This is a genomic window from Polaromonas sp. YR568, assembly GCF_900116715.1.
Classification (GTDB): domain Bacteria; phylum Pseudomonadota; class Gammaproteobacteria; order Burkholderiales; family Burkholderiaceae_C; genus Polaromonas.
Genome location: NZ_FPBM01000002.1, coordinates 1 through 114901, shown reverse-complemented (window position 1 = coordinate 114901; position 114901 = coordinate 1). Strand labels below are relative to the sequence as shown.

The 114901-nt window shown below is 63.2% G+C and carries 96 protein-coding genes, 1 tRNA gene and 1 pseudogene (1 of these 98 cut by a window edge); 45 read left to right on the top strand and 53 right to left on the bottom strand.

Annotated elements, in window-relative coordinates; genetic code table 11:
• The 3 genes in view from BM408_RS05030 to BM408_RS05020 are tightly spaced (at most 47 nt apart) and all read left to right on the top strand, a layout consistent with a single transcriptional unit that may run on beyond the window.
• On the top strand, positions 1-478 hold the 3' portion of the coding sequence (locus BM408_RS05030) for an SDR family oxidoreductase (protein WP_092127581.1). Its footprint begins 428 nt before the window's first position; 478 of the gene's 906 nt are visible here — the last part of the coding sequence; its start codon lies off the left edge, out of view; it ends in the stop codon at positions 476-478.
• Positions 478-1317, top strand: a complete 840-nt coding sequence (locus BM408_RS05025) for an alpha/beta fold hydrolase (RefSeq protein ID WP_092127579.1) — start codon at positions 478-480, stop codon at positions 1315-1317. The genes BM408_RS05030 and BM408_RS05025 overlap by 1 nt, the downstream gene beginning before the upstream one ends.
• Positions 1318-1364: 47 nt before the next feature.
• Positions 1365-1991: a thioredoxin fold domain-containing protein gene (locus tag BM408_RS05020; RefSeq protein WP_092127577.1), complete on the top strand. Its 627-nt coding sequence runs from the start codon at positions 1365-1367 to the stop codon at positions 1989-1991.
• Between the two features lie 25 nt (positions 1992-2016).
• On the opposite strand, the gene serA is transcribed toward BM408_RS05020, so the two are convergent.
• The 6 genes from serA to BM408_RS04990 form a co-directional block, all read right to left on the bottom strand.
• Positions 2017-3246, bottom strand: a complete 1230-nt coding sequence (gene serA / locus BM408_RS05015) for a phosphoglycerate dehydrogenase (RefSeq protein WP_092127575.1) — start codon at positions 3244-3246, stop codon at positions 2017-2019.
• A 183-nt stretch (positions 3247-3429) separates the two neighbouring features.
• Entirely contained in the window at positions 3430-3921 is a 492-nt protein-coding gene (locus tag BM408_RS05010) for a rod shape-determining protein (protein ID WP_092127573.1), read from the bottom strand.
• Positions 3922-3995: 74 nt separating this feature from the next.
• Positions 3996-4346: a GlpM family protein gene (locus BM408_RS05005; RefSeq protein WP_092127571.1), complete on the bottom strand. Its 351-nt coding sequence runs from the start codon at positions 4344-4346 to the stop codon at positions 3996-3998.
• 25 nt (positions 4347-4371) lie between these two features.
• Positions 4372-4884 (bottom strand): GNAT family N-acetyltransferase, encoded by a 513-nt coding sequence (locus BM408_RS05000; protein WP_092127569.1) that lies wholly within the window; start codon positions 4882-4884, stop codon positions 4372-4374.
• A gap of 34 nt (positions 4885-4918) precedes the next feature.
• A complete protein-coding gene (locus BM408_RS04995) occupies positions 4919-5689 on the bottom strand; it encodes a DUF1223 domain-containing protein (RefSeq protein ID WP_092128478.1) in 771 nt (256 codons plus the stop codon).
• Positions 5690-5780: 91 nt separating this feature from the next.
• Complete coding sequence (locus tag BM408_RS04990; protein ID WP_092127567.1) at positions 5781-6299, bottom strand: hypothetical protein; 519 nt, start codon at positions 6297-6299, stop codon at positions 5781-5783.
• 195 nt (positions 6300-6494) lie between these two features.
• Between BM408_RS04990 and BM408_RS04985 the strand changes: the two genes are divergently transcribed.
• Together BM408_RS04985 and BM408_RS04980 are read left to right on the top strand one after the other, a co-directional pair.
• Complete coding sequence (locus BM408_RS04985; protein ID WP_092127565.1) at positions 6495-8861, top strand: Tex family protein; 2367 nt, start codon at positions 6495-6497, stop codon at positions 8859-8861.
• Between the two features lie 84 nt (positions 8862-8945).
• The gene (locus BM408_RS04980) at positions 8946-10058 is read left to right on the top strand and encodes a patatin-like phospholipase family protein (protein WP_092127563.1); all 1113 of its coding nucleotides are present in this window, start codon (positions 8946-8948) and stop codon (positions 10056-10058) included.
• 16 nt (positions 10059-10074) lie between these two features.
• Here BM408_RS04980 and BM408_RS04975 read toward each other — a convergent pair whose 3' ends face one another.
• Positions 10075-11178, bottom strand: coding sequence for a porin (locus BM408_RS04975; RefSeq protein WP_092127561.1), 1104 nt, complete (start codon positions 11176-11178; stop codon positions 10075-10077).
• A gap of 404 nt (positions 11179-11582) precedes the next feature.
• Here BM408_RS04975 and BM408_RS04970 point away from each other — a divergent pair, with 404 nt between their 5' ends.
• Complete coding sequence (locus BM408_RS04970) at positions 11583-12173, top strand: DUF2628 domain-containing protein (RefSeq protein WP_092127559.1); 591 nt, start codon at positions 11583-11585, stop codon at positions 12171-12173.
• Positions 12174-12180: 7 nt separating this feature from the next.
• Here BM408_RS04970 and BM408_RS04965 read toward each other — a convergent pair whose 3' ends face one another.
• Positions 12181-13317 (bottom strand): iron-containing alcohol dehydrogenase, encoded by a 1137-nt coding sequence (locus BM408_RS04965; RefSeq protein ID WP_092127556.1) that lies wholly within the window; start codon positions 13315-13317, stop codon positions 12181-12183.
• Positions 13318-13454: 137 nt separating this feature from the next.
• Here BM408_RS04965 and BM408_RS04960 point away from each other — a divergent pair, with 137 nt between their 5' ends.
• The 3 genes from BM408_RS04960 to BM408_RS04950 are packed head-to-tail and all read left to right on the top strand — an operon-like array spanning position 13455 to position 16149.
• The gene (locus tag BM408_RS04960; RefSeq protein WP_092127554.1) at positions 13455-14321 is read left to right on the top strand and encodes a 2-keto-4-pentenoate hydratase; all 867 of its coding nucleotides are present in this window, start codon (positions 13455-13457) and stop codon (positions 14319-14321) included.
• A complete protein-coding gene (locus tag BM408_RS04955; RefSeq protein WP_254774711.1) occupies positions 14321-15295 on the top strand; it encodes an alpha/beta hydrolase in 975 nt (324 codons plus the stop codon). Before BM408_RS04960 ends, BM408_RS04955 begins: the two co-directional genes overlap by 1 nt.
• Positions 15292-16149, top strand: coding sequence for a YbgC/FadM family acyl-CoA thioesterase (locus tag BM408_RS04950; RefSeq protein WP_092127551.1), 858 nt, complete (start codon positions 15292-15294; stop codon positions 16147-16149). Before BM408_RS04955 ends, BM408_RS04950 begins: the two co-directional genes overlap by 4 nt.
• On the opposite strand, the gene BM408_RS04945 is transcribed toward BM408_RS04950, so the two are convergent.
• Both BM408_RS04945 and BM408_RS04940 read right to left on the bottom strand, forming a co-directional pair.
• Positions 16136-17011, bottom strand: a complete 876-nt coding sequence (locus tag BM408_RS04945; RefSeq protein ID WP_092127549.1) for an NRDE family protein — start codon at positions 17009-17011, stop codon at positions 16136-16138. The two genes, BM408_RS04950 and BM408_RS04945, sit on opposite strands and share 14 nt — an antisense overlap.
• Positions 17011-17970 (bottom strand): CAF17-like 4Fe-4S cluster assembly/insertion protein YgfZ, encoded by a 960-nt coding sequence (locus tag BM408_RS04940; RefSeq protein ID WP_092128474.1) that lies wholly within the window; start codon positions 17968-17970, stop codon positions 17011-17013. Before BM408_RS04940 ends, BM408_RS04945 begins: the two co-directional genes overlap by 1 nt.
• 85 nt (positions 17971-18055) lie before the next feature.
• On the opposite strand from BM408_RS04940, the gene mltG reads away from it, so the two are divergent.
• From mltG to BM408_RS04900, 8 genes are all read left to right on the top strand, one after another.
• The gene (gene mltG, locus BM408_RS04935) at positions 18056-19063 is read left to right on the top strand and encodes an endolytic transglycosylase MltG (RefSeq protein ID WP_175541693.1); all 1008 of its coding nucleotides are present in this window, start codon (positions 18056-18058) and stop codon (positions 19061-19063) included.
• Positions 19064-19065: 2 nt separating this feature from the next.
• On the top strand, positions 19066-19758 hold the full coding sequence (gene tmk, locus BM408_RS04930) for a dTMP kinase (protein WP_092127547.1): 693 nt from the start codon (positions 19066-19068) through the stop codon (positions 19756-19758).
• Entirely contained in the window at positions 19755-20849 is a 1095-nt protein-coding gene (locus tag BM408_RS04925) for a DNA polymerase III subunit delta' (RefSeq protein WP_092127545.1), read from the top strand. The genes tmk and BM408_RS04925 overlap by 4 nt, the downstream gene beginning before the upstream one ends.
• A 60-nt stretch (positions 20850-20909) precedes the next feature.
• Positions 20910-21284, top strand: coding sequence for a PilZ domain-containing protein (locus BM408_RS04920; RefSeq protein WP_092127543.1), 375 nt, complete (start codon positions 20910-20912; stop codon positions 21282-21284).
• Positions 21285-21414: 130 nt separating this feature from the next.
• The gene (locus BM408_RS04915) at positions 21415-22212 is read left to right on the top strand and encodes a TatD family hydrolase (RefSeq protein ID WP_092127541.1); all 798 of its coding nucleotides are present in this window, start codon (positions 21415-21417) and stop codon (positions 22210-22212) included.
• A complete protein-coding gene (locus BM408_RS04910) occupies positions 22212-22880 on the top strand; it encodes an ankyrin repeat domain-containing protein (protein ID WP_092127540.1) in 669 nt (222 codons plus the stop codon). The genes BM408_RS04915 and BM408_RS04910 overlap by 1 nt, the downstream gene beginning before the upstream one ends.
• A gap of 45 nt (positions 22881-22925) precedes the next feature.
• On the top strand, positions 22926-23873 hold the full coding sequence (locus BM408_RS04905) for an aminotransferase class IV (RefSeq protein ID WP_092127538.1): 948 nt from the start codon (positions 22926-22928) through the stop codon (positions 23871-23873).
• Positions 23870-24253, top strand: coding sequence for a hypothetical protein (locus BM408_RS04900; RefSeq protein WP_092127536.1), 384 nt, complete (start codon positions 23870-23872; stop codon positions 24251-24253). Before BM408_RS04905 ends, BM408_RS04900 begins: the two co-directional genes overlap by 4 nt.
• 61 nt (positions 24254-24314) lie before the next feature.
• Here BM408_RS04900 and BM408_RS04895 read toward each other — a convergent pair whose 3' ends face one another.
• From BM408_RS04895 to BM408_RS04865, 7 genes are all read right to left on the bottom strand, one after another.
• Positions 24315-26045: an autotransporter family protein gene (locus tag BM408_RS04895; protein WP_092127534.1), complete on the bottom strand. Its 1731-nt coding sequence runs from the start codon at positions 26043-26045 to the stop codon at positions 24315-24317.
• Positions 26046-26301: 256 nt separating this feature from the next.
• Positions 26302-27135 carry an ABC transporter permease gene (locus BM408_RS04890; protein ID WP_092127532.1) on the bottom strand — a complete coding sequence of 278 codons (834 nt, stop codon included), beginning with the start codon at positions 27133-27135 and terminating at the stop codon, positions 26302-26304.
• On the bottom strand, positions 27132-28031 hold the full coding sequence (locus BM408_RS04885) for an ABC transporter permease (protein WP_092127530.1): 900 nt from the start codon (positions 28029-28031) through the stop codon (positions 27132-27134). The genes BM408_RS04890 and BM408_RS04885 overlap by 4 nt, the downstream gene beginning before the upstream one ends.
• Positions 28028-29113: an ABC transporter ATP-binding protein gene (locus BM408_RS04880; RefSeq protein ID WP_092127528.1), complete on the bottom strand. Its 1086-nt coding sequence runs from the start codon at positions 29111-29113 to the stop codon at positions 28028-28030. Before BM408_RS04880 ends, BM408_RS04885 begins: the two co-directional genes overlap by 4 nt.
• A 77-nt stretch (positions 29114-29190) precedes the next feature.
• Positions 29191-30261 carry an ABC transporter substrate-binding protein gene (locus tag BM408_RS04875; protein ID WP_217649418.1) on the bottom strand — a complete coding sequence of 357 codons (1071 nt, stop codon included), beginning with the start codon at positions 30259-30261 and terminating at the stop codon, positions 29191-29193.
• A gap of 65 nt (positions 30262-30326) precedes the next feature.
• Positions 30327-31820 (bottom strand): aldehyde dehydrogenase family protein, encoded by a 1494-nt coding sequence (locus BM408_RS04870; RefSeq protein WP_092127526.1) that lies wholly within the window; start codon positions 31818-31820, stop codon positions 30327-30329.
• A gap of 2 nt (positions 31821-31822) precedes the next feature.
• A complete protein-coding gene (locus tag BM408_RS04865; RefSeq protein ID WP_092127524.1) occupies positions 31823-32926 on the bottom strand; it encodes a mandelate racemase/muconate lactonizing enzyme family protein in 1104 nt (367 codons plus the stop codon).
• Positions 32927-33048: 122 nt separating this feature from the next.
• Here BM408_RS04865 and BM408_RS04860 point away from each other — a divergent pair, with 122 nt between their 5' ends.
• The 4 genes from BM408_RS04860 to BM408_RS04845 all read left to right on the top strand — a co-directional run bounded on the left by BM408_RS04860 (position 33049) and on the right by BM408_RS04845 (position 38035).
• Complete coding sequence (locus BM408_RS04860) at positions 33049-34578, top strand: MocR-like pyridoxine biosynthesis transcription factor PdxR (RefSeq protein WP_092127522.1); 1530 nt, start codon at positions 33049-33051, stop codon at positions 34576-34578.
• Between the two features lie 126 nt (positions 34579-34704).
• Positions 34705-36327 carry a GMC family oxidoreductase gene (locus tag BM408_RS04855; RefSeq protein WP_092128468.1) on the top strand — a complete coding sequence of 541 codons (1623 nt, stop codon included), beginning with the start codon at positions 34705-34707 and terminating at the stop codon, positions 36325-36327.
• A gap of 9 nt (positions 36328-36336) precedes the next feature.
• Positions 36337-37620: an NAD(P)/FAD-dependent oxidoreductase gene (locus BM408_RS04850; protein WP_217649416.1), complete on the top strand. Its 1284-nt coding sequence runs from the start codon at positions 36337-36339 to the stop codon at positions 37618-37620.
• A 52-nt stretch (positions 37621-37672) separates the two neighbouring features.
• Positions 37673-38035, top strand: a complete 363-nt coding sequence (locus BM408_RS04845) for a cupin domain-containing protein (RefSeq protein ID WP_092127520.1) — start codon at positions 37673-37675, stop codon at positions 38033-38035.
• Between the two features lie 145 nt (positions 38036-38180).
• Here BM408_RS04845 and BM408_RS04840 read toward each other — a convergent pair whose 3' ends face one another.
• Positions 38181-40124, bottom strand: coding sequence for an autotransporter domain-containing protein (locus BM408_RS04840; RefSeq protein WP_175541692.1), 1944 nt, complete (start codon positions 40122-40124; stop codon positions 38181-38183).
• 1008 nt (positions 40125-41132) lie between these two features.
• On the opposite strand from BM408_RS04840, the gene BM408_RS04830 reads away from it, so the two are divergent.
• The 3 genes from BM408_RS04830 to BM408_RS04820 all read left to right on the top strand — a co-directional run bounded on the left by BM408_RS04830 (position 41133) and on the right by BM408_RS04820 (position 51705).
• Positions 41133-42848, top strand: a complete 1716-nt coding sequence (locus tag BM408_RS04830; protein ID WP_175541691.1) for a ShlB/FhaC/HecB family hemolysin secretion/activation protein — start codon at positions 41133-41135, stop codon at positions 42846-42848.
• Between the two features lie 19 nt (positions 42849-42867).
• Positions 42868-51264: a two-partner secretion domain-containing protein gene (locus BM408_RS04825; protein WP_092127513.1), complete on the top strand. Its 8397-nt coding sequence runs from the start codon at positions 42868-42870 to the stop codon at positions 51262-51264.
• A 144-nt stretch (positions 51265-51408) separates the two neighbouring features.
• The gene (locus BM408_RS04820) at positions 51409-51705 is read left to right on the top strand and encodes a hypothetical protein (RefSeq protein WP_092127511.1); all 297 of its coding nucleotides are present in this window, start codon (positions 51409-51411) and stop codon (positions 51703-51705) included.
• A gap of 108 nt (positions 51706-51813) precedes the next feature.
• Here BM408_RS04820 and BM408_RS04815 read toward each other — a convergent pair whose 3' ends face one another.
• Positions 51814-52716: an NAD(P)H-binding protein gene (locus BM408_RS04815; protein ID WP_092127508.1), complete on the bottom strand. Its 903-nt coding sequence runs from the start codon at positions 52714-52716 to the stop codon at positions 51814-51816.
• A 146-nt stretch (positions 52717-52862) separates the two neighbouring features.
• On the opposite strand from BM408_RS04815, the gene BM408_RS04810 reads away from it, so the two are divergent.
• Entirely contained in the window at positions 52863-53846 is a 984-nt protein-coding gene (locus BM408_RS04810) for an AraC family transcriptional regulator (RefSeq protein WP_092127506.1), read from the top strand.
• Here the strand turns inward: BM408_RS04810 and BM408_RS04805 are convergent.
• Together BM408_RS04805 and BM408_RS04800 are read right to left on the bottom strand one after the other, a co-directional pair.
• Positions 53843-54694, bottom strand: a complete 852-nt coding sequence (locus tag BM408_RS04805; RefSeq protein ID WP_092127504.1) for a pirin family protein — start codon at positions 54692-54694, stop codon at positions 53843-53845. The genes BM408_RS04810 and BM408_RS04805 overlap by 4 nt on opposite strands.
• Complete coding sequence (locus BM408_RS04800; RefSeq protein ID WP_092127502.1) at positions 54691-55275, bottom strand: NADPH-dependent FMN reductase; 585 nt, start codon at positions 55273-55275, stop codon at positions 54691-54693. Before BM408_RS04800 ends, BM408_RS04805 begins: the two co-directional genes overlap by 4 nt.
• A 136-nt stretch (positions 55276-55411) precedes the next feature.
• Here BM408_RS04800 and BM408_RS04795 point away from each other — a divergent pair, with 136 nt between their 5' ends.
• Positions 55412-56335, top strand: a complete 924-nt coding sequence (locus BM408_RS04795; protein WP_092127500.1) for a LysR family transcriptional regulator — start codon at positions 55412-55414, stop codon at positions 56333-56335.
• A 42-nt stretch (positions 56336-56377) separates the two neighbouring features.
• Here the strand turns inward: BM408_RS04795 and BM408_RS04790 are convergent, their stop codons facing one another.
• Positions 56378-58528, bottom strand: a complete 2151-nt coding sequence (locus tag BM408_RS04790) for a response regulator (RefSeq protein WP_254774710.1) — start codon at positions 58526-58528, stop codon at positions 56378-56380.
• 32 nt (positions 58529-58560) lie between these two features.
• Positions 58561-64593, bottom strand: coding sequence for a HAMP domain-containing protein (locus tag BM408_RS04785; protein ID WP_092127498.1), 6033 nt, complete (start codon positions 64591-64593; stop codon positions 58561-58563).
• Positions 64594-64912: 319 nt separating this feature from the next.
• On the opposite strand from BM408_RS04785, the gene BM408_RS04780 reads away from it, so the two are divergent.
• From BM408_RS04780 to BM408_RS22890, 3 genes are all read left to right on the top strand, one after another.
• Complete coding sequence (locus BM408_RS04780) at positions 64913-65641, top strand: hypothetical protein (RefSeq protein ID WP_092127496.1); 729 nt, start codon at positions 64913-64915, stop codon at positions 65639-65641.
• Positions 65642-65863: 222 nt separating this feature from the next.
• Positions 65864-66649 (top strand): hypothetical protein, encoded by a 786-nt coding sequence (locus tag BM408_RS04775; RefSeq protein WP_254774709.1) that lies wholly within the window; start codon positions 65864-65866, stop codon positions 66647-66649.
• Positions 66650-67010: 361 nt separating this feature from the next.
• Entirely contained in the window at positions 67011-67187 is a 177-nt protein-coding gene (locus BM408_RS22890) for a hypothetical protein (protein WP_175541690.1), read from the top strand.
• A 130-nt stretch (positions 67188-67317) separates the two neighbouring features.
• Here BM408_RS22890 and BM408_RS04770 read toward each other — a convergent pair whose 3' ends face one another.
• The gene (locus BM408_RS04770) at positions 67318-67734 is read right to left on the bottom strand and encodes a response regulator (protein ID WP_092127492.1); all 417 of its coding nucleotides are present in this window, start codon (positions 67732-67734) and stop codon (positions 67318-67320) included.
• A gap of 375 nt (positions 67735-68109) precedes the next feature.
• On the opposite strand from BM408_RS04770, the gene BM408_RS04765 reads away from it, so the two are divergent.
• Both BM408_RS04765 and katE read left to right on the top strand, forming a co-directional pair.
• The gene (locus tag BM408_RS04765; protein WP_092127490.1) at positions 68110-68379 is read left to right on the top strand and encodes a hypothetical protein; all 270 of its coding nucleotides are present in this window, start codon (positions 68110-68112) and stop codon (positions 68377-68379) included.
• Between the two features lie 104 nt (positions 68380-68483).
• Positions 68484-70658: a catalase HPII gene (gene katE / locus BM408_RS04760; protein ID WP_092127488.1), complete on the top strand. Its 2175-nt coding sequence runs from the start codon at positions 68484-68486 to the stop codon at positions 70656-70658.
• A gap of 18 nt (positions 70659-70676) precedes the next feature.
• On the opposite strand, the gene BM408_RS04755 is transcribed toward katE, so the two are convergent.
• The 3 genes from BM408_RS04755 to BM408_RS04745 form a co-directional block, all read right to left on the bottom strand.
• Positions 70677-73196 (bottom strand): penicillin acylase family protein, encoded by a 2520-nt coding sequence (locus BM408_RS04755; protein ID WP_092127486.1) that lies wholly within the window; start codon positions 73194-73196, stop codon positions 70677-70679.
• Between the two features lie 95 nt (positions 73197-73291).
• Positions 73292-74224 (bottom strand): adenylate/guanylate cyclase domain-containing protein, encoded by a 933-nt coding sequence (locus BM408_RS04750; protein WP_092127484.1) that lies wholly within the window; start codon positions 74222-74224, stop codon positions 73292-73294.
• A 128-nt stretch (positions 74225-74352) separates the two neighbouring features.
• On the bottom strand, positions 74353-75780 hold the full coding sequence (locus BM408_RS04745) for an aldehyde dehydrogenase family protein (protein ID WP_092127482.1): 1428 nt from the start codon (positions 75778-75780) through the stop codon (positions 74353-74355).
• Between the two features lie 349 nt (positions 75781-76129).
• Here BM408_RS04745 and BM408_RS04740 point away from each other — a divergent pair, with 349 nt between their 5' ends.
• The gene (locus BM408_RS04740) at positions 76130-76435 is read left to right on the top strand and encodes a hypothetical protein (protein ID WP_092127480.1); all 306 of its coding nucleotides are present in this window, start codon (positions 76130-76132) and stop codon (positions 76433-76435) included.
• A gap of 120 nt (positions 76436-76555) precedes the next feature.
• Here the strand turns inward: BM408_RS04740 and BM408_RS04735 are convergent, their stop codons facing one another.
• Positions 76556-77554, bottom strand: a complete 999-nt coding sequence (locus BM408_RS04735) for an LD-carboxypeptidase (protein WP_092127478.1) — start codon at positions 77552-77554, stop codon at positions 76556-76558.
• Positions 77555-77613: 59 nt separating this feature from the next.
• Here BM408_RS04735 and BM408_RS04730 point away from each other — a divergent pair, with 59 nt between their 5' ends.
• The gene (locus BM408_RS04730) at positions 77614-78231 is read left to right on the top strand and encodes a trimeric intracellular cation channel family protein (protein ID WP_371326989.1); all 618 of its coding nucleotides are present in this window, start codon (positions 77614-77616) and stop codon (positions 78229-78231) included.
• Here BM408_RS04730 and tadA read toward each other — a convergent pair.
• The 6 genes from tadA to guaB form a co-directional block, all read right to left on the bottom strand.
• Positions 78215-79606, bottom strand: a complete 1392-nt coding sequence (gene tadA / locus BM408_RS04725) for a tRNA adenosine(34) deaminase TadA (protein ID WP_092127476.1) — start codon at positions 79604-79606, stop codon at positions 78215-78217. The two genes, BM408_RS04730 and tadA, sit on opposite strands and share 17 nt — an antisense overlap.
• 65 nt (positions 79607-79671) lie before the next feature.
• Entirely contained in the window at positions 79672-79896 is a 225-nt protein-coding gene (locus tag BM408_RS04720) for a hypothetical protein (protein ID WP_092127474.1), read from the bottom strand.
• 1 nt (position 79897) lies between these two features.
• Complete coding sequence (locus tag BM408_RS04715; protein WP_092128461.1) at positions 79898-80536, bottom strand: FMN-binding negative transcriptional regulator; 639 nt, start codon at positions 80534-80536, stop codon at positions 79898-79900.
• Between the two features lie 44 nt (positions 80537-80580).
• The gene (locus tag BM408_RS04710) at positions 80581-81177 is read right to left on the bottom strand and encodes a 2'-5' RNA ligase family protein (RefSeq protein ID WP_139237301.1); all 597 of its coding nucleotides are present in this window, start codon (positions 81175-81177) and stop codon (positions 80581-80583) included.
• 13 nt (positions 81178-81190) lie between these two features.
• Positions 81191-82810 carry a glutamine-hydrolyzing GMP synthase gene (gene guaA / locus BM408_RS04705; RefSeq protein WP_092127470.1) on the bottom strand — a complete coding sequence of 540 codons (1620 nt, stop codon included), beginning with the start codon at positions 82808-82810 and terminating at the stop codon, positions 81191-81193.
• Positions 82811-82881: 71 nt separating this feature from the next.
• Positions 82882-84351, bottom strand: a complete 1470-nt coding sequence (guaB, locus tag BM408_RS04700; RefSeq protein ID WP_092127468.1) for an IMP dehydrogenase — start codon at positions 84349-84351, stop codon at positions 82882-82884.
• 198 nt (positions 84352-84549) lie between these two features.
• On the opposite strand from guaB, the gene BM408_RS04695 reads away from it, so the two are divergent.
• Positions 84550-85089 (top strand): DUF4124 domain-containing protein, encoded by a 540-nt coding sequence (locus BM408_RS04695; protein WP_092127466.1) that lies wholly within the window; start codon positions 84550-84552, stop codon positions 85087-85089.
• Between the two features lie 55 nt (positions 85090-85144).
• On the opposite strand, the gene BM408_RS04690 is transcribed toward BM408_RS04695, so the two are convergent.
• The gene (locus BM408_RS04690) at positions 85145-85501 is read right to left on the bottom strand and encodes an RnfH family protein (protein ID WP_092127464.1); all 357 of its coding nucleotides are present in this window, start codon (positions 85499-85501) and stop codon (positions 85145-85147) included.
• A complete protein-coding gene (locus BM408_RS04685; RefSeq protein WP_092127462.1) occupies positions 85488-85934 on the bottom strand; it encodes a type II toxin-antitoxin system RatA family toxin in 447 nt (148 codons plus the stop codon). The genes BM408_RS04690 and BM408_RS04685 overlap by 14 nt, the downstream gene beginning before the upstream one ends.
• A gap of 79 nt (positions 85935-86013) precedes the next feature.
• Here BM408_RS04685 and smpB point away from each other — a divergent pair, with 79 nt between their 5' ends.
• The 4 genes from smpB (at position 86014) to BM408_RS04665 (ending at position 88557) form a co-directional block, all read left to right on the top strand.
• Positions 86014-86547: an SsrA-binding protein SmpB gene (smpB, locus tag BM408_RS04680; RefSeq protein WP_228778475.1), complete on the top strand. Its 534-nt coding sequence runs from the start codon at positions 86014-86016 to the stop codon at positions 86545-86547.
• 157 nt (positions 86548-86704) lie between these two features.
• Complete coding sequence (locus tag BM408_RS04675) at positions 86705-87079, top strand: COG4315 family predicted lipoprotein (RefSeq protein ID WP_092127460.1); 375 nt, start codon at positions 86705-86707, stop codon at positions 87077-87079.
• A gap of 73 nt (positions 87080-87152) precedes the next feature.
• A complete protein-coding gene (locus BM408_RS04670; RefSeq protein WP_092127458.1) occupies positions 87153-87680 on the top strand; it encodes an RNA polymerase sigma factor in 528 nt (175 codons plus the stop codon).
• 13 nt (positions 87681-87693) lie between these two features.
• On the top strand, positions 87694-88557 hold the full coding sequence (locus tag BM408_RS04665) for an anti-sigma factor family protein (protein WP_092127456.1): 864 nt from the start codon (positions 87694-87696) through the stop codon (positions 88555-88557).
• Between the two features lie 53 nt (positions 88558-88610).
• Here the strand turns inward: BM408_RS04665 and BM408_RS04660 are convergent, their stop codons facing one another.
• From BM408_RS04660 to BM408_RS04605, 12 genes are all read right to left on the bottom strand, one after another.
• Positions 88611-89747 carry an enoyl-CoA hydratase/isomerase family protein gene (locus BM408_RS04660; protein WP_371326988.1) on the bottom strand — a complete coding sequence of 379 codons (1137 nt, stop codon included), beginning with the start codon at positions 89745-89747 and terminating at the stop codon, positions 88611-88613.
• A complete protein-coding gene (locus BM408_RS04655) occupies positions 89744-90619 on the bottom strand; it encodes a DMT family transporter (protein WP_092127454.1) in 876 nt (291 codons plus the stop codon). Before BM408_RS04655 ends, BM408_RS04660 begins: the two co-directional genes overlap by 4 nt.
• A gap of 208 nt (positions 90620-90827) precedes the next feature.
• Entirely contained in the window at positions 90828-92654 is a 1827-nt protein-coding gene (gene typA, locus BM408_RS04650) for a translational GTPase TypA (protein ID WP_092127452.1), read from the bottom strand.
• 34 nt (positions 92655-92688) lie between these two features.
• Complete coding sequence (gene truB, locus BM408_RS04645) at positions 92689-93735, bottom strand: tRNA pseudouridine(55) synthase TruB (RefSeq protein WP_092127450.1); 1047 nt, start codon at positions 93733-93735, stop codon at positions 92689-92691.
• A gap of 90 nt (positions 93736-93825) precedes the next feature.
• The gene (rbfA, locus tag BM408_RS04640; protein WP_092127448.1) at positions 93826-94194 is read right to left on the bottom strand and encodes a 30S ribosome-binding factor RbfA; all 369 of its coding nucleotides are present in this window, start codon (positions 94192-94194) and stop codon (positions 93826-93828) included.
• 63 nt (positions 94195-94257) lie between these two features.
• Entirely contained in the window at positions 94258-97152 is a 2895-nt protein-coding gene (gene infB, locus BM408_RS04635; protein ID WP_092128455.1) for a translation initiation factor IF-2, read from the bottom strand.
• A gap of 28 nt (positions 97153-97180) precedes the next feature.
• Complete coding sequence (nusA, locus tag BM408_RS04630) at positions 97181-98707, bottom strand: transcription termination factor NusA (RefSeq protein WP_092127446.1); 1527 nt, start codon at positions 98705-98707, stop codon at positions 97181-97183.
• 33 nt (positions 98708-98740) lie between these two features.
• The gene (gene rimP / locus BM408_RS04625; RefSeq protein WP_092127444.1) at positions 98741-99337 is read right to left on the bottom strand and encodes a ribosome maturation factor RimP; all 597 of its coding nucleotides are present in this window, start codon (positions 99335-99337) and stop codon (positions 98741-98743) included.
• Between the two features lie 423 nt (positions 99338-99760).
• Positions 99761-101407 carry an ABC transporter ATP-binding protein gene (locus BM408_RS04620; RefSeq protein WP_092127442.1) on the bottom strand — a complete coding sequence of 549 codons (1647 nt, stop codon included), beginning with the start codon at positions 101405-101407 and terminating at the stop codon, positions 99761-99763.
• Entirely contained in the window at positions 101407-102561 is a 1155-nt protein-coding gene (locus BM408_RS04615) for an ABC transporter permease (RefSeq protein ID WP_092127440.1), read from the bottom strand. The genes BM408_RS04620 and BM408_RS04615 overlap by 1 nt, the downstream gene beginning before the upstream one ends.
• On the bottom strand, positions 102527-103555 hold the full coding sequence (locus BM408_RS04610) for a microcin C ABC transporter permease YejB (RefSeq protein ID WP_092127438.1): 1029 nt from the start codon (positions 103553-103555) through the stop codon (positions 102527-102529). The genes BM408_RS04615 and BM408_RS04610 overlap by 35 nt, the downstream gene beginning before the upstream one ends.
• Positions 103556-103670: 115 nt before the next feature.
• Complete coding sequence (locus BM408_RS04605; protein WP_092127436.1) at positions 103671-105470, bottom strand: extracellular solute-binding protein; 1800 nt, start codon at positions 105468-105470, stop codon at positions 103671-103673.
• 107 nt (positions 105471-105577) lie between these two features.
• Here BM408_RS04605 and fabI point away from each other — a divergent pair, with 107 nt between their 5' ends.
• Positions 105578-106387, top strand: a complete 810-nt coding sequence (fabI, locus tag BM408_RS04600) for an enoyl-ACP reductase FabI (RefSeq protein ID WP_092127434.1) — start codon at positions 105578-105580, stop codon at positions 106385-106387.
• A 38-nt stretch (positions 106388-106425) separates the two neighbouring features.
• On the opposite strand, the gene BM408_RS04595 is transcribed toward fabI, so the two are convergent.
• Positions 106426-107214, bottom strand: coding sequence for a GNAT family N-acetyltransferase (locus BM408_RS04595; protein WP_371326987.1), 789 nt, complete (start codon positions 107212-107214; stop codon positions 106426-106428).
• A gap of 63 nt (positions 107215-107277) precedes the next feature.
• A complete protein-coding gene (locus tag BM408_RS04590; protein ID WP_092127430.1) occupies positions 107278-107628 on the bottom strand; it encodes a GFA family protein in 351 nt (116 codons plus the stop codon).
• Positions 107629-107847: 219 nt separating this feature from the next.
• Between BM408_RS04590 and BM408_RS04585 the strand changes: the two genes are divergently transcribed.
• Positions 107848-108816, top strand: a complete 969-nt coding sequence (locus tag BM408_RS04585) for a DNA ligase (RefSeq protein ID WP_092127428.1) — start codon at positions 107848-107850, stop codon at positions 108814-108816.
• A 134-nt stretch (positions 108817-108950) separates the two neighbouring features.
• Here the strand turns inward: BM408_RS04585 and BM408_RS04580 are convergent, their stop codons facing one another.
• Complete coding sequence (locus tag BM408_RS04580) at positions 108951-111239, bottom strand: arginine/lysine/ornithine decarboxylase (protein ID WP_092127426.1); 2289 nt, start codon at positions 111237-111239, stop codon at positions 108951-108953.
• Between the two features lie 199 nt (positions 111240-111438).
• Between BM408_RS04580 and BM408_RS04575 the strand changes: the two genes are divergently transcribed.
• The 4 genes from BM408_RS04575 (at position 111439) to BM408_RS04560 (ending at position 113492) form a co-directional block, all read left to right on the top strand.
• Positions 111439-111867, top strand: coding sequence for an NfeD family protein (locus tag BM408_RS04575; RefSeq protein ID WP_092127424.1), 429 nt, complete (start codon positions 111439-111441; stop codon positions 111865-111867).
• A 121-nt stretch (positions 111868-111988) separates the two neighbouring features.
• The gene (locus BM408_RS04570; protein WP_092127422.1) at positions 111989-112900 is read left to right on the top strand and encodes an SPFH domain-containing protein; all 912 of its coding nucleotides are present in this window, start codon (positions 111989-111991) and stop codon (positions 112898-112900) included.
• A gap of 60 nt (positions 112901-112960) precedes the next feature.
• Entirely contained in the window at positions 112961-113335 is a 375-nt protein-coding gene (locus BM408_RS04565; protein ID WP_092127420.1) for a DUF2237 family protein, read from the top strand.
• A gap of 67 nt (positions 113336-113402) precedes the next feature.
• Positions 113403-113492: transfer RNA gene (locus BM408_RS04560), tRNA-Ser, on the top strand.
• A gap of 35 nt (positions 113493-113527) precedes the next feature.
• On the opposite strand, the gene BM408_RS04555 is transcribed toward BM408_RS04560, so the two are convergent.
• Together BM408_RS04555 and BM408_RS04550 are read right to left on the bottom strand one after the other, a co-directional pair.
• Entirely contained in the window at positions 113528-114067 is a 540-nt protein-coding gene (locus BM408_RS04555) for a toxin-activating lysine-acyltransferase (protein WP_254774708.1), read from the bottom strand.
• A complete protein-coding gene (locus tag BM408_RS04550; protein WP_254774707.1) occupies positions 114064-114570 on the bottom strand; it encodes a TolC family protein in 507 nt (168 codons plus the stop codon). The genes BM408_RS04555 and BM408_RS04550 overlap by 4 nt, the downstream gene beginning before the upstream one ends.
• 93 nt (positions 114571-114663) lie before the next feature.
• Between BM408_RS04550 and BM408_RS04545 the strand changes: the two are divergent.
• A pseudogene (locus BM408_RS04545) lies at positions 114664-114901 on the top strand (IS21 family transposase); the annotation flags it as partial.

The following is a 114901-nucleotide window of genomic DNA, read 5'->3' as shown; positions in this document are numbered from 1 at the left end:
TATCGTCAACACCGCCAGCATGGCCGGCCTGTTGAACCCACCCAACATGGGTGTCTACAACGTCAGCAAGCACGCCGTGGTGGCGCTGAGCGAAACCCTGTACCAGGACCTGGGCCTGGTGACCGACCAGATCGGCGCCTCGGTGCTGTGCCCCTTCTTTGTGGCCACCGGCATCGGCATGAGCCACCGCAACCGCCCGGCCGAGCTGGGCGCCGAGAAGCCCACCAAGAGCCAGATGATCCAGCAGGCCATGACCGGCAAGGCTGTGGGCTCCGGCAAGGTCACGGCAGAAGATGTGGCCAGGCTGGTGTTCGACGCCATCGCCAGCAACAAGTTCTACATCTACAGCCACCCCAAAGCCATCAACTCCGTGCAGACGCGGCTTGAAGACGTGCTGCAGGCGCGCAACCCAACGGACCCGTTTGCCGACAAGCCGGAGATCGGCCAGCAACTGAAAGCCGCGCTTCGCGGGGCCTGATGCACCAAAGCCGCGCTGTTCTTGCCGGCCTGCTGCTCGGCCTGGCGGGAGCAGCCGCGTTTGCACAACCGGCCAAATGCCCCGACGGCAAACCCGCAGACGGCATTGAGCGGGCAGGGGATGCCCGGCATTGCCTGGTCGTCCGCACGCTGGCGCCCGGCCAGATATCCCGCATCACGCCCAAGGTGTTGCTGGTTTTCTTGCATGGTGACAACGGCGGGCGCATTGAGTTGAAGGCCGACAGCGGAACAGCCGCCGTACTGGCGGAAAAGCTCCAGGCCACCACGATTGCCATCCAACGGCCCGGCTACCGCAGTGACCTGGGCACGTCCGATGGTCAATCCAGCCCGGGCGATGACGACTACACGCCCCAGAACGTCGAGATCGTTGCTGCCGCGCTGGGCAATCTGCGCAGTCTCAATCCCGGCAAGAAGATTCTGCTGATCGGCCATTCGGGCGGCGCGGCCATGGCGGCCTTGCTGGCCAGCCGCTTTCCGGGCAGCGCCGATGCCTATCTGCTGGCGGCTTGCCCCTGCGATGTGCCGGCCTGGCGGCAATGGCGCGGCACGTCAGCGGGCAAGGGCGGCATCTGGAGCCGCAGTCTGTCGCCCCTGGCGGAGGCCGGCAAGGTCAGCCCTGACACGCGCATCAGCCTGGTCGTCGGCAACAAGGATGAAAACACCTTGCCCCTGTTTAGCGAAACCTACGTTCGTGCCCTGCAAGCGCGCGGCGTCAAGACCCGCGTGACCTATGCCATGAACGCCACGCACGTCTCGGTGCTGCGCTCGCCGGAATTCTTCATGCTGGCGGGGGAATTGGCGGACACGCTGTCGAAATAAGGCCTGCTGCGCTATTCTTGCCGCTTCATCCATTCACGGCTGGCACCATGCTCAAACCCTTGCAATCCTTTGGCTCCCTCTCCATCGCCGCAGTCCTGGCGGCAGGCCTGCTGCTGGCCGGCTGTAAAGACTCGCCGGACGCTACGGGCGACAAGGCTGCGGCGGCAAGCACCCCCGTCTCTACCGCCGTGATCGCGGCCGAAGCCAAGGGCTTTGTTGCCGGCTCCCAGATGAGCCAGCGCACCGTGTATGTGTTTTTTGATGCCCAGTGCCCCCATTGCGCCGTGCTGTGGCAGGCCGCCAAACCGCTGAAGTCGCAGGCCAAGTTTGTCTGGATTCCGGTCGGCATCCTGAACGCGGCCAGCACCTCGCAAGGCGCTACGCTGCTGGCCGCCGGCGACCCGGTGGCCGCCATGGACGAACACGAGGCGTCGCTGCAGGCCGGGCGTGGCGGCATCAGCGCTGCGGGCAGCATCGATGCACAAAAAGACGCCGTCGCCAAGAACACGGCGCTCATGACCCGGCTGGGCTTCAGCTCCATCCCGAGCATCGTGGGAACCCATGCGCAAACCGGTGCGCTCGTCACGCGAGAGGGCGCCATGCCCACCGCGGCGCTTGCGGCCTTGCTGGGCCTGCAGGTGCCGGCCGGGTTGCCCGGCGCACCTATCCAGTAAGGCCGCCTGCTCCCCCGCCTGTTGCCTAAAACAGCACCCGGCTGCGGATGGTGCCAGGCACCTCGGCCAGCTTGGCCAGCGCGATGTCCGAGTGCGCCGCATCGATGTCGATCACTACGTAACCGATGGCTTCGTTGGTCTGCAGGTACTGCGACGCGATGTTGATGCCATTGGCGGCAAACACCTTGTTGATTTCCGACAGCACACCCGGCACGTTGCGGTGAATGTGCAGCAGGCGGTGCTTGCCCGGGTGGGCCGGCAGCGCGACTTCGGGGAAGTTGACGGACGAGGTTGAAGTGCCGTTGTCGCTGTACTTCACCAGCTTTTCAGCGACTTCAATCCCGATGTTTTCCTGGGCTTCCATGGTTGAGCCACCTACATGCGGCGTCAGAATCACGTTGTCCAGGCCGCGCAGGGGCGACTCAAAGCTGTCTTTGTTGGTGCGCGGCTCCACCGGGAACACGTCGATCGCCGCGCCCAGCAGCCGTTTTTGTTTCAGGGCTTCAGCCAGCGGCTCGATCTCGACCACCGTGCCGCGCGAGGCATTGATCAGCACGCCGCCGGGCTTGATGGCGGCGATCTCGGCCGCGCCAATCATCCACTGCGTCGCCTGGGTCTCAGGCACGTGCAGGCTCACCACGTCAGACTGGGCCAGCAGGTCTTTGAGCTGCGCCACCTGGCGCGCGTTGCCCAGCGGCAGCTTGGTCACCACATCAAAAAACACCACCTGCATGCCCAGCGCCTCGGCCAGCACCGACAGCTGCGTGCCGATGGAGCCATAGCCGACGATGCCCAGCGTCTTGCCGCGGATTTCATAAGCGTTGTCGGCCGACTTGAGCCAGCCGCCGCGGTGCGCCACCGCGCTTTTCTCGGGCACGCCGCGTAGCAGCAAGATCGCCTCGGCCAACACCAGCTCGGCCACCGAACGGGTGTTGGAAAAAGGTGCGTTGAACACCGCGATGCCGCGCTCACGGGCGGCGTTCAGGTCAACCTGGTTGGTGCCTATGCAAAAGCAGCCGACCGCCGCCAGCTTGCCGGCCTGGGCAAATACCTCGGCGGTGAGCTGGGTGCGCGAGCGGATGCCGACAAAATGTGCGTCGGCGATTTTGACTTTGAGCTCATCATCCGGCAGCGCGCCGGACAGGCTTTCGATGTTGGAGTAACCCGCGGCCTTGAGAACTTCTACAGCGGAGGGGTGAATGCCCTCCAGCAACAGGAACTTGATTTTTTGCTTGTCGACCGAGGTTTTGTTCATGGAAAAGCGGGCACACCGGTAAAAGAAAGGGACGCCCAGTATGAAGGATGCGAAATACCCATGCTGAGGGGCGGTTTGGCCGAAGCGCCAGGATGGGCTCAGGCCCGTTCATCAGGAAAGTACCGGTTCTACCCAGACGGGACGGCCGGAAGCAGCTACTAAATCTATAGCAGGCAGTCCAGATCAACCCTCATCCAGAACCTGGCCTGTGGAAGGGTATTGGCGCGTCAGCACCTGCTCATCGTTCAGGTCCTGCCCTTGCCAGACGACGACTTCCGAGGCGCCGGCGCCCAGAGCCATTTCACGAAACGCCCGGATTTCGACTTGCGTAAAGCCGCCGGCCGGGTCACCTTGCGGATGGAACACCACACGGGGCGCAGGCGCCAAGGGCCCGCCTTTGCGCAGCTTGCGCACAAAAGCCTTCACCACCGCCTGCCCGGTAGTGAAGTCGGACATCATCGAACGCGGGTGGGTAAACGGGTTGATCACCAGCGCTGATTTGCTCGACCTGTGCAGGGCTGCGTCGTTGCCCACACCCAGGATCTTTTGCTTGGGCCCCCGGGAGATGGCGATGTCGGGTGGCTCTGAAATGGATTCGCCCGTTTTCACATTGCGAACTGTCAGTCGGGCGGGCGACAGGCGGATGTACAGCGGCGGTTTGATGAAGTCGAACATGGGGTGAACTTGCGGGTTGTGTGGGGCGGCTCAGGACAACACAAGCAAATTCAGGGCCGCATCGGCGCCCGGATTCAGAGCGCGGACGGGTAGGCGCGGCTCCAGCCGAGCAGCAGGGCGCCCGCAGCGACCCCCCAGGCCAATGTGGCGCTCGCCAGCGTGATGGTCAGCGTGGTGCGTACGCTCAGCCAGTACACCGCCAGCAGGTAGACGGCATAAGGGATCAGCGACCACAGACCGAACAAGGCCGTGGTGCGCAAGTCAGCCACAGAGCGTTCGCTGCCCACGATGTAGTGGGCGATCAGCGCGAATGTGGGAAATAGCGGCACCAGCCCGGCAATAAAAAAGCTGCGCGAGCGGGATAGAAGGGCGATCACCAGCACGGCAAGCGCGCCCAGCAGGCATTTAAGAAACAGGGACAACATGGGGAGGCAGTTTAGCGAAGCAACTTCAAGCTTTTGCGGGTGCTGCGCCGGCCGGCGGCTTGCGCATGAAAAAGATGCGCTCGTCCGATTGCTCGGGCACGGCCACAAAACCCAGGCCTTCGTAGGCGGCAAGGGCAGGGTGGTTGTCGCGGTACACGCGCAGGGTGAAGGTGTGGGCGCCTGCGATCTGGGCTGCCTGGGCCATGAGCAGCCTGCACAGCGTGGCGGCCAGGCCTTGCCCGCGTGCGGCGGGCGCCAGGATGATGCGCGCCAGGTGGGCCACACCGGCCTCACGCTCCCAAAACTGGCAAAAGCCCAGTGCTTCGGCCGGGCCGCGGCTCATCACAAAGCTGTGGGAGCCAGGCTCGGCCAGCAGTTGCGGAAGTTGCTCTGGCATAAACGGAAACTTGAGCTTCGGGCCGGACCAGCGAATGCAGGTCTCGGCGTCCGGCACCCAGGCGCCCAATGCGGCGTAGTCGGCGGCATCGGGCGTGCGCAGGCCCAGCGGTGGTGAAGAGGAGGGCGATCGTGAATCCATCTCTCCATTGTGCGGCAGGCCTTGCCAGAACCGGTTACGGCTTCAACGCGTCCGCGCACCGCAGGCTCACGGCCTGTAGCGTCTTGCCGGTTTGGGGCTCAAACACCACCAGGTTGATCTGGCGTTCATGGCCGGGCGTGGCCGCAATGCTGTAAAAGCCCAGCTTTTGCGGCGAAGCACCCTCGCTTTTGTAGTCGCCCGCCTGGGTGTACTGGCGCACCACGAAATCGTGTTTGAGAAACTCGCCGGCGTTTTCGCCGGCGCGCACTTTGGAGCTATGGCCATGCTCGGTCACCGTCCAGTAAGCCGACCAGGAGGAGGCGGCCTGCTGCGCCGCAACGGGCGTTACCGTGGCTTCAAACTGGTCGGCGCTCAACTGCGTCAGCACAATGCCGGCGCGGGCCGGCTCCTTGCCGCCGGGAGGTCTGGGGCCCCAGGCCGGCAAGTCCTTGCCATTGAGCACCGCCTGCGGGGTATAGACGTCGCGCAGCTTGTTGCGGGCGGCGACTTCATGCTGGCGCTTCGTATAGGCCGGCGCGGCAAAGCGGTCGATCCAGCCCAGGTGGTCCCAATAACTGACGTGAAAGGCCTGCACCACCATGCCCGAGCTTTTAAGCGACGACACCCATTTGTCGGCGGGCGGGCAGGAGCTGCAGCCCTCGGAGGTATAGAGCTCGATCACCGGCGTTATCGCAGGCCCTGACGCGACGGTGCAGGCGTTTTGCACCGCGAAAGCGCTGCAACTCACCGATAGCAGGGTGGCCGCTGCGATCCAGGAAATTCGTGGGTTTGAACGGGTTGGCATGGGCGTCTCCAATGGCATGGAAAGCAGGCGCCGCGCCCCAAAAGGGACAAGCGCCTGCAGATAGCCGTTGGTCGCGCGATGCCGGGGTTTCTTACACCAGTGGCATGGTCAGGTGGTCTTTTTGCGCACTGCCCATGCCGTTGCGCCGTTCCATCTGGTCTTCCAGCTGGCCCATGTAGGCGGCCATGGTGTTGTCGGACTGCTCCAGCCGTGTCAGCAGCAACTGCTGTTGCTGCGCAAAACGCTCGGCCAGCACGGTGGCGGCTGCGGCTTCGCGGTGCTGGGCTGCCAGGGCCTGTACTTCCAGGTAGCTGCGCAGTTCAGTGAAGCGCGAGGCTTCGGCCTTGTCGGCGAGTTCACGCTGGGTATTGAGTTCGCGCGCATATTGCCGGGTTTCCAGCAGATTGGTGCTTTGCATATAGAGCGTGCTGGCCAGAAACACCACCGTTGCAATCACCAGCAGCAGGAGCATGACCAGGCCCAAAGGCACCTGGATGGTGGTGAAACCCAGGCTCAGCATGCTGACGCGGGAGAACTCGTCCAGGTTGAGGGCGACAAAGCCCGCCAGCAACAGGATGGAGACCACCAGAAAAATTGTGCGAGTCCGCATAAACGCCCTCCGAAAAATGTAAGAAATTGCTTTTCAGCTCGGGTAATTTTGGGCGTAGCCGCTCAATTTGGCTGTGGGACAATGCCGACCCTTGGCGTCAGTTTGTGTTTGGCCCTCAGAGGGACTGCATAACGATTACCGCTTTCGTTTTTCTTTTTCAGCTTTCCTCGAACCTCTTCGGAATCTTCTCTCTCTATGCAGAAAATCATCCGCCAGATCGCGGCAGAAATCAAAGTCCAGGAACACCAGATCAATGCGGCCGTGGAGTTGCTCGACGGCGGCGCCACAGTACCGTTTATCGCGCGTTACCGCAAAGAGGCCACCGGCGGGCTGGACGACATCCAGCTGCGCGAACTCGAGCACCGGCTGGGCTACCTGCGTGAGCTGGAAGAGCGCCGTGAATCGGTTCTGAAAAGCATTGAAGAGCAAGGCAAGCTCACACAAGAGCTGCGCGCGGCGATTGAATTTGCCGCCACCAAGCAGGACCTGGAAGATTTGTACCTGCCCTTCAAGCCCAAGCGCCGCACCAAGGGCCAGATCGCGCGCGAAGCCGGGATTGAGCCGCTGGCCGACAAGCTGTTTGCCGACCCGTCGCTGGTGCCCGCCGACGAAGCCGCCGCCTTTGTGAAGGCCGAGAAGAACGAAAGCGGTGACGACTTCACTACCGTGCAGGCGGTGCTGGACGGCGTGCGTGACATCCTCAGCGAGCGCTGGGCCGAAGATGCGGGCCTGGTGCAATCGCTGCGTAACTGGCTCTGGAGCGAAGGGCTGTTCAGCTCCAAGCTGGTGACCGGCAAAGACGAGAACAACGCCGACAACAGCAAATTCCGCGATTACTTCGACTATGACGAGCCGATCGGCCGTGTACCGTCGCACCGCGCATTGGCGGTGTTTCGCGGCCGCGGGCTGGAGATTCTGGACGCCAAGCTGGTGCTGCCCGAGCAAGCTGAGCCCGGCAAACCCAGCATCGCGGAAGGCAAGATCGCACTGCACCTGGGCTGGAGCCACAAGGCGCGCCCGGCCGACGACCTGATCCGCAAGGCCGTGGCCTGGACCTGGCGCGTCAAGCTCAGCCTCTCGCTGGAGCGCGACCTGTTCACCCGCCTGCGTGAAGAAGCCGAAAAAGTCGCCATCAAGGTATTTGCCGACAACCTGCGCGACCTGCTGCTGGCAGCGCCCGCCGGCCCGCGTGTGGTGATGGGCCTGGACCCGGGCATACGCACCGGCGTGAAAGTGGCGGTGGTGGACGCCACCGGCAAGCTGGTCGAAACCTCTACCGTTTACCCGCACGAACCGCGCAAGGACTGGGAAGGATCGCTGCACACCCTGGCCAAGCTGTGCGAGAAACACGGCGTCAACCTGATCGCCATCGGCAACGGCACGGCTAGCCGCGAAACCGACAAGCTTGCCGCCGACCTGATCAAGGGCATGGCCAAGGCCGAGCAGGTTATTGAAAAGGTCGTGGTCAGTGAAGCCGGCGCGTCTGTCTACTCAGCCAGTGAATTTGCCAGCCAGGAAATGCCCGACGTGGACGTGAGCCTGCGCGGCGCAGCCAGCATTGCGCGCCGCCTGCAAGACCCGCTGGCCGAGCTGGTCAAGATCGACCCGAAATCAATCGGCGTCGGCCAGTACCAGCATGACGTGAACCAGAGCGACTTGGCGCGCAGCCTGGACACCGTGGTCGAGGATTGCGTGAACAGCGTGGGTGTGGACCTGAACACCGCCAGCGTGCCGCTGCTGGCCCGCGTCTCGGGCCTGTCGCAAACCGTGGCCAAGTCGGTGGTGCGCTGGCGTGATGCCAATGGCGCGTTTGCTTCGCGTGCCGATTTGCTGAAAGTGACCGGCCTGGGCGCCAAGACCTTTGAACAAAGCGCAGGCTTTTTGCGTTTGCGCAGCAGCAGCAACCCGCTGGACATGACAGGCGTGCACCCCGAGACCTACCCGGTGGTGGAAAAAATCATGGCCCACACCGGCAAACCGGTGGCCGAGCTCATGGGCCGGGCAGAGATGCTCAAGACCCTGAAGCCCGACCTGTTTGCGAATGAGCAGTTCGGCGTCATCACGGTCAAAGACATCCTGACCGAGCTGGAAAAACCCGGCCGCGACCCGCGCCCGGACTTCAAGGTGGCGCGCTTTAACGAGGGCGTGGAAGACATCAAGGACCTGAAAGAAGGCATGACGCTGGAAGGCACCGTCAGCAATGTGGCGGCCTTTGGCGCCTTTGTCGACATCGGCGTGCATCAGGACGGCCTGGTCCATGTGAGCCAGCTGGCCAACAAGTTTGTGAACGACGCACGTGAAGTCGTCAAGACCGGCGACATCGTGAAAGTGCGCGTGACCGAAGTCGACGTGGCGCGCAAACGCATCGGCCTGACGATGAAGCTGGACGCCGCACCGGCCCGCAAAGACGGCCCGCGTGACAACCGCTTTGAAAGCGCGCGGCCCGGCGGTCAGCACCGCGGCGGCGGCAACTATGGTGGGGGGCGCACTGGCGCGCCGCAGCCGGCGGCTGCCACGGCCATGGAGTCGGCCTTCAGCAAACTGGCGGCGCTCAAGAAGTAGGTGCGCGGGCAGGGCGCGTCCCGCAAAGGACAGCCGCGCTCCTTGCCTGGTGCTCCAATACGCCTGCAGACCAACCGACATCCCATGAAAGCCCTCCGCATCTATGCCGGCCCCAAGGCGCGCCGGCACATCGAGCAAAACGGCCTGCGGCCCGCAGACATCGGCGTGGTGCCGGGTGCTGCCGGCGGGCCCAAGGGCTTGATTCTTGGCGCGCTCGATCGCTTCATTTTTGGCGACTGGCTGGCGCAGACCACGCACCCGGTGCATCTGGTGGGCGCATCCATAGGCGCCTGGCGCATGGCCACTGCCTGCCTGAATGACCCGGCCGCCGGCTTCACCCGGCTCGAGCACGACTACATCCACCAGCACTACGAGCTTCAGCCCGGCCAGAAACGGCCGACAGCCGACTTTGTGAGCGAGCAGTTCGGCCAGAGCCTGAAAGAGTTTTACGGCGGCCGCGTGCACGAGGTGCTGCAACACCCGCGCTACAAGCTGCACATCGTCACCTCACGCGGGCGCCACATGCTGGGCCGCGAGCACAAGCTGGCTACGCCGCTGGGCTACTTCGGCGCTTTCCTCACCAACAGCCTGCACCGCAAAGCCATGGGTGCCTGGCTGGAGCGTGTGGTGTTTTCCACACCCGACACCCAACTGCCTTTTGCCACCAGCGACTACCGCACACGCCAGGTCGACCTGAGCGAAGACAACTTCAAGCTTGCGTTGCAGGCCAGCTGCTCCATCCCGTTTGTGCTGCGCTCCGTGCACAACGTGCCCGGCGGGCCGCCCGGCGCCTACTGGGACGGCGGCATTACCGACTACCACCTGCACCTGAACTACGCGAATGAGGTGCTGGCCGGCGCAGAGGGTGCAGAGGGCACGGCAGGCGGCGCGGGCCTGGTGCTGTACCCGCACTTTCAGAAATCCGTCGTGCCCGGCTGGCTCGACAAAGGCCTCAAGTGGCGCCACAAGGCCACGCACTTTCTGGACAACATGGTGCTGCTCGCACCCGACCCGGAGTGGATCAAGAAGCTGCCCAACGCCAAGCTGCCTGACCGTACGGACTTTGTGCGTTATGGGCCAGACTTGCAGGCGAGGGTGAAGGCCTGGAGTGCAGCGACTGCGGCCAGCGCACAGCTGGCCGAAGAGTGGCAGGCCTGGCTGGCACGGCCGGACCTGGGCCAGCTGAGCGCGCTTTGAGCGCGCCCGCCATCGCCTAGAACACGTGTGCGATACCCGCGTACACCGACTTCGGGCTCTGGCCGACGGCTGAAAGCGCCAGGCCTGGCGAGCTGCCGCCGCCGCCGCTGATGGTGTAGCCGGCGCCGGCCTGATTGCTGATCCTGGTCGCGCCGCCATAGAGCGTGGTCCGCTTGGACAGCGGGTAGTCGTAGCGCACGCCGATCGCCTTGGAGTCCGAATTCGCCGTGGTCTTGTTTTTAAGCTGGCCGTAGGTGGCGATCAGCTTGCCTACACCCACGGGCGCCGAGGCGCCGATCTGGTAGGCATCCAGGGCCGGCGCTGCCGCGACGTCGCCGCGGCGGCGCACGAAGATGGCCGAAGGCTTGATGACCCCGAAATCGTAGGAAATCGCGAAGGTGGTGTATTTGTCTGTGTTGTCGAGCAGGTAAACGGTTTTTTCCGTGAGGTAGCTCAGTTGCGCGGCCAGCGTGTTGCTGGTGTACCCGGCCGCAACGTTGAGCGTGTTGCCGGTGGATTTCGGCTGACCGACGCCGGTCGATTCACCGAATGCGTAAAACACGTTGGCCTTGAAGCCGCTCCAGGTCGGGGTGGTGTACTGGATGGAGTTGTCGCGGCGCGTGGTGGCGTCTGCGGGCGAGGCCCCGTTGATGCCCACACCCGGACTGGCGTAGTAGTTCAGGGCTCCCGACATGGTGAAGCCGGTCGGGTCAAACGCTGCCATGGTGCCGAAGTGTGGCGTGTACTGGCGGCCCAGGTTGATGGCGCCGAAATCTCCGCTGAGGCCGACGAACGCCATGCGCTGAAACATGTAGCTGCCGCCCGTCGGGACGGTGCTGGTCGGGCTGAAGGCGGTGCCCGTGCTGGCGCCTGTGTCCAGCAAAACACCGGCTTCCAGCACGAAGTTCGCCTTCAGGCCGCCACCCAGGTCTTCCGAGCCGCGAAAACCGAAGCGCGAGCCCATGGCGCCGCCGCTGGAGATACGCGTCACCGTGCCGTTGCCCGCCGACGCCAGCTCGAGGAAGGAGTCGAGCACGCCATAGACCGTGACGGAGCTCTGGGCCTGGACCGCGCAACTGGCGGCCGACAGCACAGAGAGTGCAAACAATTGGGTTTTCATGATGTCTCCTGGATGTTGTTGATCTGGCGTGCTTACCGACCTGGCACCCCCGCTGGAGCCAGCCCGCAACCCGCCGCAGCCGGTTGCGTGGAAATCGTTAACCACGGGCCAAGCGTAATGAGATTTTGGTTATAAATAATAAGTAAATAGACTCTTGCCAAGTTGATCATTTATGGTTATTAGAAGTAACTATATTGGGCGCAAAGCACTCCCGGGACTGGTCGGGCGGGGAAGGGCATGTACCAGCACGCGCGAAGGTGGCGCAGCACTGTTTCTCCGGTCGTGCGTGGGCGCGGGCGGATGTGGCGAAATTGCGGGGCCTTTGAAATACCTTCGCGATATCTTCAGGCCTTCGCCGCCCACCTGTTAAATTGCGGAGTCCAAAAATAATCCGGGAGGAATCCATGGCTTCGTGCCCCAAATGCAGCGCGCAGGCTGCGCCAGGCGCCTTGTTTTGCAGCGCCTGCGGCACCGCGCTCACGGGCTCAGCATTTGCCGAGACGCAGCCTTCCGTGCTGACAGGGCAGGAGCAGGAACAGGAGGAGGATCCGGCCGAAATTGTTGTCGGCAAGAACTACGCTTACTACAGGGCCAAGTGGGACAAAGTCGGCCCCAATACCGGCGCCGCCTCCTGGAACTGGGCAGCCTTTTTCCTCGGCTTTATGTGGATTGCCCACCGCAAGATGTATTGGCTGTGCTGGATCTTTGCCGGCATTTTTGCGGTGGAGTTTCTGCTGGAAGGCTTGTTCGCCCTCTCATCGAGAATATCCAACGCCATCAACCTGGGAACCGCCGTGGTGGTCGGCACGCAGGGCAATTACTGGTACCGGCTTCACGTCAACCAGAAGGTCAAGGACATTAGCAATCAGTACCCGCCTGCGCTTGCCAGATCTGAACTTGAGCGGCAGGGTGGCACCAGCTGGCTGGCGCCCTTCGGCTTTATCGCGGTGGTGTTTGTAGAGGCTATCGTGATGGGTTTGCTGACGGGCAAATAAGCCACCTCTACAGCGACGCACCCAGCATTTCTTCGTATTCCTGCGCCGTCGCAATTCGCGGATTCGTCTTGTGGCAATGATCGGCCAGCGCGCCGGTGATGATCTGGCCGAACTGCCCGCGCTGAACGCCCATCTCACCCAGGCCACCAGGCAGGCCCAGCCGGGCATTCATGTCGCGTATCGCTTCGGGAATATCACCGCCTGAAGTCAGGCCCATGGCGCGGGCCATGCGGTTCAGGCGCTTGTCTTTCTGCACTGATTCGGCTTGGGCATTAAAGCGCACGACCGCCGGTAGAAACATCGCGTTCAGCGTGCCGTGGTGCAGGCGCGGGTCCACGCCGCCCAGGCTGTGGCTCAGGCTGTGCACGCAGCCCAGGCCTTTCTGGAAAGCCATGGCGCCCTGCATGGAGGCACTCATCAAGTTAAAGCGCGCGTCGCGGTCGCTGCCGTCACGGGTGGCACGCTCGATGTGGGCCCAGCCGCGCTCCAGACCGTCCAGCGCGATGCCGTCGGCGGGCGGGTTGAAGGCGGCCGACATAAAAGTTTCCATGCAGTGCGCAATCGCGTCCATGCCGGTGGCGGCCGTCAGTTTGGCGGGCAGGCCCAGCGTGAGTTCGGGGTCGCAGATGGCGGTTTTGGGCACCAGGTGCCAGGAATGAAAACCCAGCTTGCGGTGGTCGTCCACGATGATGATGGCGCCGCGCGCTACTTCGCTGCCGGTACCGCTGGTGGTGGGCACGGCGATCAGCGATGCGGCCTTGTCGGTAATGAGAGGAGAGCCGCCCTCGATGGTGGCGTAGCGGGTGAGTGGCCCTTCATGCGTGGCCGCAATCGCCACGCCCTTGGCGCAGTCAATGGCCGAGCCGCCACCCACAGCGATCAGGCCGTCGCAGCCGCTGGCTTTGTAGAGCTCTGCGGCCGCGCGCACGGCAGCTTCAGTGGGGTTGGAGGGCGTCTGGTCAAACACGGTGACCTTCATGCCGGGCAGTGCGTCCAGCGCTTTTTGCAAAATGCCCGCGGCTTTCACGCCGGGGTCGGTCACGATGAGCGGGCGGGTGATGCCCACGCGCTCGCATTCCTGCTTGAGCAGCTTGACGGCGCCAAACTCGAACTGGATCTGGGTGACGTAGTAAATGAAGGCCATGCGGGGTGTCTTTCTGCGTTGTACGATGCGGAACTCAAAACGCATTCAAGTGGACCGCAACCGGATGGGCTGGGCAGGTGGCTTGATGGCTTGGCTGGCGTTCCGTTCCTCTTTACTTTAATCGCAGGAGACATCCCATGCATCGCAAGCAAACCCTGATCGCAGTCACTTTGGCGATAGCCGGATTCCATGCCGGCGCTGAATGCCTCACCGACGCGCAGGTCAACGACATGGCCGAAAAGATTGCAGCCAAAGCGCCGGCCGCCAACCCCGAAGGCCTGAACGAAGCCGACGGCGCCTGCACCCGCGCCAAGCTCAACGCGCTGCTTGAAAAACGCCACGGCAAGGTGGTCGGCTACAAGGCCGGCCTGACGAACCCGGCGGTGCAAAAACGCTTCAACTATGACCAGCCGGTGTGGGGCAAGCTCTATGAAGGCATGGTGCTGCCCAGTGGCTCGACAGTCGACGCAGCCTTTGGCGCGCGTCCGCTGTTTGAGGCCGACATGCTGGTGCGTGTAAAAAGCGCGGCCATCAACCAGGCCAAAACACCGATGGATGTGCTCGAAGCCGTCGATCAGGTGATTCCTTTTATCGAGTTGCCTGACCTCGTGGTGCAGGCGCCGCCCAGGCTCAACGGCCCGGCGGTCAGCGCCATCAATGTGGGCGCGCGGCTGGGCGTGGCGGGCACGCCGCTGGCCGTGCCGGTGACGCGGGCAGAGCGCTATGCCATGCTGGGCGCATTGAGCAGCATGACGGTGGTGCTGGCCGACGGCAATGGCGCAGAGCTGGGCAAAGGCAAGGGCAGCGACATCCTGGAGCACCCGCTCAATGCCGTGGTCTGGCTGGCCGGCGCGCTCGCCAAAGAAGGCCTGGCCATGAAGCCGGGCGACCTGATCAGCCTGGGCTCGTTCTCGCCGCTGCTGCCGCCCAAGGCTGGCCTGACGGCCACCGTCACCTACCAGGGCCTGCCCGGCGCGCAGCCCGTGTCGGTGTCATTCAAGTAATGGCGGTTCGTTCTGCTGAAGCGCTGCTGACGCCTGTGATGCGGGATGTGCTCAGCCGCATGGCACGGGCCAATCGCCCGCCGTTTCATACGATCACACCGGCTGAGGCCAAGGCCGCCTACGAAGCCGGTGCCGGCGTGCTGGAGATTCCGAAACCCGCGTTGCTGCGGGTAGAGGATCTGAGCATTCCGGCCCGCGACGGCCATGCCTTGCCCGCCCGCCTGTACGCGCCTTCAAAGGAAAGCCTGCCGGTGCTGATGTACTTTCACGGCGGCGGGTTCACCGTTGGCAGTGTCGCCACGCACGATGTGTTGTGCCGCCAGCTCAGCCACTTGTCGGGCTGCGCCGTGGTGTCAGTGGATTACCGGCTGGCGCCCGAACACAAATTCCCCGTGGCGGCCAACGATGCGTGGGACGCCCTGCAATGGCTGGCCTCCCACACAGCCGGCCTGGGCCTGGACGCCACGCGCCTGGCCGTAGGTGGCGACAGCGCGGGTGGCACACTGGCGGCCATGTGCGCCATCCTGGCGCGCGATGCCGGTTTGCCGCTGGCGCTGCAGTTGCTGTTTTATCCCGGCTGCGCCGCCCACCAGGACACCACTTCGCACCAGACCTTTGCCAAAGGCTTTGTGCTGGAAGAAGCCGACATTACCTGGTTCTTCAACGGCTACGTGCGCAGCCCGGCCGATCGGGACGACTGGCGCTTCGCGCCGCTCAATGCGCCTGATGTAGATGGCGTGGCGCCGGCCTGGCTGGGTTTGGCCGAATGCGACCCGCTGGTGGACGAAGGCGTGATGTATGCCGACAAGCTGCGCACGGCGGGCGTGCCGGTGGATCTGGAAATCTACCGGGGCGTGACGCACGAATTCATCAAGATGGGGCGCATCATCCCCGAAGCGCGGCAGGCCCATGCCGATGCGGCGCGGGCTATGCGCCAGGCTTTTAATCTCACCCTCTCCACCGCTGAATCATGAAACGACAAGACTTCCGGTTCTTCCACCGCCTGCGGGTTCGCTGGGTTGAAGTGGACATGCAGAAAATCGTGTTCAACGCGCATTACCTGATGTACTTCGACACCGCCATCACCGACTACTGGCGCGCGCTGGCGCTGCCATATGAGGAAACCATGGTGCACCTGGGCGGCGACCTGTACGTAAAAAAGGCCAGCGTCGAATACCACAGCTCGGCCAGGTTTGACGACAGGCTGGACGTGGCGCTCAAGTGCGCCCGCATCGGCAATTCGTCCATGACGTTTACCGGCGCGATATTCCGGGGCGATGAACTGCTCATCAGCTGCGAGCTGATTTATGTGTTTGCCGACCCTTCCTCGCAGACCTCCAAACCGGTGCCCGACGCCTTGCGCCAGATGCTGACGGCCTTTGAGGCCGGCGAGGCCATGCTGCAGATCAAAACCGGCAACTGGGCAGCGCTGGGCGCTGACGCGGGCAAGGTGCGCACCGCCGTGTTTGTTGAAGAGCAGGGCATTCCGATGGAGATGGAATGGGATGAGGCCGACAACACGGCCGTGCACGCCGTGGCCTACAACAGGCTTGGGCAGGGCATTGCCACGGGGCGGCTCGTCACGCAGGCAGAAGGCGTAGGCAAGATTGGCCGCATGGCGGTGCACCAGGTATTGCGGGGTTCACGTGTCGGCGGAGAGATTTTGCACACCTTGATGGGCGTGGCCCGGCAGCGGGGCGACCGCGAAGTCATGTTGTATGCGCAGCGCAGCGCCGAGGGCTTTTACCAGCGCCTGGGTTTTGTGCCGCGCGGGGAGCCGTTTGAAGAAGTCGGCATCCCGCACATCGAGATGGTCAAGACACCTTGACGGAAAGCTGTTCGTGGCGAACGTCCGGAGCGTTGGCGTCGCCCTGAGGCGCACCTTGCGTTAACCCGCCGCGCACATGCGTGTGCTCTTCCAGCTGAATGTCCCATTGACCTTTATCGCCTTTTAAAGGCGTGGCCATCAGCAAGGTGCTGCAGCGCGTGCCGTAGGCATGCACCGGGAAATCCACAAAGGCGCTCGACAAAGCCTCTTCCAGTTCAGGCGCTACCCCGGTATGGGGAAGATCCTGGGGCAGGGCGCGCTGGCGATTGCCCAGCGCGGCCCAGAGCGACGCCTGCAAGGCTTCGCGACCACCGGTGCCTTCGCCATCCTTCAAGGCTGAGGCCAGCACGCGTTTCAGTTCCAGCGTTTTAGGCCAGGGCGTGTCGAGCCCGGCATTGGACAGGCCGTACAGGCCGGGTGGCAAAGCCTGGGCGTACAGCGCGGGCGCAGCCGCATGTTTGTTGGTCACCCAGCTCCAGGCATTGCGCTGCAAATCACCCAGCACCAAATTAAAACCGCCATAAGCTGCGCCGCCGCCGTCAGCGTTTTCAAGCTCAGCGACAAAACTTGCCGCGTCGCCAGCGCCCTCCAGCCAACGCGTGACCAGCTCTCCGCGTGAACGCGGTGCGGCCTCCGGGCTGGCTTGCCGCACGTTGGTGAGAAAGGCGATACGGCCGCCGGGTGTGATGCCCATCCAGGTGCCGCCGGCGCGCAGGTCGCGGCCCGAAATGATGTCTTGCCCCGAGGCGGTTTGCCAGCGGGCTAAGGGCAGCGTCGGGCGCGCCAGAAACTCATCGCGATTGGCGGCGATCACCAGCGGCCAGCGCCCAGAAGCGCCGATGGCGAATGCGACCAGGCACATTAGATGTCTTCTAGCAAGGCGTAGGGCAGGGGGAGCAGAGCCAGGGCCTCACCCGAGGCACTTCCCAATGTCAACCGGCCGCCCTCGGCATCGGCCGCAGCCGAAGTCTGCATGGACACGATCGCATCAAACCCACCCGCCGGATTGGGCGCCGCCGCGGCGACCAGGCCGCAAGGCTGCCCGGCGTCGGAGGCGTGAAACACTTCCTGCCCAACGGCCGGCGTTCCGGCGGTGTGGGCAACGTAGGCACGGCGTTTGAGGGTGCCGCGGAACTGGCTGCGCGCCACGATCTCCTGGCCGGGGTAGCAGCCTTTCTTGAAGTTCACGCCGCCCACCGATTCGTAGTTCAGCATCTGCGGCACAAAGGCCTCAAAGATGGGCTGGGTGATCATCGCGATGCCGGACTGCACGCCCAGCCATTGCCATTGGGCCAGGGTGATGCGCGAGCCTTCAGGAGCGGGCGTGGCGGCAGGCGCGCACCACAGCGCGAGCGGCTGGCCGGCACCCGGATGCAAAAACACCAAGTTTGCAGCGCCAATATCTGCTTTTGACCAGACAGGACGGACGTGACCAGCTATTGAATCAATAGCGGGCCCCGCCAGGCCGTACAGGGCGAATTCCGCGCTGGCGTCGCTCAATTTGGCCTTGGCGCGCAGCACAAACATCGACAGGCGCTTGAGCGTGGCGGGCAGGATGTCGCGGTTGCAGACCAGCAGGATTTCCTCGCCGGCATCACTCTGGCGTTTGAAGACGATAAAACTGGCCTGCATGCGGCCCTTGGCATTGCAAAAAGCGGCCAGCCGGGCCTCACCGGCGCCCATCAGGGCCACGTCCTGCGTCAGCTGCCCCTGCAAAAACGTGACGGCGTCGTCACCGGCCGCCCGGATCACACCCAGGTGCGTCAGTTCAGTGATGCCGGAAATCGTGGAGGCGCTTGAAGCAACTGGAGACAAGGTCATGAGGTCGTTCGCAGTGGGTGAGGAGATGGGCTGAATTATCATAGGCCTGAACTTTTGCGTTCTGTACTGAAAAGGTAGCTGGGTTGTGCGTCGTGTCTTTACAAGCCTGTTGATACTGATATTTCTTGGCGCCCTGCTGTCTTTTGGTGCGGCCCTGTGGTGGCTGAACGAGCCGATTCCCCTGCGGCTGGCGCCCGGCAGCCAGGTGGTGGACCTCGAAATCGAACCCGGTACCCCTGCCAGCGGTGTGGCTGAAGTCATTGTGGCCAGCGGCGCGGATGTACCCGCGATCTTTCTGCATGCCTGGTTCCGCTTGTCGGGCCAGGGCCGGCTGATCAAGGCCGGCAGCTACGAACTGGCGCCCGGCACCAATCCGCAAAAACTGCTCAGCATGCTGGTGCGGGGTGACCAGGCCCTCAAAAGCGTGACGCTGGTGGAGGGATGGACCTTCAACCAGGTGCGCGCCGCGCTGCAAAAGGCCGAGCAACTGTCGCCCGACACCGCAGGGCTGGCGCCTGAAGCCATCATGCAAAAGCTGGACAAGCCCGGCGTGCACCCCGAAGGCCGGTTCTTCCCCGACACCTATACCTATGCCAAGGGCTCCAGCGACCTGGCCGTGCTCAAGCGCGCTGCGCGGGCCATGGACAAACGCCTGGACGCCGCCTGGGCTTTGCGCAACCCCGACACGCCGCTCAAGACGCCCGACGAAGCGCTGATTCTGGCCAGCATTGTTGAAAAAGAAACCGGCAAGCCTTCAGACCGCGCGCAGATTGGCGGCGTTTTCACCAACCGGCTGCGTCTGGGCATGCTGTTGCAGACCGACCCAACCGTGATTTACGGCATGGGCGCGCAGTTTGACGGCAACCTGCGCAAGCGCGACCTGCTGGCCGATACGCCTTACAACACCTATACCCGCGCCGGCCTGCCTCCCACGCCGATCGCCATGCCGGGCAAAGCTGCCTTGCTGGCGGCCGTGCAACCGGCGCCGACCAAGGCGATCTACTTTGTGGCCAAGGGCGACGGCAGCAGCCATTTCAGCAGCAGCCTGGACGAGCACAACCGCGCCGTGAACAAGTACATCCGAGGCCAGTGATCATGAGCACCAGACCTCTCAGCGGCCTCTTCATCAGCTTTGAAGGCATAGACGGCGCCGGCAAGTCCACGCACATTGCCGGTCTGGCCGATGCCTTCAAGGCCGAGGGCAGGGTAGTCACGCTGACGCGCGAGCCCGGCGGCACGCCGCTGGCCGAAAAGCTACGCGCCATGGTGCTGAACGACCCCATGGACCCGTTGACCGAGGCGCTGCTGATCTTCGCCGCCCGGCGCGACCACATCGTGAACGTGATTGCCCCGGCGCTGCTGCGCGGTGAGGTTGTGCTGTGCGACCGGTTTACCGATGCCACTTTTGCCTATCAGGGCGCGGGACGGGGGTTTGATTTGAAACTGCTGGCCACGCTGGAGCAATGGGTGCAGTCCGACGAAGGGCTGCTGGGCGACCCGGCCGGCAACTCGCCCATGAAGCCGGAAGTGGAAACCGTGATCGAGCCGCACTTGACGGTCTGGTTCGACCTGGCGCCCGAAGAAGCCGCAGTGCGCCTGGCCGGCGCGCGCGTGCCCGACAAGTTTGAAGCGCAGCCTGTGGAGTTTTTCCGCCGGGTGGCCCAGGGTTATGCCGACCGGCAAACCAACCACCCCGAGCGCTTCGCCCGCATCGACGCATCCAAAACCCGCGACGAAGTCTGGCAGGCCGTGCGGCAGGTGTTCCTGGCCAAAGGATGGCTGTCATGAGCGAAGCCGAATCCAGCAACCCGCCCCTGGCGCCGTGGCTGCAAACCCAGCTTGAAAGCCTGCTCGCCCAGCGCGGCCACGCCTGGCTGCTCAGCGGCCCATCCGGCCTGGGCCAGTTTGAGCTGGCGCTGGCACTGGCCCGCGCCTGGCTGTGTGAAGAAGCCACGCCGCAGGGAGCCTGCGGCCATTGCGGCAGCTGCCATGCGGTCGATGTGCATACGCATGCCGACCTGTGCATGCTGATGCCCGAAACCCTGTCGCTGGCGCTGGGCTGGCCGCTGGACGAAAAAACGCAGGACGAGCTCGACGCCAAAAAGCGCAAACCCAGCAAGGAAATCAAGGTCGACGCCGCGCGCGAAGCCGTGTCTTTCACCCAGTTCACCCGTTCCCGCGGTGACACCAAGGTGGTGCTGGTGTTTCCGGCCGAGCGCATGAACAACGTCACCGCCAACACCTTGCTCAAGACGCTGGAGGAACCACCCGGCGCGGTGAAGTTCATCCTGGCCACCGAGGCGGCGCACCAGTTATTGCCCACCATCCGCAGCCGCTGCCTGGGCCACACCATGGTCTGGCCTGACTTTGAGCTGGCGTTGGGCTGGCTGCAGCAAGAGATCACCAACGCCGCGGAAGGCGGCGCCCCCAAAAAAGCCGCCGCCGCGCCCAAGCCTGCCGACCTGCAAACCCTGCTGGTCGCCGCAGGTGGCCGGCCGGCCGATGCCCTGATGTGGGCGCAAAACACCCCGGCAGGCGAAGCCGCCCAGCACTGGCAGTCGCTGCCCAAAGCCATGGCCCGCGGCGACGTGAGCGCCTTGTCGGACTGGGCTCCGTCTGAAGCCGTCGACGCGCTGCAAAAGCTTTGCCATGACGTGATGGCGGTACGCATGGGCGCCGCGCCCCGGTTCTTCAGTGCCGCAGACCTGCCGGCGCAGCCGCCCGCCGCAGCGGGTAAGGGCGGTGGCGGCCTGTATGCGCTGGCCGCCTGGGCCAAAGAGCTCGCCACCACGGCCCGCACTGTCGAGCACCCCTATAACCCCGGCCTGATGCTGGAGTCCCTCGTCAGCCGCGCGCGGCTGGCGCTGAATGCGAAATAAAGCGCACTTCGCGCCACTCCCTTGTCACCATCCCGGCAGTCAAACCGATAAACTAAGGCCATGAGCACAACGCCCCCCGCCCCCGCAGCCGCCGGCGCACGACCCAGCGTCGTCCAGCTGGCCATCAAGGAAAAAGCGGCACTCTATGCCGCCTACATTCCGCTGTTCAAGGAAGGCGGTGTTTTCATCCCGACCGCACGCGAATACAAACTGGGCGACGACGTTTACGTTTTGCTCACGCTGCCTGAAGACACGCAGCGCTACCCGGTGGCCGGCAAGGTGGCCTGGGTCACACCGCCCAGGGCAGCCGGCAACCGCACACAAGGTGTCGGCGTGCGCTTCCCGTCAGACGAAAAATCCCGGCTCCTGAAGATCAAGATCGAAGAAATCCTCGGCGCGCACCTGGCTTCTGACCGCCCGACCCAGACGATTTGAGCGTTTTCGGGCGCCGGCAGGCCGCAGGGCGTATCCGCCGGTCGCTATGCTTTTTATAGCTGCTTGCGTCCATCATTCGCGGGCTACAGCCTGTTTTCATACCTGAAATACCCCCTGGAACCACTTCGGCATGTTTACCGACTCCCATTGCCATTTGAGCTTCCCGGAGCTGCAGGCGCAGCTGCCGCAGATCCGCCAGGCCATGGCGGACGCCCAGGTCGACCGGGCGCTGTGCATCTGCACCACCCTGGAAGAGTTTGAAACCGTCCACGGCCTGGCCACCAGCTATGACAACTTCTGGGCCACCGTCGGCGTGCACCCCGACAACGAAGACGTGCGCGAACCCAGCCTGGACGACCTGCTGGAGCGGGCTGCCCTGCCCAAAGTGGTCGGCATCGGTGAAACCGGGCTTGATTACTACCGCCTGGGCGAGCGCACCGTGGCCGACATGGAATGGCAACGCGAGCGCTTTCGGGTGCACATACGCGCAGCCCGGCAGACGGCCAAGCCGCTGGTCATCCATACCCGCAGCGCGTCTGACGACACCATCGCCATCCTGAAGGAAGAGGGCGGAAGTGTGGGGCAGGCCGGCGCCGCCACCGGCGTTTTTCATTGCTTCACCGAAACCCTGGCCGTGGCCCGTGCGGCGCTGGATCTTGGCTTTTACATCTCGTTTTCCGGCATCCTGACCTTCAAGAATGCGGCGGACTTGCGCGAAGTCGCCCAGTTTGTGCCGCTGGATCGCATGCTGATTGAGACCGACAGCCCCTACCTGGCGCCCATGCCTTACCGCGGCAAAACCAACAACCCGTCTTATGTGCCGTTCGTGGCCAAACAGATCGCGGAGCTGACGCAGCAGCCGCTCGAAACCATCGCCGAGGCCACCAGCCGCAACTTTGAGCAGCTTTTCAGTGGAGTCAAAGCCTGATGAAAAACCTCATCCATTACTTTAAAAAAGCAATTTACCTTGTTGTTATTGCTGGATTTTCTGTTGCACACGCTGGTTCTTATGAAGACTTCTTCAAGGCCATCAAGCAAGACACCCCCAGACCCGTCCAGGACCTGCTGCAGCGCGGATTTGACCCCAACACCATAGACCCATCGGGCCAGCCGGGCCTCTTCCTCGCCTTGCGCGAACCTTCGCCCAAGGTTGCCGAGGTACTCATCGCCTCGCCCAAAATCAATGTCAACCTGCTCAACGGCAAGGACGAAAGTGCCCTCATGCTGGCCGCGCTCACGGGTGAGCAGGACCTGGCTGAGAAGCTGATCAAGAAGGGCGCTGACATCAACAAAACCGGCTGGACGCCGCTGCATTACGCGGCCACCTCCGGGCATGTAGCCATCATCAGCCTGCTGCTGGAGAACAGCGCCTACATCGATGCCGAGTCTCCCAACGGCACCACGCCGCTCATGATGGCGGCCATGTACGGCACGGCGGCGGCCGTCAAACTCTTGCTGGAAGAGGGCGCCGACCCGCAACTCAAAAATCAGCAGGGCCTGACCGCCCTGCAGTTTGCCGAGCGCGCCAGCAGGCCCGACTCGATTGCGGCCATTACCTCGGCCGTCCAGAAAAAGCGGCCCGCCGGCCAGTGGTAAGCCCGGCCGGGCCCGCGAGAAAAAGCCGGGCAGTATCATCTTTTGATGAACAGCCCTGAGCACCCACCCGATTTCTCCCAAGGCGTCGCATTCGTCCGTGGGCGCTATGTGCCGATCGCCGAAGCGGCGATTCCCATCACCGACTGGGGTTTTCTGAGGTCGGACGCGGCTTACGACGTGGTGACGGTTTGGGACGGCGCATTCTTCCGGCTCGACGCGCATCTGGAGCGCTTTCAAAAGAGCTGCGCCCGCTTTCGGCTCAATCCGGGGCTGGCTTCCAGCCAGATCACCGACATCCTCACCCAGTGCGTTCGCCTTTCAGGGCTGAAGTCGTCCTACGTCGAGATGATCTGCACCCGCGGCCAGCCGCCCTGGGGTTCACGCGACCCGCGCCAGGCCGTCAACCAGTTTTATGCCTTTGCCGTGCCCTACGTATGGATCGCCAACGAAGAGCAACGCAAACGCGGCCTGCACCTGCAGATCAGCGATGTGGAGCGGATCTCCGCGCGCTCGGTCGACCCGACCGCCAAAAACTACCACTGGAACGACATGACCATGGGCCTGCTGGGCGCCCTGGACGCCGGCGCCGAAACCGTGGTGCTGACCGACGGCGCGGGTAATGTGGTCGAAGGCCCGGGTTTTAACGTGTTCAGCGTCAAAAACGGCGTGATCACCACACCGGACCGCGGCGTGCTGGAAGGCATCACCCGCCGGACCGTGATCGAGATGGCGCAGTCCCGCGGCGTTCCTGTGCAGCTCGGGGCCTTGAGTGCCGACGCGCTGCGTGCCTCTGACGAAGTTTTTTTGAGCACCTCAGGCGGCGGTGTGCTGCCTGTGACCAAGGTGGATAACCAGACCATCGGCTCCGGGAATCCCGGGCCGGTGACCCAATCCCTCACGGCCTTGTACTGGGATTGGCATCAGGACCCGCGGTACAAGACGGCGATTGACTATCCCGCGGACCTGCGTAGCTCAAGTAGGCAGGGTGGATGAACCGCACTTTTTTTACCAACCTGGCTTTGCTGAACTGGGGGCTCTGCATCTGGCAGTTAATGATGTACCGGGAAGATCCATATCCCTTGACGCTGCACATAGCCTTGGGTTTGACGGTGGTCTTGAACATCACCCAGCTTGCATTTTCAATCTTCAGATCGACAAGAGACGCTTATCTCAAAACGTCGATGGAAGTCGTCTGGATGATGGTTGCAGGCACCTTGCTTGGTGCGATAGCGATTTATCTGGACGCAGATTTTGTGAACAGAGGTACGCACTACAACGCCGACACGTTTTACGTGCTCGTGCAGGCTAGCCTGGTGCAGGGCCTCGCAAGTTTGGTGTGCATGGCCGTTCGCTGGGTTGTGCCGCCCAGATGATGGCCTCAATGCCTGCGCTCGATTAGCCTTCCTGCAAGAGGCGTGGTCACTGAAGCGCTTTCTAAAACGGCACCCTCACATTCACCGAAGCCGTCTGGTTGACAAAGTCCCGGCGCGCTTCTACGTCATAGCGCAGCGCTATCTGCGCCGTCTTCACCTTCAGGAAGGTCAGTCCGATGCCGCCACGCAGGATCCACGGCGAAGGCCGTATGCCTTCGACCAGGAAGGCGCCGCCGCCGCCGGCATAGGCGGCCGTCACCGCATTGCGTTTGGCCAGCGCGTCGTAGCCCAGGCCCAGGTTGGCGGTGAGGGTGCTTTGCACGCTCAGCTTGTGCGCCAGGCGGCCTTCGGCGCCGATCACCATTTCCTGCGCGCTGGCGCTGCCCACGGCGAGGTTGAGGACGCCGGCGCCGTCTTCGGTATAGCCGCGCGAGCGGATGTGGCTGTAGTCGGCGCGCAGCGCCGGGGCGAAGGTGGTGTCCGCGCTCAGGCTGTAGCTGCGCGAGAGGGCGCCGCCGGCGTGGGCGGTGTAGGCGTTATACGTCGCGCTGGCGGTGCGGTTCAGGCCGCCAAAGTCGATCAGGCGATGGCCCTTGTTGACGGCCATGCCGCCGTCGACCTGCCAGGTGAGGTCCAGCCCATCGGAAACCGTATGGCGGCCGTAGCCGATCAGAGTGTAGTTCTGGATCGAGGCATTGTTGTTGACCCCGCCGCTGCCGTTCACCCGCACCTGGCCAAAGGCGGCGGCGATGCCGACGCTGTCGCTACCTGAGAGGTGCCGGTCGGCGCCGAAGACAACGCCGGTGCTGCGCGCGGTGTAGCCGGCCACGCCTTCGCGCGCGTCCTGCTGCGCGTACGAGCCGTAGGGCTTCACCCAGGCGCTGCGGTCGCCCTGGAAGGCGTCGCCGGCGGAGATGCCGCTCTGGCCGTCCACCCGCGCCTGGATCACGCGGTTGACTTCGCGCATCGTGTTCAGCGTGATGCTGTTCATTCCGGAGGTGAACAGTGGCAGGGTCTGGTTGACCGCGTTCGACAGCGCGTCAACGGTGGGCAGGCTGCTGAAGGCGGTGGCCACGGGGGAAGCATCACCGGGGTCGGCGCTGGAATTGCCCAGCATGACATCGAGTGCGCCGGCGGCCGGTGTGCCCGGGTTGTTGCCGGCCACGGTCATCGCGTACGAAAGCGTGGGGCCCATGCGCATGAGCATCGCCAGGTCCTGGCCCGCCCCTAGCAGGCGCCACGCTTGCGCGCTCAGCAGAGAGAAATCTAGATTGTTGTTCTGGAACACGAACTGTCCATCTGCATAAACGGCGTCCGGAACGCCGCCGAAGGCGTAGGCCCCGCCCGTCTGCGGGGTGGCAGTGACACCGGCGAGGGTGACGAAGAAAACGTACTGCTTGCCGGCGATCAGGCGGATGCCGCCAGTGTCGACGGTGACTGGGGTCTGGCCAGCATTCGAATGCATGGTGCTCACCGCCGAGGTGAAAAGGGCCGAGCCAACGATGCGCCGGGTGCCGGGGTCCCACTCGTAGACGTAGGCCTTGTATTGCAGGGCGGGGGCGCCGATGCTCACCCGGGTATAGAAGGTGAAGCTGTTCAGCGCGCCGCTCGCGGCGGTGGCCTTAAAGGTCTGGCCGTAGGTCGCGGTGACGGTCGGGCCCCAGTCGGTGATGTTGCTGGTGCCGTTCCATTGCGGCACGGTGTTGATGTCGCTCTGCGGAAAGCCGGACTGCGCGAAGGCAGATGCCGCACCAAGCGCTGCCAGCGCGGTGGTCAGGTGTAGTCGTTTCATGGCTCCTCGGCCTCCTGGCCGCCCTCAATGGAAGTTATTCTTTAAAAGACTGCGTTTTCCATCTGCTGCGATGGCGGCGCACACGCCCGCGAAGGCGCCGGCGACGCAACAATATCTTACAGACGACAGCAATGAGTCCAAAGCGAATAAACGCGCAAACATTCCGCCATGTACAAATCGAGCATTTCTTTTGTTAGAAAAAAGGTCTAATTTTGTCGCTTGTTGATCACGCCACGATCTTTGTGATGTTCGCGATTCAAGGCTTGCGCTCGGTGGGGCCCGGCTTGCCGATGAACTGCGTCACCGCCAGCATCAGCGAGGTGCTGGCCACGATCAGCGTCGAAATGGCCGCAATGGTTGGATCTACCTGGTCGCGCAGGGCGTTGAACATATTGCGCGTCAGCGTGGAGTTGTCGCCGCCCGAGACAAACAGCGAGACGATGATTTCGTCAAACGAAGTGAGGAAGGCCAGCACCGCGCCGGTGAAGATGGAAAAGCGGATCTGCGGAAAGGTCACCATCCTGAAGGCTTCAAACCTTGAGGCGCCCAGGCTGCGCGCCACCATTTCCTGGTTCAGGTCAAAGGTCTTGAGGGCCGAGCTGACCACCATCATGACAACGGGGATGGCCAGCATGCTGTGGGCCAGCACCAGGCCGGTCAGTGTGTTGACGAGCTGCAACTTCACGTAGACATAAAACACTCCGATGCCGATCAGGATGACGGGCACAACGATGGGCGTGAGCAGCAGCATGGTGAGCAGCCCCGAATGGCGTATGCGCGAGACCAGCAGGCCGTAGGCCGCCATGGTGCCCAGCGGTGTGGCGACCAGGGCTGTCAGCACGCCCGCCTTCAGCGATGTCGCCGTGGCCTGCATCCAGGCGGCCGAGCTGAAATAGCTTTCATACCAGCGCAGCGACCATTGCCGGGGCGGGAACTCCAGGTACTGCGAAGCCGAAAAACTCATGGGAATGACCAGCAGCGTGGGCATGACCAGGAAGATCATGACCAGCGCCGCGATGACGTAGAGCCAGAGACGGCCGCCACGGCTGATCTGGGTTTCAGTGACGGGTTGGCGCAGCCAGTGCTTCATGACGTCCCCCGGTCGCGCAAGGCGTCTTCCAGCTTGACGAGGCGAGAGGCCGCGAGGATGAGCAGCAGTGTCAGCACCAGCAGCACCACGCCCAGCGCGCTGGCGGCGCCCCAGTTGAAGAAGATTTCGATGTCATTGGCGATGCGGCTGGACACCATGATGACTTTGCCGCCGCCCAGCACCGCCGGGGTGATGTAGAAGCCCAGGCAGAGGATGAAGACGATCAGCGAGCCCGTCGCCAGCCCTGGAATGGAAAGCGGAAAGAAGACCTGCCAGAAGGTGCGCGTGGGCGATGCGCCCAGGTTGGCCGCGGCCTTGAGGTAGTCGCGGTTGATGCCGCGCATGCAGGCATAGAGCGGCAGCACGATAAAGGGCAGCATCACGTGCACCGTGCCTATCAGCGTGCCCGTCAGGTTGTGCACGAGTTCCAGCGGCTCGTTCCACAGGCCCAGCTCCATGCCCCAGTCGTTGATCAGTCCGCGCCGCTGCAGCAGCACCAGCCAGGCATAGGTGCGCACCAGCAGCGAAGTCCACAGCGGCAGCAGCACCGCGATCATGCAGAGGTTGGCCGTGCGTTTGGGCAGCTCCGACAGGAAATAGGCCAGCGGATAGCCCAGCAGTATGCAAATGCCGGTGGTGAGAAAACTGACCTCGAAGGTGACCCAGAAGGTGCGTGCATACGAAGGCTGCTCCCACATGCGGCGGTAATGCTCCAGGCTGAAGCTGCCCGAATCAGACAGCACCGACAGGTAAAACAGCCAGCCCACCGGTAGCACCATGATGACGGTGACGATCAGCACAGCCGGCGACACCAGCGACAGCAGCGCCAGGCGCTCGCGGCGCGCACTTTGCGCCAGCGCTTCGGCGTTGGGGGCTGTGTCTAGTGGCGTATTCATGTTGCGCTGTCTTGCGGCAAGAGGACGGTGTCGTCAACGGCCAGGCCCAGCGTCACGCTGTCGCCGGCCGCCGGGCAGGCATGGCCGGCGTTGCTGCCCGAGGCGCCGCGCACGCTGACGACGCTGCCGTCGGCGAGGACAGCCTGCACCAGCGAGCTGTCGCCCTGGTAGACCGTGGCCTGCACGCGGGCATTCAGGATGTTCATTCCGGGCACTGCGCCGGCGCTGAGGATTTTCAGCCGCTCGGGCCGCAGCATCAACAAACGCGGCCCGTCTTGGCCGGGGTGGGCGGATGTGGCGAGCGCCGCGCCGCCCAGCACCACCGAGCCCTCGCGCACCGCCACCGGCACAAAGCTGGACTCGCCGATGAACTCCGCCACAAACCGGTTGGCCGGGCGCTCATAGAGCGCACGCGGCGTATCGAGCTGGACAATGCGGCCTCCGTTGATCACGGCAATCCGGTCAGACATCGTCAAGGCTTCGCGCTGGTCATGCGTGACATAGACGGTGGTCATGCCCAGCTTGTCGTGCAGCTGGCGCAGCTCGATCTGCATGTGCTCGCGCAGCTGCTTGTCCAGGGCCGACAGCGGCTCGTCCATCAGCATGATGCGCGGCTCGAACACCATGGCGCGCGCCAGGGCCACGCGCTGGCATTGCCCGCCCGAGAGCTGGTGAACACCGCGCCCGCCGTAGCCGCCCAGGCGCACCATCTCCAGCGCGTGCTCTACACGCCGCGCGATGTCTTCACGCTTGACGCCGCGCAGCCTGAGCGGAAAGCCCACGTTGCCCGCCACCGTCATGTGCGGGAAGAGGGCGTAGTTCTGGAACACCATGCCGACGTCGCGCTTTTGCGGCGGCATGCAGATCACTTCGGTCTCGCCGAACTTCAGGCTGCCGCTGTCGGGCCGCGTGAAGCCGGCCAGCACCGTGAGCAGTGTCGTTTTGCCCGAGCCCGATGGGCCCAGCAGCGTGAGAAATTCGCCGCTGCGGATGTCCAGGTCGACGTGGTCCAGGGCATAGGCGGCGCCATAACGCTTGGTCACTTGCCGCAAGGTGATGGGCAGCGACGACTTGTTGCTCATGGATACGCCTTTTCTTCTGGGTCTTTGCCTGTTCTGGTGATCCGCAAACCCGTGCCTGCACGGGCCGCACCGCATTCTTACTCGGTCAGCATGTTCTGGTACAGCTCGGAAGCCCTAGCTTCATTCTTGGTGTACCAGTTCAGGTCGATGATGATTTGTTTGGCCGCGTTGTCCGGGTAAGAGGGCAGCGTCTTGGCGTACGCCGCCGGAATGGCCGGGCCGTCGTAGGCCTTTTTATTGGTCGGCCCGTAGGTGATGTACTTGGTGAACTCGGCCTGGTATTGCGGCTTGCTGATCTCGTTGAGGAACTTCACCGCAAGGGCCTTGTTGGGCGCGCCCTTGGGAATGCCGAAGCAGTCGTAATCAAGCAAGGCCTGGTTAAAGGTGTAGGCCACCTTGGCGCCGTCTTTCGCGACCACGTCGAAGCGGCCGTTCCAGCCGGTGATCATGTCGACCTCACCGTCTTTCATGAGCTGGGCATGCTGCGCGCCGGACGACCACCACACGGCGATATTCGGCTTGAGCTCCTTGATCTTCTTGATGGCGCGTTCTATGCCGCCGGGGGCCGACAGCACTTCATACACTTTGTTGGGCGGCACGCCATCGGCCATCAGCGCCGGCTCCAGCGCGCCGGCCACGCCCTTGCGGTAAGAGCGCTTGCCGGGAAATTTCTTCACGTCCCAGAAGTCGGCCCAGTTCTGCGGCCCCTTGTCGCCATAGGTTTTGGTGTTCCAGGCCATCACGGTAGAGAACACGTCGCCGCCCACGCAGAACTCCTGCGTGAGGCCGGGCGCGAAGGAGGAAACGTCGATGGCCTTGTAGTCCAGCGCTTCCAGCAGCCCCTCAGAGCCGGCGCGCGCCGCGCTGCCCGAGCCGCTGGCCACGATGTCCCAGGACACGGCGCCGGCCTTGACCTTCAGGCGCAAGTCGGCGATGCCGGTATAGGTTTCCTCCTTGATGGTGATGCCGAGAGCCTTGGCCGCGGGCTGGAACAGCGCCTTGCTCTGGCCTTCCTGGTAGGCCCCGCCGAAGGACACGATGGTCAGCTGCGCCGCGGCGTTGCCCGAAAACAATGCCGCCATACACATCAGCGCGCCCCATGCCAGGGTGCGGCTGCGGACCGGTTGCTTGATTGACTTGTTCATCATTTCATTGACTCCTGTTGAACTGACATCCCATCGACTCCCTTGAACTTCAAAGCTTCAGATTCGTTTTAAATACGTGCGGCCACGCTCTTGAGCTTGCTGTAACTGCGCAGCGCCTCCATGCCTTTTTCGCGGCCAAAGCCGGAGCGCTTGTTGCCGCCAAAGGGCACGGACACGCCGCCGGCGAAATATTCATTGATGTAAACCTGGCCCGCATCGACCTGCCGAGCCAGCCTGTGCGCGGCGGCAAAGTCGCGGGTAAAGATGCCCGCGACCAGGCCGAAGTCCGTGCCGTTGGCCAGCGCCACGGCCTCATCGATATCGTCAAACACCTGCACGCACAGAACGGGCCCGAAAATTTCCTGCTGCACCGCTTCATCGTCCGGCGCCAATCCGTCCAGGATGGTGGGCTCGTAAAACCAGCCGCGGCCGGTTACCGGGTCGGCGGTGGGCCGGCCGCCGCAAAGCACCGCCACGCCGCGTGCGCGGGCCCGGTCCACGTAGCCGGCGATTTTGTCCAGGTGTGCGCGGGAGTTCACCGCGCCCATATCCGCATTGCGCAGCCCGTGGCCCACTGTCATGGCGCGGGCCCGCGCGACCAGCCGTTCCACAAAATCGGCGTGGATGCGGCGGTCTATCACCAGGCGGGAGCCGGCCGAGCAGATCTGCCCGGCATTTTCAAAAATGCCGCCCAGCACGTTGTCCACGGCTTTGTCGATATCGCAATCGGCCAGCACCAGCACCGGTGATTTGCCGCCCAGCTCCAGCACCAGGCGGGTGATGTGGGGCGCGGCGCCCTGCATGACGTCAATGCCTGTGGCGACGGAGCCGGTGAAGCTGATGTGGTGCACGCCGGGGTGTCGCACCAGCGCGGCGCCCGCCTGCGCACCGGTGCCGGTCACCACATTGCACACGCCGGGCGGCATGCCGGCGTCCATGCACAGCCGGGCCAGCATCAATGCGGTCAGCGGCGTTTGCTCGGCCGGCTTGGCCACCACGGTGCAGCCGGCCGCCAGCGCCGGCGCGATGCCGCGCGCGGCCGAAGACAGTGGGTAGTTCCAGGGAATGATGTGGGCGGTGACGCCGACGGGTTCGTGCACGGTGTAGGCAAGATACCCATCGCCCAGCGGAATGCTGTCGCCTTGGTGCTTGTCGCACGCACCGGCGTAGTAGTCGAAAGTTGCTGCCGCGCCGGCAACATCGCCGATCGCTTCGGCCAGCCGCTTGCCGCTGTCCAGTGTCTCGGCCACGGCCAGGCGGTCTGCATTGGCGCGTATCAGGGCCGCTACGCGGTAGAGCAGGCGGCCGCGCTGGGCCGGGGTGAGGGCGCGCCACGGGCCGGTCAGCGCAGCCTGCGCGGCCGTCACGGCCGCATCCACGTCGGCTGCATCGCCCGCGGCAAAGCTGGCAAAAGCCTGGCCGGTGCCGGGGTCCAGTGTGCCCATGAGCGCGCCGCTCAATGCAGGGACAAAGGCGCCGTTGATCAGGTGGCGCTCAGGTAAACCCGCGAGCGTGCCGCTTGCCTGCGCTTCGTGCACTAGTGCATTCAGGGGGGTGGCCATGTTCAGGAAATCTCGCTTATCTGGTAGCTGGACTTTGCAAGCCATGCGGGGTTAATCTCGACCCCCCATCCCGGCGCGTCCGGCAGGGTAACCCGGCCGTCACGCACGGTGTAGGGAGAGCTCACGAACAAACCCTCTTGCCAGGGGTAGTAGTCCGGCCCCTCAATCGACAGCTCCAGGTACTTGCCGGCGTTGGGGATGGCGCACAACAGGTGCATGGTGAACAGCGTCACCATCGAGAGGTTGGCGCTGTGCGGCGTGCAGGGCAGCCCCGCGGCTTCGGCCATGCGCGCTACGCGCAGTGTGCGGGCCAGGCCACCCATGTAGCAGACGTCGGGCTGGACGATATCGACGGTCTTCGAATCGATGATGTGTTTCCACAGCGGCATGTAGCAGTCCTGCTCGCCGCCGGTCACGTCGATGGACAAGGCTTCGCGTACCTCGCGTGTCTGCTCGAGTTCCCAGTAAGGGCAGGGCTCCTCGAAGTGGCTGATGCCGTGGTCTTCCAGCATGCGGCCCACCTCGATGGCGCGGCGCGGTGAATAGCAGCTGTTGGCGTCCACCAGCAGGGCAGGGCCCTCGCCCAGCGCGCCGCGCATCGCCGCGATGATCTCTTCGGTGCGGCCCGGCCACTCGTCTTTGTCGTGGCCGTATTCGGCGCCCACGCGGAACTTGAAAGCATTGAAGCCGCATTCGTCGCGCAGCGCGAGCATGCGTTTGACTTCATCTTGCGGCGTGATGTCACGTTTCATCGAGGAGGCGTAAGCGGCCAGCGGCCTGGCCGTGCCGCCTATCAGTTCGCAGACGCGTTTGCCTTCGGCCTTGCCGCGCAGGTCCCACAGCGCGGTGTCCAGGCCGCAAATCGCGCGGTACAGGTGCGAGCCCGGGAACTTGTGTTCATGCTCGGCGATGGCGTCGACCAGGCCGTCGATGTCCAGCGCATTGCGGCCCAGCGACCACGGCGCCACCTGCCGGTGCAGCACCTGCACGCTGAGGTCGGCATGGTAGGGCGACACCTGGCCCCAGCCTTGCGCGCCGTTGTCGGCGGTGACGCGCACAAAGCCTATGAAGGGGTCGCAAAAGGTTTCGATTTTCTGGATGAGCATGGAGGAACCAGCGCCGACAGGAGTGTTGGATGCAGCCATCATCCTGCTCAAGTGGATTGCAGAAAAGGTCCATTTTGATTAATGCGTGATACCATTTTTGTCAAACACAAGAAGGGCAATCCATGGTCAAACGCGCAGGCGGCTCCCTTTTGCTGTCGATCCGTATCGATCACAGCCACCATCACCCGGTGAGCACGCAGCTGTGCATGGCCTTGCGCGAAATCATTCTCTCGGGCGGTTTTGCCCCCGGCGACCGCCTGCCTGCCAGCCGCACGCTGGCGAATGACCTTGGCGTGTCGCGCACCACGGTGGTTGAGGCCTTCAGCCGCCTCACGGCTGAGGGACTGATCGATTCACAGACCGGCTCCGGCACCTTCGTCAGCGCGGTGCTGGGCGCCGACCGGCCCATGCCGTCCAAGGCCAGGGCCGCCAGCGCCGAGCCTGCCGCGCCCAGGCTGTCGTCCGTCATGGAAGACGCCGTCAGCCGCTTTGTCGAGCGCCGCCGCCTGCCGCATGCGCCGCGCGCCTTCACCACCGCGCTGCCGGCTTTTGATGTATTTCCCATGGCGCAATGGGCCAGGCTGTCGGCAAAGTGGCTGCGCGGCAATCAGGATGAAGTCATGGGCTACGGCGACCCGTATGGCGACATCCAGCTGCGCCGCGCGGTTGCGTCGCATCTGCGTGCCAACCGCGGCATCACCTGCGACCCGGAGCAGGTCTTTATTCTGGGCGGCGCCCAGCAGGCCTTTCACCTGATCGGCTCCATGTTGCTCAACCCCGGTGACAAGGTCTGGTTTGAAAACCCCGGCGCGATAGGCGCGCGCAACAGCCTGGTGGCTTCGGGCGCCGACCTGATTCCCGTGCCGGTGGACGGCAACGGGCTGCGTGTGGAAGAGGGCCTGCGGCTGGCGCCGCGCTTTCGCCTGGCCTTTGTCACGCCTTCGCACCAGCAGCCGCTGGGCTGCGTGATGAGCCTGGCGCGCCGTTTTGCTTTGCTGCAGGCGGCCGAACAGGCCGGCGCGTGGGTGATTGAAGACGACTACGACGGCGAGTTCTTTTTTGCCGGCCGGCCGCCGCCCACACTCAAAAGTGTGGACACCACCGGGCGCGTGATTTACGTCGGCACTTTCAGCAAGTCGCTGTTTCCCGCGCTGCGCCTGGGCTATGTGCTGGCGCCGCCGGCGCTGGTGGGCACTTTCCGCACCGTCATGAGCCGCTTCCTGCCGGGCGTTCCCTCGCACACGCAGGGCGTGGTGGCGGAGTTCATCGACGAAGGGCATTTTGCGGTGCATGTGCGCCGCATGCGCCACATCTACTTTGAGCGGCATGAGGCGCTGGCCGCCGCTGCCCGCAAGCACCTGGGCGGGCTGCTCGACGTGGTGCCTGCCAACAGCGGCCTGCACACCGTGGGTTACCTGGCGCCACGGCTGGTGGAGTGCGATGCATCGCTCGAGGCCGACCGGCGCGGCATCACCGCGTCGCCGCTGGGCCGTTTTGCCATTACGCCGCTGAACGTGAGCGGCCTTGTGCTGGGCTTCGGCAGCAGCCCGCCGCCGGTGATCGAGGCAGGCGTCAAGGTGCTGGCCGATGTGCTGGACAAGCAACTCAAGGCCAGGCCGCAGCGCGCGGCGCGCAAGGTTCGCGCTGCCTGAGGCGCGCGCCCGCCATGCAGACGCCCGCATCCGGAAGTAGTTTGGAAAATGGTCTGAAAAATGGTCTGGCATTTAGTCTAAAACGGACCTGTGCATCAGGCCACCTGCCGTGAGATGCTCCACCCGGTGACAGAGTTTGATTTCATCATCGTCGGCGCCGGTTCGGCCGGCTGCGTGCTGGCCCATCGCCTCAGCGAGTCCGGCGAACACAGCGTGCTGCTGCTGGAAGCCGGCGGTAGCGACAAGCGTGTGTGGCTGCGCGTGCCTATCGGCTACGGCAAGTCTTTCTACAACCCGCAAGTGAACTGGATGTACCGCAGTGCACCGGAGCCGGGCCTGGCCGGGCGCGAGGCCTACTGGCCACGCGGCAAGGTGCTGGGCGGCTCCAGCAGCATCAACGCCATGGTGTTTGTGCGCGGCCAGCCGTCTGACTTTGACGAATGGGCCGCAGCCGGGAATGCGGGCTGGTCATGGGACGACGTGCTGCCCTGGTTCAAAAAGCTTGAAGACAACGCGCAGGGCGCCGATGCCTGGCGTGGCGCCGGAGGGCCTATGAGGATCAGCGACGTGAGCGGCCAGGTGCATCCGCTGTGCAAGGTCTATCTGCAGGCAGGCGCCCAGGCCGGGCTGCCCCATAACCCCGACTTCAATGGCGCGTCGCAAGAGGGCGTCGGCATCTACCAGATCACAACCAAGGATGGGCTGCGAGCTTCAGCGAGCAGCGCCTACCTGCGCCCCGCGGCCCGGCACGCCAAGCTCAGCGTGCAGACGGATGCGCATGCCACACGCATTGTGTTTGACGGTCTGCGCGCTACCGGTGTGGTTTACCAGCAAGGCGGTGAGGTACGCCTGGCCCGCGCGCGGCGCGAGGTGATTGTGGCGGCAGGTGCCGTCAACTCGCCGCAGCTCTTGCAGCTGTCGGGCGTCGGCCCGGCGGCAGAGCTCAAGGCCCTGGGCGTAGAGGTGGTGTGTGATTCACCGGCAGTGGGCCGGAACCTGCAAGACCATCTTTGTATAGACCACCTCTACCGCTCAAGGCTGCCCTCGCTCAATAACCAGCTGGGCCCCTGGCACGGCAAGCTGTGGGCCGGCCTGCAATATGCCCTGATGCGCCGCGGCCCGCTGGCGCTCAGCGTCAACCAGGGCGGCGGTTTCTTCCGTTCGCGGCCCGGCCTGGCGCGGCCCAATATGCAGCTGTATTTTTCGCCGCTCAGCTACCTCAAGGCCACGCCCGGCAAGCGCGCGCTGATGGCGCCGGATCCTTACCCGGGCTTTTTGCTGAGCGCGCAGCCCTGCAAGCCCAGCAGCCGCGGCCAGTTGCGGCTGCGCTCGAACGACCCGATGGCGCCGCCGCTGATAGAGCCCAACTCGCTGGCGACCGCGCACGACGTGCAGGAGATGATAGAGGCGACCCTGTTCCTGCGGCGGCTGGCCGCCACGCCCGCCTTCAGCGGCATCATCGAGCAGGAGCTGGTGCCGGGCGCGCAAGTCCAGTCGCAGGAGCAGCTCATGGAAGACATACGCCGGCGCGCCTCCACGGTGTTCCATCCGGTCAGCACCTGTCGCATGGGGCCGGACCCGGCCACTGCTGTGCTCAACCATCGCCTGCAGGTGCATGGCCTGGCGGGCCTGCGGGTGATCGATGCCTCGGCATTTCCTTCGCTGACCTCGGGCAACACCAATGCACCCACGCTGATGCTGGCGGAAAAAGGCGCGGACGAAGTGCTGCGCGATGCACGTCATCCATAAAGGAAACCTGTGGACATTCTTGAACACTGCAAGCTCGCGCCCTATTGGTGGGACGAAGTGCCGCGCCCTGTGCTGGAACTAGTCCCTTTGCCCGCCAGCGTGGATGTGGCGGTGGTGGGCGCGGGCTACACCGGCCTGCATGCGGCGCTGCAGACGGCGCGCGGCAGGCGCTCCACTCTGGTGCTGGACGGCGAAGACGCCGGCTGGGGTTGCAGCACGCGCAACGGCGGCCAGGTCTCTACCAGCATCAAGCCCAGCTTTGAACTGCTGGCCCGCCGGCATGGCAGCGAGCGGGCGTTTGACATCCTGCGCGAAGGCCAGCGTTCGCTCGCCTGGGTGGGTGACTTTATCCGCAGCGAAAACATTGATTGCAGTTACGAACGGGTAGGGCGCTTTCATGCGGCGCACAACCCGGCGCAGTACGAGGCCCTGGCGGCCAGGCTGGCAGCGCAGCCCAAGGGCCTGGAAGTAGAGGCGCACATGGTGCCGCGCGCCGAGCAGCGCAGTGAACTCGGCAGCGACGCCTACTGGGGCGGTGCAGTGTATGCACAGCATTGTTCGGTGCACCCTGCGCGCTACCACCAGGGCCTGCTGGATCGTGTGCTGGCCGCCGGCGTGCAGGTTGCACCGCGCAGCCCCGTCACGGGCATTGAAAAGCAGGGCAGCCATTTCCTGGTCAGCACGGCCAGGGGTGCGGTGCGCGCGCGCGACGTGGTGGTGGCCACCAACGGCTACACCGGCAAGGTCACGCCCTGGCTGCGCCGCCGGGTGATTCCCATCGGCAGCTACATGATTGCCACCGAGCCCTTGCCCGAAGGCCTGATGGACAGGCTGATGCCGCGCAACCGCATCGTCAGCGACACGCGCAAGGTGGTGTATTACTACCGTGCCTCGCCCGACCGCAAGCGCATCCTGTTCGGCGGCCGCGTGTCGCACCAGGAAACCGACTCCCGCGTGAGCGGGCCGCTGCTGCATGCGGAGATGGTGAAGATTTTCCCTGAGCTTGCCGGCGTACGCATCAGCCATTCATGGTCAGGGCTGGTGGCCTATACCTTTGATGAGCTCATGCACGTCGGCCTGCATGACGGCTTGTACTACGCCATGGGCTATTGCGGCGCGGGCGTGGGCACCGCAAGCTACTTCGGCATGCGTGTGGGCCAGCAGGTGCTGGGCTTGGAGGAAGGGCGCACGGCGCTGGATGGGCTGGCCTTTCAGACCCGGCCTTTCTATACCGGCAACCCGTGGTTCCTCGCTGCCTCCGTGCGTTACTACCGTTGGCGCGATGGCCGGTGAACCGCCAGTCCCCGCCTGGTTTGAATGCATCGCTTTAAGAAAGAGCGTCCCCATGACCATTCGCAAACTCGACACTCCCTCCACCGCGGTATCAGGCGCATTACAAGATTGGGGCGCAGTAGGCCTGCCGCTCAGCGAGCCGGCCTGCACGCTGCGCGGCGAAAAAATGGTGTTGCCGCTGGAGGGGCAGCCCGAGATGGGCATCTGGGAATGCGCGCCCGGCCACTACCGCCGGCAGGTGCGTTCGGCAGAGACCATGCACATCCTGAGCGGCAGCGCGGTGTTCACGCCGGACGGCGGCGCGCCTGTCGCGCTGCGGCAAGGTGATGTTTATTTCTTCCCAGCCGAGACGGTTGGCGTGTGGGACATTCAGTCCACGGTGCGCAAGGTTTACGTGCTGTTTAACCCGCACTGAGATCGCTTGGACGCCTTCGAACTTTCCGGCATTCCGCCGGATGGATTCGCGTGGCGCTTTGACCGCTTCGCCTAATGCTTTTACTCAGAAGCAGACACCCAGGCGAAGAGGCTTCAGATGCTGAACTGCATCACAAAGCCGTGCCTCAAAACGCTTTGTTGTAGGTGAGGTTGATCCAGAGTCTGGGCGCATCGGACTGGCTGGTGACGTTGAGCGTAGCGCCGACGCTGGAGGTGCTGTCCAGCTTGTACTGCCCGCCCAGGCCCAGACGCCACCAGTTTTTCTGATACTCATAGCCCTGCAGGCTAAAGGCATTGAGCCCCACAATGCGGCCGCCGAGGCGATTACCCCCGTCATTCAGGCGATGCACATACTCCACTCGCGCCGAAGCGGTCAGGCTCTGGCCGGCCTGCCAGTTGTTGTCCACACCCACCCGCAGCAGCCTGGCGCTGCCATTTTGCTCATCCCACTGGACCGGAAACCCGCCTGCGGTTTCCGTATAACCGTTGATGGTGTTTTTGATCCAGGTCAAGCTCGTGTAGGGGGTGACGGCCACAGGGCCGGCGCTCAAGGCATTGAGCCAGTCCACGCGCACGCGCGCGGCCAGGGTCTGCGTATCGGGACTGCCCCGGGAGATCACCGGGTTGCCGGCGTTCAGGTACCCGCGCTCCAGGTCGGCGCGGCCGTTGCCGTAATAGCCGAGCAGGCTCACAAGGACGCCGCTATCCGCAATGCGCCAGTTGACCCCAGGGGCGACATAGACGCTGCTCAGCGTCGTTGCGCCGTGGAAGGGCGTTTCGCTGCGGGCCTGTTCACGGCCGAGTGCGACTTCGCCTTGCCAGCCTTCGGCAATGCCTGCCTTTACACCCACTTCGCCGGCCGTCGCCCGGCCGCTGATGCCGCGATGGCCCAGGCTGCCCCAGTCGCCGCTGACCCAGAAGCCCGCCAGGCCAGGGGCCAGCAGGCTGCCCAAGGGCGAGCCATGCAGGCCGTTGAGCACCAGGTCGATATTGCCAAGGGCCTGCGCCTGGGTGCGTGATGCAGCCTGCAAGGTGGCACTGAAATCCTGCACATCAATCAGCCCGCTGCCTGCTCTTGCGCTGCCTGTATCAGTAGTCACCCTGGCGATGAACGCATGATAATTTTCCAGTTGGCCGACCACCACGTTGCCGTCTGCGTTGACTGCAGATGCACTATTCGTGGCGATATTTCCTACGGCAACGCCATGGGCGGCCAGCCACTGTTCGACAGACTGCATGCCTGTGGGCGCTGTCCAACGAAACGCCCGGTCACCATTGGCCGAGCCGCTTTCACCGACCACCACGTCGCCTGCGGCGTTCACCCCGCGGGCAATGGAAGACAGCCCGCCGGGCAGGATCCCGAGATCGACCATGCCTGTGGGCGCTGTCCAGCGAAACGCATTCAGACCACTGGAAGAGGCACTGAAACCAACCACCACATTGCCTGCGGCGTTCACGCCGTAGGCTGTGGAAGACAGCCCGCCGGGCAAGACCCCCAGATCGACCATGCCTGTGGGCGCTGTCCAGCGAAATGCCCGGTCACCATTGGTCGAGCCGCTTTGGCCAATCACCACATTGCCTGCGGCGTTCACGCCGTAGGCATGAGAGTGGCGCCCACCGGGCAAGACCCCCAGATCGACCATGCCTGTGGGCGCCGTCCAGCGAAACGCCCGGTCACCATTGGCCGAGGTACTCTCGCCGACTACTACATCGCCTGTGGCGTTCACGCCGTAGGCATTGGAGCGGCGCCCACCGGGCAAAACTCCCAGATCGACCATGCCTGTGGGTGCAGTCCAGCGAAACGCCCGGTCACTCCTGGTCGTGCCGCTTAGGCCGACCACCACATTGCCTGCGGCGTTCACGCCGCGGGCAATAGAATACGGCCGCCCACCGGGCAAGACCCCCAGATCGGCCATGCCTGTGGGCGCCGTCCAGCGAAACGCACTCTGACCACTGGAAGTGCCACTGTAACCAACCACCACATCGCCTGCGGCGTTCACGCCGTAGGCCATGGAATACGACCCGCCGGGCAAGGCCCCCAAGTCTTGCACATCAGAGGCGTGAGCCATGATCAACGGCAAAACGCCAAGGAGGGCGAGGACGATTTGTTTTTTCTTGAGGCGAAGCGGCAGCATGCGATTTTTAAGGTTGAAGTTTCAGGTGCTTGCGAAATGATTTAGTGCGAACTATTTATTTCGAAGTTACAGCGCGTGCGTGCTTATTTGCCTGTCGCTCTTGATCTTTAACAATTGTTGAGATTCATGTCGAGTGCGTCGCAACACGCCTGAGGGCAGAGGGCGCACTCAGCAAAATTGACTGAACGCTCGCCCGGCTTGGCGCCCGAGTCCGCTCAAGGATGAACTGGGGTGTGCGCAGCGGCACGCTGAGGAATGGGGCCGGTGTCTGGTCAAGCAGGACGCGACCGTCGAGCAACTCGGTACTGCGAACAAGCAACTGCGGGCCAAGGTCGGCGAGTTGCTTATCGCGAAGCAGCAACTGGAATTGGCGCAGGCGACGGCTAGGTCATCCGTCACGGCCCAGGAGCGGGTGGTGGCCAGCATGCTGGAGCGACTGATGTGCCGATATCAGGCACGGCACTCTAGGGCTGTGCGCCTAATCCCCCATAGGGTTTTCTCGCGGAGACCCGCATTGCCTCTGCATCAACGGCCGCTGGGATGACGGATAGCGCTCTCCCATGACGGCCAAGACAACAAACACAACAAAAGCGCTATGCCGTTTTTTTCCGGAACTATGCGAGAAGAACATGCCCTGAAACAGGGCAGTTGAACAGCGGCAAAGAAATGGCCACCGGTGTTTCTCCAATGAAGCGCAAGGCTTCTCTGCAACTTTTTCGTCGCTCAACAAGCTGCTCCATCTGTGTGCGTGCGCGCCGAAAAAACGGCGCTTGAAGAAAGTGGACCTTAGTCGCCGGGCAAAGTGGACCTTGTTGCCGATATACCCGGGTCCTAGCATTTACCTGTCGAAACACTTTTGGTAACTCCATGACAGGTACCGGTCAACGCAATTTTTCACATCTTCCTGGCCTTGGGCTATGGGGGCGCGTTTTCCGGGGTTCCGTGCCGTTTCGATTCGCAGTCGCTGCCGGCCTGGGCGCCATGGCTTGCCACCTTCACGCCCAGACGCCGGCGGACCGCGCAGAGGCCGGGCGGCAAAGCGAGATCATCCAGCGCCAGGCCCAGGAGCAACTGCAGCGCGACCTGGACGCCGCGCGAGGCGGGGAGCGTGCGCCATCGGGCCTGGACACCAAAGACTTCCTGCCCAAGGTGGACGGCTCCGTTCCCAGGGGGCCTTGCCGGAACATTCAGACTGTGGCGATCAGCGGCGCCGCGCATTTGTCGGCAGCTTCGCGTGAACGTGTGCTGCGCGAGTTTTCGGGGCGCTGCATCGGCGTGACGGAGATCGAGCAGATCCTGGCGGAGATCACCAAGGACTATGTCGAGCGCGGCTTTATCACCAGCCGTGCCTACCTGCCGCCGCAAGACATGACGACGGGCACGCTGGAGATCCAGGTCGTCGAAGGCGTGATCCAGGACATCCAGATCAACGACGGCGGCCTTAAAAGCATCCGGCCCTTTAATGCCTTTCCGGCAAAGACCGGTGAGCTGCTCAACCTGCGCGACCTGGAGCAGGGCATAGACCAGGTCAACCGACTGTCTTCCAACAGCGCGCAACTCGACATCAAGCCCGGGGACCAGCCGGGCGCCAGCACGGTGGTGATCAACAACCAGCCGGCAACACCTTTTCATGCTTCCTTGAGTTTTGACAACCAGGGCTCCGAATCTACCGGTAAGGACCAGGCCGGGCTGACGCTGATCTCGGACCGGCTGCTGGGCCTCAATGAACTGATGGTGCTGACGCACCGGCAGTCTGTGCCGAATGACCTGCAGCGCAAGTCCTCCGTCAGCGACAGCTTCAGCATCGTGATTCCCTTTGGCTACTCGACCTTCACTGCGTCGAAGAGCCGCTCGACCTACGTCACCACCATCAACGCGCCCAGTGGCCTGCAACTGAAGTCCGACGGTGTCAGCTCTTCCGACAGCCTGAAGCTGGAGCGTGTGATGTACCGGGACCAGCGCAGCCGCGTGTCCCTGTCGGGCGGCCTGACCTTCAAGGACTCGAAGAACTACCTTGAAGGCGAATACCTGGTGGTGAGCAGCCGCCGCCTGAGTGTGCTGGACCTGGGCGTCAGCGCCAGCACCAACTTGCTGGGCGGTGTGGTGTCGCTGGATTTGGGCCTGTCCAAAGGCCTGACCCGTGGCGCGGCGCTGGTCGACCCGGCTGGCCTGCCTGACTACGCACCGCGCGCCCAGTTTGAAAAGCGGACCTACGGCGGCAGCTACTTCAGGCCGTTCACGCTGTTCGATACCGCATTGACTTTTTTCAGCCAGCTGACGGGCCAGGACTCGCGGCATACCTTGTACGGGTCCGAGCAGATATCGATTGGCGGCATTTACAGCGTGCGCGGCTTCAGCCGCAACAGCCTCTCGGGCGACAAGGGCTACTACCTGCGCAATGAGGTTTCGATGAGGCCCACGTTCAATGTCGGCTCAGAGGCGATTGCGCCGCGCCTTTATGTGGCGCTGGACACCGGCAAGGTCGGCGGCAAAGTGCCCGGCCCCTTCGAAGGCAGCCTGACCGGCATGGCGCTGGGCGTTTCAGTCGCCTGGAAGGCCGTCAGCGTGGACCTCTCATACGCCCGCCCGCTGTCCTTTCCCTCTTTCTTTTCCCGTGAAGCGCCCCAGACCTGGGTGCGCATGAGCTTTTCCATCTAAAACAAAACGGAGTACCGCCATGCACAAACATGCCACCGCCAATCGCTCATTCAGGCTTGTGTGGAGCGCCGCACGCGGCGCCTACGTCGTGGCACCCGAAACAGCCAGCGGCCGCTCCAAGAGCAGCGCATCGTCCAGCGTGTCAGGCAATGGGCAGGCCGGCCGCCTGGCCACCGCCGCAGCCTTAGCGTTTGGCGTGGCCTGGTGCGGTGGAGCCGGTTTTGACGCCATGGCCCAGGTGCTGCCCGCGCCGACCACGGTGGTGCCCGCCGGCGGCAACACCAAGGCCTACACCAACCCCAATGGCGTGCCCGTCGTGAACATCGCCACGGCCAACGCCGCGGGCCTGTCGAACAACCTCTATACCAAGTACAACGTCGACGCCAATGGCCTGGTGCTCAACAACATCGCCAACGCGTCGGGCGGGCGCTCTTACCTGGCAGGCCAGGTGCAGGGCAACCTGAACCTCAACGCGCCAGCCCAGGTCATCCTGAACCAGGTGGTGTCACCCAACCGCAGCTCGCTGGCCGGGTTTACCGAAGTGCTGGGCAACAAGGCCGACGTGATCGTGGCCAATCCCTACGGCATCACCTGCAGCGGCTGCGGCTTTATCAATACCGACCGCGTCACCCTGACCACCGGCCTGCCGACCATCGCGGCGGACGGCAGTCTCACCGGCTTCTCAGTGACCGGCGGCGACATCCTGGTCAACGGCACCGGGCTCAATGCCTCGGCACAGCAGATCCTGGATTTGGTGACCCGCTCCGTGCGGCTGGAGGGCCAAGTCAATGCTGCGTCGACCGGCTCGATTGGCATCACCACCGGCAACAACCAGTGGAACTACGGCTCCCGCACGGTGACGGGCAGCACCACCGGCAGCGGTGCCGCACCGGCCTTCGCAGTCGACTCCACCGCGCTGGGCGGCATGTACGCCGGGCGCATCCAGCTGATCGCCACTGAAGCAGGCGTGGGCGTGCGCATGCTGGGCGAAGTCGCGGCCAGCACCGATGACTTCACGCTCAGCAGCGCCGGCAAGATCGACGTGCGGAGCAAGGTCGCGGCAAAGCGTGACCTGAGCGTCACCACCACCAGCGCCGGCGCAGACGCCATCAAGCTGACGGATGCCCAGCTCTCGGCCACACGCAACCTGCAGATGCAGTCCGCAACCGGCGGCGCCACCATCAATGGCGGTGTGCTGGTAGCCGGCGGCAGCCTTGATTTGTCGCTGGCCACGCTGTCCGACATCCAGAGCGGCACGGCGATCACCGACAACAACAAGCGCTTCGGTGATACCGTGAACATCACCACCACCGGTGCAACTTCGCTGGACGGCGTGAGCTGGGGCGCCGCCAAGGCCTTGAACGCCAACATGAGCAGCCTCAACGTGGGCGCTTCAGGCGGCACGCTGTCGGGCGGCACCACCACCACCCTGGCAACGGCGGGTGACATGAACCTGGGCAAGGCCACGGTCTGGTCTTCCGGCGATATGTCCTTGACGGCAGCTACTGGCTCCATACGCACCGCCGCAGGCGGGCAGGGCGTTGAGAGCAAGACCGGCAAGCTGGACATCTCGGCCGGCAACGGCCTGGACAACGACGGCGCCATCGCCGCAAGCAACGGCGCGATGACCGTCAAGGTCAACGGAACGCTGGACAACGCGGGCACGCTCTACAGCAAATCGGTCATGACGATTTCGGACAAAGCCGGCGCCACGACCGAAAACATCATCAACAGCGGCACCCTGCTGGCCGACGGCACGCTCAACATCAAGGCCGCGCAGGTAACCAACAGCGGCGACCTGCAAGGCACGGGCGGAACCACCCTGACCGCCAACAGCCTCAACAACTCAGGCAAATTCATCGCCTCGTCGGCGGCAGGCACATCGGCCACGCTGAACCTGGCCACGCTCAGCAACAGCGGCGCCGGCACCGTGCAGGCCAACCAGGACTTGGCGCTCAATGTCTCCAGCGCGCTCACCAACGCGGGCAATGTCATCGCGGGCCGCAACCTCGGCATCACCTCGGCCGGCAGCAGCCTCACGCTGACCAACCAGTCCGGCGGCACCCTGCAGGCCGGCGCCACCACTGGCAGCACGCTTTCCGTCGCAGGCCCTGCGGTCACGCTCAACAACAATGCGGGCGCCAAAATGCTGGGCGACACCTTCAACGTGGCCGCAGCGACCATCAACAATGACGGCACACTGCAAGGCGGCAGAGGCGCCAGCACACTGGCTGTGGCCGGCACGCTGACCAACACCGGCACCGTGAACCTGGCCACGAACGCCGCAGGCAGCGGCGTCATCAGCGCCAACCAGATCGCCAACAGCGGAACGCTGCAGTCCACCGGCGCGGCCACGCTGAGCACGGCCACGTCGCTGAACAACACCGTGACCGGAAAGATCATGGCCAACCAGCTGGCCGTCACAGCAGCCGACCTGGGCAATGCCGGCGTGCTGCAGGGCGGCAGCGGTGCCAGCACGGTGAACGTCACCAACACGCTGACCAACAGCGGCACCCTGACGCTGGCGACTACCGGCGCGGGCAGCGGCACCATCAACGCCAACCAGATCACCAACAGCGGGACGCTGCAATCCACCGGCTCGGCCACGTTGAGCACGGCCACGTCGCTGAACAACACCGTGACCGGGAAAATCATGGCCAACCAGCTGGCCGTCACGGCGGCCGACCTGGCCAATGCCGGTGTGCTGCAAGGCGGCGCCGGCGCCAGCACGTTCAACGTGGCCAACACCGTCAACAACAGCGGCACGCTGACACTGGCCACCACGGCTGCCGGCAGCGGCACGATGACCGCCAACCAGATCACCAACAGCGGGACGCTGCAGTCCACCAGCTCGGCCGCCCTCAACGTAGCCACCGGTGTGAGCAACACGGCCGCCGGCAAGATCCTCGCCGGCACAAGCCTGACCGTGCGTGGCACCGATGCCGCTTACGCCGTGGACAACCAGGGCCTCATGCAATCCGGCGGCCTGCTGGACGTGAAGGGGCAGGGCGGCAGCAACGGTGTCACCATAGGCATAGGCGGCAGCGGCAAGATACTGGGCCAGACTGTGGCGCTCACCACCCAGGACCTGACGATCGCTGACGGCGGCAGCCTGGGCTCGACCAACGACATGACGGTGGCGGCAAGCTCGCTCACGCTGGGCGGCACCACCGCAAAGATCGTCGGTTCCACGGCGGGCGGCAATACCACCATTCTGGCGGGGAACAATTTCAGCAACCCCGGCGCCATCCATTCCGGCGGCAACCTGATTTTTAATGCAGCGTCCCTGAACAACACCAACACGGGCGGCATCTCGGCGCTGGGCGACCTGAACGTGACGGCCACAGCCGGCGACATCAGCAACTCCGGCGCACTGTATGCCGGCAGCACGCTCACGGCGACCGCCGCGGGCCATACCATCACCAACGTCGGCACCATCTCGGGCCAAACCGGCACGATGGACAGCGGCGGCAACATGAACCTGACCGCGGGCGCCTTCGTCAACAACAGCGTGGTCCGCGCGGGCGGAGCCATGACCATAGACGCCGCCACCTTCAAAAACGAGGTGGCGGGCGGCGACACCCGCAGCTGGGTCGAGGTTTCCAGAACCACGCCCACCACCTACTACCAGCGCGACGAGTGGTATTCCTTTCCCGACACCTACGTGAACGAGTACTGGAAGGAAACCTGGCGCCTGGAGCAGCAGTATGCGAACAACACGGCGCCTACGTTCACGCCGCAGCTCATAGGCGGGAACTCCATCACCATCAGGAACTTCACCAGCGGCAAAAACCTGGGAAGCAGTATCTCGGCGCCCACGGTGACGCTCATCGGGACGGGCAGCTTCACCAACGACAGCCTGTCGCTGGGCTACCAGGAATGGCAAAAGACCTGGGACATCTACTCGCACTGTGCGGCCCTGTCGTGTTACCAGGCGACGGCCTATGAATGGCAGGTGAAGAAGAACGAGTCCGGCGACCAGCTGGTGACGCCGGGCGTTCTCAGTGCGCGGGCCGGCGGCATCTACGCCAGCAACGCCGCCACGCTGTCCGGCTTCGGCCTGAGCACATCGGGCCCGCAGTTCGGCGCCGCCCCGGTAGCCAAGAGCGCATCGGCGGCCACCGGCTCGGCCCTGGCCAGCACCAGCACGCCGGCCGGCACAACGGCCGCGGTGATCAATGTCTCGCCGGTGGGCAGCGCGAGCGCCGTCACCTTCGGCGGCATCGTCATCCAGTTGCCCACCAACCCCAACGGCTACTTCGTGATGACGCCGGGCGGCTCGGCGACTTACCTGGTGGAGACCAACCCGCTGTTTGCCACCGTCACCAACCTGTACGGCTCGTCCTACCTGGCCGACCAGTTCGGCATGAACCCGGACCAGCTCACCAAACGCCTGGGCGACGCCAACTACGAGGCCTACCTGATCCGCCAGCAGCTCGTGGCCCAGACCGGCCAGAACCTGCTGGCCGGTTACCAGAAAGAGTCCGACCTCCTGCAGGCCATGATGACGAATGGCGCCCTGGAGGCCAAGAGCCTGGGCTTCGCCTGGGGGGAGGCGCCCGGCAACGACAAGCTGGCGCAACTGACGCATGACGTTGTCTGGATGGTCAAGATCAACGTGGCCGGCCAGGACGTGCTGACACCCGTGGTCTACCTCTCGGCAAGCACCATTGCCAGCCTGCAAGGCGGCACCATGATTGCGGCCAGATCCATCACGATGAGCAACATGGACTCCGTGGCCAACAAGGGCGGCGCCATCGTCGCCACTGACAGCCTGTCCATCACCGCCAAAAACGACATCAGCAACGAGAGCGGAAGCATCAAGGGCGGCTCGGTGTCGCTCACATCGACCGGAGGCAGCATCATCAATAAAACCCTGACCTCGACCGGCACCGCCGTGACCGTGGGCGGGATGGCCACCACCGACACCGGCTGCGCCGACAGCGCGAAGTTTTGCCAGACCACCGTCGGCAATACCGCCGGCATCGAGGCGACCAGCGGCAACCTGAGCCTGAACGCCGGCAAGAACATCGAGGTGATAGGCGCCAACCTCGCGGCCAAGGGAGACGCCAGCCTGGAGGCGGGCGGAGGCATCACCTTCGACACCATCAAAGACGTTACCCGCACATCCGCCTTTGGTTCCGAGCGGACCGGGCTTTCGTCCATGCACTGGGAGCAGACCAGCACCACCACCACCAACACCGGCTCCAGCCTGGTGACGGGTGGCAACCTCACACTCAACAGCAAGGGCGGTGATACCGCCCTGTACAGCGCCACCGTCGACGTGGGCGGGAACCTCAACGCCACAAGTTCCGGCAACCTGATCATCGGCACGCGCGAGGACGAGACCAAGACCAAAACCACGCTCACCACGTCCTTGGTGGCGGGGCAGGACCTGTCGGCAGACGCTTACGCCAGAATCGCCGCGGTAATGCCTGTGCGGGACCCCGCGCCCAATGCCGGACCCACCACCCGCGACTACTCGCAGGAAAGCTACAGCAGCACCAAGCAGATGGGCACGCAGGGCGAGGCGAACGTCGCCTTCGCGGATAACCGCGACATCAACCGCGCCCAGGGCACGATTTTTTCGCAGACCACCACCACCGTGGATGACGTCAACAAGACCAGCGTGGCCTCCAAAATCACGGCGCGCGGCAACCTCAACCTGACGGCCGCCAACAACACCATCACTGTCCAGGGCTCGGACGTGCACGCCGACGGCAACGTGGCGCTGAACGCCAAAAATGTGGAGGTGCTCGCGGCGAAAAACGAGCACACCGTCACGACCACCAACACCAGCCTGTCCATCGGCGTATTTGTGGATGGCAAGTCGGTCTCCAGCGTGGAGGCCGGCGCGTCCAGGATCTACACGGAGCCAGACGGCCCCGGCGAAAACGGCGCTCCGCTGGCCTCGGCCAAAGCGGACGCCATCGCCAGAACCGAAAACGACGGCGCCATGACGATAGGGCAGCGCACCGAGAACAAGACCACGGTCGACAAGACCATCGTCAACACGGCGTCCAGGATCAGCTCAGGCGGCAACCTCAGCGTGACGGCTGCTGAAACGGCCAAATTTGTGGGCTCGCAGATGACGGCCGGGCAAGACCTTTCCATCACCGCCAAAGACATCACCAACGAAGCGGCGAAGGATGAAAAATCGCTGACCACGACCTGGTCGCAGGAAACGCAGGGGCTCAGCCTCGAAGGCCGCAGCGACAGCCAGGCCTATGCCCGGGCCCGCGTGACGGGCGTCACCGGCGGCACGCCCGGGGCAGGGGTGAAAGCGCTCGCCGACAACAAGACGGACGTCAGCATCGGCTACCGCAACAACCAGCGCTCGGGCGTTGAAAGCACCGGAAGCACCAACAGCGTGGGCAATGAGTTCACTGCGGGCGGCAACGTCACCCGCACCGCGACCGACAAGATCACCGACCAGGCCACCAAAATCGAGGCAAAGACCGGCAGCATCACCCAGACAGCCAAAACCATCGAGGACCAGGCGGTGTCGGACACAGCCTGGAACAACAAAACCGAAACCAACAAGGACTACCGCGCGGGCATTTACGTGGGCCTCTGGGCCGAAGAAATCGCCGGCGGCCAGGCCGGCGTGGGCGGCGCGGGCATGAACAACGGCCTCTCGCCCACCCTGGACGTCTCGGCCGGCCTGAGGGTCTACACCTTCGGCCAGGAAAAAACCAAGGAGTCGAAAGTGGAAGCGGCGGTGACCTCCAGCTACAAGGCTGGCAGCAATATCACCTCGACCTCCACCGAGAAGACAACGCTGGCCGGCGCGCAGTTCAACGCCGGCGGCGCGGTCACGCTCAACGCAGGTGAGCTCGACTTCAAGGCCGCGGAAAACAAGACCACCCGGACCGCCTTCAACCAGGAATGGAAAGAAGACGCCCGCGCAGGCATTGTCGCCACCGTCAGCCCCAAGGACGCATCTGTCACCGCGGGTTTCCTCGGCGAAACAGTCACCACCTTTGACCAGATGAAGATCACCCAGACCAAGTCCACCGCCGTGGTGGGCAGCATCAACGCGGGCTCGGTCAACATACAGGGCACAGGCGCGGCCGACAAGGGCGATGTCCGCCTGACGGGAACCGCCATCACCGCAGCAGGCCCGGTCACCGTGGCATCTACCAACGGCGATGTGATCCTGGATGCAGCCAAAAACACCGAGACGAAAAACGGCCTGGGCGGCAACACCGTCGACAAAGTCAGGGCCAAGGTGGCTCTCGGCGTCAGCGCGGAAACCGGCCTGGCCTGGGAAGTCGCCGCCGGCGTCGAAATAACGACCGGCCACAGCAAGCAGGACTACGAAAAAGTCACCAACACCGGCGTCAACATCAAATCCACCGGTGGCGACGTGACGCTGAACGCCGGCAAGGGCGTGACGACCAAGGGCGCCACAGTCGATGCGGCGGGCAAGGCGACGCTCACGGCGCAGACCGGCATCTCGCTGCTGGAGGCGACCGACACCGAGTCGCGCACTGTGTCCGGGCATGCGAGCTTCGGCGCTGCGGGTTTCTCCACGACGGTCGACAACCCCGTGTCCTGGTCCGCGGCTGAAGGCATCACCGGCTTGCAGTACGGCCGAACCGCGGCGGACGGCAAGGTCAGCACCATCACCTCAGGCGCCGGCCAGACCACCACGCTCACCACTGCGGGCGGCGCCATCACCTCACAGGAGGCCGCGCTCGGAACCAACGTGTCGCCCAACATCGCCATCACGTCCACGGCACGCTCCAACGAAGAAAAACTCACGGCCTACGGCGTCGATGTCAATGTGGTGGTAGCCACCAACCCCTTGGCCTCGCGGATCTCCGAAGCGCCGCGTGTCGTCGACCAGGATCTTTATGAAGTCAAGAACCGCCTGAAAGTCGATGAGCTGCAGGTCTCCGACATAGCGCGCGTTCAGACCCGGGCGCCGCTTCCGGCCGCGGGCACGACGCCCGCACCTGCGCCGGTGATAGCGCCGGTGATAGCGCCGACGGTACCACCCGCACCTGCGCCGGTGACTCCGGTTGTCACGGCCCCGGTGGCACCCGCACCCGTGCCACAAGGCCCGGTCGCGGCGGCCCCGGTCAACACCGCCATGCCGGTGTTTGTGCCCGCCACGGCCCTGGCGCCCAAGACCGCACTCGTCGCGCCCGAAACGCGAGAAGCTCCGGAAGCCAGGGTGAAAGCGCCCAAGGCCGGCACCGCACCCCAGGTCAAGGTCGCCGTGATCAAACCGGTCATCAAGGCCCCACCAGCCAAAGTGCCGCCACGCGCGCCACGCAACCCGCCGCGCAACAAATCGCTGGAGGCGGACGGGGCAGGGCAGGCGGCTACACCCGCAACCTTGACGCCGGTCAGCGTGAACCAGCAGGCCGCACCCATGACGGTCTCGGCCAACGCGGCGCCTCAATAAACCCGTCGGCAGCGAACGGCAACCCCGGCAGCCCTTGGGCCGCCGGCTGCCGGCGGCTTGCCCGGGCGGTAATTCGCCCAGCGCCACCCTTCACCTCATATATATAAGTATTGGAGCAATCCCTTGTCACTTCACTTGCTCACCATGCCCATCCTGCGCCGCTTCTACGGAACCGAAGCCCCCGCGCCGGACACCACATTGCTGCCTGAACATACAGACGGCCCCGAATACCGCTTGCTGAAGTGGCCGGACCTGCCGGATTCGCTTCATACTGCGGACGTGATGGGCGCCTTGTCCGTCATGTCACAGCGGCCCGTGACTGCCTACTGGTTTGCCGATCGCGTGAAGTGGCAGACCTGGAAGACGATTGAGTTTCTGGAGAGGCTATGTATTTCTGGCGATGCTTGCCAGGTGGCGGATAGCCAGAACGAGTCTATCTAGAAATTGGGTTTATGTTCTACGATGTATATTATGTTAACTAATATTCAGATGGAACCAGGGCCTAGGATTCCAGGCCCTTTCTCCATCTCGCCCCTGCTACGCTGAAGCTCAGGCTTCCCCGTAGGCTCGGGCCAGTTCTTCGGCGAAGTCTTCGAACCTGGTCGCCGTGGTGTTGCCAGCGTTGCGGCCTTCCAGGGTTTTTATGCGGTCTTCGTTGATGGCTCGGGCGATGTCGACGTAAAGCGGCGCGACGTCGGCGGCGAATCCGCCGGCCAGCAGGGTTTGCTCGAGGTCGTCATAGGACAGCTGGACATACTGAAGCTCCGGCCGGCCTATGCGTTCGCCCAGGATCCGGGTGGCTTCGGTGTAGCTGATGTCCCGTTGGCCCAGCAGTTCGCGGACCGCAAAACCTTTCCAGTCGAGCGCCTTCAGGGCTGCCACTGCCGCATCGGCAATGTCGCTGGAGGCAATCATGGGCACGGGATAGTCCGGGCGAACCGCATCGGCATTGATGCCTTCGTGTTTGATCACGTCCAGCGCGGCGTAGAAGTTCTCGAAAAACGAGCCTGCCCGCAGGCACAGCACATTCAGGCCTGGCGTTGATTTCATCAGGGCCTGCAGGCGTTGCTCCTGCTCGCGCATGGTGTCTATCATGCCGGTGCCGCCGGGCTGGTCGGCGCCCAGGCTGCTCAGGTAGACCACGTTTTTGACGCCGCTGCCGCGTATCCCCTCGATGATGGCTTCGCCCAACAGAGCCTGTGTGGCGCGGTAATTGGGTTCGCTGACTTTGTAGGGCAGCAAGGTGTAGACCGCATCTGCGCCCTTGAAGGCCTCCTTCAAAAAATCACCGCGCGTCGGGTCGCCGGCCCAAACCCGGGCGCCGGCCTTTTTCAAGTCCGCCAGCCGGGCCGGCTCGCGCCCCAGCACATGAACCTCGATGCCGCTGGCCAGCAAGGCGGTTGCGACTCTTTTCCCGGTGCGGCCCGTTGCACCCATGACTACAACTTTCATGACTCATCCTTTGCGTGAAGTTAAAAGTCCATGGTAAAAATCTGAAGCTGGACTTTCAATGCTGAAAAGTGTCAAAATATTGATCATTCGTCCATGGATGCGTAGAGTTATGGCATTTGCCGTCAACTCCGTGCAAAGTGTCAAACATGAAAGCAGCCACGCCCACGCAAGCCCCAACAGCCGTGCCGCAGGTCCCCTTGTCAGGTGAGGCCCTGCACTTCTTGCGCATCAGCGGCGTGTTTTATTGCCGCTCCGAGTTCACCGCGCCCTGGGGCCTGGCCTTGCCCGAGATGAAGGACTGCCTGATGTTCCATGCGGTGACTTCGGGCCGTTGCTGGCTGGAGGTGGAGGGCGAGGCGCCCCGCCTGCTGCAACCCGGCGACTTCGCGCTGGTGCCCTACTCCCGCGGCCACAACATCGTCAGTGATCCGGGTATACGGGCCGATCCCCTGTTCGAGCTGCCGCGCGAGCAGGTCAGTGAGCGGTTTGAAGTTCTGCGCCACGGCCGGGACGGCGCGGCCACCCATGTGGTGTGCGGCGCCGTGAGGCTGGACCACTCGCTGGGCCGGCACCTGGTGAGCCTGCTGCCGCCTGTTATCAATATAGACACCACCGCCGGCACGCCGCAATTTGACTGGATGCAAAGTACGCTGCGCTTTCTGGCGGCCGAGGCGAGCGCGCTGCGCCCGGGCGGCGAAACCGTGATCACGCGGCTGGCCGACATCCTGGTGATTCAGGCCATACGTTCGTGGATTGAGCACGACCCGGCCGCGCGGACCGGCTGGTTTGCCGCGCTGCAAGACAGGCAAATAGGCCGCGCCATCAGCCGGGTGCACCGCGAACCCGAGAAACCCTGGACGCTGGAATCCCTGGCGCAGGAGGCCGGCATGTCCCGCTCGGCGTTTGCGGCGCGCTTCAGTACCCTCGTGGGCGAGCCCGCCATGCAGTACGTGGCGCGCTGGCGCATGCAGGTAGCCGCCGCCTGGCTCCAGGAAAAAGACATCAAGCTCGCCGACATGGCGGCGCGGCTGGGCTACAGCTCGGAAGCCGCGTTCAACCGCGCCTTCAAGCGGCTGATGGGCGTATCACCCGGCGCAATCCGCAAGGAAAGCGCCAAGCCGTTGCATTAACCCAGGCGCCCTTCTTCCCGCAGCTGCATCCCGATCCGCTGGATCTCCGCCTCACCCTGAGCCAGCGCCGCCCGGCTGGTGTGCACCGAGTAATAGCCCATCACCAGGTCATGCGGATGCTTGACGGCCGAGCCCAGCACAAAGGCCGTGTCGCCTCGGGCGATGAAGTCAATGGCCTCGCCGGATTCTTCAAACACCGCGAGTTCGCCTGTGGCGATAGCGCCGCCGGTGTCGTCACCTGCGTCGAGCCGGCCGGCGTTGACCGCGACCCAGCCCACGGTGTGGCCTTCGGGTGGCGTGTAGCGCCAGTGCTCGCCGTCTTTCAGGCGCACGGCCAGGTAGTTCATGTCGGCCGGCGCGGGGATAAGGCTTTGCGCCGCGCCGTAGCGGCCCAGCAGTACGCGGGCCGGGCCCTCTTGCTGCACCTGCTCAGGTGAAAGGTAAAGGCTTTGCGCGGGGGCGTTTTCTTCTGAAGCCGGCAGCGCCACCCACAGCTGGAAGCCCTGCACGGGCGAGCTGCTGACTGGCGCACCCGTGTGCCAGACGCCGTTGCCGGCGCGCATCCATTCCACGCCGCCGGCGGGCAGCACGCCCTTTTTGCCGGTGGTGTCTTCATAGCTGACGTCGCCTTCAATCATGAAGGTCAGCGTGGCGATGCCCGAATGCGGGTGCATGCCAAAGCCTTTGTGGCCGGCCGCAGGCTTGAAGCCAAACAGGTCGAGGAACACAAAGGGTTTGAGGAATTCACCCAGGTCGCCTGGGCTTACCAGCCGCGTGATCGGCCCATGGGCGCTGCCGCGAGTGCGGTAGACGATGGCGCGGGCGGCTGTGGCGACGGCGCTGCTCATGCTACTTCCCTCGCGGTTTTGAGCGCCCTCGCCCACCAGGCCATGTCATCGAGCAGGCCGGTAGCGGCCTGCGCCAGGTGCGGGAAGTCTTCAAAGGTCTTGCCTTGCTGCCAGATGCCCATGAACTCCACCATGCCGATGTGCACGGCATTGCGCACCGGCGCCATCTGCAGTTCGGTCGCGATGAGGCGCAGCTGCTCGACGGCGCGCGCGGCGCCCACGCCGCCGTAGCCCACAAAACCGATGGGCTTGCGGATGAATTCCTTGTAGGCGTAGTCAAAGGCGTTTTTCAGCACGGCGCTGGGGCCGTGGTTGTACTCAGGCGTGACGACGACCAGGCCGTCCAGCGTGGCGAGTTTGGCGGCCCAGCGCTGCGCGGCCTCATTTTTCACGGGCGCCCAGGCGGGCGACATGGGCTCGGCGAAAAAAGGCAGCGGGTGGTCGCGCAGGTCTATCAGCTCAAAGGCCAGGTCGGTGCGCTGCTGGGCGATGGTGTGAATCCATTGCGCGGGCTTGTCGCCAAAGCGGCCTTCGCGGGTGGAGCCGATGATGATGCCGATACGGGGTGCGGATGAGCTCATGAAATGTCCTGAAAAGTGTGAATAAAAGAAAGGCCTGCGGCGTGGCTGCCCATGAACAGAAGATTAGGGTTGCACGCATTACCTGACTAGATGGGACAATGGGATTGCACTCATCCACACACAGAAGGAATATGCCATGCTGGATCTCAACGATGTCGCCCTGTTTGTGCAGGTGGTGCGATGCGGCAGTTTTGCCGAGGCGGCGCGGCGGCTGGGCCTGCCGGCCAATACCGTGAGCCGGCGCGTCCAGCAGCTGGAGGCCCAGCTGGGCACGCGGCTGATGCAGCGCTCGACGCGCAAACTCACGCTGACCAGCGCCGGCCAGGCTTTCCATGAGCGCTGCGCGGGCGCGGTCGACGGGCTGGCCGAGGCCGGCCAGGAACTGATGTCGGGCAGCCAGGAGCCCAGCGGCCTCGTGCGCGTGGCGGCAACGGCTGATTTTTTTGATTTTTTCCCCATGGAATGGGTAGCCGACTTTCTGGCGGCGCACCCGCGGGTACGGCTGGACTTTGTACTGAGCGACGCCAAAGCCGACCTGATTGCCGAGCAGATCGACGTGGCGTTTCGCGGCGGGCCGTTGCGTGATCTCGGTTATGTAGGCCGTCAGCTGATGGGCGCGCGCAGCGACGGCATGGTGGCCAGCCCGGCCTACCTTGCCGGGCGCGGCGCACCGGCCACGCTGCAGGATCTGGTGAACCACGACTGCGTGGCGCCGGCCCACCCCAGCGGCCACAACACCTGGCGCCTGACCGGCCCTGATGGTGTGGAAGAAGAAGTGCAGGTTACCGGCCGCTTTAGCGGCAACACGGCGCAGTCGCTGCGCAAGGCCACGCTGGCCGGCCTGGGCATTGCGCTGCTGCCGCCCGCCATGGCCCGGCTGGACGTGCAAGCCGGCCGGCTGGTGCCCGTGCTGCCGCAATACCAGCGCACCGGCCACGGCCTGAGCGTGCTCTACCCGAGCCGGCGGCAACTGCCGCTGGCGGTGTCGGCCTTCATCGCGCTGGTGGTGGAAAAGCTCAGCGAGGTGGACACCTTGCCGGAGATATTTCGCACCGGGTAAAGCTGAGCCAGCGCGCCCGGGGCCCGCCGCGTGCCACCACGCTTACGCCGGCGGCTGGCTGACGATGGACAACAGGAAGTCGATGTCCGCCGGTTTCACTACGTGGTGATCAAAGCCTGCCTTTTGCGAACGCAGCCGGCTTTCCGCTTCGCCGTAGCCGGTCAATGCGATCAGCACCGCGTTTTTGGACTCGGGGCGGCTGCGCAGCTGGCGTGCCACCTCAAAGCCGTCCATGCCCGGCAAGCCGATGTCGAGGATGAGCACGTCGGGAACAAATTCCTGGGCAATCGCCAGCGCCGTCGCGCCGTCATTGGCAATGCGAACAACAAAACCTTCGAGTTCGAGCAGGACCTTCAGCGTGTCGGCCGAAGCCGGCAAGTCGTCGACGACAAGGACCTTGCGGGATGCCGCCTGCACCGGCTTGGCGGTTTTGGGCGCATCGGTGGCCGGAAGCGCCGCACCCGGCACCGGCAGGCTGGCCGGGAAGTACACAGAGATCCGGCTTCCCTTGCCCCGGCCTTCGCTGAATGCCTCGACCGTGCCTTTGTGCAGTTCCACCAGGTGTTTGACCAGCGTCAGCCCTATCCCCAGGCCGCCCTGGGCGCGGTCCAGCGCCTGGTCGCCCTGCGCAAACAGGTCAAAGATATGCGGCAAAAACTCCGCCTCAATGCCCTGCCCGCTGTCCGTCACGGTAATGCCGACGCCCTCGCCCTGCAATGATGCGCTCAGGGTGATCTTTCCCTGCGAATCGGTGAACTTGGACGCGTTGTTGAGCAGGTTGGACAGCACCTGGGACAGGCGCACCAGGTCCCCGCGCAACACTACCGCCTCAGCCGGAATGTCGACCGTCAGCTCCTGCTGCCGGGCGGCCAGCAGCGGGCCGCTGGCTTCGACGGCGCGCTCGCACAGGGTCGACAGCAGCAGCGGCTCCATGTGCACCGCCACCTTGCCGCGCACGATGCGCGAGACGTCCAGCAGGTCGTCGACCATGCGGGACATATGGTCCACCTGCCGCGCGATCACGTCGCGCGCCCACACCACCGTCGGGTCAGCCACCTTGGTGCCGTTGATGATGTGCACCGCATTGCGGATGGGCGCCAGCGGGTTGCGCAGCTCGTGCGCCAGCATCGCAAGGAACTCGTTTTTGCGGCGGTCGGCCTCTTGCACCAGGGTGTAGAGCCTGGCGTTTTCCATCGCGATGGAGGCCCGGCCGACCACTTCGCTGAGCAGCGCGGCATCGGCCTGGGCAAAGCCGCCGGCCTTGCCGAACAGGATGAGCGCGCCCAGCATCTGCTCGCCGGCGACCAGCGGGCACAGCGCCATTTCTTCATGGTCGGCCGGCAGCTCCGGCCAGGAAGGCTGCGCCGATGCCGTGAAGGCCGCTGAGATTGCAGGCGCCGCGCACAGCTCGGTCGCAGGCAGAAACTCTATCTTTCGCGCGAGCATGGCGTTGCGCACCATCGCCGCCATGGGCGCACTCAGCTCGCGGTGGCATTCGAGCAATACCGGGCCCACCGAGGGATCTGCATCACCCGCAATCTTGAGGCAGCGGCAATGCAGCTCGCCATGGCTGTCCAGCAGCGCGACAGCCGCCATGGCGCCCAGGCTGGGCACGGCAATGTCTGCCAGGGCGTGCGCGGTGGCATCGATATTCAGCGACATCGACAGGCGCTGGCTGGCCTCGGACAGGTAGGCGGCGCGGCGCGTGGCATCTTCGGCCGCGGTGCGGGCCGCCTCGGCGCGCGCCAGCGCTTCGCGTTCCACCGCTTGCAGCTGCAACTGCCGGTTCATGCGGTGCAAATCGACAAACACCTTGACCTTGGAGCGCAGCACGCCGGGCACCACCGGCGAAGAGATGTAGTCGACCGCGCCCAGCGCGTAGCCCTTGGCGGCCTGAAGCTCGTCTACATACGCGGTGATGAACAGGATGGGCGTCTGCGCGGTCTTTTTGTACTGCCGGATCAGGCTGGCTGTCTCCAGCCCGTCGATGTCGGGCATGTTGACGTCGAGCAGGATGGCGGCAAACTCCATCTGCAGGACCAGGCGAAGGGCTTCGCGGCCCGACCGGGCGCTGACAATGTTTTGCCCCAGCTCCTCCAGGATACTGCGCATGACGACATGCTTTTCGGGCAGGTCGTCGACGATCAGGATGTTGACCCGGTCGGTGGCGGGCATATTGGGCATATCGGCCATGGGTGCCGGCTCCTGCGGCGCAAGCACGGCGCTCACCGGGGCAGCCAGGCGCGCAGCACGGCCAGCAGGTGCTCGGTGTTGACCGGCTTGGAGAGGTAGTCCCAGGCGCCGGCCTCTATGCATTTCTCGCGGTCTCCCTTCATGGCTTTCGCCGTAACCGCGATCATGGGCAGGCTCTTGCCGGCCGGCAGCTTGCGGATTTCCTGCATGGTGACCAGCCCGTCCATCACCGGCATCATGATGTCCATCAGCACCACGCTGAGCTGCGGGTCTGCCGCCACTTTGGCGATGGCGTCGTGGCCGTTGTCGGCCCAGACGATGTCCATGCCCTCTTCTTCCAGCACAGTGGCCAGGGCAAAAATGTTGCGCATGTCATCGTCGACGATGAGCACCCGCTTGCCCGTGAGCGACTTGCTGGTGTCGTGCAGGCTGCGCAGCAGGTCGCGCTGCCTGTCGGTCATGCGCGCCTCGCTCACATGCAGGGCATGCATCGCCAGGTCAATCACGCGCGGAACCGATCTGGCTTCGCGCAGCAGGTAGCCGTCACGGGCCTGCCAGGCGGGCTGGTGCTTGGCGTCGATGGGGCCTTCGCGCCAGACGACTACCGGCAAGGGGCCCAGCACCGACGCGGAAGGCAAGGCTGCGCGTGCACTTTCCAGCTTGTCCAGCAGGGCGTCATCGTCGGTGACGGCGCATTCAAAGCGGGCAAAGTCCTCGGGCTTGAGGTCCGCCAATGACGGCGTGGTCACGCACTGCACGTTGCCGTGCGCCAGCAGGCCGGTGATCTCGGCGCCCAGCTTTGAGTCCTGCAGTGCAACGAGGACATGCCGGGCCGGGCGCGAGACATAGCTGTGCAGCTGGTCCAGCATGCGGTCCAGAACTTCCTTGGACGGAATCGGTTTTTCGATAAAGGCCATGGCGCCCGAGCGGTAGGCGCGCTCCTTGGAGTCGTCGGTCGAAATGACGCACACCGGGATGTGCCGGACGCTGAAGTCCTGCTTGATGCGGTCCAGCACGCGCCAGCCTTCCATATCGGGCAGGTGCATGTCCAGCGTGATGGCCGAGGGTTTGAACTCCGCCGCCAGCGTCAGCGCGCCGGCGCCAAGGGCAGTCACCAGGCCCTTGAAGCCCTTGGCCCGGGCGGCGTCCAGCAGAAAGGTGGCAAACGCCATGTCGTTTTCGACGATCAGCAGCACAAAGTCGCCGGGCTGTATGGACTGCCTGTCGTCCACCGCCTCGTTGGCAGACGAATCCGCCTCCAGAGCCAGCGAAGAGTCCTCAAAAGCGACTTCCGGTTTGGCCAGGCTCAGCCGGCTCACCGGCGTGACCAGGTCTGTGCGCAGTTCCGCACTGGCGCCCGGCTTGCGTGAGCCGCGCGAGGACGAATAGGTGAGCGGCAGGTAGAGCACAAAGCTGCTGCCCTCGCCCGGCGCGCTGGACAAGCGGATCTCACCGCCCAGCAGGCGTGAGAGCTCGCGGCTGATGGCCAGGCCCAGACCGGTGCCGCCGTATTTGCGGCTGGTACTGCCGTCGGCCTGCTGGAAGGCTTCAAAAATAATCTGCTGCTTGTCGGCCGATATGCCGATGCCGGTGTCGGTCACAGAGAACGCCAGCACCTGCTGGGCGCGGTTGAGTTCCTCGTTGTCCGGGCTCCAGCCGGTGTAGGCCTCTTCGATCGACAAGGCCACATGGCCCTGATGCGTGAATTTGAAGGCGTTGGACAGCAGGTTTTTGAGAATCTGCTGCAAACGCTTGACGTCCGTGACCATGGAAACCGGCAACTGCAAGCCGGCGGTGATCAGGAAATCCACGCTCTTGGCTTCGGCCACATGGCGGAAGGTGCGCTCGACATAGAGTTGCAGGTCGGACAGCCGCAGCTCGTTGACGTCCACCACCACCGTGCCCGACTCGATCTTGGACAGGTCCAGGATGTCGTTGATCAGCATCAGCAAATCGTTGCCCGAGGAGTGGATGGTTTTAGAGAACTCGACCTGCTTGTTGGTCAGGTTGCCTTCCGAGTTCTTGCACAGCTGGTCGGACAGGATGAGCAGGCTGTTGAGCGGCGTGCGCAGCTCATGCGACATATTGGCCAGGAACTCCGACTTGTACTTGGACGTGAGCGAGAGCTGCTTGGCCTTTTCTTCCAGCGCCTGGCGGGCCTGCTCGACCTCCTGGTTCTTGCGCTCCACCTCGTCGTTTTGCTGCACCAGCAGGTGAGCTTTTTCCTGCAGCTCCTCATTGGTCTGCTGAAGCTCTTCCTGCCGGCTTTGCAGCTCTTGCGCCAGGGACTGCGACTGGGTCAGCAAGTCCTCGGTGCGCATATTGGCTTCGATCGTGTTGATCACGATGCCGATACTTTCCGTCAGCTGGTCCAGGAAGGCCTGGTGCGTCGGGTTAAAGCGCTCAACCGAAGCCAATTCGACCACGCCCCTGACCTGCCCTTCAAAGATGATGGGCAGCACCAGGATGTCCATGGGTGCGATTTCGGTCAGGCCCGACGAGATCTTGAGCCCGTGCGGCATGGAGGAAGTCAGCAATATCTTTTGCTTGTCGTAAGCGCACTGCCCCACCAGACCTTGCCCCAGGTCGATCTCTTTGCCGTAAGCGCCCTGCCCGTCAGACGCATAGCTGGCCATGAGGCGCAGGCGCGGCCTGTCGTGGGTGTAGCTCAGCACATAAAACTCGGCCTGCTGGGCGCCCACCACCGGGGCAAGTTCCGACAGGATCAGGTGGCCCACGGCCACCAGGTCTTTTTGCCCCTGCAACATGCGGCTGAATTTGGCCAGGTTGGTTTTGAGCCAATCCTGCTCGGTATTGACCTGCGTGGTGTCCTTCAGGTTGCGGATCATTTCATTGATCGTGTCTTTCAGCGCCGCGACTTCGCCCAGCGCTTCCACCGTGATGGAGCGGGTCAAGTCACCCTGCGTCACGGCGGTCGCCACCTCGGCGATCGCTCGCACCTGTGTGGTCAGGTTGGCTGCCAGCTGGTTGACGTTTTCGGTCAGGCCCTTCCAGGTGCCTGCCGCGCCCGGCACCTTGGCCTGGCCGCCCAGCTTGCCTTCCACCCCCACCTCACGCGCCACGGTGGTCACCTGGTCGGCAAAGGTGGCCAGCGTGTCCGTCATGCTGTTGATGGTGTCGGCCAGCGCGGCGATTTCGCCCTTGGCTTCCACGGTCAGTTTCTGGTCCAGGTCGCCGTTGGCCACGGCCGTCACCACCTTGGCGATACCGCGCACCTGGCCAGTCAGGTTACCGGCCATGAAGTTCACGTTGTCGGTCAAATCCTTCCAGGTGCCGGCTACGCCTTGCACGTCGGCCTGGCCGCCCAGCTTGCCCTCGGTGCCCACTTCACGGGCCACACGGGTCACTTCAGAGGCGAAAGACCGCAGCTGGTCCACCATGGTGTTGATGGTGTTCTTGAGCTCCAGGATTTCGCCCTTCACGTCCACCGTGATCTTCTTGGAGAGGTCACCGGCCGCCACGGCCTTGGTCACGTCGGCGATGTTTCGCACCTGACTAGTCAGATTACCGGCCATGAAGTTCACGTTGTCGGTCAAGTCCTTCCAGGTACCGGCCACGCCCTGCACATCGGCCTGGCCGCCCAGCTTGCCCTCGGTACCCACTTCACGCGCCACCCGGGTCACTTCGGAAGCGAATGAACGCAGCTGGTCCACCATGGTGTTGATGGTGTTCTTCAGTTCCAGGATTTCGCCCTTCACGTCCACCGTAATCTTCTTGGAAAGGTCACCAGCCGCCACAGCGGTTGTCACCTCGGCAATGTTTCGCACCTGTGCCGTCAGATTGGATCCCATGGAGTTGACCGAGTCGGTCAAGTCCTTCCAGGTGCCTGCCACGCCCTGCACATCGGCCTGGCCGCCCAGCTTGCCTTCGGTGCCCACTTCGCGGGCCACCCGGGTCACTTCAGAAGCGAAAGACCGCAGCTGGTCCACCATGGTGTTGATGGTGTTCTTCAACTCCAGGATTTCGCCCTTCACATCCACCGTGATCTTCTTGGAAAGGTCACCGGCGGCCACAGCAGTCGTCACCTCGGCAATATTGCGCACCTGTGCCGTGAGGTTGGAGCCCATGGAGTTGACCGAATCGGTCAAGTCCTTCCAGGTACCGGCAACGCCCTGCACATCGGCCTGGCCGCCCAGCTTGCCCTCGGTACCCACCTCGCGGGCCACCCGGGTCACTTCAGACGCAAACGACCGCAGCTGATCCACCATGGTGTTGATGGTGGCCTTGAGCTCCAGGATTTCGCCTTTCACGTCCACCGTGATCTTTTTAGACAAGTCGCCGGCCGCCACGGCCTTGGTCACCTCGGCGATATTGCGCACCTGGCCGGTCAGATTGGAGCCCATGGAGTTGACCGAATCAGTCAAATCTTTCCAGGTGCCGGCAACGCCCTGCACATCGGCCTGGCCGCCCAGCTTGCCCTCGGTGCCCACTTCCCGCGCCACACGCGTCACTTCAGAGGCAAAAGAGGAAAGCTGGTCCACCATGGTGTTGATGGTGTTCTTGAGTTCGAGAATTTCGCCCTTCACGTCCACCGTGATCTTTTTGGAAAGGTCACCGGCGGCCACCGCCGTCGTCACCTCGGCAATGTTGCGCACCTGGCCGGTCAGGTTGGAGCCCATGGAGTTGACCGAGTCGGTCAAGTCCTTCCAGGTACCGGCCACGCCCTGCACATCGGCCTGGCCGCCCAGCTTGCCCTCGGTACCCACCTCACGTGCGACCCGCGTCACTTCAGAGGCAAAAGATGAAAGCTGGTCCACCATGGTGTTGATGGTGTTCTTGAGTTCAAGAATTTCACCCTTCACGTCCACCGTGATCTTCTTGGAAAGGTCACCGGCGGCCACAGCCTTGGTCACGTCGGCGATGTTTCGCACCTGACTGGTCAAATTACCAGCCATGAAGTTCACGTTGTCGGTCAAGTCCTTCCAGGTGCCGGCAACGCCCTGCACGTCGGCCTGGCCGCCCAGCTTGCCTTCAGTACCCACTTCCCGCGCCACACGAGTCACTTCAGATGCGAAGGACCGCAGCTGGTCCACCATGGTGTTGATGGTGTTCTTGAGCTCCAGGATTTCGCCCTTCACGTCCACCGTGATCTTCTTGGACAAGTCACCGGCGGCCACGGCGGTTGTCACCTCGGCAATATTGCGCACCTGCGCGGTCAGGTTGGAGCCCATGGAGTTGACCGAGTCGGTCAAGTCCTTCCAGGTGCCTGCCACGCCCTGCACATCGGCCTGGCCGCCCAGCTTGCCTTCGGTACCCACTTCTCGTGCCACGCGCGTCACTTCGGCAGAGAAAGTGCCGAGCTGCTCCACCATCTTGTTAATGATCATGGCGGTGCGTAAAAACTCGCCCTCAAGCGCCTTGCCTTCGGCTTCCAGTGCCATGCTCTTGGAAAGGTCGCCCTGCGCCACCGCACCGATCACACGCGCCACCTCGCTGGTGGGGTGCACCAGGTCGGCGATCAGGGAGTTGATGGATTCGGCTGAGTCCCGCCAGAAACCCGTGGCGTCGGGAACCAGTGCGCGCTCTTTCAGGCGGCCCTGTTTGCCGACCACGCGGCTCAGGCGTTCCAGCTCGCGCGACATACGCACGTTTTCAGAAACCACATCATTAAAGGCGTCGGCAAGCTTGCCGGCCACGCCCGTCCAGTCTTGCGGCAGGGACGCTCGCACGTCGCCTTTCTTGAGGTCGGTCAAGGCAGCCAGAACGGTTTTGGCGTGGTCCGCGGCTTCGTCGGCTTCATCCAGCACGGCGTTGACGGCAACGGCGTTCTCAAGCCAGAAGCCCGAGAGTTTTTCTTCGGGCAGGCGGCGGCTCGTGCGGGCTGAAGAGCGGGATTTGCTGGCCAGGCTTTTGCAGCGGCTGGTCGTCGCCGATGTCATGGCCGAGAGCTGGTTGAACTCCGCGGCGATCTTTCCATAGACGCCTTCCCACTCTGCCGGAAGCGTGATGCCTGCATCCCCCCGTCGCAATGCGCTGAGCGATTTGAGAATGAATTTGAGTTCGGCGTCGCGTTCCACGACCGCCAACTTGGCAATAGCCTCCATGTCATTCTTCCTGTTTCAAAAAAGTAACGGTTTGTAGAACAGGCGCCGAGATTACTCGCGAATATTCGGGATGACAATCAGACGGGAGAGCATTTTTCCCTCTGGCGGCGCATTCTGAGGCGCACTTGAGACAAGTCACAAAGTGTCGGTTTTGGCCTACGCAGATTTCGATTGCCAAGTTGTATATTTTTCAGTTACGCCTTGAAAAATAGTGCAGCAAATGTGTCCGGCCAAGCCAGTAAAGCCGGTCAAGCTGCCGCCAGGGCATGAATTACGCGAAGCATTCCAGCAGCACAGATAAATAGATGGCGCAGGCATCATGAACAGTGAGACAAACCGCATGGCAGATCAGGATTTCGAGACAAGAACACGTTTTGCAGAAGCGGCGCGTTATGCGCTGATGCGGCGGCTGGCGCCTGTCATCCGCCACAACATGGCCGGCTCGCTGCAGCCCATCGCCATGGTGGCCGGCATGCTAGAGAGGCGATTGCAAAAGCCTGACTCCGACCCCGAAGCCTTGCTGAAGAATGCGCGCGACATCGTGGCGCTGTCCAAAGAGGCCGCGGCATCCTGTGTTGATCTCATGAGCTGGTTTGCCCCCAAGGACGACCCGCTGGTTGCCGTGGGCACAGGCATCACCCAATGCCTGGCCATGGTGGCCACTGAGCTGTCCTTCAAAGGCTTTTCCATTGAAAACAGGGCCGAGCAGGCTGATGGGCAGTTGCCCCTGTCGGCATTGCGCAATGCATTCACGGCGGCCGTGCTGGCCCTCACCGATGCTGCGGCTGCACCCAGAAATATTCTGGTGGAAGCTGAGCCTTCCGGGGACGGTCTTTCCATCCGGATTACCCTGAAAAACACGCTGGCGGCCGCAAGCATGCCGGCCGGCAAGCCCTACCGGAAAATTGGATGGGGCGATGTCGAGGCGCTGGCCGGCGAATCTGCCCGCCTGAGCCATACCGAAGATGAGGCTGTCCTCCACTTTCAGTCTGCCGTGGAGGCTGCTGAGAGCAGCCGCAAGGATTTGATGACAGCCGGGCAGGCCTGAACGGGCCATGGCGGCCACCGCCTTACGCCCTGTTTCAACGATTGCTGTAGGACGGTGGAGCGTATCGCCAAAGTGCTGCTTTTGTGCTGGCAAACTGGGGCCATGCACACCCTCCGGAATTTTGTTTTACGGCTAGTCTGTCTGGCTGCGGGCATCGCCCTCGCCGGCAGCCTTCATGCACAGCACGTAGCCGAGCCCACTACAGAGCCTGGCGCAGCGGCCTTGCTTGAAAAGCATTCGGCGCTGGCAAAACAGCTGGCGGAAAACGCTTACCGCAGGCCCCTGGTTCTGGAGTCGTCGGAGGGCGGCAATACCGTCAGCGGCAATGCATATGCCGTGCTCGATTCGCCATTCAGCACCGTCAGCGCCACCTTCAAGAGCCCGCACCGCTGGTGCGAGATGCTGATACTGCACATCAACACCAAATACTGCCACGCGGGTTCGGACGGCAGCCCCAGCATGCTCAAGGTGAGTGTGGGCAAGAAGACGCCTCAGGAATTGGGCGATGCCTATTCGCTGCAGTTTGCCTACCGGCTGGCTGCCGCGTCGCCAGGCTATCTGTCTGCCCAGCTGCAGGCCGACAAAGGCCCGCTGGGCACCAGCAATTACCGGATCGAACTGCAAGCCGTGCCCTTGCCCGGCGGCAAAACCTTTATGCATATGCGCTACTCGTACGGCTACAACGTGGCCAGCCGTCTGGCCATGCAGGGCTACCTGGCCACTGTGGGAACGGGAAAGGTCGGCTTCACCCAGATACGGCAAGGGCCGGGCACTGTGTATGTGGAAGGCATGCGCGGCGCCGTCGAGCGCAACACCATGCGCTACTACCTTGCGATTGAGGCCTACCTGGCCTCGCTCGACAAACCCGCGGCCCAGCAGCTTGAGCTGCGCCTGTCGCACTGGTTTGATGCGACGGAGCAATACCCCCGCCAGCTCCGCGAGGTCGACAAGGAAAGCTACCTGGTCATGAAAAGAGCGGAATACCAGCGCCAGCAAACCCTGCTCTAAGCCAGGGCCAGTCCAGGGCCCGCTGGTGAATTCGCTCAGTGCTGTATGGCTTGCGGCGGCACGTTGGTTGCCGGCTCCCGAATGGGCAGCGTCGGCTCTGCCGGCGGAGGGTCTGTCACCTCAGGCGGGGTGCCGGGCTCCGGCGGAACAATCAGCGGAGGAACCTCATTGGGCACATAACTGGGAGCGCCGGGACTGGGTTGCGGCACAGGGACATGCAAATGAAGGGGCATAGAAAAACTCCATGAGGGAAAGTGCGCGCTGCAAGGTTCGCAGCCAAGGGCGGCCGCGTTTGCTCAGCGGCTGTCAGTAGGTATCAAAAGGACCGAATCGCCCAGCCCAATGCCGTCGTACCGCCCACATGGCCAGCGCCCCGGCGGCGGCAGCCAGCAAAGCCGCCTCGCAGGGCCTGGCCGCCACCTGCGACCGCACGGCCTGCATGACGGACCTGCCGGTGTTTCGGGTCATTGCAGCCGCACCGGGTGGCAAGGCGTCCGGCAAAGCGCTTTGCACCAGCACAGCTTCTTCCGCTGATTGAAAAACATCGTCCGTCAGTGCCCGTGACCCGCCGTTGGGCAGTGCAGAGGCCGGTATCGGCGGGGGCAGCTGGGTTGATAGAACCGTAGACATGGGCAGGCTCAGGCGGTTTGTACTTAGGCAGTTTGCAATTAGGCGGTTTGCAACTGGTTGTCGTCATTGGCCACCGTACCCAGCTTCTGGCTTTGTGTGACGCAATACGCCAGCAGGCAATCGATTTCGGTGGATTTGTCGAAGACGGCGTCTACGCCCAGTTCGGCGCAGCGTGTCCGCATTTCGCGCGTTGCGTAGTTGCTGAACACCACGACTTTTTGAAGCGGGCTGCGCCGGCGGCATGCCTCCAGCACGTGAAGGCCGCTGCCTTGCTTGAGGAACAGGTCAACAATGGCGAGGTCCCAGTGCTCATCGTGGCGGGTGAGCCACTCGGCGCCTTCCTGTTCGGCTTCAGACGAGCCGACGGCCTTGACGGGCGCCAGCTCTTCCAGGGTGCTGATCAGGTTCTCGCGGATGGTGGGGTTGTCTTCCACCAGGTAGGTTCTCATTTTCATGGGCCGGTTCCTGCTTGCCAGGCCGGGCCGCTCATGGCGCCCATGCCGGTGGTGTGAATGTCTTTCATGGGTATCAATTTAAGTCACCCCGAAGGCCCGTTTTGCCGGAAGTCCCAGCAAGCCTGTGTAGGAGAAAAGGCTACGGCGGAATTCGGCAGCAGCACTTTTTGCGCAGGCGCACTCGTTGCCCCATCTCCTGATAAGTCCCGGTAAGCGATGTCTTACGCGAGGAAAAGAAAGGCCTTACACAGGAGGCCGTCATCCGGCTACTGGTGTGCCCGCGCGTGACGCGTAAGGTCTGCCTACGGAGCCAGTGACGCTGGCAAATCGCTCGTAAATGGGCTGGTAAACACCGCAAAACTTCGGGGACACATCATGAAACTGCTGGTCGGACTGATGACGGGATTGGCTGCCGGGTGGTTCACAACCTGGCGAATTCGCGCCAACCCCAAAGATATCGACCTGCTGCATGCCTTCCTCACCGTGCTGGTGTGCGCGGCCGGCCTCTTTTTATTCTCGATGGCCCTGCCGGACACCCTGGCAGAGATCGTTCAGGAATTTATGGCCTGGTGCCTGGCCGGAACGGTCGGGGCGCTGGCGCTGCTGGCCGGCGTGAAAGTGCTGGAAGGCCTGCTCGATTCGTGATCGCGGTGCCGCGCCGCAACATTTCCTTTTCTCCGACCCACCCGGTGGCTGGCACCTGACACCGGGCTCCCCTGCTCTCTTTTTAATTCAATCAAGGACTCCTCATGCCGCCATCCAAGCGCAATGCGCCAAACTCAAGCCGAAGTACGGACAGCGCCAGGGACAAAAAAGCACAACTTGAAACCTTTACCGCAGCCGCAGCGCCTGTGCTGACGACCAACCAGGGCTTGCAGCTGCCGGACAACCACAATTCACTCAAGGCCGGCGTGCGCGGCCCCACCCTGCTGGAGGACTTCATCCTCCGCGAAAAAATCACCCACTTCGACCATGAACGCATCCCCGAGCGGGCGGTGCATGCGCGCGGCTCCGGCGCGCACGGCTATTTCAAACCCTACAAGTCCATGGTGCAGTACACCAGCGCCGCTTTTTTGCAGGACCCCGATGTGGAAACGCCGGTGTTTGTCCGCTTTTCCACCGTGGCGGGCTCCAAGGGTTCGGCCGACACGGTGCGCGATGTTCGCGGGTTTGCCGTCAAGTTCTATACCTCCGAGGGCAACTACGACCTGGTAGGCAACAACATTCCGGTCTTCTTCATCCAGGACGCGATCAAGTTTCCCGACCTGATCCACGCGGTGAAGCCGGAACCTCATCACGAGATGCCGCAGGCGGCTAGCGCGCACGACACCTTCTGGGACTTTGCCTCGCTGATGCCGGAGTCCACCCACATGCTGATGTGGGCCATGTCGGACCGGGCCATCCCGCGCAGCCTGCGCATGATGGAAGGCTTCGGTGTTCACGCTTTTCGTTTTATCAATGCGCGGGGCGAGTCGTCTTTCGTCAAGTTCCACTGGAAGCCCAAGCTCGGTGTGCACGGCCTGATGTGGGACGAGGCACAGAAGATTGCCGGCAAGGATGCCGACTTTCACCGCCGCGACCTGTGGGAGGCGATTGAGCGCGGAGACTTCCCTGAGTGGGAGCTGGGCGTGCAGATTGTGGATGAAGGCAAGGAAGCCGAACTCGGCTTTGACATCCTGGACCCGACCAAACTGATCCCGGAAGAACAGGTGCCGGTGCAGCTGATTGGCAAGATGGTGCTGAACCGGAACCCGGACAATTTTTTTGCCGAGACCGAACAGGTGGCATTTCACCCGGGGCATCTGGTGCCGGGCATCGATTTCTCGAACGACCCCTTGTTGCAGGGGCGTCTTTTCTCTTACACCGACACACAGCTCTCACGCCTGGGTGGCGCGAATTTCCATGAGATTCCGATCAACCGTGCGGTGTGCCCCATGCACAACTTCCAGCGCGACGGCTTGCACCGGCAGACGATTGCCAAGGGCCGGGTTGCTTATGAACCCAACACCTTGGGCAACGGTACTGAATTCAGGGTGGATGGCGGCGCGCAAGGCTTTCAGTCTTACCCGGAAGAGCTGGAGCCGCCCAAAGTCCGGCGCCGCAGCCCGTCCTTTGACGATCATTTTTCGCAGGCCACGCTGTTCTGGAACAGCCAGAGCGCCATCGAAAAAGACCATATCGTGGCGGCTTTTCGCTTCGAGCTTTCCAACGTCGAAACGCCCGACGTGCGCCAGCGCATTGTGGACAACCTGGCCCATGTAGACCTGAAGCTGGCCGCTCGTGTGGCGGCGCCGCTGGGCATCAAGCCGCCCGACCCGAAGGCCGCGGCGGGCCGCCTGGGTTTTCGCGACTACCGGATTACCAGCAAAGTGGAAGAAGACCCGGCCCTGCGCATGGTGGGCCGGCCCGGCGGCAGTGTGAAAACCCGCAAGGTGGCCATCCTGGTGGCCGACGGTGTGGAGGCCGGCGCGCTCAAGCGCCTGCAGCAAGACCTGCAGGACGCCGGCGCCCAATGCAAGCTGATCGCGCCGCACCTGGGCACCATCAGCACATCGTCGGGGCGGCAACTGGCGGTAGACCACACCTTCACCAACATGCCTTCCGTGATGTTTGATGCCGTGCTGATTCCTGGCGGGAGCGACAGCGCCGCAGCTCTGGGGGCGATGGGTGAAGCAGTGCACTTTGTGCTGGAGGCCTACAAGCACTGCAAGACGATTTGCGCCGTCAATGACGGCGTGCAACTGCTGGGCACGCTGGGCTTCAGCATGGGCAAAGACCCGGAGACGCCGCATGTGCCGACGCCTGGCGTGATCATTGCCGATGCGCGCAAAGTCACCGATGGGCAGGTGTCGCAGGATTTCATGGCCGCCATGGCCCTGCACCGCCACTGGGACAGGCTCAACGTCGACGCCATCCCCGCCTGACCGTTAGCAGGGACCGCCTCAGGGCCGCAGCGTGAGCTGGTGCGCCCAGGCGGGCGGGTTCATCTGCAGGGGCCGGTACCGCACGGCGGCCCAGTCGTCCCGCATGTCGCGATAACGGCTGGAAAATACCAGCCCACTTTGCCCCGTCTGGTAAATAAAGCGGGAATTCTCCAGGTCGGCCATGTCATAGACTGCCCGCAATGACGCCGCCTGCCGGTTGGCGAAAGGTGTGGCGTCGCTGGTGGCCCAGTACTGACCGACGTTGACGGTAAAGGTGTCGCCGCCGGTCGGGACGCGAACGTCAAAAAACCGCGCCAGCAAAGGCACATTGCCAAAGGGCTTGTGGGCCGAGAGCGCGGGGTGGGCCCTGCCCCATGTCCAGCTGCTCACGTCGGCGCCATAGGCCGCTTGCAGGCGGTTCAGCGCGCGGCCCAGTGCTGCGGTGGATTGCGCCGCGCAACCTGCAGCGCCGCACCAGTTGGCGTCGTTGCGCTCCAGGACATCTTCCAGCGTGCTCCTGAAATGACGCTTGCCGTAGAGCGTGGCCAGTGCCGGCTCGCCGAGCTTGGCGCCAATGATGCCGCGCGTGAGTTCATCGGCCCAGGCGGCAAATATCAGCGGCGCGGCCTGGTCGGCGCGCATGGTGCCGTCAAAACCTGCCGTGGCCTGCCGTGCCGCATCGGCGAGCGCGTGGCCTCCCGGCTGCGAGAGCGTTTTCTGCAAAAACGGCAGCAGTTTGGCGGTGGCTGCCGACAGCTGATCGGCCTGAATCTTCTGCATCGATGCCATGTCGTGCTGCGGCGTGGCGGCGAGCAACTGCTCAATCCGGTTGTAGCGGTAAGGCACGGTCCAGTCCTGGCCCATGAAGATGGGAAAGTTGGGCGGCGTGATGCGCTGGTTGGCGGTCGAGAGCCAGCCTTTGGCCTCGATTTCGCCCTGCCCGGTTTGCGGCGTCTGCGCGTAGGGCACCCAGCCTGCCCAGTCGTAGCGGGCGTCCCAACCGGGCGATGGCGCGATGCCGCGGATGTCGTTGTCGGGTTTGCGCAGCGGCACTTTGCCCGCGGCCTTGAAGGCCATGCGGCCGGCGACGTCTGCCGTCACCAGGTTTTGCATGGGCGAGTGGTAGGCGGCAAAGGCGGCGATCATTTCGTCAGCCGATTGGGCCCGGTTGGCGCGCAGCCCTGCCAGCACGGTCTGGTTGTCTGCGTCGAGGGCGGCCCAGCGCAGCGCAATGACGTATTTGCTGGTGTCCAGCAGGTCGGCATGCGACTTCTGCACGTCGCTGAGCACCGGGCCGTGGCGGCTTTCGCGAACGGTCAGCACCACATCGGGCTGGCCCTTGACCTTGATGGTTTCTTCGCGGGTCTGAAAGTCTGCCCAGGCCTCTGCCGTTGGGGTGCTGCCCGGAACGCGAGGAAGCCGGTATTGCCTGGGATTGGCCGGGTTGACCTGCTCCAGGTACAGGTCCTGCACATCCGGAGCCGTGTTGGTGAAGCTCCATGCCACTTTTTGCGTGCGCCCCAGCACCACAAAAGGCAGGCCCGGCAAGGTGGCGCCTACGACGTCCAGGCCCTCGGCCTGCAGGCGCGCGAAGTACCAGATCGCCGGTGCGGACAGGCCCAGATGCGGGTCGTTGGCGAGCAGCGGTTTGCCGGTGCGGCTGTGGCTGCCGGCTACCACCCAGTTGTTGGAGCCCTTGCCGTCAGCCTGGCCGAGCGTGGCGGCCCAGTCGTTGACGCCGGCGACCAGGGGCGTTTCTGCCGATGAAGCTTCGGGGATATGAATTCGATCGTATGCCGATACTTTTTGGGTAGCGGCCGGAGTGCCGGCACGGTAGACACCCAGGTCGGCATAGAGCTTTGAAAAGTCCACGTCCGAGGCGGGCTGCTCGCCCGGGTAAGGCGGAAACAGTTGCCAGAGCTCCGCCGTCTTCAGTGTGCGGGCGGCATAAAGCCGTGCGAATTCCGTGCCCCAGTTGCCGCCCAGGTCCAGCGCCATCATCAGCGACCAGGCCAGGCTGTCGGTGGGTGACCAGGCCTTGCCGGAAGGACCACCCGGCTTGACGCCCAGGATATGGAATTCGGGTGAGAGCGCCTGCGATGAGTTGGCGTAAAACGCGTTGATGCCGTCGCTGTAAGCCTGCATGGCGTCGCGCCCTTCGGCCGGCAGGTTTTGCCACTGCCGCTCGGCGGCGCGCACCACACCCAGGGTGCGCAGCAGCTTGTCGGTCTCCAGCGTGGCGGGGCCGAAAGCCTCGGACAGCTCGCCGTGCATGACGCGCCGGTTGAACTCCAGCTGCCAGCCGCGCTCTTGCGCATGCACATAACCGAGCGCGAACCAGGCGTCATGCGGCGATTGGGCTTTGATATGGGTGACGTCGGCCTTGTCGCGCTCAAGCGCTACGGGGCCTTGCAGACCCGCGGCCTGCAGCTCACCGTCGAGGACGGGAAACGCCCGGTAGGCGTAGACAGCCAATGCCGCCGCGGCCAATAGCACCAGCACCAGCAGGCCTGTGAACAACCGTTTGAACCAGATCAAGATCACGCTCCGTATAGATGGCCGCTTGCGTGCGGCCTGTGGCGTGGCGCTGCCCGGCAGGCTGGCTGCGGGGAGCCGGGCAAGATGCGCCGGTGCTATTTTTCCTTCAAATGCACTTTGCCGTCAGCGAACTTGAAACTGACGGTAGGCACCGTGAAATCTTCAAAGGGCGCGCCGAGCGCGATTTCGCCTTCGAGCAGCAGGACGCATTCCTGCCGGCGCAGCGCGACGACGGCCGCGCTGTCGGAAAACCGCACCCAGGTGCCATAGCTGCTGACGTCTTCCAGGTAGAACTTGCCGGCGCGCCACTCGATCCTGGCGTGCCTGCGCGAGACGCGCGGGTCTTGCACGACAAACTCCGCGTCGTGGTCGCGGCCCAGAAAGATCGGCAGCTCGTTCGATACAAACGCCGTGTTGATGTCCAGCCAGGACAACTCAATGGCCGCCGCCGGGCTGCCGGGCTTGGCCGGGGCAACCGGCAGGCTGGCCGGCACGGTGAACGACTCTGATGCAACTTCAGATTGCCACTCGATCCGGTGCACCATGCAGGACTCGACGCGGCCCCGGATCTCCATCGCGCCCAGGTTTCTGGAGCGCACCAGCGTATCGGACGGAAGTTGTTTGATAGCGTTTTCGGTCGCCAGGATCTGGTCGGGGCCGGACAAATCGCTCAGGCGTGACGCTAGATTGACGGCATCTCCGAAGCAGTCGCCGTCCTGCTCGACGATTTCACCGCGCGCGACGCCCAGTTGCAACTTCATCTTGAGTTGTTCGGGCCAGTTGCGGATACGGTCGCGGTGCACGCGCTGCAGCTCGATCACGGCGTCGACGGCATCGGTGTTGTCGGGAAACACGACCAGCACGCCATCGCCAAGGTATTTGACGACATGGCCGCGATAGGCTTCACAGACCTTGCCTATCCACTGGGTGAGCCGGGTGATCGCCTGGGTCGCCTTGGCGTTGCCCAGTGACTCAAATACCCCGGTACTTCCTGTGAGATCGGCAAAAACGACGGTAACTTCTGCCATACGGTGTGGTGTAACTGCTTGTAGTTATTGTTAGTGATTAAAGCATAGCGATGTGACGGGAGTCAGACACTGAAGACCGGGGCCGCTGGGCGGCCCCTGCTCCGTTGCCTTGCCTGACCTGCCGGGCTTCAGTCCGCACTGGGTTTGAGTTGCATCGCCTTGAATTCCAGGAACTCCTCAAATCCGTAAACGCCGTTCTCCCGGCCATTGCCCGACTGCTTGTAGCCGCCAAACGGCGCCTGGCCGTTAAAGGGCCCGCCATTGATGTCCACCTGACCGGTACGCAATCGGCGTGCCACCTTCATGGCATGTTCATCAGAGCCGCTCCAGACGGCGCCGCCCAGGCCGTAGATGGTGCTGTTGGCGATGGCCACGGCTTCATCTTCGTCTTTGTAGGTGATGACCACCAGCACGGGGCCAAAGATCTCTTCCTGGGCCAGGGTGTCGGAAGCCTTGATCCCCAAAATCGTGGGCTGGACAAAGTAGCCCTTGGCGATGGCCGGCGCGTCGGCACCGCCGGCGATGACGTCTGCGCCCTCTTCAATGCCGGTGCGGATAAAGCCCAGCACGCGGTCACGCTGCGCGGCGCTGACCAGCGGGCCTAGCCGGCTGGTTTCTTCCAGGCTGGGGCCTATGCTGAATTTGGCGATGGCGGCCTGGGCCAGGGCTTTGGCTTCTTCATAGCGCGCTGCCGGAACCAGCAGGCGCGTATGGGCCGAACAGGTCTGCCCGCTGTTGAGCATGCAGGCCGACACGGTGCCCTTGATGGCGGCTTCGAAGTTGGCGTCGTCCAGCACCACGCTGGCCGACTTGCCGCCCAGCTCAAGCGCCACCCGCTTGACTGACTGGCTGGCCAGCTCGCCCACACGTTTGCCCGCGCGCGTGGAGCCGGTAAAGCTCACCATGTCGACTTCCGGGTGTGTCGCCAGCACTTCGCCGACCACGGGGCCGGGGCCGTTGACCAGGTTGAAAACACCGGGCGGCAGGCCTGCCTCGTGGATGATTTCGGCCAGGATCATGGCGTTGACCGGTGCGATTTCGCTGGGCTTGAGCACGACGGTGCAGCCGGCCACCATGGCGGGGGCGATCTTCAGCGTGATCTGGCTGAGCGGGAAGTTCCATGGTGTGATGCAGCCCACCACGCCGATGGGCTCACGCACCACCAGGGAGTTGCCGACTTTTTTCTCCCACTCAAACTGGCGCGCCACTTTGGCGAAGTTTCCCCAGTGCCAGGCTGGGCCGCCGACCTGAACCATGCGGGCCATCTTCAGGGGCATGCCGACCTCGCGGGCAATCGCCATCGCCAGGTCTTCGGTGCGGGCCTTGACGCCGGCCGCTACCTTGTCAAGGTAAGCCGCACGGGTCTCGACAGGCAATGTGGACCAGCTCTCAAATGCGGCGCGTGCGGCGAGCACGGCGGCTTCGGCTTCGGCAGCCGTGCCGGAGGGCACCGTCGCCATCACGGCTTCGGTGCTGGAGTCATGGACTGGCAGGGTTTCGGAGGACTGGGCCTTGACCCATTGGCCGTTGATGTAGTGCGCAGGGTAAACGGTCATTTGTGTGCTCATGGGGGTCTGCAAGACCTCGAAAGAGGCCTGAAAAGAGGTGAATAATGCCGGGAAAAACGGGCGGTGACTTTAGACTCACAGCTGAAATTAACTGTAAGCCTAAAGATTTAAACACTGTTCAATACCAGAATCGACATGACATCTGGTTACTAACTCCTTGATTCATTTGTTGTTTTACGTTAACCATTTCACGAAAAACACCTTGCATATGAACCCGGGCAGTCTTAATCTAACAGAAGAAGCCGTTCCATGGGAACGCAAACAAATACCCACGGATATCCGGTAGAAAGTTGTGAAACACATGCGCTGGCTAAAACCCAATCTGAAAAGCAGTTTCATGGCCTTGTTAGGGTCCGGTGAAGTGACACCTTCCGTACTGGAAGACCGCACCGAAGAAATTCGCGAATACATCCTCGACGAACTCGGTGAGTTCGGCGAAAAACACTATCCCAAGATCACCCGGCGCGTGCGCTACGCACAGGACGTGCAGGGCCTCTGGTACACCCGTGGAGACGTGATGGCCGTGCTGGCCGCCATGCATGGTGAAACCATCGCCCGCGAAAAAGTCAGCCGCATCAGCGACAAGTTCAAAGGCATGCTGCCTCGTGGCCTCAGCTCACGCTCGAGCCCGCTGACCACCTGAAATTTTCTTTCAGTTTCTTCCTGGCCTCCAAGGCTTTTTAAACCAGCTTCGCGCTGGTTTATTTTTGCCCGCTTGCAGCCAGGAACCGCCACAAACGGCCCCAAAACGGGGCCGAAGCGCTCAATGGGCGTGATGGTGATGGCCGTGGCCGTCGTGCGGACCATGGCCGTGATGCTCGTGTTCGCCATGCAGGTGGCCCCAGAGCAAGAACGCGTCCCTGCCCGCCACCACCAGGCTGGTTTTCTGGCCCACGGGCAACAGCACCTTGGTGGGGACGTGGCCGAACGGCAGGCCGGTCAGCACGCGGGCTTTGACCTTGCCCTGCAGCCAGGCGATCACGGAGGCCAGTTTGAAGCCCTTGTCGTGCGGCACCAGGCTGTAGTTGGTGAACTGCCCGAAAACAATCGCCTTTTGCTGCGCCAGCACCCCGGCGTGCAGCAACTGCGTCAGCATGCGCTCCACCCGGTATGGGTGCTCGCTGACGTCCTCAATAAACAGGATGCCGCCTTTGACGGCCGGCAGGTAAGGTGTGCCCACCAGTGAAGACAGCATCGCCAGGTTGCCGCCCCAGAGCACGGCATCCTTGACGGTGAATCCCGTCTTGGCCGGTCGGTCGGCCACAGCATCCGCCGCAGGCTTGGGAAGCTGCCAACCGGTTCCCTCGCCCTGACCGGTGATCAGGTCGTCAAAACAGGCTTCCATGATGTCGTCCGGCGTTTCGGCGCCAAAGTCTTCACCGAGCGCGGGGCCAGCCCAGGTCACCGCACCGGTTTTGGCCATCACCGCCATCTGGAAGGCGGTGAAGTCGCTCAGGCCGACAAAACGGGTGCCGCCTGCGATGGCTTTGGCAACGGCCTTGTAGTTGATGCCCGGCAGGATGCGTGTCAGACCATAGCCGCCGCGCGAGATCAGGGCAATGTCGGCGCCGCTGGCGGCCGCGCGGTGGATGGCGGCCAGCCGGGTGTCGTCGTCGCCGGCAAAACGCTGGTGGCGAGCCAGTGCATCGGTATCGATTTCAACCGCATGTCCCTGGGACTCGAGGCGCTTGATGCCGCGCTTGAAACCTGCTTTGTCGCGCACCGCGCTGGAAGGGGAATAGATGTAGATATGTTTTTTCACGGGTGCAAGTATCCCACTGCCGTCCCCTTGCCTGCTACCGCCGCTCAGCAGGTATAAACATGGCCACCATGCTTCTTTACCTGCTTGATCTCTTCGGTGTTGCCGTGTTTGCAGTCAGTGGCGCGCTTGCCGCGGGCCGCCTGCAGCTTGATTTGCTGGGTGTCCTGGTGCTGGCGTCGCTGACGGCCATTGGCGGCGGTACCCTGCGTGACCTGCTGATGAACCGCCATCCGGTGTTCTGGATGGCCAGGCCCACCTACCTGCTGGTGATTTGCGCGGCGGCGCTGGGGACGGTGCTGTATGTGCAGCTCTTGCCGATTCCGGCGCAGGCCCTGCTGGTGGCCGATGCCATGGGGCTGGCCCTGTTTGCGCTGTCGGGTGCGCAACTGGCCGAGGCGGCGCGGCTGTCGCCCATCATCGTGGTGCTGATGGGCACCATGACCGGCGTGGCCGGTGGCGTGATGCGCGACATCTGCAGCAACCAGATCCCCCTGCTGCTGCGCCAGGACATTTATGCCAGCGCGGCGATCGCCGGCATTGTGCTGTATCTGGTGCTGAAGGCCCTGGGCCTCAAACCCTCATGGGCGTTCGGCGCGGGCCTGGTGACCGTGGTGGCGCTGCGGCTGAGCGCCATCTTCCTGGGCTGGCATTTGCCGGTCTTCAAGCTGGCGGGCTGAAGAACCGCAGGGCTTGCTGCGCAATTGGCTCGCCGTGTTCCTGCACAAAGTGGCCGGCCTGCGGCAGCACCACAGGCTCGCCGCAACCACGGATCAGGGCCTGCAACTGCTGCATGACAGGCGGGCCCAGCACCGGGTCTTGCGCCCCCACCATCATCAGTGTCTGGCCTGTCCAGTCGTTTTGCCAGAAGCTGCGTGCCTGGCGTGAAACGGCGGCGCCATCCGCATCGGGTGCGTCCGGCACCATGGGCGGAAAGGCGCGCAGCGCGGCTCGATGCCCTTTGTCTGGAAACGGCGCGTTGTAGGCGGCGCATTCCGCAGGGCTCATTTGCGGGTTGCCGCGGGCAAAGAGACGTGCCACGTCAAACTCGGGGTTTTTGGCGCACATCTCGCGCCAGGCGATAAAGCCTGCGGGCAGTGGCGCATCGCCGGTGCCCAGGGTCGTATTCATGACCAGCAGGCCCTTGTAGCGCTGGGGTGCGGCCATGGGCAGCGTGAGACCGAGCAAACCGCCCCAGTCCTGCACCACGAGGACGACGTTTTGCAGGTCCAGCCTTTCCACCAGTTCAAGCAGTATCTGGCGGTGCACGCTGAAGCTGTGAAAGCTGTCTTTCTTGGGTTTGTCGCTTTTACCGAAGCCGATCAGGTCGGGGGCAACCACCCGGTGCCCAGCTTCCAGCAGCGCCGGGATCATCTTGCGGTAGAGGTAGCTCCAGGCGGGGTTACCGTGCAGACATAGGTAAGTCACGCCCCCCTGGCCACCCTCGCCTTCATCCAGGTAATGCATGCGCAAGCCGCCCAATGCCGGCAGGTCGCTGATATAGCGGGGCTGCCAGGGATAGCCCGGCAAGTCATCAAACGCGGCGTCGGACGTACGCAGCGCGTCATCGCGCAGCGGGTGGGCCAACCGGGACTCTTCGCGCTTGTCAGCCCTGCGCTGGCGAAAAAAATCCTGCAGCAACTCGCCGCAGTCCGGCGCCAGCACGCCGCCTTGCAGTTCGGTCTGGTGATTGAGGCGAGGTTCTGCAAACAGATTGAGCACCGAGCCTGCCGCGCCGGTTTTGGGATCAAGCGCGCCAAACACCACCCGCTTGAGCCGCGCATGCAGCATGGCGCCGCTGCACATGGCGCAAGGCTCCAGCGTGACAAACAGCTCGCAGTCGTCGAGCCGGTAGTTGCCCATCGCCTGCGCTGCGGCGCGCAGGGCCGTGATTTCGGCATGGGCCGTCGGGTCATGGCCGTCTATGGGGGCGTTGCGGCCGGTGGCAATCACCTTGCCCTTATGCACCACCACCGCACCGACCGGCACTTCGCCTGCGGCAGCCGCTTCACGGGCCTGCGCAAGGGCTTGCTGCATGAAGAGTGCGTCACTCATTCGCGATGGTTCTCAAAGCTAATTTCCCGGATGCGGCCTGGGCGGGAGCCGGTTCTTCTATCAAACTACTTTTCTTCGGGCATGGGGCGGGCCTGCATGGCGCTGTCGACGGCCTGCTTGACCTGCTGCTGCGCTTGCTGGCTCTGCACCTGCGGCGGGGCATTAGCGGAGATGGCAGGCGTGCCTGGGGCCGACGGCACGGCGACCGGAGTGCTCAACTGCTTTTTGACCAGCAGGCCGATGATGGCCACTACGACCAGCAGGCCCACGATGCTGAAAATACCGCGCATATCAAGTCTCCGTTGGGGTGTCGCTGCCGGTGGCCATGCCCAGGCGGGTCATCCAGCCGGCCAGGCTGCGCTCGTTCTCATTACCGGCGGCGTACGTCGCCCTCATGGCGGCATGCGACTCACGCCGGTGCTGGTTGATTTTGATCTTGCACTGAAAGTCGGCCACCAGCAGTTCAAAGCCCACGATGCCGGCCATCATCTTGTGACCGAACTCTTCGCCCAGGTCACGCCACTGCTGGGCATAAGGCGGCTCGTGGTCACCAATCAGCTTTTTCAGCAGCGCGTCCTTGGCCGAAGGGTCTTCGATCAGCGTCGCTTGCACCGTGCAATGCACAGCCAGGTAGTTCCAGGTCGGCACCCGCGCCAGGTCGGGGTAGACCTTGGGCGACAGATAAGCATGGGGCCCGAGAAAGGTCACCACGGCCCGCGGCCGCGCCTGCAGGTAGCGCCAGTGCGGATTGGGCTTGGCCACGTGGCCCAGCAGCACGAGTTGCTCGCCTCGGTCTTCCAGATGCAGCGGCAAGTGCGTGACATACGGCAGGCCGGCGTCGTCGATGCTGATCAGGCTGGCAAAGGGGTTTTCCTGGATCAGTGCAGCGGCCTTTTCCCGGTCGCCTTTGAATTGGGGTGGCATGTACATGGCCTGAAGCATAGGCCAAAAACCCGAAATTCAGATAGCGAGCGTCAATGCGGCGGCAGCGGCCAGCTCTGGAGGTGAATGTGGCGTGTGTCGCCTACAACACTGTGAACCAGAACCAGCCGGGTTGCCGTCCAGCGCACCAGTGAGACCTCTGTGAGCGGGATGGTTTGCACCGCGCGCGCCAGGGTCATGTGCGGCGCTGCGGCCTTGTCGTCTGAATGGACGCCGGCCATCGCCAGGCAAAGTTTGAGTTTTTTGCACAGCGCCAGAACCTGCTCCCTGCCCTCGCCCATTTGCAGGACAAAGGCCTTTTTCGGCGCCGCCTTGGCGTTAAAACTCAAAGCCTGGTCAAAGCCGACTTCGAAAGAGCCGGCGCTGAATTTGTCTGCCGCTTCTTTCGCCATGGCAATGGTCGATTCGAAAGACCGTAAGACCAGGTTCTTTTTGATGCCGATGTCCAGCAGGGACACATGCAGGCAGCTTTCGGGGACCAGGTAAGGCTTATGGCCCAGCTGCGGCAGGAAGCTGCTCTGGATATCGATGGCCTGCGCCCCGGCCTGGCCTTCAGGCACCAACGCGAAAAAGACGTTGTCGACGCCAGGCCTGGGCGCTGGCGTGAGTTCCCTTGCTTCCGGGCTCATCATTGGCGCGGCTTCACTCCCACTCAATCGTTGCCGGCGGCTTGCTGCTCACGTCGTAAGTCACGCGGTTGATGCCGCGCACTTCGTTGATGATGCGGCCCGACACCTTTTTGAGCAGCGCGTAGGGCAACTCGGCCCAGTCGGCCGTCATGAAGTCGCTGGTTTGCACCGCGCGCAAGGCCACCACGTAGTCGTAGGTGCGGCCGTCACCCATCACGCCCACGCTTTTGACCGGCAGGAAGACGGTGAAGGCCTGGCTGGTGAGGTCGTACCAGGTTTTACCGGTTTCGGCGTCCTTGAAGTTGCGCAGCTCTTCAATGAAGATCGCGTCGGCGCGGCGCAGCAAGTCGGCGTATTCCTTCTTGATTTCGCCCAGGATGCGCACGCCCAGGCCCGGGCCAGGGAACGGATGGCGGTAGACCATGTCGTGCGGCAATCCGAGTGCAACGCCGAGTTCACGGACTTCGTCCTTGAACAGCTCGCGCAAGGGCTCGAGCAGCTTGAGGCCCAGTTGTTCGGGCAAACCGCCCACGTTGTGGTGGCTCTTGATGGTGACGGCTTTTTTGCTCTTGGCGCCGCCGGATTCGATGACATCGGGGTAAATCGTGCCCTGGGCCAGCCATTTGGCGCCCTTGTGGCCGCCGGTGCCGGCCTTGAGCCGTGCGGCTTCGGCCTTGAAGACTTCGACGAATTCGCGGCCGATGATCTTGCGCTTGGCCTCAGGCTCGCTCACGCCGGCCAGGTGGCCCAGGAACTGGTCGCTGGCGTCGACGCGGATTACGTTGGCGTGCAGCTTACCGACAAACATTTCCATGACCATGTCGCCCTCGTTCAGGCGCAGCAGGCCGTGGTCGACGAAAACACAGGTCAGCTGGTCGCCGATGGCGCGGTGGATCAGCGCGGCAGCCACCGAGGAATCAACACCGCCGGAGAGGCCCAGGATGACCTCTTCGTCGCCGACCTGCGCGCGGATCTTTTCGACCGCTTCACTGATGTAGTCGCCCATGACCCAGTCCTGTCGGGTGCCGCAGATATCCAGCACAAAGCGCTTGAGAATGGCGTTGCCCTGCTTGGTGTGGGTGACTTCGGGGTGAAACTGCACCGCATAGAAGCGGCGCTCTTCATCGGCCATGCCCGCGATGGGGCAGGAATCGGTCGAGGCCATGAGCTTGAAACCCGGCGGCATTTCGGTGACCTTGTCGCCGTGGCTCATCCAGACATCGAGCATGCCCTGGCCTTCAGGCGTGGTGTAGTCGGCGATGTCCTTGAGCAGCGCGGTGTGGCCGCGGGCCCGCACATCGGCGGAGCCGAATTCGCGCTTGTGGCCGCCTTCGACCTTGCCGCCCAGCTGGTGCGCCATGGCCTGCATGCCGTAGCAGATGCCCAGCACCGGCAAGCCCAGTTCAAAGACGGCTTGCGGCGCCTTGTCGGTGGTTTCTTCGTAGATGCTGGCGTGGCTGCCGGAGAGGATGACGCCTTTGAGCGTGCCGTCTTTGGCGTACTCGCGGACCCAATCGTCGCTGACGTCGCAGGGGTGGACTTCGCAGAACACATGGGCGTCGCGCACGCGGCGGGCGATCAGCTGGGTGACCTGGGAACCGAAATCGAGGATGAGGATTTTCTGGTGCTGCATGAGGGTGTAACTCCAAGGCAAAAAAAGAAAAAGGCGTCTGGTTTATCAGACGCCTCAGGCCGCTTGGGGGCTCAATCGGCCCGGTAGTTCGGCGCTTCCTTGGTGATCTGTACATCGTGGACATGGCTTTCGCGAATGCCGGCGGACGTGATTTCCACGAACTCGGCCTTGTCGCGCATGTCTTCGATGGTGGCGCAACCGCAGTAGCCCATGCTGGCCCGCAGGCCGCCGGCCATCTGGAACACGATGGCGACCATGGAGCCCTTGTAGGGGACGCGGCCTTCAATGCCTTCGGGCACCAGCTTGTCGGCATTGGGGTTGCCGGTGCTCGATTCCTGGAAGTAGCGGTCGGCGCTGCCTTGCTGCATGGCGCCAATGCTGCCCATACCGCGGTAGCTCTTGTAGCTGCGGCCCTGGAAGAGGATCACTTCACCCGGAGCCTCTTCGGTGCCGGCAAACATGCCGCCCATCATGACCGTGTTGGCGCCGGCGGCGATTGCCTTGGCAATGTCGCCGCTGTAGCGGATGCCGCCGTCGCCGATGAGCGGGACACCGGTGCCACGCAAGGCGGTAGCCACGTTGTCGATGGCCATGATCTGCGGAACGCCCACACCGGCAACGATGCGGGTGGTGCAGATGCTGCCGGGGCCGATGCCGACCTTGACGCCGTCGGCGCCGGCCTCAACCAGTGCCAGCGCGGCGGCGCCGGTGGCGATGTTGCCGCCGATCACGTCGACCTGGGGGTAGTTCTGCTTGACCCAGCGCACCCGGTCTAGCACGCCCTTGCTGTGGCCGTGGGCGGTGTCCACCACGATGGCGTCGACGCCGGCTTTGACCAGCGCTTCGACCCGCTCTTCAGTGCCCTCACCCACCCCGACGGCGGCGCCCACGCGCAGCTGGCCGTGCGAGTCGCGTGCGGCATTGGGGAAGGTGGTTTGTTTGGTGATGTCCTTGACGGTGATCAGGCCCTTGAGCTCGAAGTTGTCATTGACCAGCAGGACGCGCTCGAGGCGGTGCTTGTTCAGCAAGGCCTTGGCATCGGCCAGTGAGGCGGTTTCGGAGATGGTGATCAGGCGCTCGCGCGGCGTCATGATGGTGCTGACCGGCACATCCATGCGCGATTCGAAGCGCATGTCGCGCCCCGTCACGATGCCGACGACCCGGCCGCCGTCAATGACGGGGAAACCGGAGATGCCGAGCTGCTCGCTCAGGGCCATGACCTGGCGTACGGTGTGGGTGGGGGTGATGACAACCGGGTCGCGCAGAACGCCGCTTTCATAGCGCTTGACCCTGGCGACCTCAGCGGCCTGCTGCTGGGCGGTGAGGTTCTTGTGAACGATGCCAATGCCGCCTTCTTGCGCAATGGCGATGGCCAGCCGGGCTTCGGTGACCGTGTCCATGGCGGCCGACACGAGCGGCAGGTTCAGGCGGATGTTTCGGGAGAACTGGGTGGAAAGTGAAGTGTCCTTGGGCAGGACCTGGGAGAACGCTGGCACCAACAATACGTCGTCGAAGGTGAGCGCTTTGCCGAGTAGGCGCATAGGGATGGCTCCAAAAACACGATTGTACCCTTGTCGTAAAGACCCGTCGGTACTAACCCTAGCGTCCCCCGGCGTCCCCCGGGCATCCCTCGCACCGGTGGGGGCTGCCGGCCAACCCCTTGTCGCGCCCAGTTGTAAAAAGGCTGCTTTGCGCGGGTACATGCGGAAAACGGCGCGGCACAGCGCTACACTCGCGAAATGGACTTCAAACCCGTTTCAAGAACACTTCTTCTGGCTGTGGCCGGTGCGGCCTTCGCAATCCCGGCGCTGGCCCAGTGGCAATGGATCGACAAAGACGGCCGCAAGGTTTACAGCGACCGTTCGCCGCCGGCGGATATCCTGGAAAAAAACATCCTGAAAAGGCCGCCGGGCGCCAGAGTGGCCGCCCCACCCGTAGCACCCAGCGAAGATGCGGCCGCTGCGCCTGCCGCCACTGCCGCCCCGGTAGCCAAAAACAACCCAGGTGCCCTCAAGCTGCCGGGCAAGGATCCACAACTCGAAGCCAAGAAAAAACAGGCGGAAGAGGAAGAAGCCGCCAAGAAAAAGGCAGAAGAAGAAAAGGTAGCCAAAGTCAAGGCGGAGAACTGCGACCGCAACAAAAAAGCGCTGGCCACCTTTCAATCGGGTCAGAGAATCACGGTCACCAACGCCAAAGGCGAGCGTGAATATATGGACGACAACGCCAAAGCGGCGGAAATCAAACGGATTCAGGGCTCTATTGAGGCCGAGTGCAAATAAATTGCAGTGTTACCGGCGCAGCTAGCGCCGGTACCCCAAGGTCTGATATCCAGCTTTAGTACCCGGCTTTGGCACCGGCCCGGGTCTTGGCAAAAAGCCCTGCCCGTTTGGCGCCCTGCCGGTTGAACCGTTCCCGGCGCGCGACCTTGGGGTCGACACGCAAGCCGCGGTAGATTTCCAGGCGGTCGCCCTCCAGCAGCACATGCCCTGGCGTGGTTTTCCGGCCCCAGAGGCCCAGTACCAGGCGTGCGCCTTGCAATTCCGGGAATTCCTTCAAGATACCGCTGGCTTCCAGCGCCTGCGCAACCGTTGTGCCGCCTGCCAGTTCCAGCGCCCATTGGCGAACCTGACGCGGCGCAGGTGAATAAACCATGGCGACCTTCAGAGGCGCCGTGCCTTCAGGCTTCACCATAGACGTCCGAAGCCCTCTTGACGAAGGCATCGACCAGGCTGCCGGCAATCTTTTCGAATACCGGGCCTACCAGGGCCGCCAGCGCGGCATTGTCAAAGTCATAGCGCAGGGTGAACTCGACTTTGCAGGCTCTTTCACCGCCCTTGCCTACCGGCGTGAAATCCCAATGGCCGTCGAGTTTTGAAAAAGGGCCGTCGACCAGCTTCAAGCTGACCTTGCGGTCTTTCTGGTGGGTGTTGCGGGTGGTGAAGCTTTGCGTGAGGCCGGCAAAGGAAATGCCCACCTTGGCGGTCATGCCGTGGGTATCCTGCTCCAGCACGGAGGCCTGGTCGCACCAGGGCAAAAATTCGGGATAGCGGTCGATATCCGTCACAAGAGCAAACATCTCGGCGGCGCTGTACCAGATTAAAACGGACTTGTGAACGGTTTTCATACAATCAGAGGCTGGGCGCAATTGTATTAGCCACCTTAGCGGCTCTGTACTTTTCAAAATTCGCCCTTATCTTTTATACATGGCCACCAAAGAAGCATCCTCCTCCAAAAAATCGGCCGCAACGCCCTCCGCCAATCTTTCCCCCAAGGCTGCCGCGGCGGCTGTGCGCATTGCCGACAACAAAAAAGCGCTTTTTAATTACCACATTGAAGAGCGCTTTGAGGCGGGCATGGTGCTGGAGGGCTGGGAGGTGAAGTCCCTGCGTGAAGGCAAGGTGCAGCTCACGGACGGCTATGTGGTGGTGCGCGGCGGCGAGCTTTTTATCATCGGCTGCCAGATCAACCCGCTGGGCACGGCGTCGACCCACGTGCGTCCGGACTCGGTGCGCACCAAGAAGCTCTTGATGCACAAGGAAGAGATCCGCCGCCTGATCGGCAAGGTCGAGCAAAAAGGCTTTACCTTGGTGCCGCTGAACATGCACTGGAAGGCCGGCAAGGTGAAGTGCGAAATCGGCCTGGCCAAGGGCAAGGGCGAGCACGACAAGCGCGACACCATCAAGGACCGCGAAGGCAAGCGCGAAGTCGAGCGCGCGATGAAGTCCCGCAACCGCTGACCGGCTGCGGCTACGCTGCCTCCTGAAGGCAGCCATCCCGTTTATTTTTCTCCGGCAATGGAATAAACCGGCTCCGGCCGGTGTTTATCCGTGTGCAGCCAGCTTCAAACCTGGCCTGCAGACCGATGTCTCACCCAAAAACCTACCGGAGAATTCCATGAAATTGCTGTCTACCGCCCTTTTGACGGCCGCCCTGCTCGGCGGTTGCGCCTCCATGACCGCCAGCAGCCCGGCCAAAGTGGCCGACGGCATGCTGGTAGGCCCGAACGGCATGACGCTCTATGTCTTTGACCGCGACACCGCGGGCAGCGGCAAGTCCGTCTGCAACGGCCCCTGCGCCACCAACTGGCCACCCCTGATGGCTGCGGACGCCGACAAGGCGGCCGGCGACTACACGGTCGTCACGCGTGACGACGGCAAAAAGCAATGGGCCATGAAAGGCAAGCCGCTGTACTACTGGGCCAAAGACACCAAGCCCGGCGACAAGACCGGCGACAACGTCGGAGGCATCTGGCACATCGCCAAACCCTGATGCCGTGGCGCCTGTCGTGTGACCCTCCCCTGCGCGGGCAGGCTTCGTTACGATGGGCGCAGGCTTCAGACACATGACCCACTTTCCGCTGACCGATCACATCCCCAGCCTGCGCCGCTATGCGCGCGCGCTGACGGGTGACGCCTGGATGGCGGACGACCTGGTGCAGGACACGCTGGAGCGGGCCTGCTCCAAATGGCGCTTGTGGGTGGCGGGCAGCGATTTGCGCGCGTGGCTGTTCACGCTGATGCACAACGTTTTCATCAACCAGGTCCGCCGCTCCATGCGTCAGGCGGCGGCGGGCGCCACGGTCAACGTCGACGATGTCGAAAACGAACTGGCAGCGCCGGAAGCAGGCACGGCCCAGTCCCTGGACTTGCAGCGTTGCCTGTTGCGCCTGCCGGAAGACCAGCGGATCGTGCTGCTGCTGGTCAGCCTGGAAGACCTCACGTATGAGGAAGTTGCCAAAATCACCGGCGTACCGGTGGGGACCGTCATGTCCCGCCTGTCGCGCGCGCGCAGCCGCCTGCGCGAGTTGATGGATGCCCCGGCATCTGCGCAGGCCGCCAATGCACCGGCACAGCTCAGGCGCCTGAAGTAAAGGCAGGACCTCCATGGAAAAAAACCACGACACATCACGCGCCGCCCACGGTGAACTTCTGCATGACAGGATCAATGCACTGGTCGACGGCCAGCTGCAGCCCGCCCGCCAGGCGGAGCTTGAGGCGCAACTGGGCAAGGACGCCGCAGCCCAGGACACCCTGCAAGCCTGGAAGGCCCAGCGCGAGGCCTTGCGCGCCCTGCACCGTCCGCTGCTGGACGAAGCCGTCCCTGACGCGCTGCTGGCCGCCGCGCGCCGCAGCCAGGCCGGCAGGCGGCAGATCGACCAATGGCAGCGCTGGGGCGGCATGGCAGCCGCCGTGGTGCTGGCATTTGGCGTGGGCTGGCTGTCGCATGGGCAGCTCGGCAATCCGCCGGCATCCCGGCAACTGGCTTCGGCAGGTTCGGCTCAATCGTTTGTGCACCAGGCCTCGCTCGCGCATGCCGTGTTTTCGCCCGAGGTGCGGCATCCCGTTGAGGTCACGGCCGCGCAGCAGGAGCACCTGGTGCAGTGGCTCTCCAAACGTGTGGGCCGGCCGCTGAAGGTGCCGGTGCTGGCGGCACAGGGCTATGAGCTGGTTGGCGGGCGCTTGTTGTCCGGCGACGGCGGCGCCCGCGCGCAGTTCATGTTCCAGAACCAGGCCGGCTTGCGATTGACGCTGTACCTGGGCGCTATCGATGCGGCTTTGCCCGCCTCCCCAGCCAAAGCACCTCAAACGCCACCATCAGCCGCACAGGAAACCGCCTTCCGCTACAGCGGCGACGGCCCTGTGCCTTCTTTTTACTGGGTGGACCAAGGCTTTGGTTATGCGCTGAGCGGCGCCGTGTCGCGCGATGAACTGATGAAGCTGGCGGAGCTGGTGTACCAGCAGCTCTAGGCCTGCCCGCGGCCTGGGAAATCTGAGAAGGGGCCTGAGAAGAAGAGGCCCGGCTACTTCAAATCACGCAGGGGATGCGTTTCAGGCGTCCAGGGGCTGGTAAAAAACGCATCCGTCATGGCGGGCTTGACGTCTTCAATGCGCGCCGGGTTCCACTGCGGCTTGTAATCCTTGTCAATCGCCAGGGCGCGTATGCCTTCGACGGTTTCGCCGGCCGTACCTGGCCGCAGGTGAAAGCACTGATGCACCAGGTCGCGCTCCATGCGCAGGTTGTCGGCCAGGTTCATGCCGCGTGCACGGTGGATTTGCTCAAGCGTCACGTGCAGCAGCAGCGGCGAGCGCTTGCGCAGCGTGGCCGCTGTTTTGGCCGCCCATGCGTCAGGCGAGGCTTCCAGCGCGTCCACGATGTGCTTCACCCGGGGTAAAGAGAAATAGGTGTCGATTTGGCCCGTAGCGCCCTCAGGGTGGGCGTAACCAGCTATTAATTCTGTAGCAATCCATTTTTCGGCTTCTGCGGCCGAAGCAAACGCCTGGGCGCCCAAACTGTCCCACAGCGCCGGCAAGCGGGCCGCATCGAGTTTGATGTCTGCCAGCCCATAAGCCAGCGCCTCGTCCGCACCGATGACGTCGCCTGTCAGCGCCAGATACTCGCCAACGTGGCCGGGACAACGGCTCAGGAAGTAGCCGCCGCCCACGTCCGGAAACAGCCCGATATTGGTCTCGGGCATGGCCATCTTGGTGTGCTCGGTCACGATGCGCACGCGCGCGCCCTGGCTGATCCCCATGCCGCCGCCCATGACCACGCCGTCCATGAAGGCGATGTAGGGCTTGGGGTAGGTGTGGATCAGGTGGTTGAGGGCGTATTCCTCGGTGAAGAAATCCTCGAGTGCAGAGTCACCTGCCAGCGCGGCCTGGTGAAAGAAGCGGATGTCGCCGCCTGCCGAGAAGCCGCCAAAAAGGCTTTCAGGCGTACCCGGCTGGCCCTTTTTATTGGAGCCGCGAATCGCCACGACCTGTACCGCAGGATCATCGCGCCAGGCCAGCAAAGCCTGCGTCAAGTCCCTGATCATCTGCAGCGACAGCGCATTGAGCGCCTTGGGCCGGTTCAGGGTAATGAGCCCGGCATTCCCGCGCCGTTCGACCAGCACCTCGGTCTTGGCTTCCACACTCACTCCACTCATTCCGCTCATGCCCGCTGCCTCCATCCAATCAGTTCATTGACCACCAGCGCGCCAATGACCAGCGCGCCGCCGGTCAGCACACTCGCACCAGGCACTTCACCCGCGCCAAACCAGGCCAGCAAAATACCAAAAATCACTTCCAGCAACGCCAGCAGGGCCACTTCCGGCGCCTTCAGAACCCCGGCGCACATCACCGACAGCACGCAGGGAATGGCCAGCTGAACCAGGCCCAGCAAGGCCAGCAAACCGATGTCATGCGGCGTGGCGGAAAACGGGAAAGACAGCGGCAAGGTTGCCAGTGTTGAAATGACAGCGCCCACCAGCACGGCAGGCACCAGGTCGATGTTTTTGCCGTGGGCACGGCTGTGCTGCACCACCGTCCAGTTGCTGGCGCTGGCCAGCGGCACCATCAGGGCCACCAGCGTGCCGCCCAGGTGGCTGGAGAGATCCATCTGCCCGCCGTACATCCAGGCGATGCCGGCGCCCGCCATGGCAATCGCCACCCAGGTGCGGGCGGGAATGCTGTGGCCGATAAAAGCGCGGGCCAGCAAAGCCGTGATGAAGGGGCTGACCGCCATGGTGACCAGCACATTGGCCACCGTGGTGAGCGTCAGCGCCACCATGAAGGCCGTGAACATCACACTCCAGCAAAAGCCGGAAATCCACAGCGCCGAGCCGCCGTTGCGGATCTTGGTAAATACCGCCCTGCCCTGCCACAGCGGCAGGATCACCAGCAGCGAGACCACCGTGAAAAAGCTGCGCCAGAACGTGACCTCAAAGCTGCGCGCCGACTCCAGGTGGCGCGTGACCACACCCGCAATCGACCACATCATGGTCACGAGGATCATCAGGAAGACGGCTTTGGAATGCGTGAGTTTCATGGACTGCAATCAATTCAGGTTGATAGCGAATATAAAAGGCCGCTGGAGCGGGAGCACACAGCGGCCTGGTTTCAAACGATTCACCCCGCAGCCCCCCGCAGGTCCCTGTCTCGTACCAGCAGGGGCCGCGGAACCGGCTTTGCCGGGCCGCAGGCGCAGCGGCCCCCTCGGGGGGCAGCGCATTACACGAAGTGAAAAGCGTGGGGGCTCAAGACCGTCCGGCGCGCTTGCGGTCGCTTTCCTTTAGGTGGCGCTTGCGCAGGCGAACCGACTTGGGCGTGATTTCAACCAGCTCGTCGTCCTCAATGAACTCAACACCGTATTCCAGCGTCAGTTCAATCGGCGGCGTGATCTTGATCGCGTCTTCCTTGCCGCTGACGCGGAAGTTAGTCAGCTGCTTGGTACGCGTGGCGTTGACCACCAGGTCGTTGTCGCGGCTGTGGATGCCGACGATCATGCCTTCATACACCGGGTCATTGGCACGCACAAACATGCGGCCGCGGTCGTCCAGCTTGCCCAGGGCGTAGGTGAAGATTTCACCGTCGTCCATCGAGATCAGCACGCCATTCTTGCGGCCGCCGATGTCGCCCTTGTGCGCTTCATAGCTGTCGAAGATGTTGGAGATCAGGCCGGAACCACGGGTCAAGTTCAGGAACTCATTGGTAAAGCCGATCAGGCCACGCGCCGGGATGCGGTACTCAAGGCGCACACGGCCGCGGCCGTCCGGCTCCATGTTCACCAGTTCGCCCTTGCGCTCGCCCAGGGCCTGCATCACGCCGCCCTGGTGCTGGTCTTCGATGTCGGCGGTGACCAGTTCGATAGGCTCGTGCTTTTCGCCATTGACTTCCTTCATCACCACGCGCGGCTTGGAGACAGCCATTTCATAGCCTTCGCGGCGCATGTTTTCCAGCAGGATGGTCAGGTGCAACTCGCCCCGGCCCATGACTTCGAAGATACCTTCTTCGTCGGTTTCCTTCACGCGCAGGGCCACGTTGTGTTGCAGTTCCTTTTGCAGGCGGTCCCAGATCTGGCGGCTGGTGACGAACTTGCCTTCGCGGCCGGCCAGCGGGCTGGTGTTGACGCAGAAATTCATGGTCAGGGTCGGCTCATCGACCTTGAGCATGGGCAGCGGCGCCGGGCTGGTCGGGTCGGTGATCGTCACGCCGATACCGATTTCGGGCAGGCCGTTGATCAGCACGATCTCGCCGGGGCCGGCTTCGGTGGCTTGCACACGCTCCAGGCCCTGGAAGGTCAGTACCTGGTTGATACGGCCCTTGACGGCCTTGCCGTCCGGGCCTTCCATGACGACCACGTCCATCATGGGCTTGATGGTGCCCTGGCTGATGCGGCCCACGCCGATGCGGCCGACGAAGGTCGAGAAGTCGAGTGCGGAAATCTGCAGCTGCAGCGGCGCTGCGGGGTCACCCTTTTGCGCAGGCACGTGCTTGAGGATGGTGTTGAAGAGCGCCGACATGTCGGGGCCCCACTGCTCGTTGGGTGGGCCTTCTTCGAGGGACGACCAGCCGTTGATGCCGGAGGCATACACCACGGGGAAGTCGAGCTGTTCGTCGGTCGCGCCCAGCTTGTCGAACAGGTCGAAAGCGGCGTTGATGACCTTGTCGGGGTTGGCGCCCGGCTTGTCGACCTTGTTGACCACCACGATGGGCTTGAGGCCCAGCGCCAGGGCTTTCTTGGTCACAAAACGCGTCTGGGGCATGGGGCCTTCCTGTGCGTCGATCAACAGCACCACGCCGTCGACCATGGACAGCGCGCGTTCCACTTCACCGCCGAAGTCGGCGTGGCCCGGGGTGTCGACGATGTTGATGTGCGTGCCTTCCCAGGTCACGGCGCAGTTCTTGGCCAGGATGGTGATGCCGCGTTCTTTTTCGATCGCGTTGTTGTCCATCACGGTGTCGACCACTTTTTCGTGCTCGGCAAAGGTGCCGGACTGGCGCAGCAGCTGGTCAACCATGGTGGTTTTGCCATGGTCAACGTGGGCGATGATGGCGATATTGCGGATTTGTTTATGGCTCATGGTTGGCTTTCAGGAAGACTCGAAACGGTACGGGTTAATGTTGGAAAGAAGGCGCCGCAGCGCTGGTGGGCGCGGCAGCAAAATCGGGTGTGGAGCGTTCAGCCAGCGTTCTGGCGGCTTGCAAAATGTCCTGTATTTCAATCGGGCTCAGCAAACGCTGCGGAATCAGCTCATCGGCCGTGATATGGGCTGAACCCAGAAAAGCCGGCGGCTCAGCGCCATAGACCTGCACCAGCGGCGCATCGGCGCCCCACTGTCCGGGCTCGCCCCGGCGGCGCAGGCCGCTTAAAAACCGACCTGCATTGTCGGCGTCCAATGTGACAGACGGGTACGCCGACACCAGCGACTGGGCCGGTAGCAGGCAGGCTTCGCGCTCGGGCTCCGTCATGGCTTCCAGCGCCGGCAAGGTCACGCACTGCTGCGTCACAAAGCCGCCGGTTTCCAGCCGCCTGAGTGAGCCGAGGTGCGCGCCGCATCCAATCGCCTCGCCGATGTCTTCACCGAGCGTGCGGATGTATGTGCCCTTGCTGCAGGTTACTACGATTTTGATAGCGGCTTGCGCACGGCTGTCATGGGTTACGGCCATATTCAGCTTGAAAATCGTGATATGGCGGGCTTCCCGCTCCACGTCTTCGCCTTTGCGGGCGTATTCGTACAGCGCCTTGCCGTCTTTCTTGAGCGCCGAGTACATGGGCGGAATCTGCGCCAGCGGGCCGGTAAAGCGCGCCGTCAGGGCCTCCAGCAAGGCCGGTGTGATCTCGGGCACCGGCCGGGTTTCAATGACATCGCCTTCGGCATCGGCCGTGGTGGTTTTCTGGCCCAGCAGCAGCACTGCTTCATAGGTCTTGTCGGCGTCGAGCTGGATCTGGCTGAACTTGGTGGCGGCGCCAAAGCACAGCGGCAACACGCCGGTGGCCAGCGGATCCAGCGTGCCGGTGTGGCCGGCCTTGTCGGCGCGCAGCAGCCATTTGGCCTTCTGCAAGGCCTGATTGCTCGACAGGCCCAGCGGCTTGTCGAGCAGCAGCACGCCGTGCACGGGACGTCGCTGGATTTTCTGGCGATGAGAAGAGGTTTGCGTCATAAATTCCGACAGGCTCAGCGCGCGGGCTGGCCCGGGCGCTTCGTTGGCACCGTTGTCCCTGAACCTGTCATCAAGGGAAACGGCGCGAACTCAGTCGTCTTGGGCGCGCGAAGAAACCGCCTTGGCAATCAAGGCGTTCATGTCGGCCGCACGCTCCGTGGTGCGGTCGAAGTGGAAATGCAGGGTCGGCACCGTGTGCGTCATCAGGCGCTTGAAGAGCCCGTTGCGCAGGAAGCCGGCGGCCTGGTTGAGCGCTTCTTCGCACTCCTTCGGGTCACCGACGAGCACGCTGAAAAACACCTTGGCATGCGCATAGTCGGCCGTCACCTCGACGGCCTGGATGGTCACCATCCCGACCCGCGGGTCTTTCAGCTCGCGCGCGATCAGCTCCGTCAGATCGCGCTGGATCTGATCGGCGACACGAAAGCCGCGATTGGGGGTGGATGACTTTTTACGCATGAATCTATGGGATAGGGTCTTGCCGGAAAAGCCCGCCGCCTTGAGGCTGCGGGCCGGTCCGTTTTACAAGGTACGCGCCACTTCCTTGATTTCGAAGAATTCCAGGATGTCGCCTTCTTGAATATCGTTGTAGTTCTTGATATTCAAGCCGCACTCGAAGCCTTCCTTGACTTCCTTGGCATCGTCCTTGAAACGCTTGAGCGAGTCGAGCTCACCCGTGAAGATGACCACGTTGTCGCGCAAGAGGCGCAGGCGTGCACTGCGGCGAACCAGACCGGAGGTGACCATACAGCCGGCGATCGAGCCGATCTTGCTGACCTTGAACACCTGGCGGATCTCGGCGGTACCGATGACTTCTTCCTTCTTGTCGGGCGTGAGCATGCCGGACATGGCGGCCTTGAGTTCGTCCACAGCGTCATAAATGATGTTGTAGTAACGAATGTCGATGCCGTTGTTCTCGGCCTGCTTGCGCGCCTGGGCATCCGCACGGGTGTTAAAGCCGATGAGGACCGCCTTGGAGGCAATGGCCAGGTTGACGTCGGACTCGGAAATCCCGCCCACGCCGGAATACACCAGCTGGACTTTGACTTCGTCGGTCGACAGCTTGAGCAGCGACTGGGCCAGGGCTTCCTGCGAACCCTGCACGTCGGCCTTGATGATGATGGGCAGCATCTTGACCTCGCCGGCGCCGATGTCGGAGAACATGTTCTCCAGCTTGGCAGCCTGCTGTTTGGCCAGCTTGGTATTGCGGAACTTGCCGGCGCGGTAAGTGGCGATTTCACGGGCGCGGCGCTCGTCGGTCATCACCATGAACTCATCGCCGGCCTGGGGCACATCGGTCAGGCCCTGAATCTCGACCGGGATCGATGGACCCGCGCTCTTGATCGGCTTGCCGTTTTCGTCCAGCATGGCGCGCACGCGGCCATAGGTCGAACCGGCCAGCACCACATCGCCTGCCTTCAGCGTTCCGGACTGCACCAGCACGGTCGCGACCGGGCCGCGGCCCTTGTCGAGCTGGGCTTCAATGACCAGGCCCTTGGCCAGGGCGTCGACGGGAGCGCGCAGCTCCAGCACTTCGGCCTGCAGCAAGACCTGCTCCAGCAGCGTGTCGATACCGGCGCCTGTACGGGCCGAAACCGGCACAAACGGCGAATCGCCACCGAACTCTTCGGGCACGACCTCTTCGGTCACCAGCTCGCCCTTGACGCGGTCCAGGTTGGCATCGGGTTTGTCGATCTTGTTGATCGCGACCACGATGGGAACACCGGCTGCCTTGGCGTGCTTGATGGCTTCCTTGGTTTGCGGCATCACACCGTCGTCGGCCGCCACCACCAGAATCACGATGTCGGTGGCCTGCGCGCCACGGGCACGCATGGCGGTAAACGCTTCGTGGCCCGGGGTATCCAGGAAGGACACCATGCCGCGCGGGGTTTCCACGTGGTAGGCGCCGATGTGCTGGGTAATGCCGCCGGCTTCGCCCGCCGCCACTTTGGCGCGGCGGATGTAATCGAGCAGCGAGGTCTTGCCGTGGTCGACGTGGCCCATGACGGTCACCACAGGGGCGCGCGGCAGTAGTTCTGCCTGCTGGCCATGGACGTCCTCGTCGGTGAAAGCTTCCGGATCGTCCAGCGCGGCGGTGACTGCCTTGTGGCCCATTTCTTCCACCACGATCATGGCGGTGTCCTGGTCCAGCGACTGGTTGATGGTGACCATCTGGCCGAGCTTCATCAGGTGCTTGATCACCTCGGAAGACTTGACGCTCATCTTGTGGGCGAGTTCGGCCACGGTGATGGTTTCAGGCACATGCACTTCAATGACCTTGAACTCGGTCGGCGCCACAAAAGTGGATTCCGGACGTGCCTCGCGGTCATTGCTGCGGCGACCGCGCGGGCCGCTGCGGAAATTGCCACGCCCCGGCACGACAGGCGCGCCACGGCTTGGAATGCCCTTTTTCTTGGCGGCGTCGTCTTTCCAGGTCGAAGACAGGTTCTCCGACTTGATTTCTTTCTTGCCGGGAGCCGCTGGTGCGCCCGCGGCAGCGGGTGCGCCCGGTTTGGCCGCTGCGCCCGGCGCGCCGGCCGGCTTGTGCAGCGTGCCCTTAATGGCGGCCTTGGGGTCGACGTGCGGAACCAGGACGCGCTTGGGCGCGGACATCATGGCGCGGATGCCGGCGGCTTCGGCTTCAGCCTTGCGGCGGCGGTCCTGCAGCTCCTGCGCCTTGGCGGCGTCGGCCTGGAATTCAGCGGTGGCTTTGGCCTTGGCGGCTGCGGCAGCCGCGGCAGCGTCTGCCGACTTGGTGGCTTGTTCAGCGGCAGCGGTTTCGGCGGCCTTGGCGGCTTCTGCCGCGGCCGGCGCGGCTTCCTTGGCTTTTCCGGCGGGCTTGGCTTTCTTGACGACGGCTTCAGCCGCGGCGGCTGCCGCCTGGGCGGTTTGCTCGGCGGCCAGGCGTTCCTGCTCGCGTGCGGCGTCCTTGGCGTCCTGCTCTTCACGCAGGCGGCGTTTTTCGGCGAGCTCCTGCTCCTGGCGGCGCAGCAGCTCGGCATGGCGGCTGGCTTCTTCTTCGCGGCGGATCAGCTCCGCATCATCGATAACGGGCGCCGGCGGTGGTGCGGCCACTTCGGGCTGGACTTCTTCCGCGGGCTGATCGGAGCCGTCCTCGCGTTTGACGAAGGTGCGTTTTTTGCGGACTTCAACCTGGATGGTGCGGGCTTTGCCGGTGGCATCGGCCTGCTTGATCTCGGTGGTGGATTTTTTCACCAGCGTGATCTTTTTGCGCTCGGCCGTGACGGTGCCATGGCTGGCCTGCAGATAGCCCAGGAGCTTCTGCTTGTCCGCCTCGGACAGGGGATCACTGGCTTGCGCCTTGGCAACCCCGGCGCTGGTCAATTGCTCGATCAGCGTGGCGGTGGATTTATTGAGTTCAGCTGCGAATTCAGCGACGGTGGTGGTACTGGACATATGTTTTTTTCCTGCAGGCCTTTCATGATCATTGCTCTTGGGCCGCTGCGGGTGCAGGGGTGTCAGCGGCAGCGGGCTCATCGGTAAACCAATGCGCGCGAGCGGTCATGATCAGGGCTTTGGCTTCGTCCGCAGACTGGCCGGTGATATCGGTAAGTTCGTCCACAGCCAGGTCGGCCAGGTCGTCGCGGGTGCTGATGCCCGCTTCCGTGAGTTTGGCGATCAGCTCTGGCGTGAGGCCTTCGACGTCGCGCAGGTTCTGCGAAACGCCTTCGGCATTTTCTTCCTTGGCGATTTCCATCGTCAGGAGTGCGTCTTTGGCGCGCGTGCGCAGCTCATTGACGGTGTCTTCGTCGAAGGATTCGATCTCCAGCATTTCCTGCAGCGGCACATAAGCCACTTCTTCCAGGCTGGTGAAGCCTTCGGAGATCAGGATGTCGGCGATTTCCTCGTCCACGTCGAGCTTTTCCATGAAAAGCTTGCGGCTGGTGTCGGTTTCGGTGGCCTGCTTCTGGGCAGATTCGTCGGCCGTCATGATGTTGATCTTCCAGCCTGTCAGTTCGGCGGCAAGGCGCACGTTCTGGCCGCCGCGGCCGATCGAGATCGCGAGGTTTTCTTCATCGACGACGACGTCCATGGCGTGGCGCTCTTCGTCCACCACGATGGACGACACGTTGGCAGGAGCCAGCGCACCGATCACAAACTGGGCCGGGTCTTCGCTCCACAGCACGATGTCGACGCGTTCGCCGGCGAGTTCGTTGGTCACGCCGTTGACGCGGGTGCCGCGCACGCCGACGCAGGTGCCGATAGGGTCGACTCGCTTGTCGTGCGACAGCACGGCGATCTTGGCGCGCGAACCGGGGTCACGGGCGCAGGATTTGATCTCCAGCAGGCCCTGCTCGATTTCAGGTACTTCCTGGCGGAACAGCTCGATCATGTACTCGGGCGCGGTGCGCGAGAGGATGATGGGCGCGCCGCGCAGGGTCGTGTCCACTTCCATGATCATGGCGCGGACGCGGTCGCCGGAGCGCAGGTTTTCCTTCGGGATCATGTCGGAGCGGCGCAGACGCCCTTCGACGCGGCCGGATTCGACAATGATGTCGCCCTTGTCCATGCGCTTGACGGTGCCGACAAAAATCTTGTCGCCGCGCGACATGAAGTCGTTGAGCAGCATTTCGCGCTCGGCGTCGCGGATCTTTTGCAGGATGACCTGCTTGGCGGCTTGCGCGCCGATACGGCCGATAGGCAGGCTTTCAACCGGCTTTTCAATGTAGTCGCCCTCTTCGATGTCGGCGATCTCGTCGCGCGCATCGCTCACCAGCTCTTCGGCTTCAGGGTTTTGCAGGCCGGCTTCATCGGGCACAACCAGCCAGCGGCGGAAGGTCTCGTAATTGCCGCTGTCACGGTCGACGGCCACGCGGATGTCCACTTCGCCTTCGTACACCTTCTTGGTGGCCGAGGCGAGCGCGAGCTCGACCGCGCCGAAAACGACGTCACGTTCCACATTTTTTTCACGCGAGATGGCATCAACCAACATCAACAGTTCGCGATTCATTTCACAAGCCTGCCTTTCTTCATTTCTTGAAATTTAATTGTCTGTAGAGGGTTCGGCACCAGGGGCTATTTTGGGTTTACGCCCCTTGAAATCAACCACAGGCGCAAGGCGCGCCTGCTGGATCTCGTCGAGCGTAAAACCCAGCGCCTGCAGCGGTGCTGGAACCTTCTTCTTGCTAACTTTTTGGCCGGGTTTGACGGCGGGCTCATCGCTCCAGACGATTTGCCAGCCGGCGGTACCGGCAGCGGCGCGCTCGAGCGTGCCGCGGAACTTCTTGCGGCTGGCCGCCACCGTCGAGCCGGCGCTGGCTGCCACGCCAATCGGCGCCTTGAGGGTGATGTCGATCAACTCACCGGCAAAACGCTCAAAATCCTTTTCATTGCGCAAGGGCCTGTCGATGCCGGGGGAGCTGACCTCCAGCCGCGCATATTCGGCGCCTTCGACTTCCAGCACAAACTGGAGCTGGCGGGTGACCTTTTCGCAATCTTCGGCATTGATGAACTGCTCGGCGCCTTTGACGTAGGGCATGTCGATCGTGACACGCAGCAAACCGCCGCCGGTGCGTTCGATCTCGACCAGCTCGTAGCCAAGCCCCGTCACAGTTTGCTCAATCGTCTCTTGCAATGCCATTCAGTCTTCTAAAACCCGTTTTAAATCAATGCATCAAAAACAAACGCCCAAAAAAAATGGGCGGTGAAAACCCGCCCATTTGGTCGTGAAGCTCTTATTGTAACGTGCTGCGCCCATCGATGCAAACAATTTCCGTGCCTGAAATCGAAGGGCGCTTAAAACTTGTTGCTTAACTATGGATGATCAGATGTGCGCCCCGTTGCTGGAAACCTGAAGCCTTGAGCGAAGGGCGTCTTTTTCCTGGCTAGCTTTTCGGACTTGAATTCCACCGCAATGGGACGAAAAGCAACCCAACGAGAAAGATAGATGGGACTCGGTTGGCCGCATTCAAGTCAAGGTTATTTTGCAAAAATATTCATATAAATCATTTAACTATTTCATTTGGTTAAAGTAATTTGTGAGAATAGAAAGTGCAGACCGAACTCAGGCAGCCGTCACCAGCACCCGCGTGTAGGGGTGCTGCGGCGTATCCAGCACCTCGCTTAGCGAGCCTGACTCCAGCACGTCTCCATCTTTCATCACCATGACTTCGTGCGCCATGGCGCGGATCACGCCCACATCGTGGGTGATCAGCAGGTAGCTCAGCCCGCGCTCGCGCTGCAGCCGTTGCAGCAGCCCCAGCACCTGCTTCTGGATGGTCACATCCAGCGCGCTGGTAGGCTCGTCCAGCACCAGCAGGCTGGGGTTGACGATCAGCGCGCGGGCAATGGCCAGGCGCTGGCGCTGGCCGCCCGAGAACTCATGCGGATAGCGCTGCAGCAAGCCCGGAAACTGGGCGTCTGTCATGCCTACGTCGGCCAGGGCCTGCAGCGCTCTTTCACGCCGTCCGGCCGAGCCCAGATGGGGCTCGTGCACCGTCAGGCCCTCCTCCACAATGGCTTCAACCGGCATGCGAGGTGAGAGGGATGAAAACGGGTCCTGAAACACCACCTGCACGGCACGGCGGATGGCCTTGTTGCGCGATGCTTCCCGGCTCCAGGCCTGGCCCGCCGCCTGCAACTGCCCCGAAAAAGGCAGCAAACCCAGGCTGGCAAGCGCCAGGGTGGACTTGCCGGAGCCCGACTCACCGATCACGCCCAGCGTCTTGCCTGGGGGAATATGAAAGCTGGCGCCCTTCACAGCCACAAACTCGCCTTTTTTGAACCAGCCGCGAATGCCTGGAATAGAGACCGGATAGGCCACGCGCAGGCTTTCCGCGCGCATGGTGGGCGCTGCGTCCGGGCCCGCGCCGGCGTCTGCCGCTGCAAGCCCATCGCGCTGCGGCCTGCTGTCAATGAGTTTGCGGGTGTAGGGATGCTGGGGCCGGGCGAACACTTCCGCCACAGCGCCCTGCTCCACGATATGGCCGTTTTCCATGACCGCCACGCGATCGGCAAACCGGCGCACCAGGTTCAGGTCGTGGGTGATCATCAGCACCGCCATGCCGTTGCGCCGTTGCAGCTCACCCAGCAGGTCGAGGATCTGGCTGCGCAGGGTGACGTCGAGCGCGGTGGTGGGCTCGTCGGCCAGCAGCAGCCGGGGCTGGCAGGCCAGCGCCATCGCGATCATGGCCCGCTGCCGCTGCCCGCCCGAAAGCTGGTGCGGGAAGGAGTTGGCCCGCCTTTCGGGTTCGGTAATCCCCGTGTCTGCCAGCAGTTTGATGGCGGCCTGGGCGCATTCCGCAGGGCTCAGGCCCTGTTTGAGCTGAATGATCTCGGCAATCTGGTTGCCCACACTGAACAAGGGGTTCAGCGCTGTCATGGGCTCCTGGAAGATCATGGCGATGTCGCGGCCGCGAATGCCGCGCAGAGACTGCTCCGGCAAGGACAACAGGTCAACCGGCGCCTTGGGTGGGGATCCGCTGGCCGTGCGCTCAGCCGCATTCACGCCGGTAAAGACGGCCTTTCCACCCACGGTAGCGTTTTGCGCCAGACGCAGCAGGCTCAGCGCCGTCACCGTCTTGCCCGAACCCGACTCGCCCACCAGCGCCAGCTTTTCGCCCGGTGCGATGGAAAAATCGATGCCGTGCACAACGGATTTGCCCGCAAACGAAATACGCAGGTTCTGGACGTCAAGGAGTGGCGTAGTCATCAGTCGGCCTTCCTGGGGTCAAGCGCGTCGCGCAAGGCGTCGCCCATAAAGGTGAGTAGCAGCAACGTGATGACCAGCACCGCAAAGGTCGACAGCGAAATCCACCAGGCGTCAATGCTGTTTTTGCCCTGCGACAGCAATTCGCCCAGCGACGGCGTGCCCGGCGGCACGCCCAGGCCCAGGAAATCCAGCGAAGTCAGCGCCAGGATCGCACCGCTCATGCGAAAGGGCAAAAACGTGACAACCGGCGTCAGGCTGTTGGGCAGGATGTGGCGCCAGATGATGTGCAGGTTGCCCACGCCCAGCGCACGCGCGGCGCGCACATAGTCCATCTGCCGGTTGCGCAGGAATTCGGCTCGCACATAGTCCGACAGCCCCATCCAGCCGAAAAGGCTGAGCAAAATCAGCAACAAGGCCACACTGGGCGCAAAGACGGCGCTGAAGATGATGAGCAAATAGAGCTCCGGCATGGAGCCCCAGATTTCGATGAAACGCTGGAACAGCAAATCGGTCTTGCCGCCGAAATAGCCTTGCAGCGCCCCCGTCAGCATGCCCAGCAGCACGCCGGTGACCGTCAGCGCCAGCGCAAACAGCACACTGACCCGAAAGCCGTAAATCAGCTGGGCCAGCAGGTCACGCCCCCGGTCGTCGGTGCCCAGCAGGTTGGCCCGCGTCGGCTTGGAGGGGTTTGGCTCTTTCGCGAAATAATTCAGCGTGTTGGGCCCGTAAGGGTTGAGCGTATACACCGCAAAATTGCTGCCGCGCGCCAGCCGCTCCTGGATGAATGGGTCAAGGTAATCGGTGGTCGTGTCGAAATCGCCGCCAAAGGTTTTTTCGCTGTAGTCCTTGACCATGGGAAAGTAATAACCGCCCTCATAGCGCACCAGCAGCGGCCTGTCGTTCGAGACCAGCTCGGCAAACAGGCTCAGCACCACCAGTGCGCAGAACACCACCAGGCTGTAGAACCCCAGCTTGTTGCGCCTGAAACGCCGCCACGCGCGCCGCGCAGGCGAGTTGGAAACGTACGGCTCCGAACCAGTGCCGCCGCGGATCGGGCTTTGCCCGTCCGCAGGAGGCGTCCCCTCGGGGGGAAGGCCACCGGAGGTGGCTTCAGGGGGGTCAGTCAAACCGTACACGCGGATCCACCCAGACATAAGACAAATCGGAAATCAGCTTCGTAAAGAGGCCAATCAAGGTAAAGAGATAAAGCGTGCCCAGCACCACCGGGTAGTCGCGCCGGATGATGCTTTCATAGCTGAGCAGGCCCATGCCGTCCAGCGAGAACAAGGTTTCGATCAGCAGCGAGCCGGTGAAAAATGCCCCGATAAAGGCCGCCGGAAAGCCGGTAATGATGGGGATCAGCGCATTTCGGAACACATGCTTCCACAGCACCTGGCGCTCGCCCAGGCCCTTGGCGCGGGCCGTCAGCACGTATTGCTTGCGGATCTCTTCCAGGAAGGCGTTTTTGGTCAGCATGGCGGTGACGGCAAAGCTGCCCAGCACCATCGCCGTGACCGGCAAGGTGATGTGCCAGAGGTAGTCGGTGATGCGCGCGCCCCAGCTCAAGGTCTCCCAGTTGGACGAGGTCAGCCCGCGCAGCGGAAACCATTGCAGCTGCCCGCCGAAGATCACCAGCAACGCAACGCCCAGCACAAAGCCCGGAATCGCATAGCCGGTCAGCACCAGCAAGGTGGTGACGAAATCAAAACGCGAGCCGGCACGCACCGCCTTGGCCACGCCCAGTGGCACCGCCACCAGGTAGCTGATAAAAAAGGTCCACAAACCCAGGCTGACGGAAACCGGCAGCTTCTCCTTGATCAGCTGCCAGACGTCTTTGTTCTGAAAGAAGCTCTTGCCCAGGTCAAAGCTCAAAAACTGCTTGAGCATCAGGTAAAAGCGCTCCGGCGCCGGTTTGTCAAAACCGTAAAGCGCCTTGATCTGCTCAACGCGTTTTGGATCCACGCCCTGCCCGCCCCGGTAGCTCAGGCCACCCCCCTCAGCGCCGCGGCCGGCACCCGCTTTGGCCTCAGCCATGTACTGCTCCACCGGCCCGCCCGGCACAAACTGCGTCACCACAAAGGTGATCAGCAGCACGCCGAACAAAGTCGGAATCATCAACAGACAGCGTTTGAGAATGTAGGCAAACATGATCAGAGCCCTGCAAAGCCCAGCGGGGGCCGTGGAACTGGCTCCGCCAGGCCACAGGCGCCGCCCCCTTGGAGGGGGGAAGGCGTTACGCGAAGCGAACGTCCGACGGGGGTGTTCATTTTTTCCACCAGGTGTTAATGATCCAGGTCTCGCCAGGCGCATAAGGCGGCATCTGGCCCGGCATGGCAAGGCGGCGGGCGTTGTACACCACGCGGTGGGTGCCGGCCGTCCACTGCGGCAGCAGATAGTGGCTGTGCGCCACGATGCGCTCCAGAGCACGGCAGGCGGGCAGCAGTTCAGCCTTGGTTTTGGCGCCGGTCATTTTGGTAATCATGGCATCGATCGCGGGATTGGCGGCGCCGCTGAAGTTGCCCGAGTCTTCCGTGGAGGCGGCCTTGGTGCCGAACAGGTCGGCAAACTCCTGGCCCGGGTTGTTGGTGCCGGGATAGGCGATGGAGATGATGTCGAACTGGAATTTGTCCAGGCGCTGCTGGTACAGCGCGAAATCGGCCTGGCGGAAGCTGAGCTGTATGCCCAGTTTTTCAAGGGCGCGCATCCACGGCGAAATCGTGCGCACACCGCCTTCGCTGCTGTCCAGGTATTCGAGCACCATGGGCTCGCCCTTGGCGTTGCGCAGCTTGCCATCCCGCACTTCCCAGCCGGCTTCCTTCAGCAAGGCCTGGGCACGGCGCAAATTGGCGCGCAAGGAAGAATCACCATCGGTGCGCGCCGGCACGTACATGGGGCCGAACGCCGCTGCCGGGATGTCTTTGCGCCAGGGCTCCATCAGGGCCAGCTCTTCGGGCGCCGGCAGGCCGGTGGCATGGCAGTCGGTGTTGCCAAACAGGCCCGACACGCGCTGGTAGGCGCCGTAAAACAGCTGGCGGTTCATCCATTCGTAGTCAATCGCCAGGCCCAGGGCCTCGCGCACGCGCGGGTCCTTGAGCTTTTCGCGCCGGGTATTGAGCACATAACTCTGGAAGCCCGAAGGCAGGCTGTGCTTGAACTCGCCTTTGACGAGCTCGCCGCTGTCAAAGCGTTTGCCGCTCAGGCGCCGGGCCCAGTCGCCGGCCGAGAAAAACCGCATGATGTCGAACTCGCCGGCTTTCAGCGCCTCCAGCCGGGCGGTGTTGTCCTTGTAGATCTTGACGGTGACGCTGTCGAAATTGTCGGTGCCGACCCGGACATTGAGCTTTTCCCCCCAGTAAGCCTTGTCGCGCACATAAGTGATGTCTTTGCCGAAAACCACCGGGCCGATACGGTAGGCTCCGCTGCCGATCGGGATATCGGTCACGACCTCGTTAAAGGGCTTGGCCTTGCCGGTAGCGTCCATGCCCCACTTGCGGCTGAACACCGGCAAGCCGCCCACCGTCAGCGGCAGTTCGCGGTTCGGCTTCTTGAAGCGAAAGCGCACCGTGCGCTCACCGGTGACCTCACAGGCCGCGACGTCTTCGAGCAGGGTTTTGTAGGCCGGCGAGGTATGCGGGCCCATCAGGGTGTCAAAGCTGTACTTGACGTCGGCGGCCAGCACCGGGTCGCCATTGTGAAAGCGCGCCTCCTTGCGCAGGCGGAAGGTGGCCGTCAGCCCGTCGGACGACACCTCGACGTCTTCGGCCAGCAGGCCGTAGCCTGAGGCGGTCTCGTCCATCGCGCCTGTCAGCAGCGAGTCGAACATGAAGTCCGACAGGTAGGCCGGCGCCGAGCCTTTGATGGTGAAGGGGTTGTATTTGTCGAAGGTCGAGTAGCGCAGGTTGCTGACCAGGCGCAGGTCGCCGCCCTTGGGCGCGGCGGGGTTGACATAGTCGAAGTGGGCAAACCCCGCGGGGTACTTGAGGTCTCCCCAGAGCGCATAGCCGTGCGCGGCCCATGACGGTGATGAAAGACCCAGCAGGACCCAAACCAGCAAACTTCGCATGCGACAATTCTGCACTACTTGAGTCGGCGGGATTGCAGTGCACCGGCACCGCGTTCCCTGCCCCCTTCACCTGTTTAACCGTTACGTACCTACTGGAGCTCTCCCGCATGGCCACACACACTGGATTCCTCACCGGCAAAAAACTGTTGATCACGGGCGTGCTCTCCAACCGGTCCATCGCCTACGGCATTGCCAAGGCCTGCCATGCCCAGGGCGCCGAACTGGCCTTCGGCTACGTCGGTGAGCGCTTCAAGGACCGCATCACCGAGTTCGCGGCCGATTTCGACTCCAAGCTGATTTTTGACTGCGACGTGGGCGACGACGCGCAGATCGAGAAGATGTTTGTTGACCTTTCCAAAACCTGGCCGACCTTTGACGGCTTTGTGCACAGCATCGGCTTTGCGCCGCGCGAGGCGATTGCCGGCGATTTCCTGGACGGCCTATCGCGCGAAGCCTTCAAGATTGCCCACGACATCAGCGCCTACAGCTTTCCGGCGATGGCCAAGGCAGCCCTGCCCTACCTGAACAAAAAATCCGCCCTGCTCACGCTGACTTACCTGGGCGCCGTGCGTACTGTGCCCAACTACAACACCATGGGCCTGGCCAAGGCCAGCCTGGAAGCCTCGGTGCGTTACCTGGCCGAGTCGCTGGGCCCCAAGGGCATGCGCGTCAACGGCATCAGCGCCGGCCCGATCAAAACCCTGGCTGCCAGCGGCATCAAGGGCTTCGGCAAGATTTTGAGCGTGGTGGCCGAGGCCTCGCCGATCCGCCGCAATGTGACGATTGAAGACGTCGGCAATGTCGCCGCCTTTTTGCTGAGCGACCTGGCCGGCGGCGTGAGCGCCGAGATTACCTATGTCGATGGCGGCTTCAGCCACGTGGTGGGCGGCATTGCGGAGCCGGCGGAAGCGGGCTGAAGCCTGACGGGCGGCCTTCGGGTGCGCCGGCTCAGCGCTCAGGGCTGAGTCCAGTAGTCGTAACTCCAGACCGTTTCAAAGCCCGCGCGCCGGTATAAGGCCAGCGCCGGTGTGTTGACGTCTTCGACCTGCAGGAACACCCGTGTTATGCCCCGCTGTGCCGCAACGTCCGCAATACCTGCCAGGACCCGCCCGGCCAGCCCCCGGCCCCTGAAGCCCTGGTCGGTACGCATGCCGTGCACGCTGGACCAGCCGTGGCTGAATGCGCCGGCGCCGGCCGCCACGGTTTTGTCCTGGTCACGAACGCTGGCGAACACCGAACCCTGCGCACGGCTCAAGGCCTTGACCCGGCTGGCGCCATCTACCGGGTCAAAGCCTTCGGCCAGAAAGAGCGCTGCCCACCCCGCATCGGGTGAATCTGCGGTTTCGGCGGGGGTGGCGGTGCAGACGTCGCGCATGGTCTTCACGGCCGCCACCTGGACCAGCACCGGCTTGCCGGTCTGGTAGCCGCGCCGCGCCAGCTCTTGCCGCAAGCTGTCGAAACAGGCCGCCTGAGCCAGGCGGAACACCGTACGCAGCCCGCGTGCCCGGTAGCGCGCCTCAATCTGGTCGACCATGGCGTTTTCAACCGGGCCGTGGCGCAAGGGCACCGCGCTGCGGGCCCGGCTCACCGTTCCGCTGTCAAAGGGCAGCAGCCAGCCCTGAAATTCTTCAACGGCTTCGGGTGATACCGCCGCAACGGTGGCTCGCTCTATGGTTTCAATATCGCTCGGCGTCATGGGGGAAATCGCAGCGCCGGGCGCCACGGAAAGTCGGTTGTCGATCACCAGATTATTGACGCAATGGGTTACACATTTGACCCCTGGGAAACCGTCGGGGGCTGTTCGAGACTAGTAAGCCCGCCCGTTGAATTGCTCAACAGGAATGGCGGCGAGGTCAACGCCCTCCAGGCAGCGCACATTGATGGCAGCCATACCCTTGCCGCTCGGGTCTGTGCCTTCGCCATAAGGGTGAATGCCGCAAGTCGGACAAAACCGGTGGTGGATGGCGTGCTTGTTGAACAGGTAGGTGCTGGCGTTTTCCTCCGGCGTCAGCAGCCGGAGTTTGTCGCGGGGCACAAACCAGTGGAGCGCGCCTTTGCGCAGGCACATGGAGCAATTGCATGCGAGCACGCTTTCTGGCTGGCCTTCCACTTCAAAAGCGATTTTTCCGCAGTGGCAGCTTCCTTGCTGGGTCGTCATGGCTGGATTCCTTTCGTGGTCATCTGGTGACCGAAATTGTGGGGTGGAGGGTGCGGTTGCACACCAGCGGCCGAGGAGAGAAGCAGAGAAGGCCTACCGATAAACAACCGATGGCGCGGAGTCGCTTGCAACTCTGCACGCTCAAATATAGACTGTATATTCATACAGCAAAAAGTCAATCCAGGTCCGATAAATCGAAGCCAGCCAAACCAAGTACCCATGAAAAACCAGTCCCAGCTGCAAGCTTCGGCTGCCCTCATTGCTGCCCCCACGGCGCTTTTTCGCCTCACAGCCCTGCATCTGCTGTTGGCAGCCGCAGGCCTTGTCACACCGGCCTCGCCCTTAATCTCTGCCGCGTCTGGAGCAGTCCCCGCTGCGGTGCTTTCCACGCCGGGCGCCCCGCCGTTGATGCTGGCCAAAAGCTATCACCCGGGCATTTCCCCACCCGACTACTGGGTGAGCGAAAAGTACGACGGCGTACGCGGCTACTGGGACGGCGAAAAGCTGCTGACCCGGGGCGGCGAGCGCATTGCCGCCCCCGCCTGGTTCACTGCGGGCTGGCCCAAAGTGCCCATGGACGGAGAGCTGTGGGCTGGCCGCGGCCAATTTGCCAGGGCCGTCTCGACGGTACGCCAGCAAAAACCGGATGACGCCGCCTGGCGGGGCATGCGCTACATGGTATTTGACTTGCCCGCACAAAGCGGCCGCTTCAGCGACCGGGTGCCGGCCCTGGGCGGCGTCGTGAGCCGTATCGACCAGCCCTGGGTGCAAGCTGTGGCGCAATCCAAAGTGCCCAACCACCCCGCCCTTCAGGCGCTGCTGACCAGGACCGTCAAAAGTGGTGGCGAAGGGCTGATGCTGCACCGCGGCGCTTCGCTCTACAAAAGCGGCCGTAATGACGACCTGCTCAAACTCAAAACCCATGAAGACACCGAGGCCCGCGTGGTTGGGCACATTCCGGGCAAAGGCAAATACGCCGGCCTGGTGGGCGCCCTGCTGGTAGAAATGCCGGGCCAGGATGGCAAGGCGGCCCAACGCTTCAAGCTGGGCACGGGCCTGAGCGATGAGCAGCGCCGCAATCCGCCACCCGTCGGCAGCACCGTTACCTACCGTTTTCGGGGGTTGAACGACAGCGGGATTCCGCGCTTTGCGAGTTTTATGCGGACGCAGGAAGAAGCAGCGCTTTAACTGCCCCGAATCAAGCCCTCCGGAATCAAGCTCCCGGGGTTAGGCGCCCAGAAAAAAGCCGGCACATCAGCGCCGGCCAAGTGTTTTTTGCCGCTACGGCTGAGCGCAGCCTCCGGTCTGCTCAACCCACCGCGCTACTTCTTCACGCAGTCGGCGTAGTAGCGGGTTTTGCCTTTGGCGTCGACCTCTTCCACCAGGCCGTGGATATCGGTTTCAAAGCCCGGGCACTGCGCATTGAATTCGCGCGAGAACTTCAGGTAGTCCACGATGCGCTTGTTAAACACCTCGCCCGGAATCAGCAACGGAATGCCCGGTGGGTAAGGCGTGACCAGTCCTACGGTGATGCGGCCTTCCAGGTGGTCGATCTCGACCCGCTCCGTCGTACGGTGGGCGATGTGGGCGTAGGCGTCGCTGGGCTTCATGGCCGGGGCCAGGTCGCTCAAATACACCTCGGTGGTCAGGCGGGCGATGTCGTACTTGGCATACAGGGTATGGATGTGCTGGCACAAATCGGCCAGGCCCATGCGCTCGTACTTGGGGTACTTCTGGCAGAACTCCGGCAGGATGCGCCACATCGGCTGGTTCTTGTCGTAGTCGTCCTTGAACTGCTGCAGCGCCGTCAGCAGCGTGTTCCAGCGGCCCTTGGTGATGCCGATGGTGAACATGATGAAGAAGCTGTAGAGGCCGGTTTTTTCGACGATCACGCCGTGTTCAGCCAGGAACTTGGTCACGATGCTGGCCGGGATGCCGGTTTTGGCGAACTTGCCGTTCAGGTCAAGCCCGGGCGTGACGATGGTGGACTTGATCGGGTCCAGCATATTGAAGCCGGTGGCCATCTGACCGAAGCCGTGCCAGTTGTTGGCGCCGTTTTTGGCCGTCTTGGCGCTGCGGGATTCACCCTTGATGATCCAGTCCTGGGCTTCGCCGATCCCCTCTTCGACCAGCTTGTCCGGCCCCCAGACCTTGAACCACCAGTCGTCACCGTATTCCTCGTCGATCTTGCGCATCGCGCGGCGGAAGTCCAGCGACTCGGCAATGCTTTCTTCGACCAGCGCGGTGCCGCCGGGCGGCTCCATCATGGCCGCGGCCACATCGCAACTGGCGATGATGCTGTACTGCGGCGAGGTCGAGGTGTGCATCAGGTAGGCCTCGTTAAAGAGGTGCCTGTCGAGCTTCACATCCTGCGAGTCCTGCACCAGCACGTGGCTGGCCTGGCTGATACCGGCCAGCAGCTTGTGGATGGACTGGGTGGCATAGACAACCGCCTTTTTCGGCCGGACGCGATTCTTGCCCATGGCATGGTAGGCGCCGTAGAACGGGTGGAAAGCGGCGTGCGGCAGCCAGGCCTCATCGAAGTGCAGGTTGTCGATGTAGCCGTCCAGCATGCCTTTGATGGTCTCGGTGTTGTAGAGCACGCCGTCGTAGGTGGACTGCGTCAGCGTCAGCACGCGCGGCTTGACCTTGCTGCTGTCTACACCCTTGAGCAGCGGGTTGGCATCGATCTTGGCGCGGATGGCGTCCGGCTCGAATTCGCTCTGCGGAATCGGGCCGATGATGCCGAAGTGGTTGCGCGTCGGCTTCAAAAACACCGGAATCGCCCCGGTCATGATGATGGAGTGCAGGATGGACTTGTGGCAATTGCGGTCAACCACCACCACGTCGCCGGGCGCCACCGTGTGGTGCCACACCATCTTGTTGCTGGTCGACGTGCCGTTGGTCACGAAGAAGCAATGGTCGGCGTTGAAGATGCGCGCCGCATTTCGCTCGCTGGCGCCGATGGCGCCATCGTGGTCCAGCAGCTGGCCGAGTTCTTCTACCGCGTTGCAGACGTCGGCGCGCAGCATGTTTTCACCGAAAAACTGGTGAAACATCTGACCGACCGGGCTCTTGAGGAAAGCCACGCCACCAGAATGGCCGGGGCAGTGCCAGGAATAGGAGCCGTCTTCGGCGTAATCCAGCAGCGCCTTGAAAAACGGCGGTTGCACGCCTTCGAGATAGCTTTTGGCTTCACGCAGGATGTGGCGCGCCACAAACTCGGGCGTGTCCTCAAACATGTGAATGAACCCGTGCAGCTCGCGCAGGATGTCGTTGGGGATATGGCGCGAGGTCTTGGTTTCGCCGTAGACGTAAATCGGCACGTCCAGATTCTTGCGGCGCACCTCTTCGATAAAGGTGCGCAGGTTGAGCACAGCGGGGTCGAGATCGGGGCCCGGCGAGAACTCTTCGTCGTCGATTGACAGGATGAAGGCGCTGGCCCGGCTTTGCTGCTGGGCAAACTGCGACAGATCGCCGTAGCTGGTGACGCCCAGCACCTCAAAGCCTTCGCTCTCTATGGCCTGCGCCAGCGCGCGGATACCCAGTCCGGAGGTGTTTTCGGAGCGGAAGTCTTCGTCAATGATGACAATGGGAAAGCGGAATTTCATGGCTTGGGCTGGAGTTCAAGGTCGCCCTGAACCTGTCGGAGGGCATGGGAAACGCTCAATGGGCATAGACAGGTTGAGCCCGGGCGGTGAGAGGAAGCTTTTTCCAAGCAGCGAAGTGTAAGGACATATTGTTGCGCTACGCTTGTCTTGGGGTCTAATTGCCCCAAAATGTAGCGGATGACCGACAAAAGGAGGAAGCATGAGTGAATCGACTATCTGGTGGCTGCTGGCCGGTGTGGCCGTCGCGGTGGAACTGGTAACCGGGACCTTCTACCTGCTGATGATTGCGGTGGGCTTTGTGGCGGGCGCCATCGCCGCCCACCTGGGCCTGGCGCTGGTGGGCCAGATCTTGGTGGCGGCGGCGGTCGGTGGCGGCGCGGTTGCCGCCTGGCACTGGCAGCGCAGCAAAAGCCCGGCTCCCCTGCCGGCCAACGCAAACCGCGACGTCAACCTGGACATCGGCGAGCCGGTGCAGGTGTCTCAATGGAACCCGGACGGTACGGCGACGGTGAAATTCCGTGGCGCCAACTGGACGGCCGTGGCTGCGGACCCGTCTGAGCCGGGCAACCCGGGCAACTTCCGCATCAAGGAAATGCTGGGCAACCGCCTGGTCATTGAAAGACTGTAGGCTTGAGGGAGCCTCGGCCTGCACCTTCATCAAGTTCAGATCAGGTACAGGCCAGGGGACGCGTCAAAGCTTCAAGATTTCAAAAAGACGCACCAATCATTCATAAATAAATGGAGAAACCATGGAAATCGCAATCGTCATCCTGATCGTCGCCGGCATCTTTATCGTGCGCAGCATCAAGGTTGTGCCTCAGCAAAACGCGTGGGTGATCGAACGGCTGGGCAAGTACCACGGCAGCCTTACCCCCGGGCTGAATTTCCTTGTGCCTTTTGTCGACCGTGTGGCCTACAAACACAGCCTGAAGGAAATCCCGCTCGACGTTCCGAGCCAGGTTTGCATCACACGCGACAACACCCAGCTGCAGGTTGACGGCATCCTTTACTTCCAGGTGACCGACCCGATGCGCGCCAGCTACGGCTCATCCAACTACATCGTGGCCGTGACGCAACTGGCCCAAACCTCGCTGCGCTCAGTGATCGGCAAGCTGGAGCTCGACAAGACCTTTGAAGAGCGCGACATCATCAATGCGCAAGTCGTTGCCGCCATTGACGAAGCTGCCCTGAACTGGGGTGTGAAAGTCCTGCGCTATGAGATCAAGGATTTGACGCCCCCGAAAGAAATCCTGCACGCCATGCAGTCGCAAATTACCGCTGAACGTGAAAAGCGCGCGCTGATCGCCGCCTCGGAAGGCCGCAAACAGGAGCAGATCAACATCGCCACTGGCGAACGCGAGGCCTTTATCGCTCGCTCTGAAGGCGAAAAGCAGGCCGCCATCAACAACGCCCAGGGTGAGGCCTCTGCCATCACGGCGGTTGCCGAAGCTAACGCCAAGGCGATTGAAGTCGTCGCTGCCGCCATCCGCCAGCCCGGCGGTGAGCAAGCCGTGCAGCTGAAAGTGGCCGAAAAGGCCGTCGAAGCGTATTCACGCGTGGCCGGCGACGCGACCACCACCCTGATCGTGCCCAGCAACATGACTGAGGTTTCCGCCCTCATCAGCTCGGCCATGAAGATGGTGCAGACCAACAAGGCCTGATTCAAGCCAAGCCCAATCAACCCAACCCAAACCAGGCCTTCACGCTCCGCAGACGACATCATGAGCACAAAAAATGTTCTGGGCACCGAGCTGGTGCCCTGCTCCTACGACCCGTTGACCGGCTACTTTCGTGACGGTTGCTGCAACACGGACGCCACGGATCTGGGCTCACACCTGGTGTGCGTGCGGGTCACCGGCGAGTTTCTGGCGTTTTCTGCCGCGCGCGGCAACGACCTGAGCACGCCCCGGCCGGAGCATCGTTTTGCAGGGCTGAAGCCGGGCGACCGCTGGTGCCTGTGCGCCAACCGCTGGCGCGAAGCGCTGGAAGCCGGCTTTGCACCACCCGTCATTCTTGAATCCACCCACGCCAAGGCGCTGGAGTTTGTCACCCTGGCACAGCTGGAAAAGCACCGGTTTCTGGGCGCCGTCCATTAAACGGCTAGTAGTTGGTGCAATTTGAGACGCCAGGCGCCGGCAGCACTGCTATAATCAAAGGCTTCGCGGAAGGGTGGATGAGCGGTTTAAGTCACACGCCTGGAAAGCGTGCGTAGGGTTAAACCTACCGCGGGTTCGAATCCCGCCTCTTCCGCCAGTGAGTCAATGAAAAGCGCCCTTCGGGGCGCTTTTTCATTTGTGCCGCTTATTTGGCTCTGATAAGCCTTCAACCGCCGCGGGCCATGTCATCACTTTCGCCTGCGCGCCAACCGGCACCAGTTGGTGAACGACCTGCCCCGCAAACACCTGCTCGCGCAAGTCCTTGAGCACCTCCTGCGCACCGCCAAACGGCGTGAACACATCGATCAACCAGATCTGGTCGCCCGAAGCCCAGTCGGCCAGGGTGAGTTGATGAGGGGCAGTCCGGTAGCGCTGCACCACTTCTTCGCTGAGCCTGGCCCAGGACGCAAACGCCACAGGTGCGTCGTCTTTCAAATACAGCTTGGCCTGGTCGAGTATCAGCGCCGGCATCACACGCCACTCCAGCTCGCCGAGCAGGGTCTGGCGGCCGGCAGCCTGTTGCAGCATCAGCCAGGTGACGGGGCCAAGCAACGGAATCTTCCCCAGCACCTTGTGTGCTTGCTGTTTGGCCAGCGCGGCCAGGCCTGCCAGTTCGTCCGGAGGCAATGGCCCCGGTTGAGGTACTTTCGGCGGATTAGATGGCTTTGTCATGGTTGACGGGTTTCCAGTAAGTCGTTGATGGCATTCAGATCCGCTTCGGCCAGCGTCGCATTCGCGGCTTTCAGGCGCAGCCCTTGCATCAGTGTTTCAGCCCGTGCTTTGTGCCAGTCGCGCTGGGCCGCATACAGCTGCTGCTCGGCATTGAGCACATCGATGTTGATGCGCGTGCCAATGCGAAAGCCGATCTTGTTGGCGTCCAGTGAGCTTTTGCTGGACGCCACGGCCGACGCCAGGGCCAGAACCTGTGCCCCGCCATTTACAACGCCGGTAAATGCCTGGCGTGCCTGGGCGACCGCCTGCCGGCGCGCCGCTTCCAGGTCCTCTTCGGCCTTGTCTTTCAAAGCCAGGGCTTCGCGCAAACGCGCCTGCACACCGCCGCCGGCATAGATCGGAATCGTCAAGGTCAAGCCGATCTGGCTGGATCGGGTCCGCACCGGGATGTCGGCCGGGGAAGTGATGCTGCCGGACGTGAAGGTGTTGCTGTTGAATTTCATCGAAATCTGATCCAGTTAGCGCAGTAATTTCCATCCAAATCTGACCCACGTAGGCACTACTCTGCTTGTTTTAAAAGCGGAGGGAAATTAGGAGTGATAGACGTGGCGACATTGAATGTCATCAGACGTTGGGCATTGCGAGATCAGATGTCCATCCGCGAGATCTCAAGGCGTACAGGCCTGGCTCGCAACACAGTGAAGAAGCACCTGCGATCAGAAGAGAGCGAGCCCAAGTATCCAAGGCGGGTCAGCTCAAGCAAGCTCGATCCCTATGCCGAGAAGCTGGCCACATGGCTGGGAATTGAGGCAACAAAATCGCGGAAACAGCGGC

Excerpts from the sequence above, each read along its gene's own strand:
- BM408_RS04770 (WP_092127492.1), bottom strand. The coding sequence starts at position 67,734 with ATGAAAATGAGAACCTACCTGGTGGAAGACAACCCCACCATCCGCGAG.
- BM408_RS04945 (WP_092127549.1), bottom strand. The coding sequence starts at position 17,011 with ATGTGCCTGGTCGCATTCGCCATCGGCGCTTCTGGGCGCTGGCCGCTG.
- typA (WP_092127452.1), bottom strand. The coding sequence starts at position 92,654 with ATGAGCCATAAACAAATCCGCAATATCGCCATCATCGCCCACGTTGAC.
- BM408_RS04950 (WP_092127551.1), top strand. The coding sequence starts at position 15,292 with ATGAAACGACAAGACTTCCGGTTCTTCCACCGCCTGCGGGTTCGCTGG.
- BM408_RS04970 (WP_092127559.1), top strand. The coding sequence starts at position 11,583 with ATGGCTTCGTGCCCCAAATGCAGCGCGCAGGCTGCGCCAGGCGCCTTG.
- BM408_RS22890 (WP_175541690.1), top strand. The coding sequence starts at position 67,011 with ATGGCCAGCGCCCCGGCGGCGGCAGCCAGCAAAGCCGCCTCGCAGGGC.
- BM408_RS04800 (WP_092127502.1), bottom strand. The coding sequence starts at position 55,275 with ATGAGCTCATCCGCACCCCGTATCGGCATCATCATCGGCTCCACCCGC.
- BM408_RS04660 (WP_371326988.1), bottom strand. The coding sequence starts at position 89,747 with ATGAGCGGAATGAGTGGAGTGAGTGTGGAAGCCAAGACCGAGGTGCTG.
- nusA (WP_092127446.1), bottom strand. The coding sequence starts at position 98,707 with ATGAATCGCGAACTGTTGATGTTGGTTGATGCCATCTCGCGTGAAAAA.
- guaA (WP_092127470.1), bottom strand. The coding sequence starts at position 82,810 with ATGCAGCACCAGAAAATCCTCATCCTCGATTTCGGTTCCCAGGTCACC.
- BM408_RS04665 (WP_092127456.1), top strand. The coding sequence starts at position 87,694 with ATGGAAAAAAACCACGACACATCACGCGCCGCCCACGGTGAACTTCTG.
- BM408_RS04590 (WP_092127430.1), bottom strand. The coding sequence starts at position 107,628 with ATGACGACCCAGCAAGGAAGCTGCCACTGCGGAAAAATCGCTTTTGAA.
- BM408_RS05000 (WP_092127569.1), bottom strand. The coding sequence starts at position 4,884 with ATGGATTCACGATCGCCCTCCTCTTCACCACCGCTGGGCCTGCGCACG.
- katE (WP_092127488.1), top strand. The coding sequence starts at position 68,484 with ATGCCGCCATCCAAGCGCAATGCGCCAAACTCAAGCCGAAGTACGGAC.
- BM408_RS04885 (WP_092127530.1), bottom strand. The coding sequence starts at position 28,031 with ATGAATACGCCACTAGACACAGCCCCCAACGCCGAAGCGCTGGCGCAA.
- BM408_RS04585 (WP_092127428.1), top strand. The coding sequence starts at position 107,848 with ATGAAAAACCAGTCCCAGCTGCAAGCTTCGGCTGCCCTCATTGCTGCC.
- BM408_RS04730 (WP_371326989.1), top strand. The coding sequence starts at position 77,614 with ATGGCCACCATGCTTCTTTACCTGCTTGATCTCTTCGGTGTTGCCGTG.
- BM408_RS04655 (WP_092127454.1), bottom strand. The coding sequence starts at position 90,619 with ATGAAACTCACGCATTCCAAAGCCGTCTTCCTGATGATCCTCGTGACC.
- tmk (WP_092127547.1), top strand. The coding sequence starts at position 19,066 with ATGAGCACCAGACCTCTCAGCGGCCTCTTCATCAGCTTTGAAGGCATA.
- smpB (WP_228778475.1), top strand. The coding sequence starts at position 86,014 with ATGGCCACCAAAGAAGCATCCTCCTCCAAAAAATCGGCCGCAACGCCC.
- BM408_RS04675 (WP_092127460.1), top strand. The coding sequence starts at position 86,705 with ATGAAATTGCTGTCTACCGCCCTTTTGACGGCCGCCCTGCTCGGCGGT.
- BM408_RS04780 (WP_092127496.1), top strand. The coding sequence starts at position 64,913 with ATGAACAGTGAGACAAACCGCATGGCAGATCAGGATTTCGAGACAAGA.
- BM408_RS04555 (WP_254774708.1), bottom strand. The coding sequence starts at position 114,067 with ATGACAAAGCCATCTAATCCGCCGAAAGTACCTCAACCGGGGCCATTG.
- serA (WP_092127575.1), bottom strand. The coding sequence starts at position 3,246 with ATGAACAAAACCTCGGTCGACAAGCAAAAAATCAAGTTCCTGTTGCTG.
- BM408_RS04790 (WP_254774710.1), bottom strand. The coding sequence starts at position 58,528 with ATGGCCGATATGCCCAATATGCCCGCCACCGACCGGGTCAACATCCTG.
- BM408_RS04565 (WP_092127420.1), top strand. The coding sequence starts at position 112,961 with ATGAGCACAAAAAATGTTCTGGGCACCGAGCTGGTGCCCTGCTCCTAC.
- rimP (WP_092127444.1), bottom strand. The coding sequence starts at position 99,337 with ATGGCATTGCAAGAGACGATTGAGCAAACTGTGACGGGGCTTGGCTAC.
- BM408_RS04825 (WP_092127513.1), top strand. The coding sequence starts at position 42,868 with ATGCACAAACATGCCACCGCCAATCGCTCATTCAGGCTTGTGTGGAGC.
- fabI (WP_092127434.1), top strand. The coding sequence starts at position 105,578 with ATGGCCACACACACTGGATTCCTCACCGGCAAAAAACTGTTGATCACG.
- BM408_RS04875 (WP_217649418.1), bottom strand. The coding sequence starts at position 30,261 with ATGATGAACAAGTCAATCAAGCAACCGGTCCGCAGCCGCACCCTGGCA.
- BM408_RS04785 (WP_092127498.1), bottom strand. The coding sequence starts at position 64,593 with ATGGAGGCTATTGCCAAGTTGGCGGTCGTGGAACGCGACGCCGAACTC.
- BM408_RS04695 (WP_092127466.1), top strand. The coding sequence starts at position 84,550 with ATGGACTTCAAACCCGTTTCAAGAACACTTCTTCTGGCTGTGGCCGGT.
- BM408_RS04745 (WP_092127482.1), bottom strand. The coding sequence starts at position 75,780 with ATGACCGTTTACCCTGCGCACTACATCAACGGCCAATGGGTCAAGGCC.
- BM408_RS05005 (WP_092127571.1), bottom strand. The coding sequence starts at position 4,346 with ATGTTGTCCCTGTTTCTTAAATGCCTGCTGGGCGCGCTTGCCGTGCTG.
- BM408_RS04795 (WP_092127500.1), top strand. The coding sequence starts at position 55,412 with ATGCTGGATCTCAACGATGTCGCCCTGTTTGTGCAGGTGGTGCGATGC.
- BM408_RS04620 (WP_092127442.1), bottom strand. The coding sequence starts at position 101,407 with ATGACTACGCCACTCCTTGACGTCCAGAACCTGCGTATTTCGTTTGCG.
- BM408_RS04925 (WP_092127545.1), top strand. The coding sequence starts at position 19,755 with ATGAGCGAAGCCGAATCCAGCAACCCGCCCCTGGCGCCGTGGCTGCAA.
- BM408_RS04815 (WP_092127508.1), bottom strand. The coding sequence starts at position 52,716 with ATGAAAGTTGTAGTCATGGGTGCAACGGGCCGCACCGGGAAAAGAGTC.
- rbfA (WP_092127448.1), bottom strand. The coding sequence starts at position 94,194 with ATGCGTAAAAAGTCATCCACCCCCAATCGCGGCTTTCGTGTCGCCGAT.
- BM408_RS05020 (WP_092127577.1), top strand. The coding sequence starts at position 1,365 with ATGCTCAAACCCTTGCAATCCTTTGGCTCCCTCTCCATCGCCGCAGTC.
- BM408_RS04890 (WP_092127532.1), bottom strand. The coding sequence starts at position 27,135 with ATGAAGCACTGGCTGCGCCAACCCGTCACTGAAACCCAGATCAGCCGT.
- BM408_RS04750 (WP_092127484.1), bottom strand. The coding sequence starts at position 74,224 with ATGGCAGAAGTTACCGTCGTTTTTGCCGATCTCACAGGAAGTACCGGG.
- BM408_RS04810 (WP_092127506.1), top strand. The coding sequence starts at position 52,863 with ATGAAAGCAGCCACGCCCACGCAAGCCCCAACAGCCGTGCCGCAGGTC.
- BM408_RS04820 (WP_092127511.1), top strand. The coding sequence starts at position 51,409 with ATGCCCATCCTGCGCCGCTTCTACGGAACCGAAGCCCCCGCGCCGGAC.
- BM408_RS04720 (WP_092127474.1), bottom strand. The coding sequence starts at position 79,896 with ATGCGCGGTATTTTCAGCATCGTGGGCCTGCTGGTCGTAGTGGCCATC.
- BM408_RS04550 (WP_254774707.1), bottom strand. The coding sequence starts at position 114,570 with ATGAAATTCAACAGCAACACCTTCACGTCCGGCAGCATCACTTCCCCG.
- BM408_RS04685 (WP_092127462.1), bottom strand. The coding sequence starts at position 85,934 with ATGAAAACCGTTCACAAGTCCGTTTTAATCTGGTACAGCGCCGCCGAG.
- BM408_RS04995 (WP_092128478.1), bottom strand. The coding sequence starts at position 5,689 with ATGCCAACCCGTTCAAACCCACGAATTTCCTGGATCGCAGCGGCCACC.
- BM408_RS04670 (WP_092127458.1), top strand. The coding sequence starts at position 87,153 with ATGACCCACTTTCCGCTGACCGATCACATCCCCAGCCTGCGCCGCTAT.
- BM408_RS05025 (WP_092127579.1), top strand. The coding sequence starts at position 478 with ATGCACCAAAGCCGCGCTGTTCTTGCCGGCCTGCTGCTCGGCCTGGCG.
- BM408_RS04980 (WP_092127563.1), top strand. The coding sequence starts at position 8,946 with ATGAAAGCCCTCCGCATCTATGCCGGCCCCAAGGCGCGCCGGCACATC.
- BM408_RS04860 (WP_092127522.1), top strand. The coding sequence starts at position 33,049 with ATGGTCAAACGCGCAGGCGGCTCCCTTTTGCTGTCGATCCGTATCGAT.
- BM408_RS04605 (WP_092127436.1), bottom strand. The coding sequence starts at position 105,470 with ATGCGAAGTTTGCTGGTTTGGGTCCTGCTGGGTCTTTCATCACCGTCA.
- BM408_RS04765 (WP_092127490.1), top strand. The coding sequence starts at position 68,110 with ATGAAACTGCTGGTCGGACTGATGACGGGATTGGCTGCCGGGTGGTTC.
- BM408_RS04900 (WP_092127536.1), top strand. The coding sequence starts at position 23,870 with ATGAACCGCACTTTTTTTACCAACCTGGCTTTGCTGAACTGGGGGCTC.
- BM408_RS04905 (WP_092127538.1), top strand. The coding sequence starts at position 22,926 with ATGAACAGCCCTGAGCACCCACCCGATTTCTCCCAAGGCGTCGCATTC.
- BM408_RS04805 (WP_092127504.1), bottom strand. The coding sequence starts at position 54,694 with ATGAGCAGCGCCGTCGCCACAGCCGCCCGCGCCATCGTCTACCGCACT.
- BM408_RS04975 (WP_092127561.1), bottom strand. The coding sequence starts at position 11,178 with ATGAAAACCCAATTGTTTGCACTCTCTGTGCTGTCGGCCGCCAGTTGC.
- BM408_RS04965 (WP_092127556.1), bottom strand. The coding sequence starts at position 13,317 with ATGGCCTTCATTTACTACGTCACCCAGATCCAGTTCGAGTTTGGCGCC.
- BM408_RS04710 (WP_139237301.1), bottom strand. The coding sequence starts at position 81,177 with ATGAGCCCGGAAGCAAGGGAACTCACGCCAGCGCCCAGGCCTGGCGTC.
- BM408_RS04895 (WP_092127534.1), bottom strand. The coding sequence starts at position 26,045 with ATGAAACGACTACACCTGACCACCGCGCTGGCAGCGCTTGGTGCGGCA.
- BM408_RS04615 (WP_092127440.1), bottom strand. The coding sequence starts at position 102,561 with ATGTCTGGGTGGATCCGCGTGTACGGTTTGACTGACCCCCCTGAAGCC.
- BM408_RS04990 (WP_092127567.1), bottom strand. The coding sequence starts at position 6,299 with ATGCGGACTCGCACAATTTTTCTGGTGGTCTCCATCCTGTTGCTGGCG.
- BM408_RS04580 (WP_092127426.1), bottom strand. The coding sequence starts at position 111,239 with ATGAAATTCCGCTTTCCCATTGTCATCATTGACGAAGACTTCCGCTCC.
- BM408_RS04960 (WP_092127554.1), top strand. The coding sequence starts at position 13,455 with ATGCATCGCAAGCAAACCCTGATCGCAGTCACTTTGGCGATAGCCGGA.
- infB (WP_092128455.1), bottom strand. The coding sequence starts at position 97,152 with ATGTCCAGTACCACCACCGTCGCTGAATTCGCAGCTGAACTCAATAAA.
- BM408_RS04920 (WP_092127543.1), top strand. The coding sequence starts at position 20,910 with ATGAGCACAACGCCCCCCGCCCCCGCAGCCGCCGGCGCACGACCCAGC.
- BM408_RS04940 (WP_092128474.1), bottom strand. The coding sequence starts at position 17,970 with ATGACCTTGTCTCCAGTTGCTTCAAGCGCCTCCACGATTTCCGGCATC.
- BM408_RS04570 (WP_092127422.1), top strand. The coding sequence starts at position 111,989 with ATGGAAATCGCAATCGTCATCCTGATCGTCGCCGGCATCTTTATCGTG.
- BM408_RS04880 (WP_092127528.1), bottom strand. The coding sequence starts at position 29,113 with ATGAGCAACAAGTCGTCGCTGCCCATCACCTTGCGGCAAGTGACCAAG.
- truB (WP_092127450.1), bottom strand. The coding sequence starts at position 93,735 with ATGACGCAAACCTCTTCTCATCGCCAGAAAATCCAGCGACGTCCCGTG.
- BM408_RS04955 (WP_254774711.1), top strand. The coding sequence starts at position 14,321 with ATGGCGGTTCGTTCTGCTGAAGCGCTGCTGACGCCTGTGATGCGGGAT.
- BM408_RS04690 (WP_092127464.1), bottom strand. The coding sequence starts at position 85,501 with ATGGTGAAGCCTGAAGGCACGGCGCCTCTGAAGGTCGCCATGGTTTAT.
- BM408_RS04865 (WP_092127524.1), bottom strand. The coding sequence starts at position 32,926 with ATGCTCATCCAGAAAATCGAAACCTTTTGCGACCCCTTCATAGGCTTT.
- BM408_RS04715 (WP_092128461.1), bottom strand. The coding sequence starts at position 80,536 with ATGTACATGCCACCCCAATTCAAAGGCGACCGGGAAAAGGCCGCTGCA.
- BM408_RS04575 (WP_092127424.1), top strand. The coding sequence starts at position 111,439 with ATGAGTGAATCGACTATCTGGTGGCTGCTGGCCGGTGTGGCCGTCGCG.
- tadA (WP_092127476.1), bottom strand. The coding sequence starts at position 79,606 with ATGAGTGACGCACTCTTCATGCAGCAAGCCCTTGCGCAGGCCCGTGAA.
- BM408_RS04740 (WP_092127480.1), top strand. The coding sequence starts at position 76,130 with ATGGCCTTGTTAGGGTCCGGTGAAGTGACACCTTCCGTACTGGAAGAC.
- guaB (WP_092127468.1), bottom strand. The coding sequence starts at position 84,351 with ATGCGCCTACTCGGCAAAGCGCTCACCTTCGACGACGTATTGTTGGTG.
- BM408_RS04870 (WP_092127526.1), bottom strand. The coding sequence starts at position 31,820 with ATGGCCACCCCCCTGAATGCACTAGTGCACGAAGCGCAGGCAAGCGGC.
- BM408_RS04910 (WP_092127540.1), top strand. The coding sequence starts at position 22,212 with ATGAAAAACCTCATCCATTACTTTAAAAAAGCAATTTACCTTGTTGTT.
- BM408_RS04610 (WP_092127438.1), bottom strand. The coding sequence starts at position 103,555 with ATGTTTGCCTACATTCTCAAACGCTGTCTGTTGATGATTCCGACTTTG.
- BM408_RS04985 (WP_092127565.1), top strand. The coding sequence starts at position 6,495 with ATGCAGAAAATCATCCGCCAGATCGCGGCAGAAATCAAAGTCCAGGAA.
- BM408_RS04915 (WP_092127541.1), top strand. The coding sequence starts at position 21,415 with ATGTTTACCGACTCCCATTGCCATTTGAGCTTCCCGGAGCTGCAGGCG.
- BM408_RS04845 (WP_092127520.1), top strand. The coding sequence starts at position 37,673 with ATGACCATTCGCAAACTCGACACTCCCTCCACCGCGGTATCAGGCGCA.
- BM408_RS05010 (WP_092127573.1), bottom strand. The coding sequence starts at position 3,921 with ATGTTCGACTTCATCAAACCGCCGCTGTACATCCGCCTGTCGCCCGCC.
- BM408_RS04840 (WP_175541692.1), bottom strand. The coding sequence starts at position 40,124 with ATGGCTCACGCCTCTGATGTGCAAGACTTGGGGGCCTTGCCCGGCGGG.